Below are 113,640 nucleotides of genomic sequence, written 5' to 3'. Positions count from 1 at the left end.
CAGCGGCTCCAGCCGTTCCGCCGCCTCGGCCGGCAGGCCGCAGCGCAGAAGCAGCCGGCCGAGGTCGTGCCGCAGATCGTCGTCGTCGGCCGCCAGCCCCAGGCCGTGGCGGTAGCCGGCGAGCGCCTTCTCGCGGATTTCCGCCTCGCGGTTGGCGTCGAGCAGACCGCAGAAGGCGTAGTCGTCGAGATGCCGGGCCAGCGCCGCGACGGTGCCGGCGTCGTCGGGATGCGAGCGGGCGGCGTGGTCGAGCGCCAGCCAGCGCTCGTTGAACTCGTGCTCGACCCGCGCCGTGGCGGTGGCGGCCTGGACGCGGACCGACGGGTCGGCGTCGGCCAGCCCGGCCTTGAGAGCCGGCGTGAAGGCCGGGCGGAAATGCCGGGCGACCAGGGCGATGACCGCCTGCTTCTGCTGCGGCGAGCCGACCGACATGACGTCGGTGAAGGACTCGCCCGCCGCCAGATGCGAGGTTTCGCGTCCCGAGACGATCAGCTCGTAGAGTTCGCGCGCCGGCTCGACCTCGCTCTCCGGGAACAGGGAGAGGTACCAGTCCTGGAAGCCGGTGGCGTAGCGCCGGAACAGCGCGTGCAGCGCGGCGGCCGCCAGCGTGAAGAGCGGCCCCAGCGGCCCCAGAACGGGCGTCGTGACCAGCATCAGCCCGGCCAGCCGCAGGTCCAGCCCCCGGCGCAGGCGCGACCGCACCCAGACGGCCAGCCCGCCGCAGACCGCCAGATGCAGCAGCAGGGCGGCGGGAAGCGCGTGGGGAATGACCGTCGCGGCGGCGGTCGCGAAGCCGGCCGTCTCGACGGCTGCGGCCAGCAGCCCGACCAGCGCGAGTTCGGCGGAGCCGCCTTCCGGCGCGCGCTCCAGCGGGGCATCGTCCGGGCCGGTGGCGATCGTCGTCATGGCCGGACCGCCCTGTCGATCCGGCATTCATGCCCCTCTCCCTTCCCTCTCCCGGAACGGGAGAGGGACAGGCTCAAGCCTCTCCTCATTCCCGCACCCCGACCTTGCGGGTGGTGAAGGCGATGGGGATCGCCGCCAGCGCCTCGGGCAGCGACTGGCGGACCGCGCGTTCCAGCTTGGCCTCCACCAGTCTGGCGCCCTCCAGCGGGGTGCCGGTCAGCACGACGCCGAAGGTGGCCCCCTGGTTGCCGAAGTCGCAGGCCAGATCGGTGTCGCGCAGGCTGTCGCGCACGGCGCGGCCGATCGCCGCCGCCAGATCGGCCCGCTGGCTGGAGGACAGGCGCGACAGGCCGGACGGCCGGATGGTGATGGTCGTCGTCTCGAACCCGATCCGGCGGCCGAGCAGCGCCAGGAACTCCGCCTGACGGCCGATGAAGCCCGACGAATAGAGCGCCTCGTCGGTGAAGACGCGCTGCTCGCTGGCGACGCGGTACTGGCGCGCCTTGGACAGCGCCGTGCCGATCCATTCGCAGAGGATGCGGAAATTCTCCACCGTGTTGACGCTGAGGTCGGTGAAGCCCAGGCTCTCGATCTTCACCATGCCGACCACCTCGCCGGTGTCGCCGCTGACCAGCGGCCCGGCCAGCACGCCCTCCCCGGCCAGGATGCGCTCGTCCTCCGGCGCCGTGACGCAGAGCTGGCGCTGGCGGCCGATCACGGTGGCGAACAGCGCGGACTGGTTGTCGAACCAGCGGGCGTAGCTGTCCCGCTCGTCGTCCCAGCCCTCGTTGGTGACGGACTCCAGCGTGTCGCCGTTCAGCAGGAACAGCGAGAACTTGTCCGGCTTCATCACCGTGCGGATCAGGTCGGCGACGCCCAGCATCACCTCGCCCTCGTCGAGCCGGTCGATGGATTTCGACGCCTGATAGAGCGTGAAGACGGTGCGGAGCTGACCGGCGACGCGGGTTTCCAGCCCCTCCTTGACCGACTTCAGCGCCCGGTGGGAGCGGGTGATCGCCTCCGCCTCCCGGCGCGCCAGGGCAAGCTCGGCGCGCAACTCCTCGCGCTCGCGGATCTGGCGCATGCGCAGCTCGCCGATCAGCACGCCGGCGACCAGCCAGAGGATCGGTTCGCGGGTCAGGGTGAAGAGATGCTGGTAGAGATCCTGGGCGATCGTCTGTTCCGGCAGGTTGCCCAGCCGCAGCGCCGCCGCCGCGACCAGCGCCGCCAGCACCCCCTCGTTCGTGCCGTACTGGATCGCCAGCAGCAGAACCGGGATCCAGAAGGGATGCGGCTGCACCCCCTCGAAGCGCAGACCCGAACCGAACGCCCAGTCCAGCCCCAGCGCGACGCCGAAGAACAGCGCCAGTTCGATCAGCGCGACGCGGCGGACGCCGAACAGGCGCCGCGGCGGCGGCGCGTCGTCCACGGCCGCGGCGGTCGGAGGCATTTCGGACGGGGCGCTCATCGACGGCTCCGTCAGCAAGGCGGCGGACAGGCGACGGTCATTGGGCGCCGCCGGCCGCGCGCAGGCTGTCCAGCATGCGGGAGACGACGCGCTGGGCGACGTTGTTCACGCTGTCGCGGCTGAAGTAGCCGCGCCCGGCCTCCGACTGGCTCGACGCCCACAGCACGGCGCCGTCGGCGCTGCGCACCAGCCGGGCGTTCAGCCCGACCACCGGTTCCTCGCGCAGGCCGTGCTGGTAGCCGTATTCCGACACGCTGCCGACCAGCACCGCGTCGACCCCCAGCGTCCGCCCGGCGGCCTGGGCCGAGCTGCTGTCCGACAGCTTCTCAACGTCCACCTTGGCGGCGACGAGCTGGTTGCGGACCCGGCTGGACTCCACCGGCCGGTAGAGCCCGAGGCCGTACAGCTCGGTCGAGACCAGATCGGCGGCGATCTGCCCGGCGCTCGGGTAGTTGGTCAGATTCTCGAAGGGCAGCACGGCGACCGTCGATCCGGCCGGCAGCGCCGCCCCCGGCTGCGCGAAGTCGCGGCTGGTGGTGCGGCCGGTGCCGCACCCCGCCAGCGCCAGGACGACCAGCGCCGAGGCCGCCATCAGCGCCAGCGGCTTTCCAAAAGATCCCACACCCCGCTCTCCTGTCGTCCGTCCCATGCTCGTCCCCCAATCCTGATCGCGATCACGAGTTCCCGCCCATCGCCGGGCCATCAGCAGCGCAAGATCACATAGCCGCCCACCATGTCGACCGCGCTGGCGCTGCCGCGCGCGGTGGAACGGGCGTGGCTGGCCCGGATGCCGACCTCCAGCGTGTCGGTCGGCTCCCAGCTCACCGAAAAACTCCCCTGCGGCCCGCTCTTGCCGCGCCGGTCGTAGGAGTAGCCGACCTGCACGCCGTAACGCACATAGTCGGTCAACCAATCCTCGGCCGCGACCTGGATGCCGTGAACCTCGCGCGTCGCCGCCGGCAAGGGAACATAGGGCTGGCCCTGAGCCGTCTCGCGCCGCACCCGCCGCCCGACATATTCGGCGTCCAGCGTGTAGGCGACGCTGGCGAGCGGCCCCTCCTGGTTCAGCACGTAGCGCAGCGCGCCCTCGACCGTGGCGCTGCGCGCCAGATCCGCCGCCCCCGACAGGCCGTAGCGGTTGTAGCCGGCGCCCAGCGTCAGGCTCCAGCGCTCGGACAGCCGCTCGTCGTGCTGGAGGAAAACGCGGTCGCGCCGGCCGCCGCCGACGATGCCCTCCAGGAAGGCGAAGTTCGGCTCGCTCCAGGCGATCCCGGCACGGGTTTCCGATGCCTCGTCGCGCCACGCGTGGGTGTAGCCGACTCCCAGCGTGCGCTGCGCCGCCGACAGCGTCAGGGTCGAACGCTCCAGCTCCGGCCAGTCGCGCACCAGCCCGAGGTCGAGCTTCTGGCGGCTTCCATGGAAGGAGCGCTGGTCGCCGTCGGCCCGCTGGGCCAGCTTGGCGTCGACGAAGCGGCTCTCCAGCCCGTAGACGAAGGACGTGGAACGGCCGATGTCCTTGACGCCGGCCAGCTTCAGGATGTGCTGGGTCTCGCCGCCGCGCACCTTCTGGCGATCGACGTCGAAGCGCATGCGGTCGCCGTTCTCGCGCAGCAGCCGCGCCTTGGACCGGACCAGGGACGGCTCGTTCGGGGTCAGCTTCAGCGCCACGTCGTAGGCCCGCAGCGCCTCGCGCCAGCGGCCGAGCCGCTCCTCCGCCTGGGCCAGCAGGGCGGTGGACTGGGCGTCGCGCGGCTCGACCCGGATCCGGTCGAGCAGCAGCGAGCGCGCTTGGCGGAGCTGCCCGCCCTCCAGGAAGGCCAACGCCTGGAAATAGTCGATGCGCCGCTGCGCCGCCTGGTCGGCCGCGCGGTCGGCGGCCTGGGCCTCCGTCGCGCGCAGGGCCTCCGGCTCCCGCGTGAAGGCCACGGCGACGCCGGAGCCGTCCGGGACCGCTTCCGCCGCGACGCCCGGCGCCAGCACCAGCAGCACGCTGTCATACCCGTACTGAACGCCCTCGACCCAGCCTTGCAGCCGCTCACCCGCCGATTCCAGCGCCACGCCGCCGAGAGGCCGGCTGAAGCGCAGGGTGAGGTCGCGGCCCTGGCGGTCGATCTCGGTGGCGACCCGCCCCGGCCAGCGCAGGGCGAAGCGCGCACCGGCCTCGTCACGGACGGCCTCCAGCCGGGCGGCGGGCGGCGGGGTCTGCGCCCGCATCGTCACCGACAGGGACGGGACCGCCGCCACCCACAGCAGCGCCAGGAGCGCCAACGCCCAGCGCAGCAGAGGGAACGCCCTATTGTAGGCTGAGCACACGGCGCGCCTCCTGCAAACGTCCGTTCTCGATCAGCATCGACGCGTAATCGGCCTTGAGCTGCCGGTCGTTCGGCCGTCGCTTGCGCAGGCCCTCGAACAGCGCCACCGCGTCGTCCAGCTTGCCCAGCCGGTTCAGCAGATTGGCTTCCGTCTGGGCGGTGGCGTCGTTGCGGGTCCGGCCGGCACGCAACCGCGCCAGCGCGGTCTGGTAGAAGGGAATGGCGGCGCCCGGCTTCCTCAGCGCGGTCAGCGCCTCGCCCAGGAAATAATAGGCCTCGTAATCGTCGGGGCCCCGCGCGACGAAACGGCGCAGCAGCCGTTCGGCGTCGATCAGCCGGTTCTCGTCATAGGCCAGCATCCCGAGCTGGCGCAGCGCCTCGCCGTCGTCCGGCCGCTGCGCCAGCAGGGCGTCCCAGGCGGCGGCGGCGGTCGGCCGTTCGCGCGCCTGCTCGGCCAGCCGGGCGTAGCGGCGCAGCCGGTCCGGCGCGCGCTCCGTCGCCAGCGCCGAGCGCACCGCCCCGGCCAGCTCCCTGCCCTTGCCCTGGGCGGCCAGCGCCTCGATGTAGGGGGCCTTCAGCGCCGCGCTGTCCGGCGCGCCGCCGCCGCCCAACCGCTGGCCCAGCGTTTCGGCGATGCGGCCGGCGCCGCCCAGCTCGGCGAGCCGGTCGTACCACGCCGCCTGTTCGTCCGGCGAGCCGGCGGCCTTGGCGCGCGCCTCGATCCAGTCGAGCGCCGCCGGCGGCGGGCGCGGCCCCCAGAGATAGGCGAGCTGCCTGAAATCCTCGCTCCGCGGTCCTTGCCCGGCGGCGAGCCGGCGCAACGCCTGCTCCGCCCCCGCCTTCTCCCCCAGATCCAGCAGGGCGAAGGCGACCTCGCGGCGTTGCGTGGCCGGCAGCCGCTCGTCGTCGGCGCGGGTCAACAGGTAGCGCCGCAGCTCGTCCTTGCGCCCGAGCCTGGCCAGGGTTTCGCGGTAGAGCGCGTCCCACGGCCCGCCGGCGCCCGACGCCGCAAGCTGCTTCAGCACCGGCAGGGCGCGGGCCGGGCCGGCGGCCTCCACCAGCAGCGTGGCGCGCTGCTCGCGCGCCGCCGCGCTCAACGCCGGGTCGGCGAGCTGGCGCTCCAGCAGATCGGCGACCTCGCCCAGCGCCCCGGCGCGGCGGGCGGCGTCGGCGTAGGCGAACAGCCACTCGCCGCCCAGCCGCTCGGCCCGTCCGCGCAGGGCCGGCAGGGCGGCGCGGTAGGCCTTGCGGTCGAGCAGCGCGTAGACGAGCGCCTGCTCCTCGGCGTCCGACAGATCGCCCCCGCCAAGCTTGCCGGCAAGGAAGCGCGCCGCCTCCCCGGTCCGGCCGGTGGCGTCGAGGGCGGCCAGATAGGCGGTCTCGACCTCCACTCCGCCGCCGGGCAGCAGTTGGGTCAGGTGCGGCAGCGCCTCGGCGGCGCGGCCGGCCGACAGCAGGGCGCCGGCCAGCGCCAGACGGCTGCGCGGCGTCGGCGCCAGGGCGAAGACGCGCTCCGCCGCCTTCAGCGCCAGCGGGGCGGCGCCACGCTCCGCCGCGATGGTCGCGACGTCCTGCAACAGCGCCTCCCCCAGCGCCGGGCGGGAATCGAGCCACGCGGCGACCGCCGCCGGATCGCCCGCCCGCGCTGCCAGCCGCACCCAACCGAGATCCGCCGCTCCCGAGGGGGACACCGTCCGCCGTGCCTCGAACCAGGCCAGACCCGCCGGCGCCCGGCCGAGGTCGAGGAACAGGCTGCCCAGCTCCTCCAGCGACTCGTCGGGCAGGTCGCCATCGAGCGGCAGCCGGTCGAAGCCGGCCAGCGCCTCGGCCCGCCGGCCGGCGCGGTCGAGGGTGCGGACGGCGGCCAGCCGCTCGGGCAGGGGTTGCCTCGGATCGGCGAGGCCCCGCGTCGCCCAGCGGATGGCGGCGGCGCGGTCGCCGCGCCCGATGGCGATGTTGGCGGCCAGCACCGGGCGCTCGGCGAGGAAGCCGTCGCCCAGCTCGGCGGCGAGACGGTCGAGGAAGGCGCGGTCGCGCTCGCGGAAGGCGGTTTCCGCCAAGCCGGCGAGCACCCAGTCGGGCACCAGCCGCAGGTCGCGCCCGCGCGCCGCCGCCAGCGCCGGACGGTCCAGCCCGGCGTTCATCTGCAAGGCCAGCAGCCGCCCATGGGAGGCGTCGTCGACCGGCCCCGGCAGGGCCTTCAGCCGCGCCCGCGCCTCGTCGCGCCGTCCGGCGGCGAGCTGAAGGTCGATGAATGTCAGCTCCAGCGCCAGCGCGTGGTCCGGCTTGGCGACCTGCGGCTCCAGCAACCGCAGCCCGAGGTCGGGCCGGGCAGCGGCGGCGAGCTGGCTGGCGAGCCCCACCATGTCGGCGACCGTCGGGTTCTCGCCGAGCCAGCGTTGCGCGCGGCGGAAGGCGTCGTCGTCACGGTCGAGGTCGATCAGCAGGCTCATCAGCAGTTCGCGGCTGTCGGCCTCGATCCGGCCGTCGGCGCGGTCGTCGGCCCGAAGCAGCCGCTCCACCGCCCCGGACTGGTCGCCGAGCGACGCCAGCAGCGCCGCCAGTTCCTGCGGGGCCTCCACATCGTCCGGGCGCAGGTCGCAGTAACGCGCCAGCGCCTCCGCCTGCACGTCGAGACGCCCCTGGAAGCCGGCGAGATAGGCCAGTTCGCGCCACGCCTCGCCGGTGCCGCGCAGGCGGGCCAGCTCGCGCGCGGTCTCCAGATGGTCGCCCTGGCGCTGGGCGTCCTGGTAGAGCGTGTCCAGAAGCTCGCGCCCCTCGATGGCGTTCGGTTCCCGGGCGACGAAACCCTCCATCAAGGCGATGGCGCGGCCGACATCGCCCTCGGCGAGGTGCAGCCTGGTCAGCGGCATCACCGTGGCGGCGCCGCGGTCGCCGGCGGCGAAGCGCTCCTCGTAGACGGCGCGGGCGTTCTCGTAATCGCGGTCGCGGAACTTCTGCAAGGCCAGCTCGCCGCTGCCCGGGATCAGCGGCAGGCTGGCCCCGACGCCGAGCAGCAGGACCAGGAGGGCGATGAGGATGTTCGCGCGCATCGCCGCCCCCTACCGCGCCACGGAGGCGGAGAGCGGAACGACGCGCAGCGTCAGCGGCCGCACCGCCGCCTCCGTCACGGTGACGGACAGGCGGTTGTCCGCGCCGGCCACCGCCTCGCCGCTCCACAGCACGGCGCCGCCGCGTTCGGCGCTCACCGCGTAACGGCCGGCGACCGGCACCCGCCAGACCATGGCGCCGTCGCCGTAGCCCTCGGCCTCGACGCGGAAGCCGCCGCCCTCGGCCTTGAAGCCCGAGAAGGCCCAGCGGCCCTCGACCAGATAGGGCTGGGAAGCCGACGGGTCGCCGTCGCCGCGCCCGGCCTCGGCCAACGCCACCACCGGCTCGGCCACGGCGGGGTCGAGCGCCACATACAGGCTTCCCTGGGCGTGACGCTGGCCGATGATTCCGGCGGAGCGGGCGAAGTCCACGGCGGTGAAGCTGGCGCGGTCGAAGCGCAGCGTGTTCAGCGCGCCTCGGTCGAGCACCCGCCAGCGCCGCTCCCCATCCGCGACGAAGCGGACGCCGTAGAAACCCTCGGCGATCCGCGCGTAGGTCGAGGTCGCGACGGGGGCCAGTTCCGCCGCGCGGGCGGCCTCCAGGTTGCGGCGCAGCGCGTTGACGCTCGCCGTCTTCTGGCCGGAATACATGTGGTAGTAGATGTTGACGGGCTTCAGCCGGACCGGGCTGCCCGTGCCGCGCACCGTGTTGACCAGATTCTGGAAGCCGTAGAACCGGTTGGTCCACAAATCGGTGTAGGTGTTCTCGTTGCTGCCGGCGGCGTAGATCTGCCGCTCCGCTCCCACCGGCAGGCCGATGGCCGGCACCGTGGTGATCGACGGGTAGTCGGGGTCGAAGCGGGCATCGCCGCCGTTGATGTTGTGCCCGCCAGCCTTGCGCACCGCCGCCAGCGCCGCCTCGAAGGGCGAGGTGTCGCCCGACCATTGCACCAGCGTCGCCGCCTTGCCGGCCGGCGCCAGCTTCGTGAAATAGTCGAGCGCCCCGCCGATCTCCTGGTCGAGGTCGAACGGCTTCTGCAAGTAGGCGCGCGGCAGCGCGTAGCGGCCGAGGTCGGCGCCGCCGGCGTCATGCGCGCCGCCCTCGCCGCCGCTTTCGGCGGCGTGCCGGTCGGGCGCGGGGCGGCCGAGCATGCGGTCGAGCAGCCCGGCCTTGCCGGGCTGGCGGGTCTCGAAGACGGCCTCCTTCTGCGGCGTGTAATCCTTGAAGAAGGCCCATTGGAACGGGTGGGTCCAGGTGTGGCTGGACGGCTCGACCTGCGGCAGGGCGAACAGCGCCTTGGCGGCGGCGAGCGACTCCGGCGTGCCGGCCCAGGCGGAATCGAGGTCGCCGACGATCGGCGCCACCGACACCGGCAGGTCGGGGAAGGGCTCGATCGCCGCCTTGCGCACCACGTCGGCCGACAGCAGCCTGTCCTTGGCGTAAGGGCTGGCCTCGGTGACGTTGCGCCAGCCGTCGCCGTCGATGTGGCTGAAATACATCCGCCGGCCCGACAGGGTGGTGACGTCGGGCTTGGGCAGGTCGTCGGTGGCGAAGGCGTCGCGGAAGAAGGCGAAGGGGTCGAGGATCCACTGCCGCCGGTTCATCTCCGGGTCGTAATGGCGGGCGTAGCCGTCCGACACCAGACCGCCGGCCGGGCCGGTGACGACCAGATGGCTGTCGGTCGCCTCGTCGCCGCCCCGCCGCATGACGAGGTGCGAGACGACGCGCCCGTCGGTCTTGCGGAACAGCGGATAGCCGGGCAGCACGCCGGCCAGGGCGCGCTCGTACCCGATCATCGCGTCGGCCACCGCCGGGCGCGACTTGTAGGTGAGGTCGGAATAGCCGTCGTCGTCGCGCAGGCCGAACCGGGCGAAGAAGCGGTTGACCAGCGCCAGCGGCACCGCCTTCCCGCCGGCCGAGGCGCGGATCCCCGGCTGGCCCAGAACGGCGAAGCGGACGCCGCGCTCCATCGCCGCCGCCGCCCAGTCGATGAAGGCGGGGGCGTCGGCGAAGGGCTCCCCGGCGAACCAGGTCACCACCCCGCGCAGATCCGGGTAGCGCGACAGGTCGGGCAGCCCGTCGGCTACGTTCCAGTAGACCACCGACAGCCCGAGATGGTTGAGTGGCATCTCGGCCATGGAGTGCACGCGCGTCAGGCGGATGGTCCGCTCCTCGCGCAGGTCGACCAGGGCCAGCACGGTGCGCGGCACCGCCGGCCCGGCCGCCCGCGCGGCTCCCCCGGCGGCGGCCAGCAGGAACGCCACGCACACGGCACGCAGCAGCGGCGTCACGGCGGCGGCTCCGCCACCAGCCGGTCGAGCTCGACCACCGACACATAGGGCGAAAAGCCGTTGGCCCGCTGGCGGGCGTAGATGGCGCGGATGCCCGCCGTGTCGGCCGGGTCCCAGTAATCCAGCGAGAACAGGCCGAGCGCCGGGTTGAGCGCCTTGGCCTCCTTCAGCGCCTCAACCTGGAACCGGTAATCCTCGTCGCTTTGCCGATGCGGGCGCTTGGCCGCGAAATCCCAGCCGGCATAGACGCTCTCCCCCAGCGCGAAGTCGATGGAGCGGGCGGTCCGCGGCAGGATCTCGTAGGCGCGGTTCTGCATGATGCGGATCCGTGGCCAGTTCCTGCGGATGGCGCCGACCAGATCCGCCGCCGCCCCGGTCATGCCGGCCCAGCGCCTGGGATCGGTGCGCTCCAGATGCGGCGGGTTGTCCAGCGTGTCGAGGAACACGCCGTCGAAGCCAGAGCGCAGCAGCGCCGGCACCAGCTCCTCCACCACCAGCTTGACCCAGCGGCGGTCGCGCGCGTCGACGTAGAAGCTGCCCGGCCAGTTCGGGTTCTCCTGGTCGAGGATGCCCCAGCCCTTGACCTGGCCGAACCAGGGGCGGTGGGTCTCGACCTCGCCGACGCTGATGTAGCCGAGCAGGGTCTTGCCACGGTCCTTCAGCGGCCGCAGCGGCGGGTGGGTGCGGCTGTCGAGCACCAGCAGCCCGTAGGACTCGAAGGCCTGCGGCGGCTCCTTGTCGGCGTAGTAGACGGCCCAGGGAGGGGCGGTTCCGTCGGCCGCCGCCGCATGGGCACGGCCGGGCAGCGCCAGCGCCGCCGCACCGGCCAGCAGGCCGCCCGTCACGCCGCGCCGCCCGATCACGGCGTCAGCCGAGCCAGGCCAGCGTGTCCCGCAGACCATCCTCCAGCGAGGTGTCGCAGGTCATGCCGAAGGTACCGACCAGCCGCGACGGGTCGCCGATGGAGACCCGGATGTCGCCGGCCCGCGCCGGCCCGTGGCTGCGGTCGAGCGGGCGTCCCGCCAGTTCGGCCAGCACCTCCGCCAGCCGGTTCACCGAGGTCGGTTTGCCGGTGCAGACGTTGAAGACCGGGGCGCCGGGGCGCGGGTTGTCCATCGCGGCGGTCAGGTAGCGCACGAGATCCTTCACATAGATGAAGTCGCGCACCTGCTCGCCGTCGCCGTTGACGGTGATCGGCTCGCCCCGGACGATGCGCCCGGCGAAGATCGAGATGACGCCGGAATAGGGCGATTTCGGATCCTGGCGCGGCCCATAGACGTTGAAGAAGCGGAAGCCCGTGGTCGGCACGCCGTGCACCCCGTCGGCGACCCGCGCGTGCAGCTCGCAGCCCAGCTTGTCGGCGCCGTAGGCCGATAGCGGGCGGGTCGCGGCGTCCTCGGTCAGCGGCATGTCCGGGTTGTCGCCGTAGACGGCGGCCGACGAGGCGTAGACCACCGGCACCGGCCCCCTCGGGTTGGCGCGCCGCGCCGCGTCGAACACCGCGATGGTGCCGGACAGGTTGGCGTGGTGGGTCTCCAGCCACGCCTCGCGCGAGCGGTCGACCGAGGCCACGGCGGCCAGATGGAAGCAGCCGTCCATCCCGGCCATCGCCGCCTCGACCGCCGCCGCGTCGGCGACGTCGCCGACGGTGACCGGAACGCCCGCCGGCAGGTTCCCGCGCTTGCCGGTGGACAGATCGTCCAGCACCCGGACCTCGTGCCCGGCGGCCAGAAGACGTTCGATCAGGTGAGAACCGATGAAGCCGCAGCCCCCGGTGACCAGATAACGCGCCATGCTCGCGGTGTCCCCCATGCTGTTCGAACTCGGAAGGGTTGTACGCTGCGCCCGCAAGTCCGGATCACCGACGCGTCGCCGGCGCGGCCGCCCACCCCGCCCGATCAGGAATCCTGGTCCGCCGACGTCTTGAGGAAACCGGCGACGACCGCCTGGAACTCCCTGGGCTTGATCGGCTTCGACACATGCCCGTCGAACCCGGCTTCGACCAGCCGGCGCTTGTCGGCGGGCGTCGCCAGATTGGTGACCGCCAGCACCGGCGTCGCCGCCAGAGCGCCGTCGGCGCGGATTTGCTGGATCAGCTCGACCCCCGACAGGTTGGGCATGACGATGTCCATCACGACCAGGTCGGGCCGCAGTTCCCGCATCATGTCGAGGACGGCGCGGGCGTCCGTTGCCTCGGCCACGGCATGGCCGCTCTCCTCCAGGCAGCGGACGAAGAGCTTGCGCATCAGCACATTGTCCTCGACCACCAGAATCGTTCGTGTCGCTTCGACCGGATCCATGTCCACGCCACCGGAAAAACGGCGCCGGCTTCGGGGCCGGCGGTTGAGTGGAAGAGCCACCCACTCGGAAAATTCTTTAGGGAAGATACCCGAACAGGTCAAGCCAAGCCCTGGTCATAGGGAAAAACCCTGACCTTTGGACAGGCTCATGCAATAGTAAGGGAAGTAAAAGACGGAAAATCTGTTAATGAGCTGTTGATGGAAATCCGGGTTCCGTTTGTTGTCACTGCCACGCCCGACGGAAGCGCGGGGCTGGAGCGGAGCCGGTGCCTGTCACGATTTTCCAGCCGGTCGCCGACAATGGCGGCCAGACGGGCGCGGACGCCATGCCCCACGGAGCGGCCGGCGCCGCGATGATGCCCGGAGAGCTTTGCAGAATAAGGGGTGCCCCTTATAGAATGCCGGCTGACTCGCGCCTAACGTGTGAAACCGGCCGACACAATCCTGCCCGACCGCGATCATCCCGGATGCGAGCATCCTTCGATTGTTACAGGAAGAGCGGCATGGACCTCCGGAGTGACATCGATCTTTCGCCGGACGCGATCGAGACCCTCGGCGCCCGGCGCCTCGCGGATCTGCTGCTGCGGCACGCCGGCCGCGACGCGGCGCTGCGCGAGGAGCTTCGGCTGGCCCTGCTGGCGGCGGAGCCGGCCGACCGGCTGGCCGGCGAACTGGCCGAGGCGATCGAGGCCATCGACGCCGCCCCCCGCCACTGTGACGGGATGGAAAGCGGCGGGCTGGCGGCGACGCTCGACCGCCTGCGCGCCTCCATCACCGCCGACCTGCTGCCGCGCGACCCGAAGACGGCGGCGGATCTGCTCGGCCGGCTGCTGCGGCTGGAAACGGGGGTGCTGGAGCGCTGCGACGATTCCGACGGGCTGATCGCCGACGTCTTCAGCAGCGCGCTCGCCGATTGCGGCCGCGCCTGGCTGGCCGTGCCGGGGCAGCCGCCCCAGGCGCTGGCCGAGCTGGTGTTCGGCCTGTTCGCCGAAAGCGACTACAGCGTGCGCGGCGACATCGTCCCCGCCTTCAAGGACGCCCTCGGTCCGGTCGGGCTGGACGCGCTGGAGGGGCTGATCCGCCACCGGCTCGGCGCGCTGTCGGACGGCCCGGCGGACTGGCGCGAGGCCGACCTCGTGCGCGCCCTGACCGAGATCGCCGACGCGCGCGGCGATCTGGAGAGCTACATCGCCCTGCATGAGCAGGCCGGCACCGAGGCCAGCGCCGTCAAGGACATCTGCGAGCGGCTGGTCGCCGCCGGCCGGCTGGAGGAGGCGCTCGACCGCGCGCAGCGGGCCGAGGTGCCGGGCTGGCGGCGCGGCGACATCGACCGGCTGCGCATCGACATCCTCGCCCGGCTGGACCGGACGACCGAGGCCCAGGCGCTGCGCCGCGACCTGTTCGCCCGCACCTTGTCGCCGACCGTCCTCGATTCCTATCTGGCGGCCCTGCCGGACGCGGAGCGGCCGGCGGCGCTGGCCGGCGCCATCGCGCTGGCCCAGGCCCACGGGGACATCCATGGCGCCCTGGAACTGCTGGTCCGCCTCGACCTCGACGCGGCGGCGACGCTGGTCAACCGGCGGGTGCAGGATCTCAACCCGCAGCTCTACCGCGTCCTGCGGCCGGCCGCGGCGACGCTCGCGGCGAAGCACCCGCTGGCGGCAAGCCTGCTGTTCCGCCACCTCGCCGAATCGGTGCTCGACCAGGGGCAGACCTCGGCCTACGGCTATGCGGTCGGCGATCTCGAGTCGGCCGAGCGATTGTCGGAAACGGTCGCCGATTGGCTCGGCCACCCCTCTCACGATCTCTACCGCCAGCAACTTTTTGTCCGGCATCGCCAGAAGCGGGCCTTCTGGGAGCGCATGCGTCAGGCCGGACTCGACTGGCGCTGATCACGGAAGCCGGGCACCCTTCGGCAATCTGGAATTGTTTTAAAAACGCGGCCCCACCCATTTTCGTATGGGTGGGGTTTTTCGCGTGTATTTTTGCAAACGCACAACACTTGTGCGCCGCAACGAAATTCCGCAGTCAGAAAAAATTTACTCGACGTTTCTTTATACGACACACCAACAATGCGACATACATGAGTATGTCTCTGGATAACTGCGATTCTTCTCCCGAAGCGATTACGGTTTACCAAATCTTTGGAGTTATGAATTAGGTTCTGACACTCTTTCTTCCTGAAGAGAGATCGGTCGGACCTGTTTTCATGACAAATTACTCATCGATACGCCTGCCGCTTACCCTCGTGATTCTGACATTTCTCGGAATCACTCTGATCACCTATCTCAATTACGCTAAATTTTACACAACTTTTGTTGAGCAGTCCGCCCCGAAAATCCCCCTTCCTTCCCTGTCTCCCACGCCGCCGGCCACCGATGCGGCACAGGCCGGCGTCCCGGTCGACCGGACATCCGCAACCGGCGCAAGCGGGGACGGCGCCGCACGGGACCGCGTTGCGCTGGCGGTGCGCGATCGCATGGCTCTGCTGCTCGGGTTGGTCGCCGGGGCGGTCGTCCTGCTGGCGGCGACGGCTCCCTCCCTGTTCCAGCGCGCCGGCCGATCGCCCTTGCGGTCGCTGGCGCTGGTCGCGGCGGCCGGAACCGCCGTCTCCGCCGGATCGCTTCCCCAACTTCAAGGCGTGCTCGACGCCCAGGCGCTGCGGGCTCTGCTCCAGGACGGCGCCGTGGTGCTGGTCGTGTCGCTGCTGGTCGTGTTCGAGCTTCTCCTGCTGGTCCACGCCCGTTGGCTCCGGCGGGATCCGGCCACGGCGGCGAACGGTGTCGCGGCGGGCGGCATCGCCGGCATCCGCATCGCGCTCTTCCTGTTCATGCTGGCGGAGGAGCTGTCGCGCTCCTTCCTGCCGCTCTACGCGCAAAAGCTCTACACGCCGATCCCCGGCCTGTCGGAAACCCTGATGATGGGGCTGCCGATCGGCCTGTTCATGCTGCTGGTCGCCGTCTTCACCCCCTTCGCCGGAGCCTGGGCCGACCGCTTCGGCAGCCGCCGCACCCTGCTGTTCGGCACGCTGCCGGCGGCGGCCGGCTTCGTGGGCACGGCGCTCGCGCAATCGGTGGCCGAACTGCTGCTGTGGCGCGGCGCCTGCGCGCTCGGCTACGCCGTCATGTTCATCGGCGCCCAGGGCTTCATCGCCCGCCACGCCCGGCGGGAGGAGCGGACGCGCGGCATGGCGCAGTTCGTCGCCGCGGTGGTCGTCGCCGGCCTGTGCGGCGCGCCGATCGGCGGCATCCTCGCCGACCATGTCGGCGAGCGCGCCACCTTCGCGGTGTCGGCGCTGCTGGCGCTCGCCGCCGCGCTGGCCGCCGCCCTCCTGCTGCCGGCGGAACGGGGGGAGCGCGTGGAACGGCGCAGGGTTCGCTGGCGCGACCACACGGCCCTGCTCGCCAACCCGCGCTTCGCGGCGCTGCTGCTGTTCTCCTCGCTGCCGACCAAGCTGATGCTGACCGGCTATCTTTTCTATCTGGTGCCCGTCACCCTGCACGGGCTGGGCGAGACGCCGGCCGGCATCGGCCGCATCCTGATGATCTACGGGCTGACCATCGTCGTCCTCGGCCCCTGGGTGTCGCGGGCCGCCGACCGCGGCGGGCGCAACGCCCTGTTCGCCGGCGTCGGCGGGCTGGTCGGCGGCGCCGGGATGCTGGTCGTGCTGCTGGCGCCGGGGGTGCCGGGGGTGCTGGCCGGCGTCGCGGCGCTCGGCGTCGCCCACGCGCTCAACAACGCCACCCAGCTCGCGCTGGTGCCCGACGTCTGCAAGGCCGAATGCGCCCGCATCGGCTCGACCAGCGTCTTCGCCGTCTACCGCCTGCTGGAACGCGGCGGTTCGGTGCTGGGGCCGCTGCTGGCCGCGGCGCTGGCCGACCGCTTCGGCCACCAGAGCGCGCTGGCGGCGCTCGGCATCCTCGGCGCGCTGTGCGGCGCGGCCTTCTGCGTCGTCTTCGTGCTCTCGCCTTCCCCCGCCGACACCGACACCCGCAACACGGTCGCCGACGCGGCCGGAGGGGGCGCACCGTGACCGCCGCTCCGCCCCTCGCCGCCCCGCCGCTCGCCACCCCTCCCGTCCAGACCGTCCCCGCACGCCCCCGCCCCGTTCCATCCCGCCGTCGATCCAAGAGAGAGGCGATGACGCCGATGCCAGACCAGATGCTCGCGGAGCCCGCAACGGCCAACCTGGCCACGCTTTTCGCGCCCTGCACCACGCCCCACGCCGACCCGATGGGCGCGCTGGTGGCGGCGCTGGACACGCTCGGCCTGACCTCGACCGAGCAGATGACCTGGAAGGACTACGACCGGATCATGCGGGCCATCGAGCCGTCGATCGGGTCGGGCCACACGCTGCGCCACTTCGACTACACGCACACGGCGACGCTCCAGGCCGGCACGGTGGAACGGCTGCGCAAGGATTACACCATCCGCCTCGCCTACACGGAATGGGGCAGCCCCCTGCGGCCGACTCTGCTGTGCCTGGGCGGCATCGCCAACGCGGCGCGGCGCTTCGACTATCTCGCCCGCGCGCTGTCGCGCGACCACCATGTGCTGTGCCTCGACTGGGCCGGGCGCGGGCGCAGCGGCTGGCTGGCCGAACAGTCCGACTACAGCTTCGACAGCAACGTCGCCCAGGTGCTGGCGCTGATCCGCCACAAGCGGCTGAGCCGGGTCACGCTGCTGGGGTCCTCGCTCGGCGGCTGCGTGGCGATGCGGGTGGCGGCCGAGGCGCCGGAGGTGGTCGACCGCCTGATCCTCAACGACATTGGCCCCTTCATCCCGATGGAGCGCCGCAGCCGCCGCGCCGAATCGGTGGCCCGCCACTATGTCTTCCGCAAGCCGGCCCAGCTCTTCCACCGCGCCGGCGCCGCCCAGAAGAACGACGGGCCGGTCGACGACACGGTGCTGCTCCACAACAGCTTCCACCAGACCCGCTGGTCGGAGGAAAATGGCGGGCGCGTCTACCGCCACGACATCCGCGCCCTTCAGAACTACCGCGAGGGCGCCGCCCAGGACCACGACCAGTGGGACGACTGGCAGCGCATCGACTGCCCGGTGCTGCTGGTGCACGGGATGCTGACCGACGCCCTGCTCGATTCGACCATCGAGCGGATGCTGGCCAAGCCGCGCGTCGGCGTCGTGCATGTGCCGCTGGTCGGCCACACCCCGACGCTCAGCGACCCGCTGCACATCGGCGCGCTGCGCAACTGGCTGAACGGTCCCGACGGCTGGCCGCGCGAGAGCACGGTCGGCTGGACGCCGGGCGCCGAGCGGATCCTGTTCCGATGAGCGGGGCGGCCTCCTTCCACTTCGCGCGGCACGGCCAGACGGCGGACAACCTCCGGGGCGTGCGCTGCGGCGGCGACCGCGACGTGCCGCTGACCGATGCCGGAGTCGCCCAGGCGCGCGCCGCCGCCGAACGCTTCCGGAAATCCGGCGCGCCCTGCGGGCTGGTGATCGCCGGCCCTCTGGAGCGCACCGCCGTGACCGGCGCGCTGTTCGCCGAGGCGCTGGGGGTGCCGCTGGCCGAGCGCGGCTGGCTGCGCGAGCGCGCGCTCGGCGACTGGAACGGCGTGGCCATCGACGTCACCCGCCCCTGGTTCGCCGCCGGCCGGACCCCGCCCGGCGGCGAGAGCGAGGAGGATTTCGCCGCCCGCGTGCTCGCCGGGGTGGCGGAGCTGGAGGACGTGCTGGACCGGCGGCCGCTGCTGGTCGGCAGCAAGGGGATCGGACGGATCCTGCTGCACCGGCTGGCCGGGCGCCCCGGCGTCGAGTTGGGAAATTGCGACGTCGTCGGGTTCGCGCGCGGCGCCGGCCCGGCTTCCCCCCCCGATGGCGACGGGGCGGAACGCCCCCTCTGGCGGTGCGACCGCTGACGCTTTCGTCTGAATGACCATGATGGAGCCCGCCGCTCGGCGCGCGGGACGATGAGGAGGAGACTGGTCCATGAAGCTCAAGATCGGAACGCGGCTGCTGCTGCTGGTGTTCGGGGTGGCGCTGCTGAGCGCCGTGTCCGGCGCGACCGTGCATCTGACGGGGATGCGCACCAACCTGATCGAGCAGCGCAAGGCCAAGGTCAAGGAGATGGTGGACGCCGCCAGCTCCGTGGTCGCTCTCTACGGCGAGCGGGAGAAGCAGGGCAAGCTGACGCGCGCCCAGGCCCAGGAGGCCGCCCGCGATGCCGTGCGCGCCATGCGCTACGGCGCCGGGGAATACTTCTTCGTCTACGACTACGAGGGCGTCAGCATGGTCCACGGCCTGCGCCCGCAGGTCGAGGGCAAGAACCTGCTGAACCTGAAGGACCCCGATGGCGTCTCCTTCAACGTCCTGATGACCGAGGCGGCCAAGGCCGGCGGCGGCTTCGTCGCCTTCCGCCACAAGCGCAGCGACGACGCCGAGCCGACGCCGAAGATCGCCTACGCCACCGGCTACCAGCCCTGGCAATGGATGATCGGCACCGGCGTCTACACCGACGACGTCGACGCCGAGTTCACCGCCCGCGCGACGCGCGAGCTGCTCGTCACCTTCCTGCTGCTCGGCGTCAGCATCGGCATCGGCGTCTGGGTGGCGCGCGGCACCTCGCGGCCGCTGCTGGCGATCCGCGACACCGTCAGCCGGATCGGCGGCGGCGACCTCGCCGTGACCGTGCCGCACACCGGCCGCCCCGACGAGATCGGCGACATCGCCCGCACCGTCGCCGGTCTGGCGACCACCCTGTCGGCCGCCCGCGACGACAGCCAGCGCATGGAGCAGGAGCGCGCCGCCCGCGACCAGCAGCGCGAGCGCCTGTCGGCCCGCGCCGCCCAGTTCGCCCGCGCCATGGACGAGGTGGTGGCGACGCTGAGCACCACCACCCTTGCCCTGCACGAGCGCACCGCCGCGCTGTCGAGCGACGCGGCCAGCACCACCGAGCAGGCGCACGCCGCCGCCGGGGCCGCCCAGGGCGCCTCCGACAGCGTCGAATCCGCCGCCCAGGCCAGCGAGGAGCTGCGCAGCTCGATCGCCGAGATCAGCCGTCAGGTGGAAAGCGCGGCACAGACCGCGTCGCGCGCGGTGACGGAGACCGCCAACACCACCGGCATCGTCTCCGGCCTCGTCTCGGCGGCCGAGCAGATCGGCGCGGTGGTCGAGCTGATCAACTCGATCGCCGGCCAGACCAACCTGCTGGCGCTGAACGCCACCATCGAGGCGGCGCGCGCCGGGGAGGCCGGCAAGGGCTTCGCCGTGGTGGCGAGCGAGGTCAAGAGCCTCGCCACCCAGACCGCCAAGGCGACCGAGGACATCCAGGCGCAGGTCGGCGCCATCCGCGTCGCCACCACCAACGCCATCGGCGCCATCGAGGGCATCGCGACGCTGATCACCAACCTCAGCGCGCTGAACGGCGACGTCGCCTCGGCGGTGCAGCAGCAGGAGGCGGCGACCCACCAGATCTTCGCCAACTCCCGCGCGGCGGCCGACAACTCCCGCCGCGTCACCAACAGCGTCGGCTCGCTGTCGACGACGATGACGGCGACCAGCGACCGCATGCGGCAGGTGTCCGCCGGTGTCGAGAACGTCTCCAGCCAGTCGGAGCGCCTGAAGGACGAGGTGCGCCGCTTCGTCGCCGAGGTCAACGCGGCCTGACGGCGCGCCTTGGGGAGCATGCGGACGGGGGCCTGCCCGAAAGGACAGGCCCCCGCGCCGTTTCCGGAGCGCGCTTCGTTGGCGAGGCGCGCTCCGGGCGTGGTCGGTGCCGCCGTCAGCGGCGCTCGCCGCCCTGGTTTCCGCCACCCTGGCCGCCCTGACCGCCCTGACCGCCGTGGCTGTGCTCGCCGCCCTTGCGCCCGGCCTCGGCGGCCAGATTGTGATCCTTGGAGAAGCTGCGGTCCTCGGGGGCCACATTCTGGCCGCCCTTCGACCCGGCCTGGGCCGCCCGTTCCGGATCGTTCTTGAAGTTCCCTCCGCTGTGCTGGCCGCCGGCGGCGCGCCCTTCGTTCTGCTTCCCGCCTTCGTTCTGCTTCGCCATGGTTCTTCCTCCGTGATCGTGAACCGTTACGGAGCGGACAACATGGCGGAGGACGGCCCGTTGCGGGGGCTACGCCACCCGGACAAGGGCGTGGCCGGAAGCTCCGCGATCCAGTGACCCGACGCACAGGAGCCGGTGGGGGCGGGATCCGTCCGACGGCCTACTCCGCCGGGCGCTCCCCCCTGCCCGCCCGGCCAGTGCCGTCGCCGCCTTTCCTATGCCCGGCGCAGGGAGGCGACGAACCCGGCGACCTGGGTCCGCATGGCGCCGACGCGGGCCTGGAGGCTGTGCGCCCCGGCGAAAACCCGGCATGATGCGCGCCGGTTCATCCAGGCCGGGGAGCGGGTGTGTTCGAGAGCGACGGGACGGGCGGATTGGGCGGCGGATCGGCTGATGGATCCGGGGGCGCCTTCCAGGTCGGCGCCGACATGCTGCGCGGCCGGGCCATGCCGTCGCTGTTCGAGGCGCTCGACAAGCAGTCGGAGGGCACCGTCGCCGTCGACCGCGACGCCCGCGTCATCTGGATCAACGCCAAATACGCCCGGATGCTGGGCATCCCCGACCCGGCCGAGGCGATCGGCCGCGAGGTCGAGGAGATCATCCCCAACTCGCAGATGCGGCAGGTCGTCACCAGCGGCCAGCCGATCCTGCTCGACCTGATGCTGTTCGGCACGCAGCGGCTCGTCGTCTCGCGCTTTCCGCTGACCGACGACAGCGGGACGATCATCGGGGCGGTCGGCTTCGTGCTGTACGACAGCCTGCACCGGCTGAAGCCGCTGCTGGCCGAGCTGTCGCGGCTGGAGGCCGAGCTGGCGGCGACCAAGCGGCGGCTCGACGAGCGGCGGCAGCCGCGCTACACGCTGCAAAGCTACGTCGGCGACAGCCCGGCCAGCCTGGAGGTCAAGCGCAAGGCCCGCCTCGCCGCCCGCACCGACGCGCCGATCCTGCTGCTGGGCGAGACCGGCACCGGCAAGGAGCTGATCGCCCAGGCGATCCACGGGCTGTCGGCGCGCACCGGCCGGCCCTTCGTCGGGGTCAACGTCGCGGCGATCCCCGACACGCTGCTGGAGGCGGAGTTCTTCGGCGCGGTTCCCGGCGCCTACACCGGGCTCGACCGGCGGGGCCGGGAGGGACGCTTCAAGACCGCCGACGGCGGCACCCTGTTCCTCGACGAGATCGGCGACATGCCGATGGGCCTCCAGGCCAAGCTGCTGCGCGCCCTCCAGGAGCAGGAGATCGAGCCGCTCGGCTCCGACCGCCCGGTCAAGGTCGACGTCCGGGTCATCGCCGCGACCAACGTCGATCTGGAGCGGCGCATCCAGGACGGCCGCTTCCGCTCCGACCTCTATTACCGGCTGAACGTGCTGCCGATCCGGCTGCCGTCGCTGTCGGAACTGGGCAGCGGGCTGGAGGCCATCGCCGAATCGATCCTCCAGGAGATCGCCGCCCGCACCGGGCTTCCCGGACGCGGCCTGACTCACGAGGCGGTCGAGGCGCTGAGCCGCCACCCCTGGCCGGGCAACGTCCGCGAGCTGCGCAACGTGCTGGAGCGGGCCTGCCTGCTGACCGACAATCTGCGGCTGACGGTCGAGGATCTGGCGGAGGCGCTCCCCGGCGTGCGCCACGCCACGGGCGCTCCGCCGGCGCGGCCCGTTTCGGAACAATCAATCCATACAATCGAGCCGTCCACCGCCTTGCCCGGCCAGCCGGCCGGCACGCCCCTGGACTACGCCGCCGCCTACGACGGCTTCGAGCGCGACCTGCTGGGCCGGGCGTTGGCTGCCAGCGGCGGCCGGGCGGAGGCGGCGGCGCGGCTGCTCGGCATCTCCCGCGCGGCCTTCTACAAGAAGATGGCGCGCCTGGGCCTGCGCGCACGCTGACCACCGGCAAGAGCCGTCGGGGTTGCTTGCCTTGCGATCAATCCATCTTTGTATGGAAATATCGATCGAATTGCGGCGCAATGACGCATTCAATCCTCTTGATGAATGCATTCAATCGGCGTAGAACAGGACCCGACGGTTGACGGCGGTCTCGCGGTGCGGGTGCCGCCGCGCACGGCCCCGGTTTCCGCCGGGGCGGCCCCTCACCGCACCGCCCTTTCCGGGATCGAAATCGCCATGCCGAACACCCTGACGCGCCTGGGCGGACCCGCGCGCGTGCTGCCCCTTCAGGACGGCACAGCCGACAGCAAGCCGGCCCCGTTCTTCGTCTCGCGCCGCCAGATCCACCCGAAATCGGTGAAGGGCCGCTACCGCAACATCAAGACCTGGCTGGGCATCGTCCTGCTCGCGCTGTTCGTGCTGCTGCCCTGGCTGCGCTGGGACCGCGGGCCGGGCATCGCCGACCAGGCCGTGCTGTTCGACCTCGGGGAGCAGCGCTTCTACCTGTTCGGGCTGGAGTTGTGGCCCCAGCACATCTACTACATGACCGGCGCGATGATCCTGGCGGCGGTCGGCCTGTTCCTGGCGACCTCGGTGGCCGGGCGCGTCTGGTGCGGCTTCACCTGCCCGCAGACGGTGTGGACCGACCTCTACGTCTGGGTCGAGAAGCTGACCGAGGGCGACCGCGGCGAGCGCATCCGGCTCGACCGCCAGCCCTGGACCGCCAACAAGATCGCCCGCAAGGCGGTGAAGCACGCCGCGTGGCTGTTCATCGCGTTGGTCACCGGCGCGTCCGGCATCTTCTATCTGGCCGACGCGCCGACCCTGGCGGGCGAGCTGCTGCGCTTCGAGGCGCCGGAGCTGGCGGTGTGGTCGATCCTGTTCATCGCCGGCAGCACCTATCTGATGGCCGGCTTCATGCGCGAGCAGATGTGCCTGCACGCCTGCCCCTGGCCGCGCATCCAGGTGTCGATGATCGACGAGGAGAGCCGCGTCGTCACCTACCAGGACTGGCGGGGCGAGGGCCGCGCGCCGCTGCGCAAGGGCCAGCCGGTCGCCGAGCGTCAGGCCCAGGGGCTGGGCGACTGCATCGACTGCGGGGCCTGCGTCCACGTCTGCCCGACCGGCATCGACATCCGCGACGGCTTGCAGATGGACTGCATCGGCTGCGGCCTGTGCGCCGACGCCTGCAACGACGTGATGACCCGCATCGGCCGGCCCGTCGACCTGATCCTGTTCGACACCGCCTCGGCGCAGGCCGCCAAGGCGGCCGGGGTCGAGCCGCCGAAGGCGGGCCTGATCCGTCCGCGCACCATCGTCTACACCCTGATCATGGTGGTGGTCGCCGGCCTGATGGCCATCGGCATGCTGCTGAAGCCGAGCGCCGACATCGCCATCCTGCGCGACCGCGCGCCGCTCTTCGTCCAGCTCAGCGACGGCCGGGTGCAGAACGCCTACACCGTCAAGATCTCCAACATGACCCGCTCGGAACGTCAGTACCGGCTGACCGTCAGCGGCCTGGACGGCGCCCGTCTGGCCACCGCCGGCGACCGGGCCGAGGCCGACACGCTGACCCTGACCGCCCCCGCCAACGCCGTGGCGACCTACCGGGTCTACGCCCGCAGCCGGCAGGACGCGCTGTCCGGCGCATCGACCCCGGTGACCTTCGACGTCCGCGCCGAGGGTGGCGGCCACGCCAAGCACGACAGCGTCTTCCTGGCTCCCTGAGCGGGGTGGGGGGCAAGCACGGCGGAGCCTGCATGCCCCCCTCGCCTTGCCCCCAGCCATCCTTTCCGGATCGAGGAGAGAATCGACCATGATCGACCGACCCGCTTCCGACCACCCGCCCATCAGCCCGCTGCCGGCCGCCCGGCCACTGCCCTCCCTGCCGCCGATGGAGACCGGCATCCGGGGGCGCTGCCCGCGCTGCGGCCAGGGGCATCTGTTCCAGGGCTACCTGACCCTGGCGCCGCGCTGCGCGGTGTGCGGACTGGACTTCTCCTTCGCCGATCCGGCGGACGGCCCGGCCTTCTTCGTGATGTCGATCGTCAGCTTCCCCGTGGTCGCCTTCGCCGGCTGGCTGGAAGTGTCCTTCGGACCGCCGCTCTGGGTGCATGTCCTGACCTCGCTGCCGCTGCTGCTGATCGGCTGCCTCGGGCTGCTGCGGCCCTTGAAAGGATGGATTGTCTGCGCGCAATACGTCCACAAGGCCGCCGAGGCCCGGCTGGCCGAACCGCAGGCCGCACCCCCTGCGGATGCTTGCATATCGGGATGCTCACCGGTCAAATGACCCGGTGGTGATGGTCAAATCGGCGCAACGGTGCTTCCATGCAATCGGATCTCAAGCAGGCGGATCTTAGGCAAGCGGATCTCAGGCAGGCCGACCAGGACGGCGGCCCGGAGGATTGGGCCCCCCGGCTCGACGGGCGGGACAAGCCGGCCTACCTCGCCATCGCCGACGCCATCGCCGACGATTTGCGCGACGGCCGCCTGACCCCCGGCCAGCGGCTGCCGCCGCAGCGGGCGCTGGCGGCGCGGATCGGGCTGGACTTCACCACCGTCAGCCGGGCCTATGGCGAGGCGAGGCGCCGTGGGCTGGTGGACGCCCGCGTCGGACAGGGCACCTTCGTGCGCCCGCCGGCGGCGGCCGACGCCGCCGCTTCCCCCGCCTCCCCGACCCGGCGGACGGCCACGGGGATCCGCTTCGTCGACATGACGATGAACCAGCCGCCGGTCCCCGACCGGCCGGACCTGCTCGACCGTCTGCGCCGCGACGCCGCCGAGGCGGTGGCGGAACTGGACGCGCACAGCCTGCTGCGCTACCCGGACAGCGTCGGCGCCGAAAGCGGGGCCGGCGACCGCGCCGCCGGCCGGCTGTGGCTGCGCGACCGCCTGCCCGGCGTCACCGGGGAGCGGCTGGCCGTCTGCCCCGGCACCCAGGGCGCCCTGCTGGCGCTGCTGACCCTGCTGGCCCGGCCGGGCGACACGGTGTGCGCCGAGGCGCTGACCTACCCCGGCTTCAGGGCGGTGGCCCGGCAGCTCGGCCTGTCGGTGGTCGGCGCGCCGATGGACCGCGACGGACTCGATCCCGACGCCCTGCGCGCCGTCTTCGAACAGCACAGGCCGAAGCTGCTCTACTGCATGCCGACCCTGCACAACCCGACCACGGCGACCATGCCGCTGGAACGGCGCGAGGCGGTGATCGCGGCGGCGCGGGAATTCGGCGTCTGCATCGTCGAGGACGATATCTACGGTCCGCTGGTGACCGACGCCCCGCCGCCGCTGGCCGCCCTGGCCCCCGATCTGGTGTTCCACATCGGCGGGCTGGCGAAATGCCTGTCGCCGGCCCTGCGGCTGGCCTATGTCGCGGCGCCCGACGCGCGGCAGGCGATGCGGGTGACCGGAGCCCTGCGGGCGACGACGCTGATGGCCTCGCCGGTCACCTGCGCCATCGCCAACCGCTGGATCACCGGCGGCACCGCCGCGGCGCTGCTCGACGCCGTGCGGGAGGAGGCGGTCGGGCGCCAGCGGCTGGCGGCCTCCCTGCTGCCGCCGGAAAGCGTCGCGGCGCACCCGGAGGGGTTCCACATCTGGCTGAAGCTGCCGCCCGGCTGGACGCGCGGCGAATTCGCCACCCATCTGCGCACGCGCGGCATCGCCGCCGTGGTCGGCGACACCTTCGCGCTGCGCGAGCCGGTGCCGGAGGCGCTGCGCCTGTGCCTGGGCGCCGCCGCCGACCGGGCGGAGGCGCGCTGGGTGCTGTCCGTGGTCGCCGACGCGCTGGAGCAGAGCCCGGCGCTGGCCGGGGTGATCATCTGACGGCCGGCGCCCGCTTCCGCAAAGCCCGGCCGCCTCCCTGCCTCTGTCCCGGCCCTCCATCCGTCAGCGCGACGAACCCATCATCGGCAGGACCAGCTCCGGCCCCTTGGCGCTGTCCTCGATGGTGATGGCGGAGGCGCCCTGCGGCCCCAGCGCCACCGTCACCGGGCGGCCGTTGTTGTAGTTCTTCCACATCTGGTACAGGGCGAGCGCCGCGTACATCTTGGCGTCGCGGCTGGTGTTGTAGCTCCAGTCCTGCGTCGGCACGACCCGCAGGGCACCGTTGCCGGTCTGCTCGACCTTGTCGGCGAAGCGGTAGCCGAGATGGTCGGAGATGCTGGCGACCAGCCCGTCGAAGCCCGGCGCGATCCGGCCGAACCCGGCCTGGGCCGGCCCGGCCGCCGCGGCACCGCCCAGCGTGCTGGCGGTGCGCCGCTTCACGAGGTCGGAGAACAGCCAGCCCTCCTCGCCGGTGCGCAGCACCCGCACGCCCAGCCAGTTGCCGTCCTGCTTGAGTTCGACCACCTCGTCGCCGCGCGTCACCGTGGAGCGGACCGAGGCGTCGTCCGACGGGGCCGCCCGCAGATTGACCTTTTCCCCCGTGACCGAATGAACGTCGCCGGGGGCGGCCAGCGCCGGCAGCGCCAGCATTCCGAACAGTCCGGCAAGCGCCGCGATTGCTTTTCCTGACATGACCACTCCTCCTCGCCAGGCGTGTCCAGCACACGCCGTTTTCCCAACAACGCGGAAACCCTGACCGGTGATCCATTCGGGTTCTGCTGAACGGCCTAATTTGACTATGCCCAACACGGTAGCGGGCGTGGCCCGCCCCGCCGCCGGGCCGGCGGCGCGGCATCGCCGCACGGCCGGGCCAAGGCCATCGCGACGTGATCCTTCCGGCATCTCCTGACGTATAGGTCATGCACCCCGCCGCGCAGGGTGGACGCCAACGACCGGAAAAAAACCGCCGCCATGATCACCGTCCATCATCTCGACAACTCCCGCTCGCAGCGCGTCCTCTGGCTTCTGGAGGAGTTGGAGCTTCCCTACGAGATCGTCCGCCACGCGCGCGACCCGGCGACACTGGCGGCCCCGGCCGCCCTGCGCGCCGTCCACCCGCTCGGCAAGTCCCCGGTGATCGTCGAGGACGGGCTGACCATTGCCGAATCCGGCGCCATCCTGGAATATCTGGTGAGCCGGCACGGCGACGGCCGGCTGCGCCCGCCGCCGGGCACGCCGGAAGGGCTGCGCTGCACCTATTGGCTCCATTACGCCGAGGGGTCGCTGATGCCGCTTCTGCTGCTGAAGCTGGTGATGGACCGGATGGGCCGCCCGCCGATGCCGGTCCTGCTGCGCCCCCTGGCCCGCAGGATCGCCGGCGGGGTGGTCGGCGCCATGGTGGCGCCGCGCCTCGGCCAGCATCTCGATTTCCTGGAGGACGGCCTGAAGGACTCGCCCTGGTTCGCCGGCGGGGCGTTCAGCGTCGCCGACATCCAGATGAGCTTTCCCATCGAGGCCGCCGCCGCGCGCGCCGGCCTGAACAGCTCGCGCCCCCGGCTGATGGCGTGGCTGGAGCGCATCCACGCCCGCCCGGCCTACCGCCGCGCGCTCGACCGCGGCGGCCCCTACGCCTACGCCTGACCGGCCGCCGCCTGACTGGCCGCCCCTTACCCGGCCGCGATGGCGCGGGCGACGTCGCGGCTGGTCAGATGCAGATTGGCGGCGGCGTCGAGCCCGCGCCGGGCGATCTTCGCCGCCGCCGCCCGCTCGAAGGCCGGGCGATGGGCGGCGAAGAAGGCGAGGCAGTCCTCCGGCCCGCCGGTCCGCCCAAGCAGGGCGCGGAAGGCCAGACGATGGATCGCGCAGACGCCCCGATGACCGGACGGGCGGAAGACCAGGGCGTCGATGGCCGGCTGCCATTGGGCGGCGTCCGCATCCCGGACGGCGGCACCGGTCATGCAGACCCGCCCATCCCCGCCGCCGCCGCTCATCTCACCCCGCAAGGCCCGACAGCAGCAGGCTCGCCGCCAGCGCCGTCATCACCACGCCGATCAGCGTGTCGAGCACCCGCCACGCCACCGGCCGGGCGAAGAGCGGCGCCAGCAGGCGGGCGCCATAGCCCAGCGCCGTGAACCACGCGAAGGACGCCGCCATGGCGCCGCCGGCGAACCAGACCCGCTCGCCGATGGGATAGCGGCCGGCGATGCCGCCCACCAGCACCACCGTGTCGAGATAGACATGCGGGTTCAGGAAGGTGAAGGCCGCGACGGTGGCCAGCGCCCGACCGAGCGGCAGGTTGGCGGCGCCCTCGGCGCTCAGGCTCTGCGCCTTGAAGGCGCTGCGGAAGGCGCGGAATCCGTAGACCCCGAGAAAGGCGGCCCCGCCGAAGGCGGCGGCGCGCAGGAGAAGCGGGCTGCTGGCCACCAGGCTGCCGAAGCCGGCGGAGCCGGCGGCGATGAGAAGCGCGTCGCTCAGGGCGCAGAACAGGACGAGCGGCAGCACATGGCGCCGGACGAGGCCCTGGCGCAGGACGAAGGCGTTCTGCGCGCCGATGGCGATGATCAACCCGGCGCCCAGGGTGAACCCCTGGAACGCGACCCAGAACAGCGGATGCATGGACGAACCTCGGCGATGACCGCCCGCAAAAGCGCGGCGGCCGGTGTATCGGGAAAAGCGGACAAAGGTGGCGCCGTCAGGCTCGGCGGCGGCTGCGCTTTTCCAGATGGGCGGCGACGATGAGGTTCATGGCGAGGCGGGTTCCTGCGTGACGTCGTTGCTTCTACCGGGCCGTCCGCCGAGCGTCAACGCCGCCGCCCGGCCGGGCCGGGCGTCAGGGCAGCGCCACCGTCCGCCGTTCGGCGGCGCTGCGGACGCAGGCTTCGAGCACGAGCATGACGTCGCGGGCGGAGTGCGCCGTCACCGGCGGCGGCGCGCCGTCGAGGATGGCGGCGGCGACGCCCCGGTAGAAGGCCGGATAATCGCCGGCCAGCGTCTCCACCACCCGTTCGCTCCCGTCGGCCATGTGCAGGACGCCGTGCAGGGCCGGGTCGTCGCGGCCCCAACCCGGGCCGCCGGGCGTGGCGCCGGCCCGCAGCGCCGCCTCCTGGCCGTCCAGCCCGTGCTTCAGGAAGCTGCCCCGGTCGCCGTGGATCTGGATGCGCGGCCCCGGACGGCAGACCACCGTGCCGGCGTGCAGGATCGCCCGCATCCGGCCATAGCCCAGGATCAGGTGGAACCAGTCGTCCACCTCGGCGGCACGACGCTGGGCGCCGACATCGGCGGTGACGGTGCGCGGCGGCCCGAACAGGGTCAGCGCCTGATCGATCAGATGGGCGCCGAGATCGAACAGCACCCCCGATCCGGGAAGCGGCCGCTCCCGCCAGCCGGGCTTGATCGCCGGGCGGAAACGGTCGAAATGGACCTCGTAATGATAGAGTTCGCCCAGCCCGCCGTCCTCCCCGCCGTCCATCCCGCCGCCGATGCAGGCGCGCGCGGTCAGGAAGTCGCCGTCCCAGCGGCGGTTGTGGAACACGGTCAGCACGCGACCCTGGCGCTCGGCCAGTTCGATGAGCGCGTCGGCCTCGCGCGCGGTGGCCGCCATCGGCTTGTCGATCACCACATGCTTGCCGGCCAGCAGGGCGGCGCGGGCCAGCGGAGCGTGGCTGGTGTTGGGGGTGGCGACCACCACCAGATCGATGGCCGGGTCCGCCAGGATCGCCTCCGGAGCGGCCACCGCGACGGCGCCGGGGGCGACGCGGCGGATGTCGTCGGTGCGCGAGCTGGCGACGGCGGCCAGCCGGAGCCGTGGCTCGCTCAGGATCAGCGGCGCGTGGAAGACCGCCCCGGCCAGCCCGAAACCGAGCAGCCCGACGGACAGCGGCGCGGCTGCGGGCGGCGCGGCTGAGGGCGGTGTGGTCGACGGCGGTGTGGAGGGTTGCGGCATGACGATGGTTCCCCTTGTTCGGCGCTGTCCCGAACAGGTCACGCGCCGCCCCCTCCGGTCAAGGCCGCAGGGCACGTCCCTCCGAGGGAAGCGGGACCTCTCAGCCGGCCGGCGGCGCGGTGCGGCGGACGCTGTCGCGGTCGGACGCCGCCGCGAACCACGCCGCCAGGGCCGGACGGCCGTCGCGCCAATCCTCCCGGCCGAAGCGGAAGTCGAGGTAGCCCAGGGCCGACAGCACCGCCAGCGTCCCGACCGTCGGCCGCTCGACGGCGAGCCCCGCCGCTTCCGCCTCCAGCAGGTCGAGCGCGCGGGCCACCGCCCTGCGCTGGCGCTCCACCCAGCCGGCCGACCGCTCGCCGTCGGGGCGGTTGGTCTCCAGGCGGCGCAGGATCGCCGCGTCGCAGATGCCGTCGGCGACGGCCTGGAGCCGCAGCGCCGCCCAGCGCGCGGGCCCAGGCTCCGGCAGCAGCCCGGCGGCCGGAGCCAGCGTGGCGAGATACTCGACGATGACCGGGCTGTCGAACAGGACGGTCCCATCCTCCAGCGTCAGGACCGGGACCTTGCCGAGCGGATTGTCCGCCGGCAGGTCGGTGCCGGGCGACCAGGGGTCGGTGGCGCGGCAGGAGAGCCGGCCGTCCAGCCCGCCCTCGATGGCGACCATCATCACCTTGCGCACATAAGGCGACGTCGCACTCCAGCGCAGCGTCAGCATCGGGACTCTTCCTCAACAGGTTCGGCGACGGGAAAAAGCCTAGCGTGGCACTCGTCCCCGGTCACCGAAAAGATCAGCCGCGGAAATGATCCTTGCGCCGGCGGATCTCGGCGAAGACCCGCTCCGGCGCCGCGCCGGGCAGGCCGACCGCCGCCTGCACCGCCGGATCGTCGGCGCGCAGGAAGGGATTGGTGCGGCGCTCCAGCCCGACGGTGGAGGGGATGGTCGGCTCGCCGCGCTCCCGCATGGCGGCGATGATTTCGGCGCGCTCCAGCAGGGCGCCGTTCTCCGGGTCCACCGTCACCGCGAATCGGGCGTTCGACAGGGTGTACTCATGGCCGCAATAGACGCGGGTCGAATCCGACAGCGCGCGCAGCTTGCCCAGCGATTCCCACATCTGCTCCGGCGTGCCTTCGAACAGCCGGCCGCAGCCGAGCGCGAACAGGGTGTCGCCGCAGAACAGCGCGCCGGCGCCGTCGAAGGCCGTCTCGAACCAGAAGGCGATGTGGCCGCTGGTGTGGCCGGGGACGGCGATGACCCGCGCGGTCTGTTCGCCGAACACGGTGCGGGCCCCCTCGTCGAGCGCCACGTCGAGGCCGGGGATGCGGTGCGAATCGGCGCGCGCGCCGATCACCGTCGGGCGGTAGCGCGCCTTCAGGGCCGCCACGCCGCCGATGTGGTCGTCGTGGTGGTGGGTGAGGAAGATGTGGGTCGGCGCCCAGCCGCGCCGCTCCAGCTCGGCGATCACCGGCTCCGCGTCGCCGGGATCGACCACGCCGACCTTGCCGGACGCCGCATCACGCAGCACATAGATGTAGTTGTCGGCGAATGCCGGAACGAGAACGACCTCCACGGCAACGGACTCCCTCTGTTGCGACGCAAACCCGTGATACGCTGGGATACCATGTACACCGATATCGTCGATCTGAGGGAGTTCTACGAGTCCGGATTGGGCCAGATGGCGCAGCGGATGATCCGGCGGCGCGTCCGCACCATCTGGCCGGACGTGCGCGGGCAGATCGTGCTGGGCGTCGGCTACGCCACCCCCTATCTGCGCCCCTTCATGGCCGAGGCGGACCGGGTGGCGGCGGTGATGCCGGCCAGCCAGGGCGTCAGCTTCTGGCCGCCGGAAGGGCGCGGCATGGTGGCGCTGGGCGACGAGGCCGATCTCCCCTTCGGCGACAACACCATCGACCGCGTGCTGCTGGTCCACGGGCTGGAGGGCACCGAGCAGCTGCGGCCGATGATGCGCGAGATCTGGCGCGTGCTGGCCGGCGGCGGGCGGGTGCTGGCGGTGGTGCCGAACCGGCGCGGCCTGTGGGCGCGGGCCGACTGGACGCCCTTCGGCCACGGCTTCCCCTATTCGGCCTCCCAACTGAAGCAGGTTCTGCGCGACACCATGTTCGTGCCGGAACGCACCGGCCACGCCCTGTTCATCCCGCCGCTGCGCTCGCGCTTCCTGCTGAAGACCGCGCCGGCCTGGGAGGAGGTCGGCGGGCGCTGGTTCAAGGCCTTCGCCGGGGTGACGATGATCGAGGCGTCGAAGCAGATCTTCGCCGGGGTGTCGCGCCGCACGACGCAGCAGCCGGTCAAGCGCCGGCTGATCGTGCCGCTGCCGGGCGGGGCGGCCACCGCCGCCCGCCGCACCGCCGATCCCGACCCGACGACGACGCCCTACCCGCACGCCTGACGCACGGACCGTTCATCCGGCGCGACGTCATGCCCGTGCGGCACGGGCATGACGGAACGGGACGAGGGCGCCCATTTCGAAACCGGCCCCTACCCGCGCACCTGACGCAGCGCGTCGCCGACCCGGCCGCCCAGGCTGCCGGCCCGCGTGGCGATGTTCTGGCTGAGCGCGCTCAGCTCCTCCAGCGTGCGGGTCACGCCGCCCAGCGTCTGCTCGGCGTCGCCGATGCGCTGCTCGGCGGCCATCGCGTCCTGGCGGGAACGGTCGAGCGTGCGCGACACCTCGGCGGTCAGCATCGCCTGCTCGTCGATGGCGGCGGCCACCGTGCCGTTGATCGTCTGGATCGAGCCGATGGTCGAATGGATCCGGCCCAGCGCCTCGTCCACCGCCGCCGTCTCCTTTTGCAGGTTGGAGACCTGATCGGCGATCTGCTTGGTGGCGTCGGCGGTCTGGCGGGACAGCGCCTTCACCTCGTTGGCGACGACGGCGAAGCCGCGACCGGCCTCCCCGGCGCGCGCCGCCTCGATGGTGGCGTTCAGCGCCAGCAGATTGGTCTGGCTGGCGATGGCGTTGATCAGCTTGACGACGCTGGCGATCTGCTCGGCGGCGGCGCGCAGCGAGGTCATCACGGTGGTGGCGCGGTCGCTGTCGACGGCGGCGGCCTGGCTGATCTCGCGCGCCTTGCTGGTGTCGCCGGAAATCTGCTGGGAGGTCGAGGACAGCCGGTCGAGCACGCCGGCGATGGCGCCGACCGACCCGTCCACCGCGCGGGCGGCGGCGGCGGCGTCGCCGGTCTGGCGCAGGCAATCGTCGCCGGCCCGCCGCACGGTGTCGACGGCGCCGTCGAGCTTGCGTCCGGCCTCGGTCATCTCGGCGGCGAGACCGCCGATGTCGCGCTCCAGCCGGTCGGACAGCTCGCGCAGGATCCGGGCGCGCTGGGCGTCGGCGTTCTCGGCGCGCAGCATCGACAGCGCCCAGTGGCGGGCGATGCGGGCGTAGCGGCGGGCCTGATCGGCCGGGCCGGCGACGGCGAGCGAGCCGACGCGCTCCCCGTCCAGGTCGATGGCGACGTTGTAGCCCTCGCGCATGGCGCCGCCGGACTTGGCGGCCTCGTCCTTGGCGACCGCGCGCTCGTCGATGCGGCGCGCCATGATCTCGGCGGCGATGGCGTGGGTGGAGCCGATGCGGTCGCGGGCGGTGGAGGCGATGATGCTGCCACCCTTGCCCATGAAGGAGACCACGACCTCCAGTTCGCGGCCGATGTGATCGCAGATGTCCTGAGCGATGGTGGCGCTGATGTCCAAGACGTTCCCTCCCGATGATGCCCGATGCGTGCCGCCGGCGGTTGAGCATCCCAGCCATCCCCGGGCTGGAAGCCTTGAGCGGTTGCCCCGCGGTCTTGTCGCGATACTATACGGGAACGATGACGATTCTGAGTTGAAAGAATGACGCAGCCGACCGTTTTGATCCTTCCCGGCCTGGGCAACTCCGGCCCCGACCACTGGCAGAGCTGGCTGGAGGGCCGCATGCCCGGATCGGTCCGGGTCGGTCAGGCGGACTGGGACCGTCCGGTGCCGGCCGACTGGGCCGCGCGGCTGGAGGCGGCGGTCGCGGCGGTGCCGGGCCCGGTGCTGCTGGTCGCCCACAGCCTGTCCTGCGCACTGGTCGCCCATTGGGCGGAGTCGCCGGGCGCGTCGGTGGGCAAGGTCGCGGCGGCGCTGCTGGTCGCCCCGTCCGATGTCGAATCGCCCGCTCACACCCCGCCGGAGGTCCGGGGCTTCGCGCCGGTGCCCACATCCCCCCTGCCCTTTCCCGCCGTCGTCGTCGGCAGCCGCAACGATCCCTACTGCCCGGCGGCGCGGGCCTGTGGCTTCGCGGCGCTGTGGGGCGCCGACTTCATCGACGCGGGCGAGGCCGGGCACATCAACACCGCCGCCGGCTTCGGCCCCTGGCCGATGGGGGAAACGCTGGTGCGGGACCTGCTGGCGGCGGCCTGATCCGGCACCCGAACAGGCGATCCCCCTCTTGCCGCAACGCGGCATCGGTGCCAAACAGGGCCGCCCTCTCCGCCCCCTTTCGCCAGCCGGTGACGCCGATGACCGCCGCCCCCCTCGCCGAGGCCGCCCCCGCCAAGCTGAACCTCTACCTGCACGTCACCGCCAGGCGACCGGACGGCTACCACGAGCTGGACAGCCTCGTCGCCTTCGCGGAAATCGGCGACACGGTGACGGTGCAGCCGGGCGTCGCGCGGGTGGCGCTGCGCGGGGCCGATCTGCCGCCGGCCGGGCCGCGCCTGGTGATCTCCGGCCCCTTCGGACCGGCGCTGATGGGCGAGAATCCCGCCGGCAACCTCGTCATCCGCGCGGCCCACGCGCTGGCGGCGCGGCTGGGCCGCGACGCCGACGCGCTGATCGCGCTGCACAAGCTTCTGCCGGTGGCGTCCGGCATCGGCGGCGGCTCGGCCGACGCGGCGGCCTGCCTGCGGGCGCTCGGCCGGCTGTGGGGGCTGGAGGCGAACGCCGCCCTGCTCTACGAGGTCGCCGCCGGGCTGGGCGCCGACGTGCCGGTCTGCGTCGCCGGGCAAAGCTGCTTCTTCGGCGGGATCGGCGAGATCCTGGACGCGGCGCCGCCGCTGCCGGAGGTCCACGCCGTGCTCGCCAACCCCGGCGTGCCGGTGCCGACCCCGGCGGTGTTCAAGGCGCGGAGCGGCGATTTCTCCGCTCCGGCCCGCTTCGCCACCGCCCCGGCCGACGCGGCGGCGCTGGCGGCGCTGCTGCGCGAACGCTCCAACGACCTGACCGCCCCGGCGCTGACGGTGGCCCCGGCGATCGCCGACACGCTGGCGGCGCTGGAGCGCAGCGCCGGCTGCCTGCTGGCCCGCCTGTCGGGCAGCGGGGCGACCTGCTTCGGGCTCTACGCCACCGCGACGCAGGCCGAGGCCGCGGCGGCGGGCATCGCGGCGGCCGAGCCGCGCTGGTGGGTGAAGGCGACGCGGCTGCGGCCGACGGCGGCCGACGCGCCCGCCCTGCCGAAGGGGCTGACGGCAGCCCTCGCGACGGGCCCGGCGGCGGCACCGCCCCCCTCGGTCCCCTTCCCGGACACCGGCGGCTGGGGCGTCGGCTGAGGCCGCTTCCCCGCCCTGCTCCCCCGCCCTAAACGGCCATCGCCCCGCACAGCGCGTCCATCGCCGCGACGCCGCGCGTGAACTCGGCCGCCGCCGTCGCGGCCAGTTCCTGCGCCTCCTCCCGGCGGCCCTCGCGCACGCCGTCCTCGACCGCCCGCATCAGCCCGACGAAGGCCGTCAGCCCGAAATGGCTGGCCGCCCCGGCAAGGCGATGGGCGATGTCCTCCAGATCGGCGTCCCCGGTGCCGGGGGCGGCCAGACGCGGCAGCCCATCCGCCGCCGCCTCCATCAGCAGCCCCCGGATGGACGCGAAGCGCGCCGCCCCCAGCGACCGGACGTAGCGGTCGAGAATCTCCGCGTTGACCGCCGCCTCCCTTGTCGGCGGCACCGGCGAGGGCGCCGGCGGAGGCAGGGACGGCTCGGCGGACGGCTCCAGCCGCATCGGCACGGTGTTGGACAGCAGATGCATCAGCCGTTCCGGAAAGATCGGCTTCTCGATCACCGTGTCGATTCCGGCGGCGAGGTAGCGCGCCCGGTCGGCGGCGAAGACGTTGGCGGTCACCGCGACGATCGGCACCGCCGCGCGCCCGGCGTCCGGCAGGGCGCGGATGCGGCGCGCCACCTCCGGCCCGTCGATGTCGGGCAGGCGGATGTCGAGCAGCACCGCGTCGAACGTCCGCTGCGCCGCCAGCGCCAGCGCCTTCTCCCCCGTCTCGGCGACGGTGACGCGGTGGCCGGCGTCGGACAGCAGCCCCAGCGCCACCTCGCGGTTGATGGCGTCGTCCTCGACCAGCAGCAGGGCCAGCGAGCGCACCCGGTGGATCGGCAGCAGCCATCCCGGCGCCGCCGGCGGGCTGGCCGCCGCGACCCGCTCCAGCGGGATGGCGACGGTGAAGATGCTGCCCAGCCCGACCGCGCTGTCCACCGCGATGGTGCCCCGCATGGCGTTCAGCAGATGGCGCACGATGGCCAGCCCGAGGCCGCTGCCGCCGAAGCGGCGGGCGATGCTGGAATCGGCCTGCTCCAGCTTCTCGAAGATGGCGGCGCGGCGGTCGGGCGGCACGCCGATGCCGGTGTCGCGCACGCTCGTCACCAGACGCTCGCCCGCATCGCCGTCACGCGACAGGCTCACCCGCACGTCGACCCCGCCGCGCTCGGTGAACTTCACGGCGTTGCCGACGAGGTTGACCAGGATCTGCCGCAGCCGCTGGCGGTCGACCACCACCAGTTCCGGCACCTCCGGCGCGATCTCCAGATCCAGCGCGATGCCCTTCTCGTTGGCGAGGCTCTCGACCGTCGCGACGACCTCCTCCAGCACCGGCAGCAGTGCGCAGGGCGCGGGGTCGAGGTCGAGCTTGCCGTCCTCGATCTTGCGCAGGTCGAGGATGTCGTTGACCTGGTCGAGCAGCCCGTGGCCGCAGCGCATGATCGACACGGCGTAGCGCCGCTCCCCCGGTTCCAGCCGCCCGGTCAGCGGCAGCCGGCACAGGCCGAGGATGCCGTTCAGCGGGGTGCGCATCTCGTGGCTGACGGTGGCGAGGAACTCGGTCTTGGCGGCGTCGGCGCGCTCGGCCCGCTCCTTGGCCTGCCGCAGCTCCTCGCGCGCCCGGCGCGAGGCGGTGATGTCGTTGGCGATGCAGATGATGGGACAGCGCCCGTCGCCCGACCATTCGAAGGGGTGGCGCTGCAACGCGAAGACCGCCGTCTCGCCGTTGCGGGTCAGCGCCAGCTCCTCCAGACCCAGCGCGCGCATCGCCCCGGCGGGGCCGCCGGCCAACGCGCGGCCGGTCTCCTCGCCCAGCGCGTCCGGCAGCGCGCGGCCCTGGATGGCAGCACGGCTGGTGCCGAACGCCTCTTCCGCCGCGCGGTTCCACAGCACGACCCGGCCGCTGTCGCCGTCGAGCACGTAGAGCACGCTCGGCACGTTGTCGATCACCGCGTCGAGGAAGGCGCGGGTCCGCCGCAGCTCCTCCTCCGCCTCGCGGCGACGGGTGATGTCGACGACCGAGCTGAGCAGCACCTCCTCGCCCTGGAATTCGAAGGCGATGCCGGACAGCAGACCCCAGATGCGGTGCCCGGATTCGGTGACCAGCTCGGTTTCCACGTCCAGCGCGAGGCCGGTGGCGAAGACGTCGCGGACGAAATCCTCGCGCACCGCCGGCGCCGACCAGACGCTCGACGCCGGGCGGCCGAGCAGGATTTTCGCCTCCGCCACCCCGAACAGGTCGGCGGCGCGCCGGTTGACGAAGCGGATCGCCCCGTCGGCCCGGCCGGAGATCACCAGCGGGACGGGGGCCGCCTCCAGCACCGTGCGCAGCCACTGCTCGTTGCGGCGCAGAGCCTCGCTCTTCACCTCGGTCTCGTGGATGTAGAAGCGCAGCGCGCGGGCCAGCTCGCCGATCTCGTCGGTGCCGGTGGCGGGGATCTCCGCGTCCCCCCCGTCGGTGCGGTCGCGGATCGCCTCGCTGACCGCCCACAGCCGCGCCAGCACCTTGCGGCGGACGTAGGCGACCGACAGCACCATGCCGATCACCACCACCCCGACCGAGGCGAAGAACAGCCGGGTGTAGGTCGTCGACACGTCGATGATCTGCCGGCGGCTGTCCTCGGCGGCCTTGGTCTGCTCGACCAGGATGCCGGTGTTCAGCCCGGTGTTGACCAGCGAGATCTGGTTGGCGCGGTCGACCAGCCCGGTCAGCGCCTCCGACGCCTGCAAGTCGGCCTGGCGCTGGCGGAAGACCGAGCGCTCGCCCTCGACCACCGCGCGCAGGCCGCCGACCAGCCGCGCCGCCGGCTCCCGCATCCCCTCCGGCAGGCCGGCGCCGTCGCCGGTCAGGACGGCGAGCTGGGCGGCGGCGGTCTCGCCCAGCCGGGTCAGGGCGAAGCTGTTCTCGGTCTGATGGACCGAGGCGATCAGGAACAGCAGCCGTTCCGCCTTCGCCAGCCAGCGCTGGACGGCGACGTCCTCCTGCCCGCGCAGCGCCGGGTCGGCCAGCGCGTCGGCCAGCCGCCGGACGTCGCGGTCGCGCTCGGTCAGGGCGCGGCGGGCGGCGATGCGGACGGCGACCCCGCGATCGATCGCCTCGCGCAGCCGCAGGATCTCGTCGCGCTGCTGCTTCAGCCCGCCCAGCCGGGGGCCCGGCCGGCCGTCGCCGGATTCCAGCTCGGCGAGCAGCCGGTCATAGCCGTTGAGCTGGTCGGACAGGCCCTGGTTGATCGTCTCGCGGCCGAAATTGTCGTTCGACAGGGCCAGCTGTTCCAGGGTGCGCATGATGCGCTGGTGCTGGCGCTCCAGCCGCGCCGCGGCGACGACGGCGGGAAACTGCTCGGAGGTCACCCGCGTGATGCCGGCGTGCAGCCCGTCGAAGGCGACGTAGGCGCCGAGCCCGATCAGGAAGGCGACCAGCCCGTTGAAGGCGAGCGCGCCGAACAGCCGGGCGCCGACCCCGATCCCGAGAGCCCCGATCCTTCCCGCTCCCTTGCCCGCTCCCTTGCCCGCCCCCCTTCCCGCCATGCCCGATCCGTCTCTCTCAAGGGGTGCCGCCCGTCGCGGGCCGAGCGTATCATAGCGCCGCCGTCGGATCAGGGGAGAAGGATGAGGCCGCACCGTTTCGTGACCGCGCTGGGTCTGCTGGCCGCGCTGTGGGCGGCCCAATGGGCGACGCCATGGGCGACACCGTGGGCAGGGCGTGCGCAGGCCGCCGACCCGTCCCCCACCCTGGCCGAGATCGAACGGCGCGGCGTGGTGCGCTGCGGCGTCTCCTACAACCCCGGCTTCGCCGCCAACGACGGTGCCGGCCGGCCGGTCGGCTTCATGGTCGATCTCTGCCGGGCGCTGGCCGCCGCCGTGCTGGGCAAGGCCGACGCGGTGGAGATCCGCCGCCTGTCCAAGCCGCAGGAATTCGCCGCCGTCGCCGCCGGCGAGGTCGACGTGTCCTTCGCCCAGACCTCCTGGACGCTGACGCGCGACGCCACCCTGCCGATCGACTTCGGCCCCCCGGTGTTCCACGACGAGCAGGGGATCGCCGCGTGGCGGGCGCCCGACGGCCATTCGCCGCTGGATGGCGGGACGGCGACGGTCTGCGTGCCGGCGGCGACCACCTCGCACTGGGCGCTGGAGGATCTCGTCGCGCGCGGCGGAAAGCCCTGGACCCTGCGCAGCTTCGCGACCTGGCCGGACGCCCTGCAAGCCTTCATCGGACGCGAGTGCGCCGCCCTGTCGGCCGACATGGCGCTGCTGGCCGCGGCGCTGCGCACGCTCGACGCGCCGCCGGACTCCCTCATCCTCGCCCGGCCGCCGGTGCCGTCGCGCGAGCCGATCGCGCCGCTCACCTCCAACCTCGACCGCCAGTGGCTGGCGGTGGTGCGCTGGACCATGTTCGCGCTGTTCCTGGCCGACGACGCCGGGGTGACCGGCGAGAACGCCGGCTTCCTGCGCATCACCGGCAACAGCGAGGTGCAGCGCCTGCTCGACGGGATGCCCGAGGCGGCGCGGCGGATCGGCCTGCGGCCCGACTGGGCCTATCAGGCGATCGTGCAGGTCGGGAATTACGGCGAGATCTTCGAGCGCAACCTCGGCGCCCGCTCGCCCTTCCGGCTCGAACGCGGGCCGAACAGGCCCTGGACGCAGGGCGGCCTGCTCTATGCGCCGGTGTTCCAATAAGGCATTCCGGCCAGGAGCGCCAAACAGAGTTCCGTTTTCACCATCGGTGCCCAATGGGGCCGTCATCCCCGCGAAGGCGGGGATGACGGGTCGAGAGACGACCCAAGCTTCTGTTGGGCGCTCTTAGCGCCTTCCGCCGCGGCCCCGACCGTGAACGGGAAAATCTACACCATCCCACCACCGCCCCACCCCCGACCATGGTAGGGGGTGACGCAAATAGTTTAGAGTGCGCACAATCAGTCCGATAACCGAGGAGTGCGCTCGGTCATACGCCCCACCGTCACCCCAGCGGCGATGACCCGACGCCACCCCGGCGGAACGGCCCCGGCCAAACCGGGCCACGTCAAGATTCGGCAAATCGAACTGGACAAATCGAACTGGGAGGTGTGGAAACATGGCCTATGCGGCTTCGACGACGGAATCCGTCCGTCCAATGACCGCCGAGGAGAAGAAGGTGATCTTCGCCTCGTCGCTCGGCACCGTCTTCGAATGGTACGACTTCTACCTGTACGGATCGCTCAGCGCGGTCATCGCCATGCAGTTCTTCTCGGGCGTCAACCCGACCGCCGCCTTCATCTTCGCGCTGATGGCGTTCGCCGCCGGATTCGCCGTGCGGCCCTTCGGCGCGTTGCTGTTCGGCCGGCTCGGCGACATGATCGGCCGCAAATACACCTTCCTCGTCACCATCCTGATCATGGGCCTGTCCACCTTCATCGTGGGCATCCTGCCGAACTACGCCGCCATCGGCATCGCGGCCCCGATCATCCTGATCGTCCTGCGCCTGCTGCAAGGCCTGGCGCTGGGCGGCGAGTATGGCGGTGCCGCGACCTACGTCGCCGAGCACGCCCCGCACGGCCGGCGCGGCAACTACACCTCCTGGATCCAGACCACCGCGACGCTCGGCCTGTTCCTGTCGCTGCTGGTGATCCTGGGCTGCCGCGTGTCGATGTCGCCGGAAGCCTTCAACGACTGGGGCTGGCGCATCCCGTTCCTGATCTCCATCGTGCTGCTCGGCATCTCGGTGTGGATCCGCCTGATGCTGAACGAGTCGCCCGCCTTCAAGAAGATGAAGGAGGAGGGCAAGCACTCCAAGGCGCCGCTGACCGAATCCTTCGCCCGCTGGCCGAACCTGAAGGTCGTGCTTCTGGCGCTGTTCGGCCTCGTCGCCGGCCAGGCGGTGGTCTGGTACACGGGCCAGTTCTACGCCCTGTTCTTCCTGACCCAGACGCTGAAGGTCGACGCCCAGGCGGCCAACCTGATGATCGCCGCCGCCCTGCTGCTCGGCACCCCCTTCTTCGTGATCTTCGGCACCCTGTCCGACAAGATCGGCCGCAAGCCGATCATCATGGCCGGGCTGGTGCTCGCCTGCCTGACCTACTTCCCGCTGTTCAAGGGCATCACCCACTACGCCAACCCGGCCCTTGAAGAGGCCATCGCCACCGCCCCCGTGGTCGTCACCGCCGACCCGAACGAGTGCTCCTTCCAGTTCAACCCGGTCGGCACCAGCCAATTCACCAGCTCCTGCGACATCGCCAAGAGCGCGCTGGTCCGCCGCGGCATCCCCTACTCCAACGAGGCCGCACCGGCCGGCACCATCGCCTCGATCAAGGTCGGCTCCACCGTCATTCCGTCCTACTCGGCCGCCCCGTCGAACCAGACCACCGTGTCGCTCGGCCACGGCCCCTCGACCCACGCCGCCACGCCGACCGACGCCAAGGCCGCCGGCGCCGCCTTCGACAAGGGGCTGGGCGACGCGCTGAAGACCGCCAACTACCCGGCCAAGGCCGACCCGGCCCGCATCGACACCGTCATGGTCGTGCTGCTGCTGACCGTGCTGGTCATCTACGTGACGATGGTCTACGGCCCGATCGCCGCCATGCTGGTCGAAATGTTCCCGACCAAGATCCGCTACACCTCGATGTCGCTGCCCTACCACATCGGCAACGGCTGGTTCGGCGGCTTCCTGCCGACGACCTCCTTCGCCATCGTGGCGGCGACCGGCGACATCTACTCCGGCCTCTGGTACCCGATCATCATCGCCGCCGCGACCTTCGTGATCGGCATGCTGTTCGTCCGCGAGACCAAGGACGTCGACATCTACAAGCACGACTGACGGTTTCCCCGACGCCGGTCGCGCTCCGGAGCGGGCGGAGGGTCATTCCCTCCGCCCCTTTTTCGTTCCTGTGCTATCCTCGGCACCCATAGGGAGAAAAAGTTCGAAAAAGGAGGGCGGAAAGCCCGATGGAAAGCTGGTTGATCGTCGCCGCGTCGCTGGCCTACCTGCTGTCGCTGTTCGCCATCGCGTGGTACGGCGACCGCACGGCCGGCAGCGGCGGGGAGCGGCGCACGCCGCTGCTCTACGCGCTGAGCTTCGGGGTCTACTGCACCTCCTGGACCTTCTACGGCGCGGTCGGGCGGGCGGCGACCGGCGGCTTCTACTTCCTGCCGATCTACATCGGCCCGATCGTGATGATCGGGCTGGGCTGGCCGGTGCTGGCCCGCATCGTCCGGGTGGCGAAGTCGGAGAACGTCGTCTCCATCTCCGACTTCCTGTCGGCCCGCTACGGCAAGAGCCGCGGCCTCGCGGCGCTCGTCACCGTCACGGCGGTGATCGGCCTTCTCCCCTACATCGCCCTTCAGTTGAAGGCGATCAGCGTCAGCTTCGAGATCCTGGCCGGCGACACGCTGGGGCCGGGGGTCAACCAGCTTCCCGGCGGCACGGCGCTGCTGGCGGCCCTGCTGATGGCCGCCTTCGCCATCCTGTTCGGCGTCCGCAGCATCTCCGCCAACGAGCACCACCGCGGCCTGATGATGGCCATCGCCGCCGAATCGGTGGTCAAGCTCGCCGCCTCGCTCGGGGTCGGGGCGGCCATCGCCTTCGCCTTCTTCGGCAACCCGGCCAACTTCATCGAGGTCGCCGCCAACCATCCGGGTTTCCTGGAGCTGATGCGGCTGGGCAGCATCGGCGCCGACTGGTGGGTCGCCTGCGTGCTGTCGGGGCTGGCGATCCTCTGCCTGCCGCGCCAGTTCCACGTCGCGGTGGTGGAGAACACCCACACCGGCGACGTGCGCTCCACCGCCCGGCTGTTCCCGGCCTATCTGATCGTCATCAACCTGTTCGTGCTGCCGGTGGCGCTGGCCGGGCTGATGCTGTTCCCCGACGGCGCGATCAACGCCGACACCTTCATGGTCTCCATCCCGCTCGAACATGGCTGGCCCTGGCTGGCGCTGATCGCCTTCATCGGCGGGCTGTCGGCGGCGACCAGCATGATCCTGGTCGAGATGGTGGCGCTCAGCACCATGATCTGCAACGACATCGCGGTGCCGCTGCTGATGGCGCTGCGCCCCGACGACCGCCGCCTGCGCGACGAGCCGGCGGCCGTGCTGCTGGCGGTGCGCCGCTCGGCGGTGATCGTGCTGGTGCTGCTGTCCTACGGCTGCTACCGGCTGATCGGCTCGGCCTTCCCGCTGGCGACCATCGGCATGATGAGCTTCACGGCGGTGGCGCAGTTCGCCCCGGCGCTGCTCGGCGGGCTGGTGTGGAGCCGCGCCAGCCGGGCCGGCGCCTTCGCCGGAATCTGCGCCGGCTTCCTCGGCTGGGCCTACACCATGCTGCTGCCCTCCTTCGCCGACGCCGGCTGGCTGGCGCCGAGCGCGCTGAAGGAGGGGCCGTTCGGCATGACCGGCCTCAGCCCGGTGGCGCTCGCCGGCATCGGCGGCATCGACCCGCTGACCAACGCGGCGCTGTGGAGCCTCGGCCCCAACATCCTGCTGTTCGTCGTCATCTCGCTGCTGACCCGCCCCTCCACCCTGGAGAAGCAGCAGGCCGCCCGCTTCATGAGCCTGCGCCGCTCGGCGGACGGCGAGGCGCACGGGCCGCGCGGGGCGACGCTGGCCGACCTGCACGACCTCGCGGTGCGCTACGTCGGGGGCCCACGCGCCGACGCCGCCTTCCGCCGCTTCACCGCCGTGCGCGACGGCGACCTCCAGACCGCGCTGCTCGCCCGCAGCGACGGCGAGGCGATCCAGATGACCGAGCGGCTTCTGGCCGGCGCGGTCGGCTCGGCCTCGGCCCGCGTGGTGGTGGCCGGGCTGCTGTCCGACCGGCGGCTGTCGCGCACCGACGCCCGCTCGATCATCGACGAGGCGTCGCGCGCCATCCTCAAGCAGCACGAGCTGCTGCGCGCCACCGTGGAGAATGTCCCCCAGGGCATCGCCGTGTTCGACGAGGACTGGCGGGTCGCCACCTGGAACAACCAGTTCGTCGTGCTGCTGGAGCTGCCGGACGGCTTCGTGCAGGTCGGCACCTCGCTGGAGGACATCGTCGGCTTCATCGACCGGCGCGGCGAGTACGGCCACAACGGCGAGATCGAAACCCTGCTGGAGCGCCGCTCCGACCCGCGCCGCCGCAACAGGCCGGACGTCTACGAGCGGGTGCGGCCCGACGGCTCGGTGCTGGAGATCGCCACCAACCCGATGCCGGGCGGCGGCTTCGTCGCCGTCTACACCGACGTGACCGAGCGTCACCGCGCCGCCGCCGCGCTGCGCGAGGCCAACGAGAGCCTGGAGCGCCGCATCGCCGAGCGCACCCGCGACCTCTCCGCCGCCAAGGGCGAGGCGGAGCGCGCCAACCGCAGCAAGACCCGCTTCCTCGCCGCCGCCAGCCACGACCTGCTGCAACCGCTGCACGCCGCCCGCCTGTTCCTGTCGGCGCTGGGCGAGCGCAACCAGGACACGGCGATCCGCCAGATCGACGCCTCGCTGCGGTCGGTCGAGCAGATCCTCGGCGACCTGCTCGACGTGTCGAAGATCGACAGCGGCGTCGTCCGTCCCAACCCGGTGCCGATGCGCATCGACGAGCTGCTGAAGCCGCTGGGCGAGGAGTTCACCGTGCTGGCGAGCCGTCACGGGCTGGGCTTGCGGACGGTCGACAGCTCGGCGACGGTACGCAGCGACCCGACGCTGCTGCGGCGGATCTTGCAGAACTACCTCGCCAACGCGGTGCGCTACACCCGCACCGGGCGCATCCTGCTGGGCTGCCGGCGGCGCGGAAACTTCCTGTCGATCGAGGTGTGGGACACCGGCCCCGGCATCCCCGAGCACAAGGTGCCGGAGATCTTCATGGAGTTCCGCCAGCTCGACAACGAGGCGGACGAACGCGGCAAGGGCCTCGGCCTCGGCCTCGCCATCGTCGAGCGGCTGGCGACCATCCTCGACCACCCGGTGCAGGTGCGTTCCATCGTCGGGCGGGGCAGCGCCTTTTCCGTGCTGGTGCCGCTGACCGACGAGCGGGTCGCCGTGCGCGCCGTCGCCGCGCGGCCGCGCGGCCGCGACCTGCGCGGCGTGCTGGTGCTGTGCCTGGAGAACGAGCCGGCCATCGCGCGGGCGACCGAGGATCTGCTGTCGAGCTGGTCCTGCCGGGTCGTCACCGCCACCAACCCCGACCAGGCGCTGGCCGGGCTGGAGGGGCGGATCCCCGACGTGATCCTCAGCGACTACCACCTCGACCGCAGCCTGACCGGGGTGGAGGCGCTGGGCGCCCTGCGCGCCCGGCTGGGCAGCGCCATCCCGGCGGCGGTCGTCACCGCCGACCGCGACGCCGCCGTGCGCGAGGACATCGAGGCGGCGGGCTGCCGCCTGCTCTACAAGCCGGTGCGGCCGGGGGCCCTGCGGGCGCTGCTCGGGCAGTTGCTGACCGAGGGGCAGCGGCTGGCCGGGTGAGGCCGGGCCGCCGCCGCCGACCAGTTTACGGAAGCGACCGGCTTACGGAAACCGGCTTCTGAAGCCGAGCATGGGCCCATCGCCCCAGATCCCTCCGGGACCGAAGACTCCGCCGGCCACGCCGTCGAGTTCCCGATCGGACAGCACGCCGTCGGGTGTCGCGGGGGGCAGAACCAGATGGGTCTTGGTGGCGGTGTCCTCGACCACCGCGACGGTGAGCCCCGGCGGCACGGCCATGCCTTCGGCCGCGAGCGTGGCGGCGGGATCCGCCAGAAGGCGCTCGCGGAACGATGGATCCGTCTGTGACTTCGCGAGAATGGACGTCAGGGGGTGGGGCGTTCCGGTCATGATGAAGCCTTCCTTGCTTGCTGGTTGCCGCCGCGCCGAAGCGCGTCGCGCGCCAGGGAAACAGTAGCCGCCGCCCGGCCCGACCACCCTCCGGCCCGTCCCAGAAACTTGCCCGCCCGTCTCAAACCGATCGGACCGCGCCACGGGAACGGTCCGTCCGGTCCAGGCGGCCACGGCCGCCATGGCAGACGCCCCTTTCCTCCGGACGGGGAAAAATGTGATGCTGGAACCCGCTGACCACGCCTGGGGAACCACGCGATGACCCCCGCCAACATCGTCGGACTGATCGGAGTTGCCGCCTATCTGGCGGCCTACGGCCTGCTTCAACTGGGAAAGCTGAAGGTCGAGGACAATCTTTACGCGTTTCTCAACGCGGCCGGCGCCCTGGCGATCCTCTATTCGCTGATCTACGACTTCAACCTGCCGTCCTTCATGTCGCAGTCCGTCTGGCTGCTTCTGACGATCGTGGGGTATGCGCGGGCCCGCTCCAGGCGTTCACCGGCCCAAACCGCGAAGGCGTGACGGGGCAGGCGGGGAGGCGTCAGCACGGGATGTCCTCGACGCGGAGGAACACCGGAAGGCCGCGCGCCCGGAACCGCTCGACCTCCGCGTCGGCCCCCCGCGACGGGCCGCCGACGCGCAGGCAGGCGTCGCAACGGTCGGCCAGCGCCAGCGACACCGGCATCATGATCGCGTCGTAGGAATCTTCCCCGGCGGCCTCGATGATCGGCAACGCCGCGTTGACGCCGATGAGCGGAATGTGCCCGCACCGGAACACGGCCAGCGCCGCCTCGTTCAGAATCCGCAGGTTGGCGGCGCGCCGCGCCGCGTCGGCACCGCCGGAACGGTAGGCGCCGGCGACCATGATCAGCATGGCCGGCCCTCTCACTCCACAGGCGGCGGGGTCGGGGACAGGGCGAGCTGGCTCGCCAGCACCGCCGCCTGGGTGCGGGTCAGCACGCCCAGCTTGCGCAGGATCGTCGTCACATGCGCCTTCACCGTCGTCTCGGCGACGTTCATCTCGTAGGCGATCTGCTTGTTCAGCTTGCCCTCGGCGATGCCGGCCAGCACGCGGAGCTGCTGCGGCGTCAGGGTCGCGGCGCGCTGGGCCGGGTCGGGGGCGTCGGCGTCATGCCCGCCGCTGATCACCGGCAGCCACAGCTCGCCCTCCAGCACGGCGTTGATCGCCTCGACGATCTGGGTGTTGGGCGCCGATTTGGGCACGAAGCCCGAGGCGCCGTAATCGATGGCGCGCTGGACCGTCACCGGATCCTCCGACGCCGAGACGACGATCACCGGGATCGCCGGATGCTCGGCGCGCAGCATCATCAGCCCGATCAGCCCGCTCATCCCCGGCATGTGCAGGTCGAGCAGGATGACGTCGGCCGCCTCCCCGGCTTCCAGCACCGGCTTGATCTGGTCGAACCGGGAGACCTCCAGGATCTCGGCGCCGGCCATCGCCTGCCCGATGGTCTGGGTCAGCGCGGTGCGCATCAGCGGGTGGTCGTCGGCGATCAGAATGCGGAGCGACATTGACAATCCGATAAGAGAACCATGCCCGCAGTATCGGCCCCCGGCCGCCCGTTGACAACAGCGCCCAATGCCGCGCCCCGCCCTTTTCCAATAAAAAGGCGTGGCCGCCCTCCGGTTTCAACCGCCGGCCGAAGGAATCGCCCCGGCGCTGGTGCGTTCGTGGATCGCCTGCCGGCGGAAACGGTGAAGCTCGGCGGGACGGCCGCCGGTCTGGCTCTCGAACTGGCCGGTCGGCTCGACCAGCCCGCCGGAGATCATCATGCGGCGGAAATTCTGCTTGTGGACGCGCTCGCCCGACAGCGCCTCGACCACGCGCTGGAGCTGGTGCAGGGTGAAGACCGGCGGCAGCAGCTCGAACACGATGGGGCGGTATTTCAGCTTGCCGCGCAGCCGCTCCAGCGCGGTCGCCAGGATGCGCCGCCCGTCGCGCGCCATCGGCCGGCCGAGCGCGCGCGGCATCGGACCGCCCGGCGGCGGAACATCGGCCCGGCGCGCCGCCAGATCGCGGTCGCGGAAGGATTCGACCACCAGACCGGCCTCGTAGAGCAGCTCGTAGCGCTCCAGCACCCGCTCCATGTCCCACTCGGCGCCTTCCAGCCCGAAGGCGAGCTGCGTCCGTTCGCCGCGCCGGGCGCGGGCGCCGGGATCCCCGGCGGCGGCGACCCAGCCGCGCAGGGCCGGCTCGATCACCCCGTCGATCAGGGACGGACGCTGGTCGCGCCAGTCCTCCCATGGGAAATGGTCGTAGAGATTGCTCCAGTCCGCCGCCGTCCCGCCGCCCAGCGGCCCGTCGCGGACCAGCGCCAGATAGCCGACCACGACCGAGCGCGGGCCGCCGAACAGCTCGTGCGGGTCGCGGAAGCGGTCGCCGAAGGTGTAGAGCTGCTCGACGTAGCGCAGCGACAGGCCGGACAGCCCCTCGGCCACCGCGCGCACGCCGTCCTGCAAGGTGCGGAAGCGCGCCGGGTCGAAGGGCGCGCCCGGCAGGGCGTCCCGGTGCGGCAACGGCTCGTCGCCCCGCCGGTGCTCCGGCGGAATCTCGAACCCGCTGCGCACCGTCACCACGCGCGGCGTGGCGCCGGCCACCGCCACCACGGCGACCGACAGGCCCAACTGCACGCCGTCCGTCACGGCGCCCGCCTTCCATCCGGCCTGCCCCCTCTCCCCCTGGGGAAAGGGGGAGGGAGACTGGAAGAGACGTGGCTCAACGCTTGTCGAGCGGCACGAAGGCACGGGCCGGGTGGCCGGTGAAGAGCTGGCGCGGACGGCCGATGCGCTGATCGGGATCCTCGATCATCTCCTTCCACTGGCTGATCCAGCCGACGGTGCGGGCCAGCGCGAACAGCACGGTGAACATGCTGGTCGGGAAGCCCATCGCCTTCAGGATGATGCCCGAGTAGAAATCGACGTTCGGGTACAGCTTCTTCTCGATGAAGTACGGATCGGAGAGCGCGATCTTCTCCAGCTCCAGCGCGATGGCGAGGTGCGGCTCGTCCTTGATGCCGAGCACGTCGAGAACCTGGTAGCAGGTCTCGCGCATGATCTTGGCACGCGGGTCGTAGTTCTTGTAGACCCGGTGGCCGAAGCCCATCAGGCGGAAGCTGTCGTTCTTGTCCTTGGCGCGATTGATGAATTCGGGGATGCGGTCGACCGAGCCGATTTCCTCCAGCATCTTCAGCACGGCCTCGTTGGCGCCGCCATGGGCCGGCCCCCACAGGGCGGCGATGCCCGACGCGATGCAGGCGAACGGGTTGGCGTGCGATGAGCCGGCGAGGCGGACGGTCGAGGTCGAGGCGTTCTGCTCGTGGTCGGCGTGCAGGATGAAGATCTTGTCCATCGCCTCGGACAGGACCGGATCGACCTTCCACTCCTCGCAGGGCGTGCCGAAGGTCATGTAGAGGAAATTCTCGGCGTAGCTCAGGTCGTTGCGCGGGTACATGAAGGGCTGGCCCGACGTGTACTTGTAGGCCATCGCCGCCAGGGTCGGCATCTTGGCGATCAGGCGGTGCGCGGCGATCTTGCGCTGCACCGGATCGAAGATGTCCGTCGAGTCGTGGTAGAAGGCCGAGAGCGCGCCGACGACGCCGCACATGATCGCCATCGGGTGGGCGTCGCGGCGGAAACCGCTGTAGAACTTGGCGAGCTGCTCGTGCACCATCGTGTGGTAGGTGATGGTCCGCTCGAACTCGGCCTTCTGCTCGGCGTTGGGCAGCTCGTTGTTCAGCAGCAGGTGGCAGACTTCGAGGAAGTCGCAGTTCTCCGCCAGATCGGCGATGGCGTAGCCGCGGTGCAGCAGGACGCCCTCGTCGCCGTCGATGTAGGTGATGGCCGAATCGCAGGCGGCGGTGGAGGTGAAGCCCGGATCGTAGGTGAAATAGCCGGTGGCGGCGTAGAGCTTGCGGATGTCGATGACCCGCGGACCCGTGGAGCCCTCCAGCACCGGCAGCTTCAGCGTCTTGCCGGTGGCGTCGTCGGTCAACGTGACGGTGCCGACCTCGCTGACATCGCCGTGGGGCGTGTGCTTGCTCGATTCCATGACCTTCTCACTCTCCTTGGCTGGTCGGCCCTTGGCGTGTCGGTCCGTCCGCGCGCGGGGCGCGAACGGACCCTGGCTTGCGCCGCCGGGTTTATGCGGCCGGGTTCTTGCGGCCGGGTTTCCTGCGTTTGATCCACCCGCGCGAAAGGACGGGGAGCCGTGATGGAACCCCGGAGCCGCCGGCGCGGTTGGATGGGGGAAAGAATAGCACGAGGACATCATGACCGACACGCCCGTTGAACGTTCCTCCCCCGAACAGGGTTCCGATCAGGCCGCGGCGCCGACGCCGAAGGACGAGACTCCGGCCGGCGAGCGCTCGCCGCGCGAGGACATGCGCCGCACGCCCGGCGACGGCACGCTCCAGGACGCCACGCCGGCCGGCCTGTCGGCGGACGAACTGCGCCGCCGCGCCGAGGAGATCGACGGCTCGGCCCAGCCGGGGACCGGCTGAGGGCCTGGAGAGGCATCCCCCCGCCCCTCCCCCTTCCGGCGCGGGAGGGGCGGGGGGATGCGACGTGAGGACAGCGATCACCCCACCATCCGCGCCAGCACCGCCGCCAGATCATGCTCGTTGTAGGGCTTGCGCAGCAGCACCGCGCCCGGCACCCGCTCGGCGCCCGGCACACGGTCGTGGCCGGTGGCGAACACCACCTTGAGGGATTTCACCAACCCCACCGCGGTGGCGGCCAGATCGCCGCCGGAACCGTCGGGCAGGCTGACGTCGGTCAGCAGCACGTCGAACGGACCGCCTTCCGTCCCGCCCTCAAGCGCTTCCAGCGCTCCGGCCGAATCGCCGACGTCGACCACCCTGTGCCCAAGCTCGACCAGCATGTCGGTGGTCGCCAGACGGATCAGCTCGTCGTCCTCGACCAGCAGGACGCGCAGGCCGGACGACGGCGCCACCGGCTCCGGCAGCGGATGGGTCCCGGCCGGCTGGCCGCGCTGGCGCTGGTTGCGCAGGACATGCTGAAGCTTGCGGGCCAGCGCCTCGCGGCTGTAGGGCTTGCTCAGCAGCTCGACCCCGGCGTCGAGCCGGCCACCATGGACGATGGCGTTCTCGGTGTAGCCGGAGGTGAACAGGACCGCGAGGTTGGGCAGCCGCTCCCGCGCCCGGCGGGCCAGCTCGGGGCTGCGCAGCGGCCCCGGCATCACCACGTCGGTGAACAGCAGGTCGATCGGCATCCCGCTCTCGACGATCGCCAGCGCGCTCTGCGCGTCCTTGGCCTTCAGCACGCGGTAGCCGAGGTCGGTCAGCAGCTCGATCACCGTGGCGCGGACGTCGGGGTCGTCCTCCACCACCAGCACCGTCTCGGCCCCGCCGGTCACCGGGCCGCTGTCGGTCTCGGCGGCGATGTCCTCCTCCTGGCGGACGCGCGGCAGGTAGAGGCGGATCGTCGTCCCCTGCCCGACCTCGCTGTACAGCTTGATGTGGCCACCCGACTGCTTGACGAAGCCGTAGATCATGCTGAGGCCGAGGCCGGTGCCCTGCCCCTCCGGCTTGGTGGTGAAGAAGGGCTCGAAGACCCGCTCCATCACCTCCGGCGCCATGCCGCAGCCGGTGTCGGTCACGGCCAGCATGACGTACTGGCCGGCCACCACCTCCTCGTGCCTGGCGGCGTAGGCGTCGTCGAGGAAGGCGTTGCCGGCCTCGATGGTCAGGCGCCCCCGCCCGTCCATGGCGTCGCGCGCGTTGATGGCGAGGTTCAGCAGCGCGTTCTCGACCTGGGTCGGGTCGACCAGCGTGTTCCACAGGCCGCCGGCGACGACGGTCTCGATCTCGACCTCCTCGCCCAGCGCGCGGCGCAGCATGTCGTCGAGCGCGCGGATCAGCCGGCCGAGATTGACCGCCTTGGGCTCCAGCGGCTGGCGCCGGGCGAAGGCCAGCAGGTAGGAGGCCAGCTTCGCCCCGCGCGTCACCCCGCTCAGCGCGTTGCGCAGCCGGTGCTCGGCGCGCGGGTTGCCGGCGATGTCCTTCCCCAGAAGCTGGAGGTTGCCGCTGACGACCTGGAGCAGATTGTTGAAGTCATGGGCGACGCCGCCGGTCAGACGGCCGATGGCCTCCATCTTCTGGGCCTGGCGGAGCTGGATCTCGGCCTTCTCGCGCTCGGCGACGGCGAGAAGGACGCGCTGCTCCAGCGTCTCGTTGAGCTGGCGCAGATGCTCCTCGCCCTCGCGGCGGACGCGGGCCAGCGCCAGGGCGCCGTCGACCCGCGCGATCAGCTCACGCGCCGAGAAGGGCTTCACCAGATAATCGTCGGCCCCGGCCGACAGCCCCTCGACGCTCGCCTCCTCGCCGGCGCGGGCGGAAACCAGGATCACCGGCAGGTCGCGCAACGCCCCGTCCTCGCGGATCGCCTTCAACAGGCCGAACCCGTCGAGCCGCGGCATCATCACGTCGGACAGCACCAGATCGGGCCGCCACGCGCGGATCAGCTCCAGCGCGGCGGCGCCGTCGCCGGCGACCTTCACGGCGTGGCGGTTGCCGAGCAGCCGTTGCATGTACTCCCGCATGTCGGCGTTGTCGTCGGCGATCAGCACGCGCGCCGCCTGGTCGGCGGCCGGCAGGTCGGCCAGATCCATCGCCACCGGCCCGCCGCGCGCCTCCTCGGGCAGCCAGCGCAGGGCCTCCTCGACGAAGGCCTCGGCGCCGACGGCGGTCGAGACGCGCGGACGCTCGGCGCGCAGCCGGTCGGCCGGCAGATGGGCGCTGCCCAGCGGCAGCGTGACGGTGAAGCGGCTTCCCTGCCCCTCCGCGCTCTCCACCGCGATGGCGCCGCCATGCAGCCTGACCAGTTCGTTGACCAGCGCCAGCCCGATGCCGCTGCCCTCGTGGGTGCGGCCCTGCTGGCCCTCGATGCGGTGGAAGCGCTCGAAGACGCGGGGCAGCTCGGCCTCCGGAATGCCGACGCCGCTGTCCTGGACGCTGAAGGCGACGCGCATGCCCTCCATCGCCAGCGCGACCCGGATGCCGCCCTCCAGCGTGTATTTGAAGGCGTTCGACAGCAGGTTGAGGACGATCTTCTCCCACAGGTCGCGGTCGACCCAGACCGGTTCGGCCAGGGGCGGGCACACGACGGTCAGCGTCAGCCCGGCCCGTTCGCAGGCCGAGCGGAAGTTGCTGGCCAGCTCCGCCGTGAATTCGGCGAGAGCGATCGGCTCGAAGGACGCCTGGACCCGCCCGGCCTCGACCCGGCTGAAGTCGAGCAGCGCGTTGACCAGCCGCAGCAGCCGCAGGCTGTTGCGGTGCGCCACCTCCAGCAGGCTGCGGTCCTGCTCGCCGATCACCCCGGCGGGACGGGACAACACCTCCTCGATCGGGCTCATCATCAGGGTCAGCGGGGTGCGGAACTCGTGGCTGACGTTGGAGAAGAAGGCTGTCTTAGCGCGGTCGATGGCGGCCAGCGCCTCGGCCCGCCGGCGTTCCTCCTCATAGGCCTGGGCGTTGGCGACCGCCGAGGCGATCTGCCCGGCCACCAGCCCGATGAAGCCGGCGTAATCGGGGGTGTGCGGCCGGTAGGGGTTGAGGCCGGCGATCAGCACGCCGGCCGGCCGCTCCTGCCCCTGCTGGGCGATCGGCACCGCCACCGCCTGGCGCGGCGGCGTGTCCCACGCGCCGCAGGGCAGGCCGGGAAAGCGCGCGCCCAGATTCTCGACCAGCACCGGCCCGCCGCGCGCCAGCAGCTCCGCCACCGGCCAGGGACTCTCCCCGCTCAGCGGCAAGCTGTCGGGAGCCGCCGGGTGGTCGCCCCCGAAGCCGGTGCGGCCGACCAGCCGCGCCCGTTCGCCGGCCTCGTCGAACAGATAGACCAGGGAGAAGGGCAGATCGCGGTCCAGCACCCCGGTCAGACCGGCGAAGGCGGCGAAGATCTCGTCCAGCGTGTTGGTTCCCCCCAGCGCCGCGCCGAGTTCGCGCAACGCCCGCAGGCGCCGCTCGCCGATCACCCGCTCGGTTTCCTCGGTCACCACGCAGAGCATGCCGGCGATGCCGCCGCCGTCGCCGGGAACCGGTCCGTAGGAGAAGGTGTGGTAGGTCTCCTCCGGGTAGCCGCTGCGCTCCAGGAACAGCATCAGCGCCTCGTCCCAGGTGGCCTCGCCGGTGCGCAGCACCCGTTCGATGCGCGGCCCGATGACGTCCCAGATCTCGGCCCACACCACCGGCGCCGGCTGGCCGAGCGAGCGGTCCTGCTTGATGCCAAGCGTCGGCCGGTAGGCGTCGTTGTACAGGAAGGTCTGCTCCGGCCCCCACCCCATCCACATCGCGTAGCGCGAGGTCAGCATGATGCGGACGACGATCTTCAGGCTCTGCGGCCAATCCTCGGGCGGGCCGAGCGGCGTGGCGCGCCAATCGAAGGCGCGCATCATGGCGCCCATGGAGCCTCCGCCGCCCAGGATCTCGTCGATTCCGGGGGTTGCGCCGAGCGTCTCGCTGTCGTCCTGATGGGGCATGCTGGGGGCGGTCATGGTTGCTTGGCTGTTTCTCCGCCGCGCGGCTGTCTCCTGGGGTGGTCGACCGGCGAACAGGCGGCAGTGTCGGGAGGAGAGCGGGCACGGTCAATCCCGCCGTCGTCATAGGCCCATGGATAAGACACGGAAAAGGCGACGCCCCGAAGGAGCGCCGCCCTCGTCAACCCGCGTCGGCCGGGTTGGGTTCCGTCAGCCGGCGCGCATCCGGTTGACCAGCGTGTCGACCTGGGAACCGAGCGAGCGCACCTCGTCGGCGACCGTGGAGGAGGCGGTCAGCACGCGGTTGGCCGATTCGCCCGACTCGGCGGCGGCGCTCGCCACCGAATCGATGCTGTGGCGGACATGCTGGGTGCCGTCCGCGGCCTCGCCGACGTTGCGGGCGATCTCGCGGGTGGCGGCGCTCTGCTCCTCCACCGCGGCGGCGATGGTCGCGGCGATCTCGTTGATGTCGCGGATGGTGCCGGCGATGGAGCGGATGGCGTCCACCGCCTCCCGCGTCACCGCCTGCATCGCCGATATCTGGCCGGAGATCTCCTCGGTCGCCTTGCCGGTCTGGTTGGCGAGGCTCTTGACCTCGCTCGCCACGACGGCGAAGCCCTTGCCGGCCTCGCCCGCCCGCGCCGCCTCGATGGTGGCGTTGAGCGCCAGCAGGTTGGTCTGGCTGGCGATGTCGTTGATGAGCTGGACGACCTCGCCGATCTTGTTGGCGCTCTGGGCCAGCCCCTCGACCGTGCGGTCGGTGCGCTCGGCGTCGTCGGCGGCCTTGCGGGCGATGCGGCTCGACGCCGTTACCTGGCTGCCGATCTCCTGGATCGAGGCCGACAGCTCCTCGGTGGCGGCGGCGACGGCCTTGACGCTGCCCTCGGCCTGCTGCGAGGTGCTGGCGGCGGTCGCCGCCTCGCCGGTGGTGGTTTCGGCGTTGCGGCTCATGCGCTGGGCCATGTCCTGCATCTCGCCGGCCGCCCGCGACACGCGGTCGAGCACCGAGCGCACGCTGCTCTCGAAGGTCTCGGCCATTTCGACCATGGCGCGGCGGCGTTCCTGGGCGGCGCGGCCGCGCTCGGCCTCGGCCCGCGCGTCGGCCTCCTTCGCCTGGTTGGCGGTGTCGCGGAAGACGATCAACGCCTGCGCCATGTCGCCGATCTCGTCGGCGCCGGGCTTTGGGATGGCCGTGTCGAGGTTGCCGCCGGCGATGGCGCGCATGGCGTCGGAAAGCTGGCTGATGCGGGCGACGATGCCGCGCCCGGCGACGAACCAGGCGAGCGCCGCGGCGCCGATCAGGCTGGCGGCGGCGAACAGGATCATCATGAGGCGGCCGGAACCGATGGCGGCGGTCGCCCCGGCGGCGGCGCTGTCCGCCTCGGCCTTCATCGCGGCGATCTGGCGGTCGACGGTGACGGCGAACTGCTGGGCCAGTTGGCGGTTCTGGTCGAGCACCCCCTCGTTGTCGGAGATCGCCGCCAGTTCGGCGCGGCGCAGCGCGAAGATGCCGGCCTCGCCCTTGCCGAAGGCGGCCAGCGCCTCGGCGGCCCTGACCAGCTTGGGCAGGCCGTCGTCGCCGGCGCGGCCGAGCAACTTGATGCGGTCGTCCAGCTCCTTGGCGGCGGCGGCGTAGCGGGCCTCCAGCGCCTTCAGCCGCTGGCCGCTCGGCGCCTGCGCCGCCTCGTTCAGCGCACTGGTCAGGGCGTTGCCGTGGGTCGACAGCTCCAGATAGGTGCGGAAGCGGGTCAGGCCGTCACCCAGCAGCTCCTGCATGGAATCGCGGGTCTGCGAGCGGACGTTGACGCTCGACAGCTTGATCTCGGCCTTCAGCCGCATCAGCGGCGATTCCATCTGGTCGAGCAGGGCGAGCTGCCGTTTCTGCGTGTCGGCGAGACGCTCGTGGATCCGGGTCATCAGGGGGATGCGGTCGGCCTCGGCGACCTCCAGGGACTTGCGCCGCAGGTCGAAGATGCCCTGCTCGCCGTCGCCCAGGGTGAAGAACTCGTCGAGCGCGTCGGTGGTCTGCTTGCTCAGCCTGTTGCCGACCTGGGCGGTGGCGCTGACCAGGCGGGCGGCGGCCTCCAGGTAGGATTGCTGGTGCTGGGTGACGCCCGGGCCGTCGATGGCGGCGGCGGCGCGGCTCATCGCCTCCGACGCGGCGGCGATGTCGCCGCGCAGCTCGTACAGGCTGATCAACGAGCGGATGGCGTCGGCCAGCGCGTCCATGTCGCGCTCGGTGCCGGAATCCAGCTCGTCGCCCTTGCTGCGCAGGGTGGTGCCGGCCTTCTCGGTCAGCGGGGCGAGCGCCGCCAGGAACGCGTCGTAGCCCTTGGACAGTTCGGACAGCGTCTCGTCGCGCTTGGCGCGCACGGCCAGCCGGCGCTCGACGGCGGCGTTCTCGGCCTCCAGCGTGGCGATCAGCGCGGTGGTCTTGGCGCGGACGTCGGGCAGCATCGGGTCGCCCGGCCGGCGCGCCTCAAGCTCGCCGACCAGCCCGACCAGCGCCTTGCCGCGCCCCATGATCTCGGAGAAGAGGTGTTCGCGGGCGGTCTGGTTCTCGGCGGCGTCCAGCGTCGGGGCGGCGGCGGCGATCCCCCCGCTCTCGCCCGACAGGCGCTTGGCCAGTTCCATCTCCGGCAGGCTGGTGCCGACGATCCGGGTCAGCGGCGCCTCGACCGCCGAGAAGGACGTCAGCCCGACGCCGCTGGCCGCGACCGTCATGCCGGCCATGCCGGCGAAGGCCAGCAGAAGCTTCGCGCGCACGCCGAAGCGGCGGCTCCGGACGGGCGTGGACGGATTGGCGATGGTCATGCTCTGCAACTCCTCCCGGCATCGTTCTAGTGCCTGGGCATACCGCCCGCCTGTTGTCTTTTTCAGCGCTCTCTCGGGAAACGGCGACGCCCACGCTTCGCGCCCCGAATTGATTGCTACACCAACTGTAAGCCCGTGTGGTTGACAGAATCTTACGGAGACACCCCCTACTTTCGTTAAGTCGAGGGGCAGGGAAAATCCTCATGCCCGTGCCCGGCACGGGCATCCACGGGCAAGCCCCGAGGTTCCGCGCGGACGGCCGGGACGAAGTCCGGCCGTGACGCTGGACGAGCGGACGGCGCGGCGGCTCCGCGCGATGGATCAGCGCACGCCGAAGCGGTAGGCGATGACGCCCCGGAAGATCTCGCCGGGATCGAGAACGGTCGATGGGAAGTTCGGGTGGTTGGGCGCGTCGGGGAAGCGCTGCGGCTCGATGCACAGGCCGCCGCGGCGGACGAAGGGCACCCCGCCGCGCCCGACGTCGCGCGGCGCCGCGCCGGTGAGAAAATTACCGGAATGGAGCTGCGCCCCCGGTTCGCTGCTGCTCACCTCCAGCAGCCGGCCGGAGACGGGCTCCTCCACCGTGGCGACCGGCCCGAAGGCGCCCGGCGGCTTGTCGATCACCATGTTGTGGTCGTAGCCGCTGCCGAAGCGGATCTGCTCGTCGTCGGCGTCGATGCGCTCGCCGATGCGATGCGGCGTGGTGAAGTCGAAGGGCGTGCCGGCGACCGGCCGGATCTCCCCGGTCGGAATCGCGGTCGCGTCGGTCGGGGTGAAGGCCCGCGCGTTCATCGTCAGCACATGGTCGAGGATCGAGCCTGCGCCGGCCAGGTTGAAGTAGGCGTGGCCGGTGAAGTTCACGATCGTCCGGCGGTCGGCCACCGCCTCGTACTCCATCCGCAGCGTGTCGCCGTCGAGCCGGTAGGTGACGGCGGAGCGCAGTTCCCCCGGATAGCCCTCCTCGCCGTCGGCGTAGGTCAGGCTCATGCGGACGGCGCCGGGGCCAAGCCGCTCGGTGTCGAACACGCGGAAGCGGCTGCCCTTGACGCCGCCATGGATGTGGTGGGCGCCGCCGTTGCGGGCGAGTTGATGCTCCACGCCGTCCAGCGTGAAGCGGCCGTGGGCGATGCGGTTGGCGAAGCGGCCGATGAAGGCGCCCATCGACGCCTGCCCGCCCATCACCGACCGGATGTTGTCGTAGCCGAGCACCACGTCGCCGGGCACCCCATCGCGGTCGGGGGCGAGGATGCGGACGATCCGCGCGCCATAGTCGGTCACGTCGACGGAGACCCCGCCGTCGCCGGTCAGGGTGTGGAGGTCGGTCGGCTTGCCGTCCACCTCGGTCCGGAAGGCGGCGGGATCGAGGGCGACGGGGTGCGGCATGGCGGGTCCTTCCGGCAGATCGTCAGTGGATCTCGGGCTCCGGCACCGCCTCCCCCGCCTGGAGGAAGTCGAAGTCGCAGCCCTCGTCCGCCTGCCCGATGTGGCGGCTGAACAGCGCGCCGTAGCCGCGCGGGTAATGCGGCCTGGGCGCCACCCAGTCGGCGCGGCGCCGCGCCATCTCCTCGTCGGACACGTGAAGATGGATCCGGCGCAGGGCGATGTCCACCTCGATCGGGTCGCCGGTGCGCACGAAGGCGAGCGGCCCGCCGATGAAGGATTCCGGGGCGATGTGCAGCACGCAGGCGCCATAGCTGGTGCCGCTCATCCGCGAGTCGGACAGGCGCAGCATGTCGCGCACGCCCTGGCGCAGAAGCTTCTTCGGGATCGGCAGCATGCCCCATTCCGGCATGCCCGGCCCGCCCTGCGGCCCGGCGTTCTGCAAGACCAGCACATGGTCGGCGGTGACCTCCAGATCCTCGCGGTCGATCTCGGCGGCCATGTGGTTGTAGTCGCGGAAGACCAGCGCCGGGCCGGTGTGCTTCCACAGGCGCGGCTCGGCCGCCGCCGGCTTCATCACGCAGCCGTTCGGCGCGAGGTTGCCGCGCAGCACCGCCAGCCCGACCGCCGAGGACACCGGGTTGTCGAGCGGCCGGATGACGTCCGGCAGATGGGTCCTGGCGTCGGCGATGTCGTCGCCCAGCGTCCCGCCGTTCACCGTGCGCTGGGTCAGGTCGATCTTGTCGCCCAGTTCCCTCAGCAGCGCGCGCAGGCCGCCGGCGTAGTAGAAATCCTCCATCAGGAACTGGCCGGACGGGCGGACGTTGGCGATCACCGGCACCTCGCGGGCGAAGCTGTCGTAATCGTCGATGCCGAGGTCGATCCTGGCCCGGCGCGCCATGGCGACGGTGTGGATGATGCCGTTGGTCGAGCCGGCCATCGCCAGCGAGGCGACGATGGCGTTCTCGAACGACTTGCGGGTCAGGATGTCGGAGGGCTTCAGATCCTCCCACACCATGTCGACGATGCGCCGGCCGCTGTCGCTGGCCATGCGCGGGTGGTTGCTGTCGGCCGCCGGGATCGAGGAGGCGTTGGGCAGGGTGAAGCCCAGCACCTCGGCGATGGCGGTCATGGTGGCGGCGGTGCCCATGGTCATGCACACGCCGTGGGAGCGGGCGATGCCGTTCTCGATCTCCTCCCACTCGCGCTCGCTGATGGTGCCGGCGCGCTTCTCGTCCCAGTATTTCCAGACGTCCGACCCGCTGCCGAGGATCCTGCCGCCCCAGTTGCCGCGCAGCATCGGCCCGGCGGGGATGAAGATCGCCGGCAGATCCATGCTGATGGCGCCCATCAGCAGGGCCGGGGTGGTCTTGTCGCAGCCGCCCATCAGCACGACGCCGTCGATCGGGTTGGAGCGCAGATGCTCCTCCGTCTCCATCGCCAGGAAGTTGCGGTAGAGCATCGAGGTCGGCTTGGCGTAGGTCTCCGGCACCGACATGGCGGGCAGCTCGACCGGGAAGCCGCCGGCCTGCCAGACGCCGCGCTTCACATCCTCCACCCGCTGCTTGAAATGGGCGTGGCAGGGGTTGAGGTCGCTCCAGGTGTTGACGATGGCGATGACCGGCTTGCCCGCGAAGTCCGCCGCCGCGTAGCCCATCTGCCGCACGCGCGAGCGGTGGCCGAAGGAACGCAGATCCTGCACGCCGAACCAGCGGTGGCTGCGCAGGGATTTCGGGTCGCGGGTCGTCATCGGGGAAACCTCCCACCGGAATGTCTTGTTGGTTTTGAACCTGTCAGACAAGATCACAGATGGGAGGATCGGAGCAAGGGGCAAATGCGGCCGGGAGCCGCCTTCCGCCAGACGGAAGATGAAAGCAACGGCGCACCCATCGCGTTAGAGACCATGGAAAACATGGGGTTCCAGCAAGTTTTCGGGATTTCTTTCCTCATCTCTCCGAACGGTTGCGGCGAAGGCGCTTGTCCAAAGCGATGAAATGATCAGCGAAACGAACAAAATATGTTTGACATCCGACAAGCGCCCCGCTATCCCTGTGGACGCTGGCGGTCACGAGCGCTTCCCGACCGCCGGCTGGTCAGACGCTGGAGTCGCCGCCGGGTTTCATGGTCCCACCCGGTGCTCTCCCCCTTGCGCGCGGCTCGGTCCACTCGGGCGCCCCTTCGGATGAAGGCGGCGCCCGATTTTTTTCCGGATGGAGTGGCCGCTGGGCTTCGCTCATTCGAGCCGCTTCCTTTCCAGCGCGAACAGGGACGCCCAGCCGAGGGATCACGCCGCGAGCAAGTCCTGAGACGTCATGGATTCAATCCCGTTCACGCAGATACAGATAGAGCGGCAGCGCCAGAGACAGCCCAACGAAGAAGCTTGCCGGAAGAATCAGCCACCATCGCGCGACGTCGTTCTTGATCGAATCCCTCCATGACCACACCCAGAAGATGAGGATCGTAATCAGCACATCGGCCGAGAAGCCACCGGCCGCACCGTTTGCAAACAAAGATTGCAGAAAAAGCGGGACATCAAGTCCATGAACCGCAAAGAAAGACCAGAAGAACATCCAAGGGACCGCCGCGCCGACGACAGCCATAACCAAGTAGAAATTCCTGGCGCTCACGTGTCTCTTCCTTCGCTTCGAAAATCCCCGAACCTGGGACCTGCGTCTTGTTCGGCGCGGAATGTCCGGTTCACGGTGGTGCAGCCTTTCCGGGCGGCCCCTCAGACCGAGCGGGTGATGCCGCCATCGACGCGGATGTTCTGGCCGGTGATGTAGCCGGCGCCGGACGAGGCCAGGAAGGCGATGGTCGCGGCGACCTCCTCGCTCTTGCCATAGCGCTGCATCGGGATGCGCTGGCGGCGTTCCTCGGTCTCCGGCAGGCTGTCGATGAAACCGGGCAGCACGTTGTTCATGCGCACGTTGTCGGCCGCGTACTTGTCGGCGAACAGCTTGGTGTAGGAGGCGAGCCCCGCCCGGAACACGCCCGAGGTCGGGAACAGCGGGTCGGGCTCGAAGGCGGCGAAGGTGGAGATGTTGATGATCACCCCGCCCCGTTGCCCGATCATGATCGGCGCCACCAGCCGGGTCGGCCGGATCACGTTCATCAGATAGACGTCGAGGCCGGTGTGCCAGTCCTCGTCCGACAGGTCGAGGATCGGCGCGCGGGGACCATGACCGGCGCTGTTCACCAGGACGTCGATGCGCCCCCAGCGCTCCATCGCCAGATCGACCAGACGCTTGAGGTCGTCGTTGGAGCGGTTCGACCCGGTGACGCCGACGCCGCCGAGTTCCCGCGCGAGCGCCTCGCCCTTGCCCGACGACGACAGGATCGCCACGCGGAAGCCATCCGCCGCCAGCCGGCGCGCCGCGTCGGCGCCCATGCCGCTGCCGCCCGCCGTCACCAGGGCCACCTTCTCCGGCGTCACGCCTTCCATCGACATCCCGAAACCCTCCCGAAACCGTTGAAGCGGGCACGAAACCTTGCCGTGGCCGCTGTTCACACGGTTACGATAGGGGCGGGGCGACACCCGCTCAAACCAGATTTTCGATCCCGATTCATTAGAAAAAATAGGGCGTGAACGATCCCGCGGGCGCCGCCGTCCTCACCCCGGCCCGCCGTTGGCCTCCCAATAGCCGCGCAGGCGCTCGCGGCTGCCGGTCAGGTGCAGGCGCATGGCGGCGCGCGCGGCGTCGGAGTCGCGGCGGACGATGGCGTCGAACAGGCCCCAATGCTCGTCGTTGATGCGGCGCAGATAGGCGTCGCGGGGCTCCGCGGCGAGGCGGAAGGTCTGCACATGGGTGCGCGGGATCAGCACCGAGCCGAGATACTGGAACAGCTCCAACATGTAGCGGTTGCCGGTCGCCTCGGCGATGGCGCGGTGGAAGTCGAGATCGTGCGACACCGCGTCCTCCCCCGCCTCGACCGCCGCCGCGATGCGCTCCAGGGCGGCGCGCATGGCGGCGATGTGGCTGTCCTTGCGGCGCTGGGCGGCGAGCGCCGCCGCCTCCGTCTCGATGCCGATGCGCAACTCCAGCACCGACATCACCTCGTAGATCACGCCGAGGTCGGCCTCGTCGATGCGGAAGGGCGGCACCGGCGCCGGCTCAGGGACCTGCACGAAGGCGCCGACCCCCTGGCGGGTCGCCACCAGCCCGCCGGCCTTCAAATTGGAGATCGCCTCGCGCACCACGGTGCGGCTGACGCCGAAGGATTCGATCAGCTCCTGCTCGCTCGGCAGCTTGGCGCCGGGCGGAAACTCGCCGCCCTCGATCCGCGCCCGCAGCGCGGTCACCAGTTGGGAGGTCAGGGTTTCCCGCCGCTGCAAGCTCATCTCTCCAACCCTTCCCGTCCCATGGTTCCGTCCCGGTTCCTGGTATCACTTGTCATGTCAAGTTACAAGAATGACCGCTGACAGGGCGCATGATAGGCGCAATCAAGGGCCTGCTTGTATGACGACACGATGTCGTGTAACGCTGTGTCCATCCGAGCCTCGGCAGCCCGACGCCCCAACCCGGTCACGGTCGCTGCGCAAAACCAAGAGGCCGGGCAGGCCCGCCCGACCCGTGGGCCGTTCCAGCTTGGGAGAGCGCGTCATGGCCCATCATGCCTACGGGGATCCGGCTTTCTTCATCGACGGCGACTGGCTGGCGCCGCCCGACGCGGCCCGCGCGCCGGTCCTCAACCCGGCGACCGGCGAGACGCTGGCGCGGGTGCCGCTGGCGACCGCCGCCGACCTGGACGCGGCGCTGGACTCGGCCCGCCAGGGCTTCCAGGTGTGGCGCCGGGTGCCGGCCTACGACCGCGCCAGGCTGCTGCGCCGCGCCGCCGAGCTGATCCGCGAGCGGCTGGAGCACATCGCGCTGGTCCTGACCCTGGAGCAGGGCAAGCCGCTGGTCGAGGCGCGGGCCGAGGTGAACGGCTCCGCCGACATGTTCGAATGGTTCGCCGACGAGGGGCGCCGCGCCTGCGGCCGGGTCATTCCGGCCCGCCAGCGCGGCGGCCGGCTGACCGCGCTCCGCGAACCGGTCGGCCCGGTCGCCGCCTTCACGCCGTGGAACTTTCCGGCGATCACGCCCGCCCGCAAGATCGCCGCCGCGCTCGCCGCCGGCTGCTCCTGCATCCTCAAGCCCGCCGAGGAGACGCCGGCCACCGCGCTGGAGCTGGCCCGCGCGCTCGACGACGCCGGCCTGCCGCTCGGCGTGCTGAACGTCGTGTTCGGCGAGCCGGCCGAGGTGGCGGAGCGGCTGATCCGCTCGCCGGTCGTCCGCAAGGTGTCCTTCACCGGCTCAGCCGCCGTCGGCGCCCGCATCGCCGGGCTGGCGGCGGAGGGCGTCAAGCCGGTCATCATGGAGCTGGGCGGCCACGCCCCCGTGGTGGTCTGCGAGGACGTCGACGCCGAGGCGGTGGCCGCCCTGTCGGTCGCCGCCAAGTTCCGCAACGCCGGCCAGATCTGCATCTCCCCCACCCGCTTCCTGGTCCATGAGACGGTGTTCGACCGCTTCGTCGCCCGCTTCGCCGAGGGCGCCCGCGCGCTGGCCGTCGGCGACGGGCGCGACCCGGCCGTGCAGGTCGGGCCGCTCGCCAACCGCCGCCGGATCGACGCCATGGAGCATCTGATCGGCGACGCCCGCGACCACGGCGCCCGCCTCGTCGCGGGCGGGAACCGCATTCCCGGCCCCGGCCTGTTCTTCCAGCCGACCCTGCTGGCCGACGTGCCGGTCGAGGCCGCCGCCATGTCCGTCGAGCCCTTCGGCCCGCTGGCCCTCGTCAACCGCGTCTCCAGCCTCGACGAGGCGCTGCGGGAGGCCAACCGCCTGCCCCAGGGCCTCGCCGCCTACGCCTTCACCCGCTCCGCCCGCCGGGCCGCCGACCTGTCGGACGGGCTGGAAAGCGGGCTGGTCGGGCTGAACAGCTACGGCATCGCCTTCGCCGAGGCCCCCTTCGGCGGCGTGAAGGAGAGCGGGTACGGCAGCGAGGGCGGCGCGGAAGGGCTGGACGCCTATCTCGTCACCAAGACCGTCGCCGAACTTCCCCCCGAGCTTCCCGTGGAGTGAGCCGGCGCGCCATCCCCGAAAGGTCCCTTTCCCCATGGAGCCGCAAGCCCTCAAGGCCGCGCTGTCGTCCGGCCTGTTGTCCTTTCCCGTGACCGATTTCACCGCCGACGGCGCCTTCGACGCCGGCGGCTACGCCCGCCGGCTGGAATGGCTGGCCCCCTATGGCGCCAGCGCCCTGTTCGCCGCCGGCGGCACCGGGGAATTCTTCTCGCTGACGCCGGGCGAGTACGGCGACGTCGTCGGCACGGCGGTTTCCGCCAGCAACGGGCAGGTGCCGATCATCGCCGGCACCGGCTACGGCACCCGGCTGGCGGTGGAGCTGGCGCGCAAGGCCGAGGATCTCGGCGCCGCCGGCCTGCTGGTGCTGCCGCATTATCTGACCGAGGCCGACGAGGAGGGGGTGTCGCGCCATGTCGAGGCGATCTGCAACGCCGTCGGCGTCGGGGTGATCGTCTACAACCGGGGGGTCTGCCGGCTGGGGCCGGATTCGCTGGTGCGGCTGGCCGACCGCTGTCCGAACCTCATCGGCTTCAAGGACGGCATCGGCGACCTGGAGCTGATGATCCGCATCCGCCGCCGCATGGGCGAGCGTTTCTGCTATCTCGGCGGCCTGCCGACGGCCGAGTTCTTCGCCAGCGCCTACAACGCCATCGGCGTCCCGGTCTATTCGTCGGCGGTCTTCAACTTCATCCCGCGCACGGCGCTGGAGTTCTACCGCGCGGTGATCGCGCGGGACGACGCGACGGTGAACCGGCTTCTGGAGGGATTCTTCGTGCCCTACGCGGCGATCCGCAGCCGGCGCCCCGGCTACGCGGTCAGCATCGTCAAGGCCGGCGCCCGTCTGGTCGGCCGCGACGCCGGCCCGGTGCGCACCCCGCTGGTCGATTGCAGCGCGGAGGAACGCGCGGTGCTGGCCGAGCTGATCGAAAAGCTGGGGCCTCAATAAAACAAAAGCCCCTCTCCCGCGAGGCGAGAGGGGGCTTTCGAAACACCGTCAGGCCGACCGCACCTGCTTGAGGAAGCGGTCGATCTGCTGGAGCAGGTGCGAGGTTTCGCTCGACACTTGCCCCGCGACCGACAGGACGTCCTGCGCCGACTGGCCGGTCTGGCCGGCGGCGGTGCGCACCAAGCCGATGTTCTCCGACGCCTGCGCCGTGCCGCCCGCCGCCTGCTGGACGTTGCGGGCGATCTCCGACGTCGCCGCCCCCTGCTCCTCCACCGCCGCGGCGATGCCGGTGGCGATGTCGTTCAGGCGGGCGATGGTGGCGCCGATGGTGCGGATCGCCTCCACCGCCTCGCCGGTCGCCTGCTGCATGGCGCCGATCTGGCTGGCGATCTGGTCGGTCGCCTTGGCCGTCTGGCTGGCGAGCTGCTTCACCTCGCTGGCCACCACGGCGAAGCCCTTGCCGGCCTCCCCGGCGCGGGCCGCCTCGATCGTCGCGTTCAGCGCCAGCAGGTTGGTCTGGCCGGCGATGTCGGTGATCAGGTCGAGCACCGCGCCGATCCGCGCGGCCGCCCCGTTCAGCTCGCGCATGGTGGCGTCGGTGCGCTCGGCGTCGCGCGCCGCCTGGCCCGCGATGGTCGCCGATTCGGTGACCTGACGCGAGATCTCGGTGATCGACAGCGACAGCTCGTGCGCCGCCGAGGCGGCGCTGTCGACGTTGCTCGACGCCTGTTCCGCCGCCGCCGCCGCGCTGCCGGCCTGCCGCGAGGTGTCCTCGGCCGTCTCGACCATGGTCGAGGCGGTCTGGTGCATCTGGGTCGCGGCGGCGGACACGTTCTCCACCACCATCTTCACGCCGCTCTCGAACTGGTCGGCGATGTTCAGCATGGCTTGGCGGCGTTCGCCGGCCGCCTTGACGCGGTCCTGCTCGGCCTGGAGGCGGGTTTCCTCCATCTCGCGCGCGGTGTCGCGGAAGACGCGGAGTGCCGCCCCCATCTCGGCGATCTCGTCGTGCCCGTCGAGCGCGATGTCGGCGTCGAGGTCGCCGGACGCGATGCGGCCCATGCCGGTCTTCAGCGCCATCAGCCGCTGCACCACGCTGCGCCCGACATAGAGCCAGACCACCAGGATCGACACGACGATGCTGACGACGCTGACGGCGATCTGGGTCAGGCGGCTGTTGTCGAGCATCCGCCCGGTGGCGGCGCTGGCGGCGGCGATGCCGCTCTCCTGACGCTGCACCATCGCGGCGATGCCGGCGGCCATGGTCTCGGCCAGAGCGTGGTTGCCCTCCAGCAGCTTGCGCGACTGCTCCAGGATCTCCAGCTCCTTGCGCCGCGCCTCGATCAGCGCGTCGTCGCCGAGCGCCGTGGCCCGCAGGATCGCGGTCTGGGCGGTGGCGACCTCGCCCAGCCGGTCGGGCAGCTGGGTCGCCGCCCCCTCCAGATTGGCGAGGATCAGGCCGAGCCGGGTCTCGATGATGGTCAGCCGCTGCTCGTCGGTGACGCCGACGGCCTCCAGCAGCATGTTGCGGGCGCTGGCGGCCTCCTCGATCACCGAGGCCAGCGGCTTGGCCCGCTTCGCCACGTCGACCAGCACCGCGGCGGCGTTGCGCAGCTCCTCGGGCTTGGCGCCCGGATTGGCCAGCGTCTCGCGCGCCTCCTGCTCCTCGTTGAACAGGACGGTGCGCCAGGGGGCGGTGAATTTCTGGAGCTGGGCGTCGGCCTCCAGAATCTTGGGCAGCAGCGTGGCGCGGCGCTGGGCCCGGGTCACCCGCTCGCCGGCCGCCGCGTCGAGCTGGACGAGGTTGCCGAGCAGGTCCTTCGACGCCGCCTCGATGGTGGCGAGCTGGTCGCCGCCGGCACCGGCGGCGCGCAGCCGGTCGAGCCGGGCGGCGAACTCCTCCTTGGCGTGGCGGATGCGGACGGAGACCTCCTCGCGGCCCTTCGGGTCGGCGGCGGAGGACAGCGCCGGGGCCAGCGCCACCAGACGTTCGGCCTGCTGGGCGACGGCCATGCCCTCCTTCATGGCGGGAACGGCCTGTCCGACGATGACGTCGATGGTGGTCCGCACGTTGGCGTAGCCGGACAACGCCACCGCCGCCGCGATCAGGGTGCCGGACAGCACGACGCCGATGGCGATCATCAGCTTGCCGCGCAGGCCCGAATACCAGTGCGTCACCACCCCGCCGCCCATTCCGGAGCCACCGGCGGTCCCGCGATGCCGGGGCGCGGTGTTCGCCGCATTGTATGACATCTCTTCCTCCCCAAAGCCTGTGCGGCGGCCCTTTCCGGGTCTCGTCGCACAAAGTCATCTTACCACTTGACCACTTGAACGCAACGCGACTAGAGTGACCTTCAGCAAGGCAAACCAACCGAAGTCCCAACAAAAGCAGCGTGCGTGGCGCCCAAGGACATGTCCCCGGAATCGGGGACCGCCATCATGCGACCCATCATCGTTCGATACAGGTGTTCGCTAGGCGGCGGTCATGAACTTGGGTCGACAATCCCCGCACCGGGACATGAAAGCCGAGAAAAGCCTAAGAAATAAATAAGGAGTATCCACAATCCGTCCGCCCAAATTCCGGATACCGGGAAGAAGGATTGGGAAATGCCCAGACGGGTGCCCGATCGAGCCCGTACGGATGCGGATGGGTTGCATGGGTTTCCATTCTGAATTGTGATTTTGTCATTTCTCAAAGCTCACCGGATCGGGATCCGCAGCGGAAATCCGCGACGACCGCCCCTTCCGGCGCACGACGAGACGCGACCGCGACCGCCCCGCCGAGGGCCGCGCGAACAAAAACGGAGGAGACGTTGATGCCCGGGTTGTTTCGTTCACTGGCCGTCGCCGCGGCCCTGACCTTCGGCGCCACGGTCGCGCTGGCCGTCGGCCAGACCGCGCAGGCGCGTGATTTCCGTTCCGCCGACATCCACCCGGCCGACTACCCGACCGTCGAGGCGGTCAAGCAGATGGGCAAGACCCTGGCCGAGCAGACCGGCGGCAAGCTCGGCATCCGGGTCTTCCCCTCGGGCGCGCTCGGCACCGAGAAGGACACCATCGAGCAGCTCAAGCTCGGCGGTCTCGACATGATGCGCATCAACGTCGGCGCGCTGAACAGCGTGGTGCCGGAGACCATCGTCACCGTGCTGCCCTTCATCTTCCGCGACACCCAGCACATGCGCACGGTGCTCGACGGCCCGATCGGCGACGACATCCTGAAGTCGATGGAGGCCCAGGGTCTGGTCGGCCTCGCCTTCTACGACAGCGGCTCGCGCTCCTTCTACACGGTGAAGAAGCCGATCACCTCGCTGGCCGACTTCAAGGGCCTGAAGATCCGCGTGCAGCCGTCGGAGCTGTTCGTCGGCATGATGACCGCGCTGGGCGCCAACGCCACCCCGATGCCCTACGGCGAGGTCTACACCGCGCTGAAGACCGGCATCGTCGACGGCGCCGAGAACAACTGGCCGAGCTACGAATCCTCCCGCCACTTCGAGGCGGCGAAATACTACAGCCTGACCGAGCATTCGCTGGCCCCCGAGGTCGTCGTCTTCTCCAAGGTCATCTGGGACCGGCTGTCGAAGGACGACCAGGCGCTGATCCGCAAGGCGGCCAAGGAGTCGGTGCCCTTCATGCGCAAGCTGTGGGACGAGCGCGAGATCAAGTCGCGCAAGATGGTCGAGGACGGCGGCGCCCAGATCACGCAGATCGCCAACAAGCAGGAGCTGATCGACGCGATGAAGCCGGTCTACGCCAAGTTCGCCGACACGCCGGCGCTCCAGGGCCTCGTCAAGCGGATCCAGGACACGAAGTGATCCGATCGCGCGGGGAACCGGCGGACGGGCCTTCGCTGGGCGGCCCGCCGGCTCCCGCGCCGGACTCCATCGGAGCAACCATGATGCAAGACTGCTTGGTGGAAGACGGCGTCCGGGCCCAGCCCCGGAGGCTTCTGACACAGCTCAACATATTGCTGGCGCGGGCCAGCACGGTGATCGCGGTCGTCGGGCTGCTGTCCATCGTCGGAATCGTCTTCTACGAGGTCGTCGGGCGCTACGTCTTCAACCAGACCCCGACCTGGGCGGAAAGCCTGGCGCTGGTGCTGGTGCTCTACGTCACGCTGCTGGGCGCGGCGGTCGCCGTGCGCGACGCCGGACACATCGGCATGGACTCGATCCTCGTCCTGCTGCCGCTGCATGTGCAGCGCTGGTTCGAGATCCTGATCCATCTGCTGGTCGCCTTCTTCGGCGCCGCCATGGCCTACAACGGCTGGGTGCTGGGGATGTCGGTCGCCCATTACCTGATTCCCAACCTCGGCCTGCCGGAAATCGCGCGCTACATCCCGCTGTCGGTGTCCGGCGTGCTGATCGTGCTGTTCTCGGTCGAGCACACGCTCGCCCTCCTGCGTCATGAAGAGGTCGAGCCGACATGGAACTGATCGTCCTTGCCGTATCCTTTTTCGGGCTGCTGATCCTCGGCGTGCCGGTCGCCTTCGCCATCGGCCTGTCGTCGCTCTTCACGATCATGTACGAAGGGCTGCCCTACGCCGTCATCTTCCAGCAGATGACGTCGGGCATGAACATCTTCTCCTTCCTCGCCATCCCCTTCTTCGTCTTCTCGGGCGAGCTGATGCTGCACGGCGGCATCGCCGACAAGATCGTGACGCTGGCCCGCAACATGGTCGGCCACATCCGCGGCGGTCTCGGCATGGCGAACGTCGTCGCCTGCACGCTGTTCGGCGGCGTCTCCGGCTCGCCGGTGGCCGACGTGTCGGCCATGGGGTCGGTGATGATCCCGATGATGAAGCGCGAGGGCTACCACACCGACTACGCCGTCAACGTGACGACGCACGCGGCGCTGGTCGGCGCGCTGATGCCGACCAGCCACAATCTGATCCTCTATTCGCTGGCGGCGGGCGGCAAGGTGTCGATCGGCTCGCTGATCGCCGCCGGGCTGATGCCGGTGGTGGTGATGACCGCCTGCATGCTGGCTGCGGCCTATTTCGTGGCGGTCAGGCGCGGCTACCCGGCCGGCCGCTTCCCCGGTTGGCCGGAGGTCCTGGGCTCTTTCCTGCACGCCCTGCCCGGCCTGTTCGTCGTCGCCATCATCCTCGGCGGCATCCTGCTCGGCATCTTCACGGCGACGGAGGGCGCCTCGGTCGCGGTGGTCTACTCGCTGCTGCTGACGGTCTTCGCCTACCGGACGCTGTCCTGGGAGAAGTTCGTCTACGCCACGATGAAGGCGGTCAAGACCACCGGCGTGGTGCTGCTGCTGATCGGCGTGTCGACCATGTTCCAGTACCTGATGGCCCTCTACAGCGTCGCCGACCTGACCGGCGAGATGATGGCCAACCTGTCCTCCAACCCGCTGGTCATCTTCCTGATGATCAACATCATCCTGTTCGTGCTGGGCACCTTCATGGACATGGCGAGCACGATCCTGATCTGCACGCCGATCTTCCTGCCCATCGCCCAGGCCTACGGCATGGACCCGGTGCAGTTCGGCATGGTGATGCTGATCAACTGCGCGCTGGGCCTGAACACCCCGCCGGTCGGCACCACCCAGTTCGTCGGCTGCGCCATCGGCGGCATCTCGGTGGGCGAGGTGATGAAGACCATCCTGCCCTTCTACGCGGCGCTGATCCTGGCGCTGGGCCTGGTGACCTACGTGCCCGGCTTCTCCATGTGGCTGCCGCATCTGCTGATCAACTGAGCGCGCTCGGGCGATGCCGGGGGTTCACCCTCCCCCGGAGCGTTCCTTCCCCAGGCCCGGCCCATCCCCCCGATGAGCCGGGCTTTTCTTTCCCTCATCTTCTTGTTCGAAGGACATCCGCGATGAAGATTCTGGCCGACGCGGCGCAAGAGACGCCGGTCATCACCCCCGAGGGCGCCGAGCGCCGCCTGCTGAGCCACGGCGCCGGCCTGATGCTGGTGGAGTTCACCTTCAAGCCCGGCACCGTCGCCCCGATGCACAGCCACCCGCACGAGCAGGTCGGCTACATCGTCTCGGGCGCCCTGGAGCTGACGATGGACGGGCACGGCACCCGGCGTCTGGGCGCCGGCGCCAGCTATTACGTGCCGCCCGGCACGATGCACGGCGTGACGATCCTGGAGCCGACCGTGCTGGTTGACGCCTTCACGCCGGTGCGCGAGGATTTCCTGCCCTGAGCCGGCTAAGAGCGCCGAACAGACTTCCGTTTTCGCCATCGGTGCCCAATGGAACCGTCATCCCCGCGAAGGCGGGGATGACGAGGCGAGAGACGACTCAAGCTTCTGTTAGGCGCTCTTATAGCCTCCCTCTCCCGTCCCGGGAGAGGGCTTATGTCTCACACGTCCTGCTGCTGGTCGGTGATCCGCTGGCGGGCGCGGTTGATGTGGTAGCGCATGGCGAGGTTGGCCGCCTCGGCGTCGCCCATGGCGATGGCCTCGTAGATCCGGCCATGCTCGTCGAGCACGCGGCGGCTGCGCTCGGCCGAGCCCTGCGCGGTGATGTTCAGCGCCACCGCCATGGAGTTCTCGACGGCGCCGTGCAGCGTCTCCAGGATCGAGACGAACAGGTCGTTGCAGCTCGCCTCGGCGACCGCGCGATGGAAGGCGAAATCGGCGGCGCTGGCCGACGTGCGCGTCTCGAAGGCGCGGGCGAGCTCGTCGAGCGCCGCCTTGATCTGGGCGAGTTGCTCCGGCGTCCGCCGCTTGGCGGCCAGCGCCGCCGCCTCGCCCTCCAGCGGCACGCGCAGCTCGTAGCAGCGCAGCATCCCGGCGACGTCCGACGCGCTGCCCAGCGCGATCAGCCCCTGCGGCGGGCGGCGCTGCACGTAGGTTCCCGAGCCCTGGCGGGCGACGACCAGACCGTCGGCCTGGAGCAGCATCATGGCTTCCCGCACCACCGGGCGCGAGACCTCGAACATCAGGCAAAGCTCCTTTTCGGACGGGAGCTTGTCCCCCTCCTTCAAGGTCCCGGAGACGATCTGCTCCAGTATCTGTCCGTAGAGCTGGTCGCCCAGGCGTTCCTTGCGCTTGGGCTGCAACTTCAAGCCGGCCATCGTCGCCCTTCCTCACACCCAAATCCCGCGCGGAATCCTGCGCGCTCCAAAGATCATGTTAGCAGACAAGTTAACATATAGGAACGCGGAAACGCCGAAGGGCGGGCGTCCCGAAGGCCGCCCGCCCGATCAAGCCAGAACCTTGCCGAAGAATGAAGCGTTTTATGAAGCGGGTGGCGGCACCCGATCGTCGATGAAGCTGTCGGGCTCCTCGACGCGGTAGGCGTCGATGTCCTCGCGCAGCTTCTCCAGGTGATGCTTGATCGCCCGCGCCGCCGCGTCCGGATCGTGGGCGGCGATGGCGGCGACCACCGCCGCGTGCTCGGCGACCACCCGGTCCATGCGGCCGGGTTCCGGCAGGGTCAGCCGGCGGTAGCGGTCGATCTGCACCTTGACCTGCTGGATCATCGCCCACACACCCGGCAACCCGGCGACCTCCGACAGGGCGGCGTGGAAATCCTCGTCGGCGAAATGGAAGCCCTCGCGGTCGCCGGCCGCCGCCATGGCGCGCTGGCGCTCGATCAGGGTGGCGAGGTGCCCGGCCTGTTCCGGCGTGGCGCGCTGGGCGGCGTGGCGGACGCTGGCCTCCTCCAGCGCCGAGCGGATGATAATGGTCTCCGGCAAATCGGACAGCGGGATGCGGGCGACGAAGGTGCCGGATTGCGGAAACACCTCGACCAGCCGTTCCGAGGCGAGCTTCAGCATCGCCTCGCGCACCGGGGTGCGGCTGACGCCGTGGGCCTGGGCCAGATCCTTCTCGCTGATCGGCTCGCCCGGCTTGCGGTGCAGGCTGACGATCTCGGCGCGGAGCTGCTGGTAGACCTGCTGCGCCGCCGTGGTGCCGCGCTCGCGCAGCGCCGCCGCCGGTTTGGGCGCCCGGCGCCGCGCCGGGGCGGGTGCGTTGCCGGGCGCGTCCATCACAGGCTTCCCTTCAGGCCGGCGGTGGCCTCGGCCGGGACGATGGCGCCGGGATGGCCGATGACGATGCCGGCCAGCCGGTGGCCGAGCCGCGCCGCCTCGGCGATGCCCTGGCCCGCCTGACGCGCGGCGAGGTAGCCGGCGCAGAAGCTGTCGCCGGCCGCCGTGGTGTCGACGACCCGCTCGACCTTCGTCGTCGGCACGGCCTCGACCGCCCCGCCCTGCTCCCAGACCAGGCAGTCGTCGCCGCCGCGCTTCACCACCACCTCGGTGGCGCCGGCGGCGCGCCAGCGGGCGACGATCGCCTCCGCCGGCTCGTCGCCATGGAGCAGCGCCTCGTCCTCGACGCCCGACAGCACGATGTCGACCCGGCCGGCCAACGCCTCGTAGGCGGCGCGCGCCACCTCAAGGGTGGGCCAGCCGCGCGGCCGCAGGTTGGTGTCGAAGGCGACCCTGGCCCCGGCGGCGCGCGCCGTGTCGAGCGCGTCGTAGAGCCTCGCCCGCCCCTCCTCGCCGTAGAGCGACAGCGAGATGCCGGACAGCATCAGCAGGCCGTAGTCCGGCAGCGCCTCGACCAGCGGCCGGGCGTCGGGGTGGGTGAACAGCTCGCGCGCCGGCGCACGGTCGCGCCAGTAGAAGAAGGAGCGCTCGCCCTTGTCGTCGGTCTCGATGGCGTAGAGGCCGGGCAGCCGGCCGGGCAGCCGGACGACGCGGCCGGTGCCGATGCCCTCCGCCGCCCAGGCCGCCAGCATGTCGGCGCTGTAATGGTCGTCGCCGAGCAGCGTCACGTAATCGACCGGCACGCCGAGCCGCGCCAGATACAGCGCGCAGTTCAGCGTGTCGCCGCCGAAGCCGAAGCGGGCGGGACCGAAGCCGCTGCTGCGCAGCTCCAGCATGCATTCCCCGATGGCCGCGATGCGTTTCATGATCTCAGACTTCCTTGGCGGCGGAATGGGGGACGGCGAAATGCGCCAGCAGATTGTCGCGCATGACGTGGCCCATGCGCGCCCGCGTCTCGGTGGTGGCGCTGCCGACATGGGGCAGCAGCACGATGTCCGGGTGGCCGACCAGTTCCGGGCGCGGGTTCGGCTCGTTGCGGCAGACGTCGAGCCCGGCCCCGGCGAGGGCGCCGTCGGCCAGCGCCGCCAGCAGCGCGTCCTCGTCCACCACGCTGCCGCGCGAGACGTTGACGACCACGCCATCGGGCCCGAGGGCGCGCAGCACCGTCGCGTCGATCAGGTTCAGCGTCGCCGGCCCGCCGGGGCAGCAGACGGCGAGGATGTCGGAATTGGCCGCCAGCTCCTCGGCCGTCGCATAATAAGCGTGGGCCACGCCCGGCTTGGGCTTGCGGTTGTGGTAGGCGATCGACAGGCCGAACGCCGCCGCCCGCGCCGCAATGGCCTCGCCGATGTGGCCGAGCCCGACGATGCCGAGGCGCTTCCCCTTCAGGCCGCGCGACAGCGGGAACGGCCCCTTGGCCCAGTTCCCCTCCAGCACATGGCGCTGCGCCGCGGCGAAGCGGCGGACACTCATCAGCATCAGGGCGATGGCTGTGTCCGCCACCTCCTCGTCGAGCGCGGCCGAGCTGTTGGCGACCACCAGCCCGCGCCGCTTCGCCGCGTCGAGGTCGATGTTGTCGATCCCGGCGCTGTAGGAGGAAATGATCTCCAGATTGGGCAACGCCTCCAGCAGCGCCGCGTCCACCCTGGCCGGCTCGCGGCTGGCCATTCCACGGATGCGCGGCGCCAGATCCGCGAATCCGGGGGAGCCGATGACCTCGGGTCCGTGCAGGGTGAAGTGCCGTGCCAGATCCTCGGCCACGCCGGGCGGCATGGTCGCGGAGAGCAGGATGTCGATGCCCGATCGGTTCATTCCATCAACCTTGAAATCAGCCTTGGATCACGTTTTGGCGCTGGGTGCCCAGCCCCTCGATGCCCAAGGTAACGACATCGCCGGCCTTCAGGTAGACCTGCGGCTTCTGCCCCAGCCCGACGCCCGGCGGCGTGCCGGTGGAGATGATGTCGCCCGGTTGCAGCGACATGAACTGCGACAGGTAGGACACGAGGTAACGCACCCCATAGACCATGGTGGCGGTGCTGCCGTTCTGGTAGCGGTGGCCGTTGACCTCCAGCCACATCGGCAGCGCCTGCGGATCCTCGACCTCGTCCGGGGTCACCAGCCAGGGGCCGGTCGGGCCGAAGGTGTCGGCCGACTTGCCCTTGGTCCACTGGCCCTGGCGCTCGGCCTGGAAGGCGCGCTCGGACACGTCGTTGATCACGCAATAGCCGGCGACATGGTCCATCGCCTCGGCTTCCGAGACGTATTTGGCGGTCTTGCCGATGACGACGCCCAGCTCGACCTCCCAGTCGGTCTTCTCCGAGCCGCGCGGGATTTCGATGTCGTCGTTGGGGCCGACGATGGCGCTGGTCGCCTTCATGAAGATGATCGGCTCCGGCGGCACGGTGGCGCCGGTCTCCGCCGCGTGGTCGGAGTAGTTCAGGCCGATGCAGATCATCTTGCCGGTGCCGGCGACGCAGGGGCCGAGGCGCGGATCGCCCTCCACCAGCGGCAGCGAGGCCGGGTCGATGGCCTTCAGCCGGGCGATGCCGTCGGGCAGCAGCACGGTGCCGGCGATGTCGGCGACATGACCGGACAGGTCGCGGATGCGGCCCTCGGAATCGAGGAGGCCCGGCTTTTCCTGGCCCGGCGGGCCGTAGCGAAGCAGCTTCATGGAGGGTGTCCCGTGGTGTGTCGTGGTGTCGTCGGGCGGTAGGGCGTCAGGCGGTCCAGCCGCCGTCGATCACATGGATGGCGCCGGTCGTGTAGGCCGCCGCGTCGGAGGCAAGATAGACGACCAGCTCGGCGATTTCCTCCGGCTTTCCGAAGCGGCCGACCGGCTGGCGGGCGATGAAGGCGGCGCGGGTCGCGTCATAGTCGCCCTGGGCGCGCAGCCGCTCCTCCAGCGAGGGGGATTCGACGGTGCCGGGGCAGATGGCGTTGCAGCGGACGCCGCGCGCCACCGTGTCGGCGGCGACCGACTTGGTCAGGCCGATGACGGCGGCCTTGGTGACGCTGTAGGCGAAGCGGTTGGGCACCGCCTTCACGCTCGACGACACCGAGGACATGTTGATGATCGAGCCGCGTCCGCGCTCCAGCATGCCGGGCAGCACGGCGCGGATCATGCGGTGCATCGACTTGACGTTCAGGTCGAAGCTGAAATCGAGCGCCTGCTCGTCGCAGTCGAGGATGGTGCCGCTGTGGACGAAGCCGGCGCAATTGAACAGCGCGTCGACCGTCCCGATGGCGGCCACCGTCCCGGCGACGGCGGCGCCGTCCAGCACGTCGAGCCGGCGGATGGTGATGCCGGGGATTCCGGCGAGGTCGGCGAGGCGTTCCTCATTGATGTCGAGCGCCCAGACCTGCGCGCCCTCGCGGGCGAAGGCTTCCGCCGCGGCGCGGCCGATGCCCTGGGCTGCGGCGGTGACGATGGCGGTCTTGCCGTGGAGTCTTCCGGGCATGTGGTTCGGTCCTGTGATTTGCATGCCCTCTCCCGCCCCGGGAGAGGGAAGGGACCCATGCGCAGCATGGGGAGGGTGAGGGGCTATCGGGCGTGGTACGAAATCCATGTCCCTATAGCCCCTCACCCTTCCCGCTCCCGGGGCGGGAGAGGGAGAAAAACCTTACTGACGGGTCAGCAGGTCCTGCGGCAGGTCGCGGTCGTGGAAGGCGGAGAAGATGGCGTTCATCTTGCCGTTCTGGAAGTTGGTCTTGATCCAGTTGTTGACCCACTCCTTCAGCCGGTCCTCGCCCTGCGGCAGGGCGATGCCGAGGTTCAGCTCCTGCTGAACGAACTTCACCTTCAGCGGGCTCTGCGGGCGCTTCTCGTTCATCGCGGCCAGCACGGCGGTCTGGGTCGAGACGATGTCGAGCTGGCCCGACACGGCGGCGGTGATCAGCGTCGCGTCATCCTCGAAGCGCACGACCTCGGCGCCCTTGGCGCCCTTGGTCACCATGCTGTCGTTCACGGTGGCGCGGGTCAGGCCGATCTTCTTGCCGTTCAGGTCGTCGTAGCCCTTGATGGCGTTGTCCTGCGTGCCCGCCACGATGATGTCGAGCGTCGCGTAGGGGATGGTGAAGTCCACCACCTTCTTGCGTTCCGGCGTGATCGCCAGGGTGGCGATCAGCAGGTCGGCCTTGCGGGTCTGGATGGTCGGCACGCGGGCGGCGTTGGTGATCTCGACCAGCTCCAGCTCGACGCCCATGTCCTTGGCGAGCAGCCGCGCGGTCTCGACGTCGGAGCCGGTCGCCTTGACGTCCTTGTCGACGAAGGCGAAGAGCGGGATGCCCATGGCGACGGCGATGCGGATCTTCTTCGCCTTCATGATGTCGTCGAGCTGGTCGGCCTGCGCCGTCACCGGCGCGGCGGCGAGCCACAGGGCGGCGACGGCGGCGGTCGCGGTGGAGAGAAGCGTCTTGATGCGCATGGACCGGTTTCCTCCTAGGGGTTCTTTGCTGGGTTGTTCTTTGAAAAACGGACCGTCACAGGCCGTTCGAGATGAAGTCGCGCAGCTCCGGCGTCTTGGGGTCGGCCAGCATGTCGCCGGGGCCGGTCTCCCACACCTTGCCCTGGTGCATGAAGATCACCCGGTTGGCGACGCGGCGGGCGAAGGCCATCTCGTGCGTCACCACCACCATGGTCATGCCGCCGCGGGCCAGCGTCTCCATGACGCGCAGCACCTCGCCGGTGAGCTGGGGGTCGAGCGCCGAGGTCACCTCGTCGAACAGCATCACCTTGGGCTGCATGGCGAGCGAGCGGGCGATGGCGACGCGCTGCTGCTGGCCGCCGGAAAGCTGTTCGGGGTAGGCGTCGATCTTCTCGGCCAGCCCGACCCGCTGGAGCGATTCCAGCGCCAGCGCGCGGGCGTCGCGGTTCGCCAGCTTCTTCACCCGGCGCGGCGCCAGCGTGATGTTCTCCTCCACCGTCAGGTGCGGGAACAGGTTGTAGCTCTGGAACACCATGCCGACGTCCTGGCGCAGCGCGCGCAGGTCGACGGCCTCGTTGTCGATGCGGTGGCCGCAGACCTCCAGCGTGCCGGACTGGATGGTCTCCAGCCGGTTGATGCAGCGCAGCGCCGTGCTCTTGCCGGAGCCGCTGCGGCCGATGATGGCGACGACCTCGCCCTTGGCGATCTCGAAGGACACCCCCTTCAGCACCTCGACGCTGCCGAAGGATTTGTGGATGTCATGCAGCTTGACGACGGCCGACATTGAGCTTCCTCTCAAGCGAACGGCTCCAGCGCGACAGCGGGTAGCACAGGGCGAAGTACAGGACGCCCGCGATCCCGAAGACGAGGAACGGCGTGAACAGCGAGTTGTTGACGACCTGCGCGGCGCGGGTCAGCTCGACGAAGCCGACGACCGAGGCGAGCGAGGTGCTTTTCATCACCTGGACCAGGAAGCCCACGGTGGGTGGCGTGGCGATGCGCGCCGCCTGCGGCAGGATGACGTCGACCAGCGTCTGCCAGCGGGTCAGCGCCAGGCACTCCGACGCCTCCCACTGGGTGCGCGGCACCGCCTCGACGCAGCCGCGCCAGATCTCGCCGAGGAAGGCGCTGGAATAGACCATCAGCGACACGCCGGCCGCCAGCAGCGGCGGCAGTTCGATGCCGACGACGCCGAGGCCGAAATAGACGACGAACAGCACGATCAGCAGCGGCGTGCCCTGGATGAGCTGGACATAGACGAAGGAGATCTGCCGCAGGAGGCGCGTGCGCGCCGTGCGCATCAGCATCACGCCGAAGCCGGCGACGCCGCCGAGCGCGAAGGCCAGCGCGGACAGCACGACCGTCCACATCATGCCCTGCAACAGGTAGATCAGGTGGTTGACGGTGAAGGACCCGCCCATGGTGTTTTCTCCCTTCCGGCCTTGCGTTCGCGGCCTTGATTCCAGCCTTACAGCGGCGTGCCGAGCCGGCGACGGCGCGGGAAGATGGCCTGTCCGAACAGGTGGAAGGCGAATTTCAGCATCATCGCCATGCCGAAGTAGAGAACCGCGACGACGATGAAGGTCTCGAAGGAGCGGAAGCTCTCGGACTGCACCGAGTTGGCGACGCCGGTCAGTTCCTCCGCCGAGATCTGCGAGGTGACGGACGAGGACAGCATCATCAGCACGAACTGGCCGCTGAGCGACGGGTAGACCCGCTCCAGCGACGGGCGCAGGATGACGTCCCAGTAGATCTGCGGGGTCGAGAGGCCCAGCGCCTCCGCCGCCTCGATCTGGCCGGGATGGATGGTGTCCATGCCGGCGCGCACGATCTCGGCGGTGTAGGCGCCGACGTTGAAGACCATGGTCAGCACGGCGGCGGCGAAGATCGGCAGCTTCAGCCCGGCGCTCGCCAGACCGAAGAAGATGAAGAAGATCTGGATCAGGTACGGCGTGTTGCGCACGATCTCGACATAGGCGCCGCACAGCGTCGCCAGCCATTTGCGCTTGCCGCGCCGGCCGATGGCGCAAAGGACGCCGATGACGAGGCCGAACACGCAGGCGATGACCGTCATCTCCAGCGTCATCAGCGCGCCGCGCAGGAACTCGGGCCAGTACTCCTGGAGACTGGCGAAGTCGAAGTTGTATTTCATGAAGGCGCCTCCCGACTGACCCGGCTTTGCGCCGGTTGTTCTGTCATCAACGCGTGGGTCCTTGCGGACACCGCTTTTACTCTGGCCCTCCTAAAGCCCCTCTCCCGGGAGAAGGGCTTTGCGTGCATGCCCCGCCTCAGCGCGCCAGCCAGCCGCCGTCGACCGGCAGCACGATGCCGTGCACGTAATCCGCCGCCGCCGAGGCCAGGAACACCGCCGCGCCGCCCAGCTCCTTGGGCTGGCCCCAATGGCCGGCCGGGATGCGGGCGAGGATGTCGGCGCTGCGCTTGGGATCGGCGCGCAGGGCGGACGTGTTGTTGGTGTCGAAGTAGCCCGGCGCGATGGCGTTGACGTTGATGCCCTTGCCGGCCCATTCGCAGGCGAGCAGCCGGGTCAGCCCGGCCAGCCCGCTCTTGCTGGCGGTGTAGGAGGGGATGCGGATCCCGCCCTGGAAGGACAGCATCGACGCGATGTTGATGATCTTGCCGCCGCGCCCCTCGTCGATCATGGCGCGGCCGACCGCCTGGGTCAGGAAGAAGGTCGTCTTCAGATTGACGTCCATCACCGCGTCCCAGTCGGCCTCCGTGAAGTCCACGGCGTCGGCCCGGCGGATGATGCCGGCGTTGTTGACCAGGATGTCGATCCTGGTCCCGTCGGCGGTCGCCTGCTCCATCAGCGGCGCCACCGCCGCCACGCTCGACAGGTCGGCGCGGATCTCGCGGAAGGGCGCGCCGGTCTCGCCGACCAGGGCCGACGTCTCGGTCATCGCCGAGCGGCCGACCGCGACGATGCCGGCCCCGGCCTCGGCGAGAGCGACCGCGATCGCCTGCCCCAGCCCGGTGTTGGCGCCGGTGACCATCGCTGTCTTGCCGGTCAGGTCGAAGAGGGGATGGGGGCTCATCGCAGGGTCTCCATCGGGATCCAGTCCATGTCGGTGTAATCGACGTTGTCGCCGCCCATGCCCCAGATGAAGGCGTAGTTGCTGGTGCCGACGCCGGAATGGATCGACCAGCTCGGCGAGATCACCACCTCGTCGCTCTTCATCACGATGTGGCGGGTCTCGGTCGGCTCGCCCATCAGGTGGAAGACGCGGGCGTTCTCGGCGAGGTCGAAGTAGAAATACACCTCGCAGCGGCGGCCGTGGCTGTGGACCGGCATGGTGTTCCACATGTTGCCCGGCTCCAGCTGGGTCAGGCCCATGACGAGCTGGCTGGTCTCGCAGACGCCCGGCAGGATGTACTGGTGGATGACCCGCTTGTTGGAGGTCGCGATGTCGCCGAGCGCCATCGACCTGGCCTGCGCCTGGGTGATGACGCGGGTCTCGTAGCGGGCGTGGGCCGGCGTGCTCATCAGGTAGAACTTGGCCGGGCTGTCCGGATCGGCGCTCTCGAAGCGGACGTCGACGCTGTCCTTGGCGATGTAGATGGCGTCGCGGTTGCCCAGGTCATAGGTCGTGCCGTCGACCACCACGCGGCCGGGCGCGCCGATGTTGAAGACGCCCAACTCGCGGCGCGCCAGGAAGGTCGGCGAGCCGATCTCCTTCGGCGCGGTCAGCGCCACCGCTTCGGTCGTCGGCAGGACGCCGCCCACCACCACCCGGTCGACGGTGCTGTAGGTCAGCACGATCTCGTTCGGCTGGAAGATGTCCTCCAGCAGGAAATGGCGGCGCAACGTGTCCGTGTCGTAGCGCTTCGCGTCGTCCGGATGCGGTGCGTAGCGGAGGTCGATCTTCATGCTGTCTCCCTGGGGCCGTCGTCCGGCTCATCGTCCCGCCCGTCCGGCCGAGGCGCCCGGAAGCGCGGCCGGGGCGGTCGCCTTGATTCTCGCGCTGGGTGCGCCGTGTCTCGGACCATCAGTAGGATATACTAGTATATCAGTCAAGCGGGATTCTGCGGGGCCAACGAACGGTCTGTAGCTTGGCTTCATCGGTGGATCGACACGGCCGCCAGAATGTAGTAAAACTACAAAACCAGCGTCCCGGACCGCCGCCCATGCTCGCCGCCATCGAAGCCTCCCTCGACCGCCTGCGCCGCGCGGAGATCGCCGTCGCGCGGGTCGTGCTGGCCGCACCCGACGCGGTGCTGGAGGACAGCATCGGCCAGCTCGCCGCCAAGGCCGGGGTGAGCGAGCCGACCGTCCTGCGCTTCTGCCGCGCCGCCGGCTTTTCCGGTTTCCAGGATTTCAAGCTGCGCCTCGCCCAGCATCTCGCGGCCAGCGCCGCGCGGGAGGAGGCGCGGCTGGCGCCGGTGACACTGGCGCGCGACCTGTCGCCCGGCGACAGCGTCGGCGGTGCGGCGGCGAAGGTGCTGAACCGCGCCATCGACGCGCTGGCCCGCCTGCGCGACACGCTCGACCCGGCGGCGCTGGAACGCGCGGCGCGGGCCCTGCTCACGGCGGGCCGGGTGGAGATCGTCGGCGTCGGCGCCTCGGGCGCCGTGGCGCAGGACGCCCACCACAAGCTGTTCCGGCTGCTGCCCGCGGTCGCCGCCTCGTCGGACGCCCACATCCAGGCGATGGCGGCGGCGACGCTCGGCCCCGGCGACGTGCTGCTCGCCATCTCCAAGACCGGCACCAGCCGCGAGATCCTCGATTCGGCCGCCATCGCCCGCGAGGGCGGCGCGACGCTGGTCGCCATCACCGGGGCCGGCACGCCGCTGGCCGCGCTCTGCGACACGCTGCTGGTCGTCGACGTCGACGAGGACACCGCCGTCCACACGCCGATGGCCTCCCGGCTGGCGCAGCTCGCGCTGGTCGACGCGCTGACCGTCGCCGTCGGGCTGCTGTCGCCGCCCGGCCTCAACCACCGCCTGTCCCGCATCAAGGCCGCGCTGCGCGGCCGTCACCGGGCCGGGGACACCCTACGGGATGACCCGCAGGACACCCCATCCGCCACTCTCCAGCTTGAGGATTCCCAATGACCTCCACCACCGAGATTCTCGACCGGCTCGTCGCCTATGGCGTGGTCCCCGTCATCCGCAACAGCTCGGCCGATCTGGCGCGCACCGCCGTGGGCTGGCTGCGCGAGGCCGGTTACGGCACCTTCGAGATCACCATGACGACGCCGGGCGCGGTCGGGCTGATCGAGGAGCTGACCGCCGAGGGCGGCGCCCTGATCGGCGCCGGCACGGTGCTGACCGCCGCCGGGGTCGCCGACGTGGTGAAGGCCGGCGCCCGCTACGTGGTGTCGCCCTGCGTGCTGCCCGAGGTCGCCGCCGCCTGCCGCGACCACGGCGTCGCCTGCCTGATGGGCGCGCTCACCCCCAGCGAGGTCCACGCGGCCAGCGTCGCCGGGGCCGACGCGGTGAAGATCTTCCCGGCCTCGACGGTCGGGCCGGCGCACATCAAGGCTTTGAAGTCGGTGTTTCCGGGCATCCGCTTCGTGCCGACCGGCGGCATCGACGCCGGCAACGTGGCGTCCTACGTGGCGGCCGGCGTCGCCTGCGTCGGGGCCGGCGGCAAGCTGGTCGACGAGTCGCTGGTCAGGAAGGGCGACCGCGACGCCATCCTCGCCGCCGGGCGGCAGCTTCTGGACGCCTACCGCGCCGCCAAGGGGGCCTGAGCGGCGCCCTGCCCTTCCGACGCCCCCTTGGGACCGGCGGCGCCCAGATGCCGGCAACCAGATGTCGGCGATCAGGTATCGGCCCAATGGCGCAGCAGGTTGTGGTAGAGGCCGGTCAGCTGCACGACGCCCGGATGGTCCGGCACGTCGGCGCCGATCTTCTGGATCGCGGTGTCGAGATCGAACAGCATGGTCCGCCGCCCGTCGTCGCGGATCATGCTCTGCATCCAGAAGAAGGAGCAGATCCGGGCGCCGCGCGTCACCGGCTTGACCTGATGCAGGCTGGTCGACGGGTAGAGCACCAGATCGCCGGCCGGCAGCTTGACCATGTGGACGCCGTAGGTGTCCTCCACCGTCAGCTCGCCGCCGTCATACTCGTCGGGGCCGGTGAGGAACAGGGTGGCCGACAGGTCGGTGCGCACGCGGTGCGCCGTGCCCGGCACCTGCCGGATGGCGTTGTCGACATGCACGCCGAAGGTCTGGCCGCCGGAATAGCGGTTGAACATCGGCGGGTAGACCTTCAGCGGCAGCGCCGCCGCCATGAACAGCGGGTTGCGCTCCAGCGCCGCCAGGATCACGTCGCCCAGCTGGCGGGCCGCCGGGTGCTGTTCGGGAATCTGCATGTTGTTTTTCGCCCGCGCCGACTGGTGGCCGGCGGTGACCGCTCCGTCCACCCAATCGGCCTGATCCAGGATGCGGCGCGCCTCGGCGACCTGTTCGGCCGTCAGGACGTTGGGAATGTGCAGAAGCATGCGCGTCTCCGTACCGAAAATGCGGACCGGACGAAAGGAAGGGTGAAGGAAGAGGAAGGCACCGGGGACGGCCCCGGCGCCTTGTCCGGATGGAGCCTGGACGTCCGTCAGAACTTCACGCTGGTGGTCAGCAGCGCCGTGCGGCCGGCGCCCGGCACCGCGTGGCCGCCGCCGGCATGGACGCGCTCGATGTAGAACTTGTCGGCGATGTTGTAGACGTTGAGCTGGAGATCGACGCCCGGACGGATCGTGTAGGCCGCCATCGCGTCGAACACCGCGTAGTTCGGGATCTTGCCGAGGTTGGCGTCCGACCAGTAGCGGTCGGCGACATACTGCACGCCGCCGCCGACCTTCAGGTTCCACGGCAGCTCGTAGGTGCTCCACAGGCTGAAGGTGTGCTTGGGCGTGCTGGCCAGCTCGTTGCCCTTGTTGGCGGCGGTGAAGGTCTCGACGATCTCGCTGGTCTGGTAGGTGTAGCCGCCGAAGACCTGCCACTTGCTGGTCAGATGGCCGGCGACGCCCAGCTCGATCCCGTCCACGCGGCGCACGCCGTTCAGCACCTGCACGGTGCCGCCCGGCAGCGTCTCGCGGGCGTTGGTCTTCTCGGTGCGGAACAGGGCGCCGGTCAGCGACAGCGTGTCGCCCAGCAGGTCCCACTTGGTGCCGACCTCGTAGGTGACGTTCTTCTCCGGCGGGGTGCCGGCGTTCGCCACCGTCAGCGACAGCCCCTCGGCCGACGGGTTGTAGGAGCTGGAGGCGCTGGCGTAGACGCTGGCGTTGGGCACCGGCTTGTAGATCACCGCGCCGCGCCAGCTCACCAGATTGTCGGTGCGCTCCAGGTTGGCCGCCGCCGAAGTGGCGGTGCGGGCGATGTCGGTCTCGGCGTGGAAGCGGTCGTAGCGGACGCCGCCGGCCACCTCCCATTGCTCGCCGATCTTGATGGTGTCCATCAGGTAGACGGCGGCGGTGGTGCTGTCCGTCTCGGTCTTGGCGCCGGGGGTGCGGGTGCCGGTGTAGCGGGCGAACGGGTTCGGGGTGAACAGCCGGTCGGTGGTCGAGGCGTTGGCCGAGAAGCTGTAGGGCTGGTTGTCGTAGCTTTCCGCCGTCAGCTCGACGCCGGTCACCACCGTGTGGCTGAGGGCGCCGGTGGCGAACTTCAGCGTGACGTCGGTCTGGTTGTCGATCGTCTTCAGCATGGCGTCGCGGGCCGTCGGCACCTTGGTCATGCTGTTGGCGGCGACGTTCGCGGCGCGCGGCACCGAGACGTTGGAGATGCGCCGGGTCTGCGCGGCGCGCAGCGTGTTGCGGACGCTGACGCTGTCGTTGAACTCGTGCTCCAGCCGCGCGGTGCCGATGTCGGTGCGCACGGTCTCGGCGTTCAGGTCCTTGAAGCCATAGTAGTTCTCGCGCTTCACGTCCGGCAGCGAGGTCGCGTTGACGACCGGGATGCCGTAATCCGGGATGTTGTCCTCCTGGAGGTGGAAGTAGCTGAGCGTGAATTTGGTCGGCCCGGTCAGGCCGAAGGTGATCGAGGGGTTGAAGCCCCAGCGGTTGTTCTCCACCACGTCGCGCCCGGCGATGCCGGAGGTCTGGCCCATCACGTTCAGCCGGATGGCGGCGTTGTCGAGTCCCAGCGCGGTCAGCGGCTGGTTCAGGTCGGCGGTGATCCGCTTGGTGCGGTCGGTTCCGAGCGCGACCGTGCCGGCGGTGATCGCTTCCTTCTGCGGAGCCTTGGTGACGAGGTTGACGGCGCCACCGGTGGCCCCCCGGCCCGCCGACGTCGCCGACCCGCCCTTGACCACCTCGACCTGCTCCAGGTTGAAGGAATCGCGGCTGTACTGGCCCTGGTCCCGCATCCCGTCGATGAACAGGTCGGTGTTGGCGGCGAAGCCGCGGATCTTCAGGTTGTCGCCCTGCGGCCCGCCCCCCTCGCCGGCCGCGATGGTGACGCCCGGAACCGTGCGCAGGACGTCGCGCAGCGAGTTGGCGCCGCGATCCTCGATCACCTCGCGCGGGATGACGGTGATCGTCTGCGGCGTGTCGAGCAGCGGCTCGCTCGTCTTCGGCGATGAGGCGCGGTCGACCTTGTAGTCGTTCTGCGGCCGGGCGCCCTCGACCGAAATGGCCGGAAGCTGCTGCTGCGTCGCGGCGGCGGGCGCCGCCGACTGCGACGCCGTCTGGGCGGCGGCCGGCAGCAGGGAGGCGCAGGAGAGCGCCAGCCCGAGAGCGGACGAGGTGGCGACCTGCCGGGAAACCCTCATGGACAGCAGGACGGTGTTGGATGATGACACGTTCAATTCCCCCCAAGGAATCTGCGACAGGCGGCTGAATGCAAATCATTCTTAAAATCACTTAGAAGCTTAAGCAACGAGAAATGAAAATGATTCTTATTCGCGAGTAAACAAAAAAGCCCCTGTGACCAAAGGGTCACAGGGGCTTTTTCCGCGCGCTTCCCGGAGCGGGCTATTTCAGGAAAAATTGAACCGGAACAACCAGTTCGATCCGATCCTGGGTCATCTCCTCGGGCGGTGCCGGGACCGGCGAGGCGCGGCGGACCATCTCCACCGTCTCCTCGTCCAGCACGGCGGTGCCGGAGGTCTTGTCGAGCTGCACCGACAGCACCTTGCCTTCGCGGTCGATGACGAAGCGGACCTGGGCCACGCCCTCCTGACGGCGGGCCTGGGCCGAACGCGGATAGCGCTTGTGCCGTTCCAGATGGCCGAGCACCCGGCCCTGCCAGCTCGGGACCGCGCGGCTCGGCGCCATCGACGGGGCGGGAGCCGCCGCGACGGGGGCCGGGGCTGGCGCGGGCGCCGCCGGGGCGACGGGCGCCACCTGCGGCGCGGCGCGCGGGGGCGGCGGCTTGGGCGGTTCCTTCTTCGGCTTGGGCGGTTCCTTCTTGGGTTCCGGCTTCGGCTTCGGCGGCTCCGGCGGCGGCTTGGGCAGCACCACCTCCGGCTCGACCACCGGGGGAGGCTCCGGCGGAGGCGGCGGCTCGACGATCGGCTCGGGCGGCGGCGGTTCCGGTTCGGGAGGGGGGGGCTCGGGCGGCGGCGGCTCGACCACCGGCTCGGGCGGCGGGGCCTCCATCGCCGGGGTCGGCTCGGGCGGGGCCACCGGCAGCGGCGCCAGTTCCAGCATCACGGCGGGCGGCTCGGCGTCGATCGGTTCCACCGGAACATGCCACGCCATGAAGGCGATGCCCGCCGCCGCGTGCACGCCGAGCGCCAGCAGGAAGCTTCCGCTCCAGCGGAAGGCCCCCGAGGGCGGCGGCTCCTCGACCAGGAAGGCCGGGTCGATGCTCGACGCGGTCATGGCGCCGGCGCCGATTCCAGACCGACCAGACCGACCTTCAGATAACCGGCGCCGCGCAGCGCGTTCATGACCTCGGTCAGCGCGCCGTAATCGACCGTCTTGTCGGCGCGCAGGAAGACCCGCGCCGTCTTGTCGCCGTTGGTCGCCGCGTCGAGCGCCGCGCCAAGCCCCTCGCGGGTGGTCTTGGTCTCGCCCAGCGACAGGGTCTTGTCGGCCTGGATCGACAGGAACAGCGGCTTGTCCGGACGCGGGGTCGGCGTCGCGGTGGAGGCCGGCAGGTCGACCGGGACGTCCACGGTGGCGAGCGGCGCCGCCACCATGAAGATGATCAGCAGGACGAGAACGACGTCGATGAAGGGCGTGACGTTGATCTCGTGTGTTTCGGTGAGTTCGTCGTCACCGCCGGAACCGAGACGGGCACCCATCGCCGGTCACTCCGCCGCGCTCGACGCGCCGACCGAGCGGGGCAGCGCGTGGCGGTCGATGTCGCGGCTCAGCAGGCGCAGCACGGCGGCCGAGGCGTCGGTGAGCTGGGCCTTGTGCCCGCCGATGGCGCGGGTGCAGGCGTTGTAGACGACGACGGCGGGAATGGCGGCGACCAGGCCGATGGCGGTGGCCAGCAGCGCCTCGGCGATGCCCGGCGCCACGACGGCGAGGTTGGTGGTCTGCGCCTTGGAGATGCCGATGAAGCTGGTCATGATGCCCCACACCGTGCCGAACAGGCCGATGAAGGGGCCGGTCGAGCCGATGGTGGCGAGGATGCCGGTGCCGCGCGCCATGCGGCGGCCGGCGGCGGCCTCGATCCGCTCCAGCCGCGAGGCGGCGCGGTCCATCAGTCCCTCGCGCGACGGGGCGTCGGCCGACAGGTGGGCCTCGGTGATGACGGCGCGGACCAGCGTGGCGGCCGTGCCCTGGCTGAAGCCGACCCGCTCCGCCGCCTGGCCGAGCGAGCGCGCGTCCTCCAGCATGGCGAGCGCGGCGCGGGCCTTGCGCTTGGCCGAGGACAGCTCGATGGCCTTGGCGATCGCGATGGTCCAGGTGGCGACCGAGGCCAGCGCCAGGCCGATCATCACCGCCTGCACCACCGGGCTGGCGGTCACGAACATGCCCCAGGCCGACAGATCGTGCGGCAGGGTCGCCACCGTGGCGGCGGCCGCCGCAGCCTGCTCGGCGGCGGGAGCGACGACGGGGGTCGCGGCGGCGGCGGCGGGAGCAGCGGTGGCGGCGGCGTCGAGGGCCGGGGCGGCGGGCGTTGCGGCGGGCGCGGCACCGGCGACGGCGGCGCCACCCTCCTGCGCCAGGGCGGCCACGGCGCTCAGCAGCGTGGCGAACCCGGCGAACGCGGCGGCGGCGCGAGGACGGTGAAGCGGTGTCGGCATTGGCGGTCGAACTCCCCCAGAACACAAAGAAGGCGAAATCCCGATGAACCCCAGAGCAAGGCCCCGACCCGCGTTATAGTGCGAATGAGTCTCAGTCGCACTTAAAATCGACCGCCGGCTCGCTTGATTTCTGGCTGTCTCCGCCCCGGAGGAGAATGTTTTTGTTCGTTTTACCAACCATTTACACGGACAGCCCCTGGCGGTGGCGGGCGCGCTTGTTGCAAACGATTTTCAATACCATCAACACGGATGGTTGTCGCGCGGAAAAATGTGACGGCAAAAGGGACGCAGGATTGCGCCCGGCACATCCACGCATGCCGAACGAAAGGGACGCCGGTCGCCGGTTGCGCGAGGATGACGGGGCGAGGATGATGGGTCGAGGGGATGGGAGGAAGCAGCCCTCCCCCGCCTCCGGTCCGCCCCGCCGGGGCCGTTCAGCCCTGAACCGCCGCGGCCTTCTCGCGGGAAGCCCTCAAGGTGACGTCGAGAAGCTCGTCCAGCGCGGGGGGGCGCGTGACGGCCGCGAGCGTCTTGAACAGGTCGGCGGACACGATCGGCTTGGGCAGATAGGCGGTCATGCCGGCCGCCAGATACTCGTCGCGGTTGCCCGGCATGGCGTTGCCGGTCAGCGCCACCACCGGGATCTCGCGCGCCGCCCCGGGCATGGCGCGGATGTGGCGGGTCGCGGTTATGCCGTCCATCACCGGCATCTGCACGTCCATCAGCACGGCGTCGAACCTCTGTGCCTCGACCGCCCGGACGGCCTGGAGTCCGTCCGTCACGGCGGTGACGCTGTGCCCGGCGCGGCCCAGCATGGCGACCACGATCTCGCGGTTGATGTCGTTGTCCTCGGCGACCAGCAGCCGCAGGCCGCCCGCCGGGGCGGCGGAACCGTGGGACGCGGCGGCGCGGTCCTCCGCCTCCTCGCCGGCGGCCGGCGGGGCCGGACGGCACGCCACGGTGAACCAGAAGGTGCTGCCCTTGCCCTCGGTGCTGACGACGCCGATGCGGCCGTCCATCAGGGCGACCAGCTCCCGGCAGATCGCCAGCCCCAGCCCGGTGCCGCCGAAACGCCGCGTCGTCGAGCTGTCGGCCTGGGTGAAGCGGCGGAACAGGCTGGGCAGGACCGCCTCGGAGATGCCGATGCCGGTGTCCGTCACCTCGAAGCGCAGCGGGAAGGAACCGTCGAGCCTGGGCGCCCCGTCCATCGACACCCGCACCGTGATCCCCCCGCGATGGGTGAATTTCAGGGCGTTGCCGATCAGGTTGACCAGCACCTGACGGATGCGCCGCATGTCGGCCCGCAGCCGCTGCGGCACCGGCGGCGCCACCTCGGCGGTCAGGGCGAGCCCACGCCCGGCGGCGGTCGGTTGCAGAAGGTCGATCGCGTCGGCCAGCACGTTGCGCAGTTCGAAATCGACAGGTTCCAGATCCACCTTGCCGGCCTCCAGTTTGGACAGGTCGAGGATGTCGTCGATGATCAGCAGCAGCGCGTTCCCCGACCGGCTGGCGACGTCGAGCATCTGCCGCTGCTCCGCGTCCAGGTTGGGGCCGTCGACCAGCGCCAGCGCCCCCAGCACGCCGTTCATCGGCGTGCGGATCTCGTGGCTCATGGTCGCCAGGAACTCGCCCTTCATGCGGTTGGCGAGGTCGGCGGCGTCCCGCGCCCGGCGCAGGCTCGCCTCGATCTCGCGCTGGGCGGTGGCGTCGCGGATGGCGCCGGTGAAATACTGCCGGCCGCCCTCGCGCCAGCCGGCCAGCGTGACCTCGACCGGGAACTCGCTGCCGTCCTTGCGGCGGCCGACCATGTCGCGCACGCCGGAACTCGGCGGCTCCACCTCGCCTCTGCGGTAGGCCTCCATCAGGCCCTCGTGGATCTCGCCCTCGGCCTCCGGCATCAGCCGGCGCACCGGCCCGCCGACGATCTCGGCGGCGGAATAGCCGTACAGCCGCTCCGCCGCCGGGTTGAAGGCGTTGACGATGCCGTTCTCGTCGACGGTGATGATCGGCTGCTCCACCGCGGCCAGCATGGCGCGGTAGCGTGTCTCGCTCGATTGCAGCCGCTCGGCCGCGCGCTCCCGCTCGGTTATGTCGGTGGCCGATCCCCGGTAACCGATGAAGGCGCCGTCCTCGTCGAACAGCGGGCGGCCGCTGACGCTGACGTGGCGGACACCGATGGACGTCCGCACCCGGTACTGGAAATCGCGGAACGGCTCGTGCCGCTCCAGCAGCCGGCGGTGCTCCCGCCAGCGGGCGTCGTCCCCCGGCTCGCGCAGCGCCATGTCCTCGCGGCGCAGGCCGATGGGCGGCTCCCCCTCCGCCGTGTGCGGCACCAGCGGCCCGATCAGGCAGGAAAAGCGCAGGTCGGCGCCCATCTCCCAGAACCAGTCGGACGCGGTCTCCGCCTGGTCGCGGAAGCGCTGTTCGCTCACCGCCAGCCGGCGGGCGGAGGCGGCCAGCCGGGCGGACTGCCGCGTCGCCAGCGCCGCCAGCCCGAACAGCCCCAGCGTGCAGGCCGCCGAGCCCAGCCAGTAGAGGCGCTGGCGGTTCCGGGTGCCGGCCATGAAGGCGCTCTCGCTGAAACCGGCGGTGACGATCAGGGGGTAGGATTCGAGGGTGCGGTAGGATTGCAGGCGGAGGACGCCGTCGATCGCGCTGGTCTCGGGCAGGAAGCCGCTCGGCTGCGACCGGGCCTGGCGCAGGGTCGCCGTGCCGCTGACGTCGAACCCCATGATGCGATCGTCCAGGACCGACCGCGCCCGCAGGATGCCGTCCGTGCCGACGATCTTCACCGAGCCGCCGATCCCGACATCCACCCCCTCCAGCACCCGGCTGAAATAGAAGGGATCCATCGAAGCGACCATCACCCCGGCGAAGCCGCCGTCGGGGCGGGCCAGACGGCGTGTCAACTGGATCGCCCAGCGCTTCGACGCCCTGCCCAACACCGGCTTGCCGATGAAGAGGCCGACGCCGGCATTCTCGGCATGGACGCGGAAATGCTCGCGGTCGCCGACATAGAGGCGGGGCGGCAGGTCCGACACGCTCGACCGCACCAGCTCGCCCCGCTCGTCGATGATGGAGAGTTGCAGCAGGATCGCGGACCGCTCGGTGGCCCGGTTCATCAACTCGCTGGTGTGTGGGTCCAGCGCGCCGCCGTGCTTGTTGAAGTCGTCGATCAGGAACAGCATGACCTGATCGGCCTCGGCGATGGCGCGCGTCGTCTGCTCGGCGACGACGCGGGTCAGATTGCCGGTGTCGCGTTCGGCCCGCGCCATCGCGTCCGCCTCGTCGGTGCGGGAGAGCAGCAGGGCGGCCCCCCACAGGGCGGCGGACAGGCCGAGCGTCGCCGCCCAGACGGCGACCGAGAAGCCGCGTTGCTGGCGGTGGTGCCCCATCACGGCCGCTCCAGCACCGGACCGAAGGTGGCGATGGCGCGCGCCAGCGCCACGGCGTCCACCGGACGGGGCAGGAACAGGTCGGCGGGGACCGGCTCGGCCTCCGCCATCCCCTCCGGGGCGCCGCACAGCACGCAGCACAGGCCGGGACGCAGGGCCTTAAGCCGGACGATCAGCGCCGGGCCGCTCATTCCCCCGGCCGACGGGCCGGCGACGACGACGTCGAAGCTGGCCGGCTCCTCCATGACGATCTCCAGCGCCTCCCCGGCGCTTTCGCAGACGGCCACCTCGCAGCCCAGCCGCTCCAGGCTGTCCGACAGCCAGTCGCCCATCGCCGGGTTGTCGTCGACCACCAGCACATGGCAGCGCGGGGCGGCGGACGGCTGGTCGGGCCGGTCCGTCTCGGCGGCGGGAATCGGAATGAAGAGGCGGACCACGGTCCCCTCGGTCGGGTGGGTCCAGACGGAAAGCCCGCCGTCGTGCCAGCGGGCGACGGTCAGGGCGGTCGACGGCGCCGCCGCCTCCTCTTGCCGCCGCGCCGCCGCGCGGGCGGAGAGCAGCGGGTCGAAGGCGGCGAGCAGATCGGCCATCGGGCGGGGCGTCCCGCCGCTGCGAAGCTCGAACATCGCGTGCGGACAGCGCCGGGGGACCAGCGGGGTTTCGACCCGCCAGCCGTGCGGCGCCGCCGAGGCGTCGAGGTCCCCGCTCCACAGCGCCGCGCGGAAACCCAGCCGGGGCTCAACCAGAGCACGGATCTCGGTGCCGGCGGCGGCCAGGCACCGCGCCAGCAACCCCGCATGGCCGGGGAAGGCCGGCAGTTCCGGTTCATCGCGCACCGACAGCGCCGCCTCCGCCGGCAGCGTGGCCCGCAGCCGCGCGGCGGCGTCGTTCAGGATCTGGCTGGCGGTGACCGGCCGGAACTCCGGAGGGGCGCCGCGCGCGCCGGCCAGGATCTGGCGCATCAACGTCTTGCTGCGGTCGACGGCGCGCAGGATGCGAGTGGCGTAATCGGCCTGCGGACTGTCGGCCGGCAGGTCGGTCACCAGGAAATCGGCGTAGCCGGCGACCGCGCCCAGCCCGTTGTTGACGTCGTGGACGATGGCGGCGGCCAGCCCGGCCATCGCGTCCATGCCGTCGGTCTGCGCGGTGCGCAACCGGTCGAGCAGCGGGTCGCGGCCGATGACCAGGGCGCCGCCACCCGGCAGCGCCCGGCGTTCGGGAACCAGCGGGGCGGGCCAGACGACGCCGTCGTCCCAGCGGCTGTCCGGCACGGCGGCGGCCCCCAGCGCCGCCGACGCCGCCCGGTTGGCGGCGACCACCCAGCCGTCCGGGCCGAGCAACACCACCGCGTCCGTCATCGCGTCGAGCAGGACCTGCCGGTCGGCGGCGTGCCCGCCCGCCCCGCCCGGCCGTTCCGGCTCCTCCTCCCCCAGGCCGGCATCGCCGAGGGCGTCCCCGCCCAACCCGTCCGGATCGAGCGAATCGTCGCGGGAGGCGTCCTCCCGCCACGCCGCCGCGGCCAGCGCGCGTCGGCGCTCCTGGCCGAGCCACCCCAGTTCCGCCCGCGCCCGGACGGCGACCAGAAGGGCGGCGGCGGTCAGGCCGGCGGCGGCGGCAAGCAGGACCGCCACCGTGCCGTCTCCCTCGAACGGCGGCATCAGCCACAGGGCGGCGGCACCGGCGGCGGCGGCCAGAAGCGGCGGCACCGCGATCGCCCACCCCCATCCACGCGCCTGAGGAGCCTGGGAACGGTCGGTCGGTGGCGTGGCGGTCATGATCACTCGTCGATTGTGGCCGTGGAAAAGCGCCGGCCGGCGGCCTGACCGGGGAATAGTAACGCGCGCACCGGCCAGCCCCGCCTCAGGGCCGACCCGTATGCACAGGTTCCCTCAGGGCGACGCGGGGCTCAGGCCATGGCTCAGCAGCCCGGCCTCCTGGGCGCGGCGGACGGCGTCGGTACGGTTGCGGGCCCCCAGCTTGCGCAGGATCCGCCGCGTGTGCAGCTTCACCGTCACCTCCTGAAGGCTCAGCCGCCGCCCGATCTCCTTGTTGGTGGCGCCGGTCGCCAGCATGCACAGGACCTGCTGCTCGCGCTCCGTCAGCGGCGCGGAGAGGGCGCCGTCGCCGTCCGCCGCGCCATCCGCCGCGTCGTCGCCGCCGTCGTCGAGATCGGCCGGCAGCTCGCTGATGTGCAGCAGGTCCATCGCGACGCTGCGGGGGATGAAGCTGCCGCCCTCGGCAACCAGGCGCAGGGCCTGGGCCAGCACGCGCCGCGGCGTGGTCTTGGGCAGGAATCCGTCGGCGCCGCAGCGCAGCACCTCCAGCGCCGTCTCGGGATCCTCGGCCCCGGTGACAACCGCCACCGGCCCCTCGACGCCGGCCCGCCGCAGCAGGGTCAGCGGGTCCGTGCCCTCGACGCCGGGCATCCGCCAGTCGAGGACGATGAGATCGAACCACCCGGCCGTCAGACCGTCCAGCGACCCGACGGACAGCACGTCGGCGTCCGCCCAGGCCTGACGGATGGACAGCTCAAGGGCATCGCGAAACAGCGGGTGGTCGTCGGCCACCAGAATTCTCATCCACCGCCTCCGCCCGGCCGGCACCCGGTCTTGGGACCTTGCTGGAAATCATAGCATCAGAGCAGGATATTCGCGTCAAAATGTTAAGTTTCGGTGATGAACGCCTTTCGGGCGGATCGTTGGCTGGACCAGGATAGTATCCCCGGTATCCCATTTCCCGACGCCGCTATCCCACGCCACCGCCGCGGCATGCCCAGCCAATCGTTATTGTTGTGCCCATGGAACAAGGGCGGCCCCCAACCCCCGTGCGGCAGCGGCGGGACGGGGGGCGCCATGGGGCAACGCCGCCGGCCTGAACAAAAAAGCGGACACACGCGAAGGACCGCAAGGACGCGCGCCATGGAAATGACCCTCTACGAGCTCCGCCCCGCGGCCAAGGCCGGCCGCGTTCTGCTGGTCGACGACGATCCCGACTTCCGGGGCATGGTCGGCGTCGCCTTCACCCGCGCCGGCTTCACCGTGCGCGAGGCGGCGAACGGCAACGATGCGCTGGCGATCCTGCGCGACTCCGAGATCGACCTGATCGTGACCGACATCATCATGCCGGAAGCCGACGGCTACGAGGTGATCCTGGGGCTGAACACCCTCCCCGCCCGCCCGCCGCTGATCGCGGTGTCGGGCGGCAGCGTCCGGCTGCGGATGGAGCTGCCGACCATGGCCTGCCTGCTGGGGGCCGACGCCGCCTTCGAGAAGCCGGTCAATCTCGCCGCCCTGCTGGCGGAAGCCGCCCGCCTGATCGGGGAGCGGCGCAAGGGTGCGGCGCCATGAACGTCCTGATCGTGGATGACGATCGCACCAACCTGCTGATCCTGGCCACCCTGGTGCGGCGGATCGACGACGCCGAGCCGGTGACGATGGACAACCCGTTCGACGCCGTCGCCTGGCTGCGCGACAACAGCCCGGACCTGATCCTGCTCGACCAGATGATGCCCGGCATGGACGGCCTGACCCTGCTGCGGCACATCCGCGCCGACTCGCGGCTCGACACGGTCCCGGTCGTGATGATCACCGCCGACATCGCCACCGGGATCCGGCTTCAGGCGCTGGAGGAGGGCTGCAACGACTTCCTGACCAAGCCGATCCTCGTGCCGGAGGTCCAGGCCCGGATGCGCAACCTGCTGGCCCTGCGGCAGAGCCGGATCCTGCTGCGCGACCGCGCGGCCCTGCTGTCGGCCGAGGTGGAGCGGGTGACCGCCGCCCTGCAACGCCAGGGCGAGGAGCTGGTCCACCGCCTGTCCTGCGCCGCCGAATACCGCGACCCGGAAACCGGCGCCCATCTCGAACGCATGTCCCGCTATTCCCGGATCATCGCCGAGACCGCCGGCTACGATGGCGACTTCGCCGCCCAGCTGATGGCCGCCGCCCCGATGCACGACGTCGGCAAGATCGGCATTCCCGACATGATCCTGCTGAAGCCCGGCCGGCTGACGCCCGAGGAGATGACGGTGATGCGCCAGCACACCACCATCGGGCACGGCATCCTGGCCGGCAGCGACATCCCGCTGATGCGGCTGGCGGCGGAGATCGCGCTGACCCATCACGAGAGGTACGACGGCAACGGCTACCCCAACGGCCAGGCGGGCGACGACATTCCGGTGAGCGGCCGCATCGTCGCCATCGCCGACGTCTTCGACGCGCTGACCAGCACGCGCCCCTACAAGCCCGCCTGGTCGCTGGCGAAGGCGCGCTCCCATATGCAGAAGGCGGGCGGGCAGCATTTCGACCCGGTCTATCTGGACGCCTTCCTGTCGAGTTGGGACCAGGTCTGCGAGATCTACGAAACCTTCGCCGACAAGCAGGCCGAGCCGTCCCTCGACGAGGTGTGACCGGCGGGAGGGACCGTCAGTTGACGATGCGCCAGGTCCCGTCGGCCATCAGGCAGGCGGTGCCGAAGCTGGCCTGCGGCCGCCCGTCGATCATCACCGTGCTCTGGTATTCCCGGCATTGCAGGCCCTCGGCCGAACGGTAGACCGGCCCGGCCGGGTCAGCGGGCACCGGCGGCGCGTAGACCACAGCGGGCGGGCGCTGGTAGACGACCACGGGCGGGGGCGGGGCGTACATCACCACCGGCGGCGGCGCGTAGTAGCGCGGGGCGGGGTAATGGCGGGGGCCATAGCCATAGCCATAACCGTAGCCGTAGCCCGGAAAGACCGGGGCGACGCCGATCCCGACGCCGACCGACACCGACGAGCCGCCGCGCGCGGCGGCGTCACCGGGGGCCGCCGCCACCGCCGCCAGAACGGCTACCGCCCCCAGGGCACCCAAGGCCAACACCCGCCGCACCGCCGTCATGATCCGTCTCCCGACCGCATGCCGGCGGTCACGTTCGAATCCCAGCATACACCCGGACCGGCGCGCGCGGGAGAGGGAACCGCTCAGATGTCGAGCGGCAGGTTGTCGGGGTCGAAGCCGAGCTGCTCGACGATGGCGCGGGCGAGCGGCAGGCTGGTCTCGAACCGCCATTCGCGGCGGCCGGGCAGATATTCGGACACGTTGGGACGGCCGTTGGCGAAACGGCGCGGATTCATCTCGTACCAGTAGATGTCGTTCAGCGGGACGCCCTGCTCGGCGGCGTAGACCTCGGCGATGCGCGGCCAATCGTTCACGGCCGCCTGGGGGGCGCCGGCCGTCTTGGCGATGTCGGTCTGCTCCAGGAAGGCGACGATGCGCTTTCCCTCGCGCTCGAAGTCGGCGACTCGGATGGCGGCGGGCGCCTTCCCTTCACGCTGGTAGGTCCATTCGCGGTTCTTTTCGACCAAGGCCTTGTCCACGGCTGATGCTCCGGTTTGCTCTTTGGAAGGCTAGCCGACCGGCCGGCCCTCGCCAACTGTTCCGTGGCCTTATCCCGGAAAGTCGTTGGAGACTCGGTGGTTTTTGACCGACGGGACAGACCGCCGGTTACAAAAGCACGCCGTCTGTGCATTGTATACGGGAAATTCCCGCCGTCGGCAGGCAACGAAAGGGAGGCCGGGGACCCGTCGGGATCCCCGTCTCCACGCAAGTTCGGGCCGCCCGCCCGGCGAGGGCGGCCGGCTCAGTAGCCGGCGGTCGCCCCGTCGGGGTTGCGCGGGTCGGAATAGCCGTACAGCCCGTCGCCGCGGAGCTGGATGGTCTGGGTGCGGCCCATGGTGGGCTTGACCGCAACCTTGTGCCCCTTCTGCTCCAGGAGGCGGATGGTGTCCGGGCTGAGCCCCTTCTCGACCCGCAGTTCGTCCGGCGTCCATTGGTGGTGGACGCGCGGCACGGCGGCGGCCTCGGCCGGATTCATGTCGAAATCGATGTGGTCGATGACGGTTTCCAGCGTGGTGGTGATGATGCGGCTGCCGCCCGGGCTGCCGGTGATCAGCCAGGGCTTGCCGTCCTTCAGCACGATGGTCGGCGACATCGAGCTGAGCGGGCGCTTGTAGGGCTGGATGGCGTTGGCGTCGCCGCCGATCAGCCCGAAGGCGTTGGGCACGCCCGGCTTGGCCGAGAAATCGTCCATCTCGTTGTTCAGCAGGATGCCGGTCCCCTCGGCGACGATGCCGCTGCCGAAATTCAGGTTCAGCGTGTAGGTGGTGCTGACCACGTTGCCCTGGGAATCGGCGACCGAGAAATGGGTGGTCTGGTCGCTCTCGTAGGGCGCCGGCTTGCCGGGCTTGATGGTGCTGGCCGGGGTCGCCTTCTCGGGATCGATCCGCTTCGCCAGCTCGTCGGCGTAGGCGCGCGAGGTCAGCCCCTTCACCGGCACCTTGGTGAAGTCGGGGTCGCCGAGATACTCGGAGCGGTCGGCGTAGGCCAGCTTCATCGCCTCCGCCATCAGATGGATGCCCTGGGCGCTGCCGGCGCCGAGATCCTTCAGCGGGTAGCGCTCCAGCATGTTGAGGATCTGGACGATGTGCGTGCCGCCGGAGCTGGGCGGCGGCATCGACTTCACGGTGTAGCCCCGGTAGGTGCCGGCGACCGGCTCGCGCTCCACCACCTTGTAGGCCCTCAGATCCTCGACGGTGACGAGGCCGCCATGCCTGGACATCTCCGCCGCGATCTTCTCCGCGATGGGGCCCTCGTAGAAGGCCTTCGGCCCGTTCTTGGCGATCAGCTCCAGCGAGGCGGCGAGATCGGCCTGGACCAGCGTCTCGCCGGCGCGCAACGGGCGTTCGTCCTTGAAGAAGACGGCGCGGGTGGCGCCCCACTTCGCCAGATGGTCGCGCTCGACCTCCAGCAGCCCGGCGAGTTGCGGGGTGACGGCGTAGCCCTCGCGCGCCAGCTTGATCGCCGGGGCGACAACGTCGGCCAGCGCCAGCGTGCCGTATTTCGCCTGGGCGTGGGCGAGGCCGGCGACCGTGCCGGGGATGCCGACCGCCAGATGGGTGTAGAGCGAGCGGTCGGGCGCGACCTTGCCCTGCCCGTCCAGATACATGTCGCGGGAGGCCTTGGCCGGCGCCATCTCGCGGAAGTCGATGGCGACGTCCTTGCCCGACTTGGCGTCGTGCACGATCATGAAGCCGCCGCCGCCGACGTTGCCGGCGTTGGGCAGCACCACCGCCAGCGCGAAGCCGACCGCCACGGCGGCGTCCACCGCGTTGCCGCCGCGCTGGAGAATGGCGACGCCGATCTCCGTCGCCAGCCGGTGCTCCGACGCGACCATCCCGTTCTGCGCGCGGACGGGATAGAAGATGTCGTAGCCGATGTCGTAGCGGACCGACGGCTGGGGAGCGGCCTGGGGAGTCGCCGTCTGGGGCATCGCCGCCTGGGGCATCGCCGCCTGGGGCGCCAGCTGGGCGAGGGCCGGTGCGGCCAGCCCGACACCGAGCGCCATCACGGAGGCGAAAGCCGCGGTCGACAGCCGAACCCGGAGGGTGGGTCGGGCGGTGGGGAAGGTCATGCCGGGGATCTCCTGAACGGAACGGTAAACGGACCGACGGTGCCGGGCGCCCAGAATGGCACGTCCGGCATTGCTGGTCTGCCCAATAATTGGACATCGCTGTGAACGGCGTTGGTTTCCCGTATGAACGACCCGTGCGGGATTGTGAACGCCCGGTCATCCCCCGGCGGCGCTACTTCTCGCCGATGAAGGCGCAGTGGGCGAAGGTCTGGAAATCGTGCCAGCGGATGCGCAGCGGCGGATCCGCGTGGCGGAACCGGTGGTGGGCCGCCAGATGGGCCGTCTGATCCAGCATCCACCGGGGCTCGGCGTCCAGAAGGAAGTGCCCGATGTAGGCGGCCACCGTCTCCAGGAAGCGGCGGGCCGGAGGCGTGTCGTTGTAACAGACGAAGCCGGCGAGGATTTCGCGGAACGGCCCGCGCCGCCGCCCGTCGAGCAGGAGGCCGACGTCCTGCCCCGCCATCTCCTCCGCCAGCCGGCGAAGGTCGCCGCGCACTTCCGCGTCCAGATCGAGCACGATGACCGGGCGGTCCAGCCGGCGGTGCCATTGGAAGGCGCGGACGAAGCGCGCGCAGGCGAAATAGGTGCTCCGCCGGTGCTGCGACCATCCGGAAAGGTCCGGCCGCTCGCAGGAGACGCCGAAGCTCAAGGGATAATGCCGGCGCCAGTCCGCGACGAGATCGAGCATCGCCGCCGACGGCGACACCAGATTCAGCACGACCGAAACGCCCGGACTGTGATCGGCGATGGATTGCAGCAGCTTCGGCCCGAAACGGCGGGCGTAGATTTCGTCGCCGCTCAGCAGGATCACCGGCCCCGTGGCGCCAGCCTCGCCGCCGGTCCCGTCCACCAGCGTTTCCAGCGCCGGCAGGCGGGCGAGAACGCTGTCGACCGGCGGCAGCTGCTCCAGGAACCCATCGTCGGCGCGCAGCATGGACCAGTAGCCAAGCTCCGGGTCCGCCTCGATCTCCGCTGTCGTGAAACGCGATGCGAACCGCACTTGCAGACGCGAGGCCAGGCCCAGCCGGCCCCGGCGGCAGACATGGTACCCCACCAGCGCCGCGCACAGGACATCCCTGGGCGCGACGCGCAGTTGCCGCCACGCCGCCCGCGCCACACGCTCCAGACGGCCGTCGTCGAGCTTGCCCAGTTGCAGCAGGTCGAGGGCCAGCGCGCGCCAGAGACGGCCCGTGCCGCTCTCGTCCGGATGGATGGCCTGAACCGCGCGCAGATGGTCGAACGCCGCCAGCGCGGCGTCCAGATCGAAGTCACGGGCCTTGCTGGAACACCAGCCGATCAGCCCGCTGCGCGGCAGCAGCGTCCGCGCCAGGCTTTCGTGCGCGCGGATCGACGCCGGCTCCAGCGCGATGAGCCGCCGCGCCGCCGCCTCGAACCGGCCGGCGTTCTTCTCCCACAGGACGTCCAGGTTGTTGCGCGCCTGCTTGTGGTTGGGGGTGACGGCAAGGACGCGCTCGTACCAGGCCTCCGCGTCGAGCGGCCGCCCCGCCCCGTCCGGCGGCGCCGGCCCCAGCAGGTTGGCGAGGTTGAAGGCCGCGGCACCATGGGCGGGGGCGAGCGCCAGCGCCCGGCGGTGGGCGTTCCCGGCGTCCTCCGCCCGCCCGGCCGCGCGCAGCATGCCTCCGAAATTGGCCCAATGGTCGGGAACCGACGGCTGGGCATCGACCACCCGCCGGAAGACATCGACCGCCTCGGCCGGGCGCCGACGCTGCATGAGGAGCAGCCCGAGCATCTGCAACGCCTGGACGTGGTCCGGCTGCCCCTCCAGGAACGCGCGGTATCCGGCCTCCGCCCCGTCCAGCTCGCCCTGCTGGTGGGCCCGCATGATGGTCCTGATGTCGATGGTCACCGCCGAACGCCGCTCCCCGCCGTCTGTGATCGGCACCGGCTGGCGCCGCACCATCGCTGGTTTCAGGCTTGTCCATACGACACCTGAATCCGGAACGCCAGCGGTGGAGCTTGGCGGCTTGATCCGCCACCACGCTCATGCGACACGAAAACCGCCTCGCGGGTATCCGTCGCCCCGTCCACTTTCAAATCGGACTGAGTGGATCGCGTAAAATCGGAATCGGTTTGAAGCGTGAATCCGCTCGCTATCAAAGGGCTGGAGTTTCGTGCGTTTCTCAATTAAACGCACGAAACTCCAGCCCGGCCGGCTTCATCAGGATCTGCACCCGATGCGCATCAGTCGTCGAAACCTTCTCCTGGCCAGCGCAACCTTTCCCGTTCTCGCGTCCTGCGCGAGTGACATCACGGAGCTTCGCGAGCGCCCCGTTTCCGCGCTCGCGGAGGAGTTGGACGTCTGCTCGGCGGCCTACGCCGTGTTGAAATCCGGCATCCCTGCGGCCCCGGTGGCTCTCTCAGGATGCGACGAAAACACCACGCGGTCCGACACCGTCTTTCAGGCGGCTTCGCTCACCAAACCCGTCGTCGCGTTTGCGGCGCTGCAACTGGTCCTCGACGGCCGGCTGGACCTCGACGCCCCGGCGTCTCACTACCTGCCCGCCGGGTACAAGCATTTTCACAGCGTGCTGGCCCGATCGCCCGGCGATCCCCATGACGTCATGCCCGGAAATGCGCTCAGTCGGATTTCCGTGGCCCAACTGCTCAATCACACCTCCGGCCTTCCGAACTGGTCGAGTGAAACGCTCTCCTTCGAGTCCGAACCGGGTGAGCGTTGGGGATACTCCGGCGAGGGCTTCGTCCTTCTACAGGCCGTGATCGAGGCGATCACGAACACGGAACTCTCGGCCTATCTCGATAAGAACGTGTTCGGGACGCTTGGCATGGCCAGCACCAGCCTGATCTGGCGCGACGCCTTCGCGGAGCGCGCGACCGTCGGCACCACGGCCTTCGGTTTCAAGCGGCAGGTCCGGTTCAAAAGCGCCGTGGCCGCCGCATCGCTGTACACCACGGCGGCCGACTATGCGAGGTTCATGTCGGCGCTGCTGACCAACGATCGGCTCTTGTCGCTGGTGCTCGCGAAGACGGTGGAGGTGGACCGCGAGCTTGGGCTCGACTGGGGTCTCGGTTGGGGAATCGAACGCGCGCCAGGCGGCCCATACATCTGGCAATGGGGCAACAACCCTGGATTCCGTGCCTTTGCCATGGCCTCCGTCACGTCCAGGGACGGCTTCGTCATCCTGACGAACAGTGACCACGGCATGCCACTCGCCGCCTCCGTCGCGCGATCGGTCCTGCCTGCGGAGCACAACGCATTCCGCTTCTCCTGGGTTGCCTAGACAGTGCGGCCTCGAGCGTGCCGGTAAACGGCTGGAGCCGCCCTCTCCTCCCGAGGATGCCAGGATGTCCCAGGCGGCGCGGGTCATCCGCCGACACCCGACGGGACGGCATGCCCATCCCGCGGCGCGGCGGCATGCCGTCCCGTCCCCCCCCTTACGCCGGCTCGACGAAGTCGGTGCCGCACGTCCACCCCTCCCAGGCGGCCATCTCCCCCATCACGCTGTCGAGCTTGGCGCGGGTCCGCGCCAGGGCGTCCGTGCCGAGCAGCAGATGCAGCGGCGGATTCTCCGAACGGACCAGCGCCAAGATGGCCTGCGCGGCGCGGTCGGGGTCGCCGAGCTGGCGGCCGGCCATGGCGTCGAAGGCCGCCGAGCTGCGCCCGACGCTGGCGGCGTAGGCCGGGTCCGCCGCGCCGCTCTTGCGGATCGAGTGGGCCGACAGGAAGTCGGTCCGGAAGGCCCCCGGCGCCACCGCCGTCACCTTGATCCCCAGCGGGCCGACCTCCTGCGCGAGGCTCGCCGACAACCCCTCCAGCGCGTGCTTCGCCGCCGCGTAGAGGCCGGCGCCGGGACCCGGCGCCCGGCCGGCGACCGAGGTGATGTTGACGATGTGACCGGAGCCCTGCGACCGCAGGTGCGGCAGCGCCGCCCGGATGATGCGGAAGGGGGCGAAGACGTCGATCGCGAACAGGCGCTCGACCTCGGCGTCGCTCGCCTGCTCGACCGCCCCCAGCAGGCCGTAGCCGGCGTTGTTGACGATCACGTCGACCCGCCCGGCCAGCGCGAAGGCCCGGCCGACCGCCGCCTCCGCCGCGTCGCCGTCGGCGAGGTCGAGCGTCAGGACATGCAGCGCGCCGCGGTCGGCGGGCGGTTGGGCCGGCGGTTGGGCCAGCGGTTGGGGCGTGCCCTCGCGGACCGTTCCGACGACCGTGTCGCCCTGCGCCAGCGCCGCCTTGGCCAGCGCCAGCCCCAGGCCCCGCGAGATCCCCGTGATGAACCATGTGGTCATGCGATGTCTCCTTTTGTCGCCGCACAGGGGTACACCCGGCGATGCGGGTTCAGAATGGAGCCGTTTCTGACAGCGCTTGTAAGCTGGACTGAAAAGTCGTTTCCTGCATCGCATGGACTCCCGGATGGAACCCCTGCTGTCGGGCAGCGACTACAACCAGCTCCGCGCCTTCGTGGCGGTCGGCGAGACGCTGAGCTTCAGCCGGGCGGCCGACCGGCTCGGCGTCTCCCCCTCGGCGCTCAGCCAGCTCGTGCGCGGCTTCGAGGAACGGGTCGGGGTGCGGCTGCTCAACCGCACCACGCGCAGCGTCGCCCTGACCGAGGCCGGCGAGAACCTGTACCGCCGCGTCCGCCCCGCCGTGTCGGAACTCGGCGAGGCCATCGGCCAGATCCGCCAGCACCGCGAGCGGCCGGCGGGAACCGTGCGCGTCCACAGCTTCCGTGCCGCCGCCAGGACCTGCATCGAGCCGATGCTGCCGGCCTTCGCGCGGGACTATCCGGACGTCGTGCTCGACGTCACGCTGGACGACACGGTGGTCGATCTGGTGGCCGGCGGCTTCGACGCCGCCATCCGCATCGGCGAGGTGATCGAGCGCGATCTGGTCGCGCTGCGGCTCGGGCCGGATCTGCGGCAGGTCGCGGTGGCGTCGCCCGACTATCTCGCGCGTCACGGGCGTCCGGACCACCCGCGCGATCTGGTGCGCCACCGCTGCATCCGCTGGCGCTGGCCCGGCCACGCTACGCCCTACGCCTGGGAATTCTGCGAGAGCGGATCCTGGTTCGAGGTCGCGGTCGACGGACCGCTGATCCTCAACGACAAGGACATGGCGCTGCGCGCCGCCCTGGAGGGGATCGGCATCGCCTTCGCCGTCGAGGACACGGTGGTGGCGCACATCGCGGAGGGGCGGCTGGTGCCGCTGCTCGACGCCTGGTCCGGGCCGTTTCCGGGGCGTTTCCTGTGCTATCCCCAGCAACGGCAGATGGCGCCGGCCCTGCGCGCCTTCATCGACGCCATCCGCGCCGGGGTGTCGCCCGGCCGCTGAGCGGCCGGCCCGGCGCGGCGCGCCTCCGGATCACCGGCGCGCCCGGCCCCCGACGTTCGGCAGGAACACCGTGAGCAGGCCGAGCAGCGGCAGGAAGGAGCAGACCGTGTAGACGAAGTCGATGCCCGTCCGGTCGGCCAGCAGGCCGAGCCCGGCGGCGCCGATTCCGGCCACGCCGAAAGCCAGCCCGAAGAACAGGCCCGACACCGTGCCGACCCGGCCGGGCATCAGCTCCTGCGCGTAGACCACGATCGCCGGGAAGGCCGAGGCCAGCGCCAACCCGATGATCGCGCTGAGCGCCACGGTCGCCGTCAGCCCGACATAGGGCAGGGCCAGCGTGAAGGGCAGGATGCCGAGGATCGAGACCCAGATGACGGTCTTGCGGCCGATGCGGTCGCCGACCGGGCCGCCGATCACCGTGCCGGTGGCGACCGCCGCCAGGAAGACGAACAGGCAGAGCTGCGCCGTCTCCGTCGGCAACTGGAAGCGCTCCATCAGGTAGAAGGTGTAATAGCTGGTGATGCTCGCCAAGTAGACGTACTTCGACACGATCAGCGCGACCAGCACCGCCATGGCCTGCCAGACCTGCCCGGCGGTCAGGTCGGCGTGGCGCACCGGCGCGCCGCGCTTCACCGGGCGGGCGTGGCCGTTGCTCTGGTACCAGCGCCCCAGCCCGGTGAGGATGGCGATGCCGCCCAGCGCCACCAGCGCGAACCAGGCGAGGCTGGCCTGCCCGTGCGGCAGGATGACGAAGGCGGCCAGCAGCGGCCCGAGCGCCGAGCCGAAATTGCCGCCGACCTGGAACAGCGATTGCGCCAGCCCATGCGCGCCGCCCGACGCCAGCCGCGCGATGCGCGAGGCTTCCGGATGGAAGATCGAGGAGCCGAGGCCCAGCAGCATCCCCCCGGCGACCAGCGCCGGGTAGTTGGGCGCGAAGGCCAGGATGACGAGGCCGACCAGCGAGGCGCCCATGCCGATGGCGAGCGAATAGGCCATCGGCCGCCGGTCGGTGAACAGACCGACCAGCGGCTGAAGCAGCGACGCGGTGATCTGGTAGGTGAGGGTCAGCAGCCCGACCTGCGCGAAGCTGAGCGTGAACTCGTCCTTCAGGATGGGGTAGATCGCCGGAAGAAGCGACTGGATCAGGTCGTTCAGCAGATGGCACAGGCTGACGGCCGCCAGGATGGAAAAGGCCGTCGCTCCGGCCTTCGGCCGGCTCAGGATCGTCTCGGACACGGGAAATGGGCCTTTCTTGTCCCCGCTGGGCGGATCGCCCGGCAAGGCGCGGTGTTGCGCGGAACGCACCCGTGAGCCTAGGGTCGTCGCGCAGGGCCCGCCACCGCGCTCAGGCCTATTTCCTACGAGAGTGGGCCATGGTCCGCAATGTTCGCATCGAGGCGGTCGACGCCGTTCCCCGTCCGCTGATCGCGATGGGCCACGATTACCCGGACGGCCACGCGCTGCCCGCCCACTGGCACCGGCGCGGCCAGCTGATCTCCGGCGCCACCGGCGTGCTGGTGCTGGCGACGCCGCAGGGCACCTGGGTGATGCCGCCGCAATGCGGGCTGTGGATTCCGCCGGGCGTCGTCCACGAGGTGCGGATGATCGGCGCCGTCACCACCCAGAGCCTGTTTCTCGACCCCGATCTGGCCGGCGGCATGCCCGGCCATTGCGAGGTCGTCGGCCTGTCCCCCTTCGTCCGCAGCCTGATCGCCAAGGCCATGGACGTCCCGGTCGAGTACGACCCGGACAGCCACGCCGGCGCGCTGATGGCACTGCTCCGGCACGAGATGCGGCAGTTGCCGGTGCAGCCGCTCTCACTGCCCTTCCCGGCGAACGGGGCGCTGGCCGCGCTCTGCCGCCGGTTCCTGCTGAAGCCGACGGTGCACGCGACCATCGAGGACTGGAGCGGGCCGCTCGGCGTCAGCCGGCGCGCCTTCACGCGGCTGTTCCGGCAGGAGACCGGCCTCAGCTTCGTCGAATGGCGCCAGCAGGCCTGCCTCGTCACCGCCCTGCCCCGGCTGGTGGCCGGCGAGCCGGTCACAACCGTCGCGCTCGACCTCGGCTACGACAACCCGGCCGCCTTCACCACCATGTTCAAGCGTGTCCTCGGCGCCTCCCCGCGCGCCTACCTCAAGCGGTCCGGCTGACGGCGGCGGTCTGGCTGGCGGCGGTCTGGCTGTCAGTGGTCTGGCTGGCGACGGTCTGGCCGGCGCACACCTCCCGCACGCAGCCGCGCAGCCAGCGGTGCGCCGGGTCGGCGTCGAGCCGCGGGTGCCACAGCAGCGACACCGTGAGTTCCGGCGTGGCGACCGGCAGGGGAAAGCCGAACAGGTCGGAGCGCAGCGCGGCGGTGTGCCGCTCGGGAACGCTGGCGATCAGGTCGGAGGCGCGGGCCAGCGCCAGCGCGGTCGAGAAGCCGCCGACGATCGTCGCGATCTCGCGCTCCAGCCCGAAGGGCTTCAGGGCGTCGTCGATTCCTCCCCGGTCGAGGCCGCGCCGCGACACGGCGATGTGGCGGCCGGCGGCGTAGCGGGCGGGGGTGATCTCGTCCCGGCTCAGCGGGTGCCCCGGCCGCACGACGCCGATGAAGCGGTCGCGGAACAGGGCCTGCGCGCGCAGTTCCGGCCCCGTCGTCGTCCCCACCACGCCGGTCTCCAGATCCACCGCCCCCTCGCGGAGCGGCGCCGTGTCCTTGTCCGGCTTCTGGGCGAAGCACAGCCGCACGCCGGGCGCCTCGGCCCCGACACGGGCGATGAGGCCGGGGCCGAAGGTCTCCACGAAGCCCTCGCTGCTCCGCAGCGTGAAGGTCCGCGCCAGCCGCCCGAGGTCGAGCGCCTCGGCCGGGCGGAGGACCGCCTCGCCGTCCTGCACGAGCTGGCGCACCCGGTCGCGGAGTTCCAGCGCGCGGGGCGTCGGCACCAGACCGCGCCCGGCCCGGACCAGCAGCGGATCGCCCGTCGTCTCCCGCAGGCGCGCCAGCGCCCGGCTCATCGCGGATGGGCTGAGCCGCAGCCGTTGCGCCGCGCGCGCCACGCTGCCTTCCGCGAGCAGCGCGTCGAGGGTGATCAGCAGGTTCAGGTCGGGGATCGCCATCCCGCGATCATAGCACCCCGGCCCGCCGGCGGCATGGCGTCGGACGCACGGACAAGCTGCAAACGCTGCGCGTTCCGCCATGCCGGACCGTGGCCTAGGATTCCGGCCGCTTCCCTTCGGGGATCGACGGAAAACGGAGGTCATGGTGAAACCAGTCATCGCGGAGCGGGGTGGAGCCGCCGCCGGGGACGACGCCAGGAACGGCGAACGGGCCGCCTCGGTCCGCTGGGCGCTCGCCGGGCTGTCGCTGTGCGTGCTGCTGCCCTCGCTCGGCATCAGCGTCGCCAACGTCGCCCTGCCGACGCTGGCCGACGCGTTCGGCGCCCCCTTCCAGGACGTGCAGTGGATCGTCCTTTCCTATCTTCTCGCCATCACCAGCCTGATCGTCGGCGCCGGGCGGCTCGGCGATCTCGCCGGGCGGCGCCGGCTGCTGCTGGGCGGCATCGCGCTGTTCACGCTGGCCTCGGCCCTGTGCGGCGCGGCGCCGACGCTCTGGCTGCTGGTCGCCGCGAGGGCGGCGCAGGGCGTGGGAGCCGCCGTGATGATGGCGCTGGCCATGGCCCTCGTCGCCGGAACGGTTCCCGCGTCGCGGGTCGGCGGTGCCATGGGGCTGCTCGGCACCATGTCGGCGGTCGGCACCGCCCTCGGCCCGTCGCTCGGCGGCGGGTTGATCGCCGGGTTCGGCTGGCGGGCGATCTTCCTCGCCGGCCTGCCGCTGGGGCTTCTGGCGTTCGCCCTCGCGCGCCGTCACCTGCCCGCCGACCGCCGGGAGGATCGGGACGGAACCACGGGCGGAACGGCGGACGGAACGGCGCGCGGACGGGCGGGCTTCGACGGGCTGGGCACGCTGCTGCTGGCGCTGACGCTCGCCGCCTACGCGCTGGCCATGACGATGGGGCGCGGCGCCTTCGGTCCGCTCACCCTGGCCCTGCTGCTGGCCGCCGCCTGCGGAGCCGGCCTCTTCCTGCGCGTCGAGGCGAACGCCGCCTCCCCCCTGATCCGCCCGGCGATGCTCCGCGATCCCGCGCTGGGCCGGGGCCTCGCCGCGAACGCGCTCGTCTCGACGGTGATGATGGCGACGCTGGTGGTCGGACCGTTCCATCTTTCGCACGCCCTCGGGCTCGACACGGGACCGGCCGGGCTCGCCCTGTCGGCCGGTCCGCTCGCCGCCGCGCTGGCCGGCGTCCCGGCCGGCCGCCTCACCGACCGTTTCGGCGCACGGCGCATGACCGTCGCCGGGCTGGCCGGCATGGCGGCCGGAACCGTCCTGCTGTCCGGGCTGCCGGCGGCGTTGGGAGCGGCGTTGGGAGTCGCCGGCTACCTCGCTCCCCTCGTCGTCGTCACCATCGGCTACGCGCTGTTCCAGACCGCCAACAACACCGCCGTCATGACCGGTGTCCGTCCGGACCAGCGGGGTCTCACGTCCGGCCTGCTGAATCTCGCGCGCAATCTCGGGCTGGTCACCGGGGCCTCCGCCATGGGCGCGGTGTTCGCGGCGGCGGCGGGGGATGTCGCGACGGCGGGCGCCGAGGCGGTCGCCAGCGGCACGCGCGCCACCTTCGCGGTGGCCGCCGGCCTGATCGCCGCCGCGCTGGCGGTCACGGTCGCGGGCCGCCGCGCCCGGCCCGGCCAGACGGCGGACGGCGCTTGATCCGTCCCGAAGGGCCGCGCACCCCGTGGAGAAACCGCCGGCATGATTGTTCGGCCGCGAGGCCGAACTTCATCGGTCTTCAGAGTTACATCGCCATTTCGCAATACAGTGCGGACACTCCGAAATAATGATGGAAACCCCGGAGGCGCGTGGCTATCGTCATGACGGACTTGGCGAATCCACGCGCTCGATCGGGACTTTCTACACCTTGATGGATATATCCAAAGAGGTATGATGGCCGAAGGGTGCGCGCCGCTGCTCTTGCGAGGCCTGATGAGCGACTTGACGACGATGTCCCCCTCGGAACACGAGCTGGCGACCCTGATCGTGGACACCCTCACTCTGGAAACGGAGCCGGACGACATCGACCCGGAGGCGGCGCTCTACGGCGAGGGGCTCGGCCTCGATTCCATCGACATCCTGGAGGTGGCGCTCGCGGTGTCGAAGACCTACGGGGTCAAGCTGCGGGCCGACGACGAGAACAACGCCACGATCTTCGCCTCGCTGCGCACGCTGAACGATCACATCCAACGGCTCAAAGCCGCCTGATGCGGGCGGTGACGGCCTGGGTCGGGGGCTGCGTCGGCCTGTCGCTGGCCGCCGCCTACCCTCTGCTCGTCCACGGCGCGGTCGTCGCCGATCCGGGCACCGGCGCCGCGCTGGCGCTGGCGCTGGTGCAGACGGGGGTCACCGCGCTGGTGGTCGGCCGGCTGTCGCCCCGCCACCGCTGGATCGCCCTGGCCGCCGCCATCCCGCTGATCGTCCTGTCCTGGCATTCCGCGCGCGACGGCCTGCTGGCGGCGGCAGGAATCGGCCACGCCGCCATCCACGCCGGGCTTCTGGCGCTGTTCGGCCGCACCCTGGCGCCGGGGCGCGAGCCGCTGATCACCGGCATCGCCCGCCGCATGCGCGGCCACCTGACGGACGCGATGCTGGTCTACACCCGCCGCGTCACCGTGGCGTGGTGCCTGTTCTTCGCCGGCCAGCTCGCGGTGTCCGCCCTGCTGTTCCTGACCGCCCCCGACACGGTGTGGTCCTTCTTCGTCAACGTGCTCGACCTGCCGCTGGTCGCCCTGATGTTCCTGCTGGAATACGCCTGCCGGCTGCGCCGGTTCCCCAACCATTCCCACGGATCGATCGCCGACGTCGTCCGCGTCTTCGCGGAGCGGCCCAACCCATGACGGTCACGCCATGACGATTCTGTCCACCACCCGGCTGCCGCTGCTCCGCCACCGCGATCCCGACGCCCTGTTCGCGTGGCGCGACGGGCGGCCGGTGACGGTGCGCGCGTTCCTCGCCGCCGTGCGGGATCTGGCGCGGCGGCTGCCCGACTGGGCCTACGCGCTGAACCTGTGCGGCGACCGGCTCGGCTTCGCCGTCGGCCTCGGCGCGGCGCTGCTGCGCCGGCAGATCAGCCTGCTGCCGCCCAACGACACGCCGGCCATGCTGCATCAACTGGCCGAGGCGTATCCGGGGCTGGTCTGCCTGACCGACGCGGGACGGAGCCACCCCGGCCTGGACTGCCTGGCCGCGCTGCCGCCGGACGGGCTGGAGCGCGCCGCCGCGACAGCCCTCGGCGGGGAGCCGGCCTTCGATGAGCTGGCCTTTCCCGCCGACCAGGTGGCGGCCATCGCCTTCACCTCCGGCTCCACCGGCCGGCCGATGCCGCAGGTGAAGAGCTGGGGCACGCTGGTCCGCAGCGTCCAGGGCGCCGGCGCGGCGCTCGGCATCGAGGCGCTGGGAGCGGCCGGGCTGGTCGGCACCGTGCCGCACCAGCACATGTACGGGCTGGAGTCGGTCGTCCTGCTGGCGCTCCAGCACGGGCTCGTCCTGCATGGCGGACGCCCCCTGTTTCCGGCCGACATCGCCGCCAGCCTCGATTCCGTCGGACCGCGCCGCCTGCTGGTGACCACGCCGGTGCATCTCCAGGCGCTGCTGGCCGACGACACCGCGCTGCCGCCGCTCGACCTGATCCTGTGCGCGACGGCGCCGCTGGCGCCGCAGCTCGCCAGCGCCGCCGAGGCGCGCCTGTCGGCCCCGCTGCACGAAATCTACGGCTGCTCGGAGACCGGGCAGCTCGCGGTCCGCCGCACCACGGCCACGGCGGAATGGCGCTGCATCGACGGGCTCCGCCTGCGCCAGGACGAGCAGGGCACCTGGGCGTCGGGCGACTTCCTGGACGGCGAGACGCTGCTGGCCGACGTGATCGCGCTGACGTCCGACACCCGCTTCATCCTGCACGGCCGCTCGGCCGATCAGGTCAACATCGCCGGCAAGCGCAACTCGCTCGCCTACCTCAACCACCATCTCAACTCGATCGAGGGCGTGCGGGACGGCGTCTTCTTCATGCCGGGCGGGGACGAGCCGAGGGGGAATGGCGGCGGAACCGCCCGGCTGGCCGCCCTGGTGGTGGCGCCGGGGCTGACCGCCGAAACGCTGACCGCCCGGCTGCGCGAGCGGATCGACCCGATCTTCCTGCCGCGCCCGCTGCGCTTCGTCGACGCCCTGCCGCGCAACCCCACCGGCAAGCTGCCGCGCGAGGCGCTGCTGCGGCTGCTCGCCGACGACACCGCGCCGCCGCGCGGCTAGACTCAGGTGTCCGCCGTGCCGACTCCCCAGACGATCCTCCGGGCGACCGACCTCCGCTTCCCCGCCGACCACCCCACCGCCGCCGGCCATTTCCCCGGCAACCCGGTGATTCCGGGCGCCGTGCTGCTCGACGCCGCCCTGACCGCCATCGCCGGGGCGGAAGGCCGCGACCTCGGCCCCTGCCGGCTGCGGTCGGCCAAGTTCCTGCGCCCCGTGCGGCCCGGCGACCGGCTGCGCATCGAGTGGCAGCCCGCCTCCGCCGGGGAGATCGCCTTCACCGGCAGCGTGGAGGGCCGCCCGGTGATGAGCGGCCGCGTCGCGCTGTGACCCGGCCTCTCCGTGAAAAACCGGGGCGCGAGAATCCGCCGCCGGACACCGCCGCGTCCGCCGCCGCGGACGACGCCGCCCCGCCCCGCCCCGGCCGGCTCCGCCGCCGCAAGGAGTGGATGACCCGGCCGGAACGCAGCACGACGGCGGCGATCCGCTTCATCGTCTGGGTAGCGCTGCGCCTCGGCCGGACGACGGCCCGGCTGCTGCTTCCCCCCATCTGCCTCTACTTCGTCCTCTTCTCGCGCAAGCCGAGGGCCGGGTCGGCGCGCTTCCTCGCCAG

95 protein-coding genes (2 of these 95 running past the window's edge) are annotated in these 113,640 nt (G+C 71.1%); 37 read left to right on the top strand and 58 right to left on the bottom strand.

What is annotated here, in order from left to right; genetic code table 11:
- The 9 genes from J2847_RS14585 to J2847_RS14545 all read right to left on the bottom strand — a co-directional run.
- Window positions 1-906 carry the 5' portion of a hypothetical protein gene (locus J2847_RS14585; RefSeq protein ID WP_209779646.1) on the bottom strand. It extends 228 nt beyond the left edge of the window, so only the first 906 of its 1,134 coding nucleotides appear in the window; the start codon lies at window positions 904-906; the stop codon falls past the left edge of the window.
- A gap of 85 nt (window positions 907-991) precedes the next feature.
- The gene (locus J2847_RS14580) at window positions 992-2,374 is read right to left on the bottom strand and encodes a GAF domain-containing protein (protein WP_209779645.1); all 1,383 of its coding nucleotides are present in this window, start codon (window positions 2,372-2,374) and stop codon (window positions 992-994) included.
- Between the two features lie 37 nt (window positions 2,375-2,411).
- A complete protein-coding gene (locus tag J2847_RS14575) occupies window positions 2,412-2,996 on the bottom strand; it encodes a CsgG/HfaB family protein (RefSeq protein WP_325169414.1) in 585 nt (194 codons plus the stop codon).
- 80 nt (window positions 2,997-3,076) lie between these two features.
- Entirely contained in the window at window positions 3,077-4,687 is a 1,611-nt protein-coding gene (locus J2847_RS14570; RefSeq protein ID WP_233474523.1) for a tetratricopeptide repeat protein, read from the bottom strand.
- Entirely contained in the window at window positions 4,668-7,739 is a 3,072-nt protein-coding gene (locus J2847_RS14565; protein WP_209779643.1) for a tetratricopeptide repeat protein, read from the bottom strand. The genes J2847_RS14570 and J2847_RS14565 overlap by 20 nt, the downstream gene beginning before the upstream one ends.
- 9 nt (window positions 7,740-7,748) lie before the next feature.
- On the bottom strand, window positions 7,749-10,028 hold the full coding sequence (locus J2847_RS14560) for a polysaccharide deacetylase family protein (protein WP_209779642.1): 2,280 nt from the start codon (window positions 10,026-10,028) through the stop codon (window positions 7,749-7,751).
- Window positions 10,025-10,891, bottom strand: coding sequence for an endo alpha-1,4 polygalactosaminidase (locus tag J2847_RS14555; protein ID WP_325169413.1), 867 nt, complete (start codon window positions 10,889-10,891; stop codon window positions 10,025-10,027). Before J2847_RS14555 ends, J2847_RS14560 begins: the two co-directional genes overlap by 4 nt.
- Window positions 10,892-10,895: 4 nt before the next feature.
- A complete protein-coding gene (locus J2847_RS14550) occupies window positions 10,896-11,822 on the bottom strand; it encodes an NAD-dependent epimerase/dehydratase family protein (protein ID WP_209779640.1) in 927 nt (308 codons plus the stop codon).
- Window positions 11,823-11,926: 104 nt separating this feature from the next.
- A complete protein-coding gene (locus J2847_RS14545) occupies window positions 11,927-12,328 on the bottom strand; it encodes a response regulator (protein WP_209779639.1) in 402 nt (133 codons plus the stop codon).
- Window positions 12,329-12,831: 503 nt separating this feature from the next.
- Here J2847_RS14545 and J2847_RS14540 point away from each other — a divergent pair.
- The 5 genes from J2847_RS14540 (at window position 12,832) to J2847_RS14520 (ending at window position 19,954) form a co-directional block, all read left to right on the top strand.
- Window positions 12,832-14,220: a DUF6880 family protein gene (locus tag J2847_RS14540; protein ID WP_209779638.1), complete on the top strand. Its 1,389-nt coding sequence runs from the start codon at window positions 12,832-12,834 to the stop codon at window positions 14,218-14,220.
- 587 nt (window positions 14,221-14,807) lie between these two features.
- On the top strand, window positions 14,808-16,361 hold the full coding sequence (locus J2847_RS14535) for an MFS transporter (protein ID WP_209779637.1): 1,554 nt from the start codon (window positions 14,808-14,810) through the stop codon (window positions 16,359-16,361).
- Between the two features lie 107 nt (window positions 16,362-16,468).
- Window positions 16,469-17,620: an alpha/beta fold hydrolase gene (locus J2847_RS14530; protein WP_233474522.1), complete on the top strand. Its 1,152-nt coding sequence runs from the start codon at window positions 16,469-16,471 to the stop codon at window positions 17,618-17,620.
- Window positions 17,617-18,207 carry a histidine phosphatase family protein gene (locus J2847_RS14525; RefSeq protein WP_209779636.1) on the top strand — a complete coding sequence of 197 codons (591 nt, stop codon included), beginning with the start codon at window positions 17,617-17,619 and terminating at the stop codon, window positions 18,205-18,207. Before J2847_RS14530 ends, J2847_RS14525 begins: the two co-directional genes overlap by 4 nt.
- Window positions 18,208-18,277: 70 nt before the next feature.
- Window positions 18,278-19,954, top strand: coding sequence for a methyl-accepting chemotaxis protein (locus J2847_RS14520; protein ID WP_209779635.1), 1,677 nt, complete (start codon window positions 18,278-18,280; stop codon window positions 19,952-19,954).
- A 115-nt stretch (window positions 19,955-20,069) separates the two neighbouring features.
- On the opposite strand, the gene J2847_RS35035 is transcribed toward J2847_RS14520, so the two are convergent.
- Window positions 20,070-20,336: a con-10 family general stress protein gene (locus J2847_RS35035; protein WP_209779634.1), complete on the bottom strand. Its 267-nt coding sequence runs from the start codon at window positions 20,334-20,336 to the stop codon at window positions 20,070-20,072.
- A gap of 347 nt (window positions 20,337-20,683) precedes the next feature.
- On the opposite strand from J2847_RS35035, the gene J2847_RS14510 reads away from it, so the two are divergent.
- The 4 genes from J2847_RS14510 (at window position 20,684) to J2847_RS14495 (ending at window position 26,035) form a co-directional block, all read left to right on the top strand.
- Window positions 20,684-22,216, top strand: coding sequence for a sigma-54 interaction domain-containing protein (locus J2847_RS14510; protein WP_325169412.1), 1,533 nt, complete (start codon window positions 20,684-20,686; stop codon window positions 22,214-22,216).
- A gap of 237 nt (window positions 22,217-22,453) precedes the next feature.
- Window positions 22,454-23,944, top strand: coding sequence for a cytochrome c oxidase accessory protein CcoG (ccoG, locus tag J2847_RS14505; RefSeq protein WP_209779633.1), 1,491 nt, complete (start codon window positions 22,454-22,456; stop codon window positions 23,942-23,944).
- A gap of 88 nt (window positions 23,945-24,032) precedes the next feature.
- Window positions 24,033-24,506, top strand: a complete 474-nt coding sequence (locus J2847_RS14500) for a DUF983 domain-containing protein (protein WP_267912529.1) — start codon at window positions 24,033-24,035, stop codon at window positions 24,504-24,506.
- Between the two features lie 38 nt (window positions 24,507-24,544).
- Window positions 24,545-26,035, top strand: coding sequence for an aminotransferase-like domain-containing protein (locus J2847_RS14495; RefSeq protein WP_209779632.1), 1,491 nt, complete (start codon window positions 24,545-24,547; stop codon window positions 26,033-26,035).
- 63 nt (window positions 26,036-26,098) lie between these two features.
- Here the strand turns inward: J2847_RS14495 and J2847_RS14490 are convergent, their stop codons facing one another.
- On the bottom strand, window positions 26,099-26,728 hold the full coding sequence (locus J2847_RS14490; RefSeq protein ID WP_085552831.1) for an SH3 domain-containing protein: 630 nt from the start codon (window positions 26,726-26,728) through the stop codon (window positions 26,099-26,101).
- A gap of 279 nt (window positions 26,729-27,007) precedes the next feature.
- On the opposite strand from J2847_RS14490, the gene J2847_RS14485 reads away from it, so the two are divergent.
- Window positions 27,008-27,676, top strand: coding sequence for a glutathione S-transferase (locus J2847_RS14485; protein ID WP_209779631.1), 669 nt, complete (start codon window positions 27,008-27,010; stop codon window positions 27,674-27,676).
- A gap of 26 nt (window positions 27,677-27,702) precedes the next feature.
- Here the strand turns inward: J2847_RS14485 and J2847_RS14480 are convergent, their stop codons facing one another.
- From J2847_RS14480 to gloB, 5 genes are all read right to left on the bottom strand, one after another.
- Entirely contained in the window at window positions 27,703-27,993 is a 291-nt protein-coding gene (locus J2847_RS14480) for a DUF1488 family protein (protein ID WP_209779630.1), read from the bottom strand.
- Window positions 27,994-28,027: 34 nt separating this feature from the next.
- Window positions 28,028-28,651: a LysE/ArgO family amino acid transporter gene (locus J2847_RS14475; protein ID WP_085552834.1), complete on the bottom strand. Its 624-nt coding sequence runs from the start codon at window positions 28,649-28,651 to the stop codon at window positions 28,028-28,030.
- A gap of 214 nt (window positions 28,652-28,865) precedes the next feature.
- Entirely contained in the window at window positions 28,866-29,978 is a 1,113-nt protein-coding gene (locus J2847_RS14470) for an oxidoreductase (protein ID WP_209779629.1), read from the bottom strand.
- 100 nt (window positions 29,979-30,078) lie between these two features.
- Window positions 30,079-30,690, bottom strand: a complete 612-nt coding sequence (locus J2847_RS14465) for a glutathione S-transferase N-terminal domain-containing protein (RefSeq protein WP_209779628.1) — start codon at window positions 30,688-30,690, stop codon at window positions 30,079-30,081.
- 73 nt (window positions 30,691-30,763) lie between these two features.
- Window positions 30,764-31,543 (bottom strand): hydroxyacylglutathione hydrolase, encoded by a 780-nt coding sequence (gene gloB / locus J2847_RS14460; RefSeq protein WP_209779627.1) that lies wholly within the window; start codon window positions 31,541-31,543, stop codon window positions 30,764-30,766.
- A 51-nt stretch (window positions 31,544-31,594) separates the two neighbouring features.
- Between gloB and J2847_RS14455 the strand changes: the two genes are divergently transcribed.
- Complete coding sequence (locus J2847_RS14455) at window positions 31,595-32,380, top strand: class I SAM-dependent methyltransferase (RefSeq protein ID WP_085552837.1); 786 nt, start codon at window positions 31,595-31,597, stop codon at window positions 32,378-32,380.
- 89 nt (window positions 32,381-32,469) lie between these two features.
- Here the strand turns inward: J2847_RS14455 and J2847_RS14450 are convergent, their stop codons facing one another.
- Window positions 32,470-33,684, bottom strand: a complete 1,215-nt coding sequence (locus tag J2847_RS14450) for a methyl-accepting chemotaxis protein (protein WP_085552838.1) — start codon at window positions 33,682-33,684, stop codon at window positions 32,470-32,472.
- Window positions 33,685-33,825: 141 nt separating this feature from the next.
- On the opposite strand from J2847_RS14450, the gene J2847_RS14445 reads away from it, so the two are divergent.
- Window positions 33,826-34,377 carry an RBBP9/YdeN family alpha/beta hydrolase gene (locus tag J2847_RS14445; RefSeq protein ID WP_209779626.1) on the top strand — a complete coding sequence of 184 codons (552 nt, stop codon included), beginning with the start codon at window positions 33,826-33,828 and terminating at the stop codon, window positions 34,375-34,377.
- 98 nt (window positions 34,378-34,475) lie between these two features.
- Entirely contained in the window at window positions 34,476-35,504 is a 1,029-nt protein-coding gene (locus J2847_RS14440; RefSeq protein WP_209779625.1) for a 4-(cytidine 5'-diphospho)-2-C-methyl-D-erythritol kinase, read from the top strand.
- A 28-nt stretch (window positions 35,505-35,532) separates the two neighbouring features.
- Here the strand turns inward: J2847_RS14440 and J2847_RS14435 are convergent, their stop codons facing one another.
- Complete coding sequence (locus J2847_RS14435; RefSeq protein ID WP_209779624.1) at window positions 35,533-39,018, bottom strand: ATP-binding protein; 3,486 nt, start codon at window positions 39,016-39,018, stop codon at window positions 35,533-35,535.
- A gap of 81 nt (window positions 39,019-39,099) precedes the next feature.
- Between J2847_RS14435 and J2847_RS14430 the strand changes: the two genes are divergently transcribed.
- From J2847_RS14430 to J2847_RS14420, 3 genes are all read left to right on the top strand, one after another.
- Window positions 39,100-40,167 (top strand): transporter substrate-binding domain-containing protein, encoded by a 1,068-nt coding sequence (locus J2847_RS14430; RefSeq protein ID WP_209779623.1) that lies wholly within the window; start codon window positions 39,100-39,102, stop codon window positions 40,165-40,167.
- 433 nt (window positions 40,168-40,600) lie between these two features.
- Window positions 40,601-42,280: an MFS transporter gene (locus J2847_RS14425; RefSeq protein ID WP_233474521.1), complete on the top strand. Its 1,680-nt coding sequence runs from the start codon at window positions 40,601-40,603 to the stop codon at window positions 42,278-42,280.
- Window positions 42,281-42,408: 128 nt separating this feature from the next.
- Window positions 42,409-45,888, top strand: coding sequence for a hybrid sensor histidine kinase/response regulator (locus J2847_RS14420; RefSeq protein WP_209779621.1), 3,480 nt, complete (start codon window positions 42,409-42,411; stop codon window positions 45,886-45,888).
- A gap of 42 nt (window positions 45,889-45,930) precedes the next feature.
- On the opposite strand, the gene J2847_RS14415 is transcribed toward J2847_RS14420, so the two are convergent.
- On the bottom strand, window positions 45,931-46,236 hold the full coding sequence (locus J2847_RS14415) for an NHLP leader peptide family RiPP precursor (RefSeq protein ID WP_209779620.1): 306 nt from the start codon (window positions 46,234-46,236) through the stop codon (window positions 45,931-45,933).
- A gap of 258 nt (window positions 46,237-46,494) precedes the next feature.
- Between J2847_RS14415 and J2847_RS14410 the strand changes: the two genes are divergently transcribed.
- Window positions 46,495-46,758 (top strand): CBU_0592 family membrane protein, encoded by a 264-nt coding sequence (locus J2847_RS14410; RefSeq protein WP_209779619.1) that lies wholly within the window; start codon window positions 46,495-46,497, stop codon window positions 46,756-46,758.
- Window positions 46,759-46,777: 19 nt separating this feature from the next.
- On the opposite strand, the gene J2847_RS14405 is transcribed toward J2847_RS14410, so the two are convergent.
- The 4 genes from J2847_RS14405 to gltA all read right to left on the bottom strand — a co-directional run bounded on the left by J2847_RS14405 (window position 46,778) and on the right by gltA (window position 50,305).
- Window positions 46,778-47,110: a DUF4406 domain-containing protein gene (locus J2847_RS14405; RefSeq protein WP_209779618.1), complete on the bottom strand. Its 333-nt coding sequence runs from the start codon at window positions 47,108-47,110 to the stop codon at window positions 46,778-46,780.
- Window positions 47,111-47,121: 11 nt separating this feature from the next.
- Window positions 47,122-47,769, bottom strand: coding sequence for a response regulator (locus tag J2847_RS14400; protein WP_209779617.1), 648 nt, complete (start codon window positions 47,767-47,769; stop codon window positions 47,122-47,124).
- Between the two features lie 117 nt (window positions 47,770-47,886).
- Complete coding sequence (locus J2847_RS14395) at window positions 47,887-48,900, bottom strand: NUDIX hydrolase (protein ID WP_209779616.1); 1,014 nt, start codon at window positions 48,898-48,900, stop codon at window positions 47,887-47,889.
- Window positions 48,901-48,973: 73 nt separating this feature from the next.
- Entirely contained in the window at window positions 48,974-50,305 is a 1,332-nt protein-coding gene (gene gltA / locus J2847_RS14390; RefSeq protein WP_085552848.1) for a citrate synthase, read from the bottom strand.
- Between the two features lie 220 nt (window positions 50,306-50,525).
- On the opposite strand from gltA, the gene J2847_RS14385 reads away from it, so the two are divergent.
- Window positions 50,526-50,756: a hypothetical protein gene (locus J2847_RS14385; RefSeq protein WP_085552849.1), complete on the top strand. Its 231-nt coding sequence runs from the start codon at window positions 50,526-50,528 to the stop codon at window positions 50,754-50,756.
- A 77-nt stretch (window positions 50,757-50,833) separates the two neighbouring features.
- Here J2847_RS14385 and J2847_RS14380 read toward each other — a convergent pair whose 3' ends face one another.
- The 7 genes from J2847_RS14380 to J2847_RS14350 form a co-directional block, all read right to left on the bottom strand.
- On the bottom strand, window positions 50,834-54,766 hold the full coding sequence (locus tag J2847_RS14380) for a response regulator (protein WP_233474520.1): 3,933 nt from the start codon (window positions 54,764-54,766) through the stop codon (window positions 50,834-50,836).
- Between the two features lie 192 nt (window positions 54,767-54,958).
- Window positions 54,959-57,562 (bottom strand): methyl-accepting chemotaxis protein, encoded by a 2,604-nt coding sequence (locus J2847_RS14375; RefSeq protein WP_209779615.1) that lies wholly within the window; start codon window positions 57,560-57,562, stop codon window positions 54,959-54,961.
- A gap of 321 nt (window positions 57,563-57,883) precedes the next feature.
- Window positions 57,884-58,945, bottom strand: coding sequence for an aldose epimerase family protein (locus tag J2847_RS14370; protein ID WP_209779614.1), 1,062 nt, complete (start codon window positions 58,943-58,945; stop codon window positions 57,884-57,886).
- A gap of 22 nt (window positions 58,946-58,967) precedes the next feature.
- The gene (araD, locus tag J2847_RS14365) at window positions 58,968-60,692 is read right to left on the bottom strand and encodes an L-arabinonate dehydratase (RefSeq protein ID WP_209779613.1); all 1,725 of its coding nucleotides are present in this window, start codon (window positions 60,690-60,692) and stop codon (window positions 58,968-58,970) included.
- Between the two features lie 568 nt (window positions 60,693-61,260).
- On the bottom strand, window positions 61,261-61,569 hold the full coding sequence (locus J2847_RS14360; RefSeq protein ID WP_209779612.1) for a DUF2834 domain-containing protein: 309 nt from the start codon (window positions 61,567-61,569) through the stop codon (window positions 61,261-61,263).
- A gap of 101 nt (window positions 61,570-61,670) precedes the next feature.
- On the bottom strand, window positions 61,671-62,375 hold the full coding sequence (locus J2847_RS14355) for an SDR family oxidoreductase (RefSeq protein ID WP_209779698.1): 705 nt from the start codon (window positions 62,373-62,375) through the stop codon (window positions 61,671-61,673).
- A gap of 177 nt (window positions 62,376-62,552) precedes the next feature.
- Window positions 62,553-63,281 (bottom strand): FadR/GntR family transcriptional regulator, encoded by a 729-nt coding sequence (locus J2847_RS14350; RefSeq protein WP_209779611.1) that lies wholly within the window; start codon window positions 63,279-63,281, stop codon window positions 62,553-62,555.
- A 262-nt stretch (window positions 63,282-63,543) separates the two neighbouring features.
- Here J2847_RS14350 and J2847_RS14345 point away from each other — a divergent pair, with 262 nt between their 5' ends.
- Window positions 63,544-65,004 (top strand): NAD-dependent succinate-semialdehyde dehydrogenase, encoded by a 1,461-nt coding sequence (locus J2847_RS14345; RefSeq protein WP_209779610.1) that lies wholly within the window; start codon window positions 63,544-63,546, stop codon window positions 65,002-65,004.
- Between the two features lie 34 nt (window positions 65,005-65,038).
- On the top strand, window positions 65,039-65,950 hold the full coding sequence (gene kdgD / locus J2847_RS14340) for a 5-dehydro-4-deoxyglucarate dehydratase (RefSeq protein WP_209779609.1): 912 nt from the start codon (window positions 65,039-65,041) through the stop codon (window positions 65,948-65,950).
- A gap of 48 nt (window positions 65,951-65,998) precedes the next feature.
- On the opposite strand, the gene J2847_RS14335 is transcribed toward kdgD, so the two are convergent.
- Window positions 65,999-68,203, bottom strand: coding sequence for a methyl-accepting chemotaxis protein (locus J2847_RS14335; protein ID WP_233474518.1), 2,205 nt, complete (start codon window positions 68,201-68,203; stop codon window positions 65,999-66,001).
- Between the two features lie 563 nt (window positions 68,204-68,766).
- Here J2847_RS14335 and J2847_RS14330 point away from each other — a divergent pair.
- From J2847_RS14330 to J2847_RS14315, 4 genes are all read left to right on the top strand, one after another.
- Complete coding sequence (locus tag J2847_RS14330; protein ID WP_209779608.1) at window positions 68,767-69,762, top strand: TRAP transporter substrate-binding protein; 996 nt, start codon at window positions 68,767-68,769, stop codon at window positions 69,760-69,762.
- A gap of 80 nt (window positions 69,763-69,842) precedes the next feature.
- Complete coding sequence (locus J2847_RS14325; RefSeq protein ID WP_209779607.1) at window positions 69,843-70,382, top strand: TRAP transporter small permease; 540 nt, start codon at window positions 69,843-69,845, stop codon at window positions 70,380-70,382.
- Window positions 70,373-71,656: a TRAP transporter large permease gene (locus J2847_RS14320; protein ID WP_209779606.1), complete on the top strand. Its 1,284-nt coding sequence runs from the start codon at window positions 70,373-70,375 to the stop codon at window positions 71,654-71,656. The genes J2847_RS14325 and J2847_RS14320 overlap by 10 nt, the downstream gene beginning before the upstream one ends.
- 122 nt (window positions 71,657-71,778) lie before the next feature.
- Window positions 71,779-72,111: a cupin domain-containing protein gene (locus tag J2847_RS14315; protein WP_209779605.1), complete on the top strand. Its 333-nt coding sequence runs from the start codon at window positions 71,779-71,781 to the stop codon at window positions 72,109-72,111.
- A gap of 158 nt (window positions 72,112-72,269) precedes the next feature.
- Here J2847_RS14315 and J2847_RS14310 read toward each other — a convergent pair whose 3' ends face one another.
- From J2847_RS14310 to kduI, 12 genes are all read right to left on the bottom strand, one after another.
- Window positions 72,270-72,986 (bottom strand): FadR/GntR family transcriptional regulator, encoded by a 717-nt coding sequence (locus J2847_RS14310; protein ID WP_209779604.1) that lies wholly within the window; start codon window positions 72,984-72,986, stop codon window positions 72,270-72,272.
- A gap of 162 nt (window positions 72,987-73,148) precedes the next feature.
- Window positions 73,149-73,904, bottom strand: a complete 756-nt coding sequence (locus tag J2847_RS14305; RefSeq protein WP_209779603.1) for a GntR family transcriptional regulator — start codon at window positions 73,902-73,904, stop codon at window positions 73,149-73,151.
- Window positions 73,904-74,830, bottom strand: coding sequence for a sugar kinase (locus J2847_RS14300; RefSeq protein WP_209779602.1), 927 nt, complete (start codon window positions 74,828-74,830; stop codon window positions 73,904-73,906). Before J2847_RS14300 ends, J2847_RS14305 begins: the two co-directional genes overlap by 1 nt.
- A 4-nt stretch (window positions 74,831-74,834) precedes the next feature.
- Complete coding sequence (locus J2847_RS14295; protein WP_209779601.1) at window positions 74,835-75,776, bottom strand: 2-hydroxyacid dehydrogenase; 942 nt, start codon at window positions 75,774-75,776, stop codon at window positions 74,835-74,837.
- A gap of 16 nt (window positions 75,777-75,792) precedes the next feature.
- Window positions 75,793-76,635: a fumarylacetoacetate hydrolase family protein gene (locus J2847_RS14290; protein WP_209779600.1), complete on the bottom strand. Its 843-nt coding sequence runs from the start codon at window positions 76,633-76,635 to the stop codon at window positions 75,793-75,795.
- A 46-nt stretch (window positions 76,636-76,681) separates the two neighbouring features.
- A complete protein-coding gene (locus J2847_RS14285; protein WP_209779599.1) occupies window positions 76,682-77,422 on the bottom strand; it encodes an SDR family oxidoreductase in 741 nt (246 codons plus the stop codon).
- Window positions 77,423-77,584: 162 nt separating this feature from the next.
- On the bottom strand, window positions 77,585-78,388 hold the full coding sequence (locus tag J2847_RS14280; protein WP_209779598.1) for a transporter substrate-binding domain-containing protein: 804 nt from the start codon (window positions 78,386-78,388) through the stop codon (window positions 77,585-77,587).
- A 55-nt stretch (window positions 78,389-78,443) separates the two neighbouring features.
- On the bottom strand, window positions 78,444-79,172 hold the full coding sequence (locus J2847_RS14275) for an amino acid ABC transporter ATP-binding protein (RefSeq protein ID WP_209779597.1): 729 nt from the start codon (window positions 79,170-79,172) through the stop codon (window positions 78,444-78,446).
- Window positions 79,147-79,809, bottom strand: a complete 663-nt coding sequence (locus J2847_RS14270) for an amino acid ABC transporter permease (RefSeq protein ID WP_085552872.1) — start codon at window positions 79,807-79,809, stop codon at window positions 79,147-79,149. The genes J2847_RS14275 and J2847_RS14270 overlap by 26 nt, the downstream gene beginning before the upstream one ends.
- A 47-nt stretch (window positions 79,810-79,856) precedes the next feature.
- Entirely contained in the window at window positions 79,857-80,540 is a 684-nt protein-coding gene (locus J2847_RS14265) for an amino acid ABC transporter permease (protein ID WP_085552873.1), read from the bottom strand.
- 136 nt (window positions 80,541-80,676) lie between these two features.
- A complete protein-coding gene (gene kduD, locus J2847_RS14260) occupies window positions 80,677-81,441 on the bottom strand; it encodes a 2-dehydro-3-deoxy-D-gluconate 5-dehydrogenase KduD (protein ID WP_209779596.1) in 765 nt (254 codons plus the stop codon).
- The gene (kduI, locus tag J2847_RS14255; protein ID WP_209779595.1) at window positions 81,438-82,274 is read right to left on the bottom strand and encodes a 5-dehydro-4-deoxy-D-glucuronate isomerase; all 837 of its coding nucleotides are present in this window, start codon (window positions 82,272-82,274) and stop codon (window positions 81,438-81,440) included. Before kduI ends, kduD begins: the two co-directional genes overlap by 4 nt.
- A gap of 257 nt (window positions 82,275-82,531) precedes the next feature.
- Here kduI and J2847_RS14250 point away from each other — a divergent pair, with 257 nt between their 5' ends.
- Together J2847_RS14250 and J2847_RS14245 are read left to right on the top strand one after the other, a co-directional pair.
- On the top strand, window positions 82,532-83,458 hold the full coding sequence (locus J2847_RS14250) for a MurR/RpiR family transcriptional regulator (RefSeq protein ID WP_209779594.1): 927 nt from the start codon (window positions 82,532-82,534) through the stop codon (window positions 83,456-83,458).
- Window positions 83,455-84,099: a bifunctional 4-hydroxy-2-oxoglutarate aldolase/2-dehydro-3-deoxy-phosphogluconate aldolase gene (locus J2847_RS14245; protein WP_209779593.1), complete on the top strand. Its 645-nt coding sequence runs from the start codon at window positions 83,455-83,457 to the stop codon at window positions 84,097-84,099. Before J2847_RS14250 ends, J2847_RS14245 begins: the two co-directional genes overlap by 4 nt.
- A 71-nt stretch (window positions 84,100-84,170) precedes the next feature.
- Here J2847_RS14245 and J2847_RS14240 read toward each other — a convergent pair whose 3' ends face one another.
- From J2847_RS14240 to J2847_RS14205, 8 genes are all read right to left on the bottom strand, one after another.
- Window positions 84,171-84,851, bottom strand: coding sequence for a Fe2+-dependent dioxygenase (locus J2847_RS14240; RefSeq protein ID WP_209779592.1), 681 nt, complete (start codon window positions 84,849-84,851; stop codon window positions 84,171-84,173).
- Between the two features lie 107 nt (window positions 84,852-84,958).
- Window positions 84,959-87,142: a TonB-dependent receptor gene (locus tag J2847_RS14235; RefSeq protein WP_209779591.1), complete on the bottom strand. Its 2,184-nt coding sequence runs from the start codon at window positions 87,140-87,142 to the stop codon at window positions 84,959-84,961.
- Between the two features lie 172 nt (window positions 87,143-87,314).
- Complete coding sequence (locus J2847_RS14230) at window positions 87,315-88,166, bottom strand: energy transducer TonB (protein ID WP_209779590.1); 852 nt, start codon at window positions 88,164-88,166, stop codon at window positions 87,315-87,317.
- Complete coding sequence (exbD, locus tag J2847_RS14225) at window positions 88,163-88,591, bottom strand: TonB system transport protein ExbD (RefSeq protein ID WP_209779589.1); 429 nt, start codon at window positions 88,589-88,591, stop codon at window positions 88,163-88,165. The genes J2847_RS14230 and exbD overlap by 4 nt, the downstream gene beginning before the upstream one ends.
- A gap of 6 nt (window positions 88,592-88,597) precedes the next feature.
- Window positions 88,598-89,545: a tonB-system energizer ExbB gene (gene exbB, locus J2847_RS14220; RefSeq protein ID WP_233474517.1), complete on the bottom strand. Its 948-nt coding sequence runs from the start codon at window positions 89,543-89,545 to the stop codon at window positions 88,598-88,600.
- 434 nt (window positions 89,546-89,979) lie between these two features.
- On the bottom strand, window positions 89,980-92,940 hold the full coding sequence (locus tag J2847_RS14215; RefSeq protein WP_209779588.1) for a PAS domain S-box protein: 2,961 nt from the start codon (window positions 92,938-92,940) through the stop codon (window positions 89,980-89,982).
- Entirely contained in the window at window positions 92,940-94,715 is a 1,776-nt protein-coding gene (locus J2847_RS14210; RefSeq protein ID WP_209779587.1) for a response regulator, read from the bottom strand. Before J2847_RS14210 ends, J2847_RS14215 begins: the two co-directional genes overlap by 1 nt.
- A gap of 114 nt (window positions 94,716-94,829) precedes the next feature.
- A complete protein-coding gene (locus tag J2847_RS14205; protein ID WP_209779586.1) occupies window positions 94,830-95,519 on the bottom strand; it encodes a response regulator transcription factor in 690 nt (229 codons plus the stop codon).
- A gap of 339 nt (window positions 95,520-95,858) precedes the next feature.
- Between J2847_RS14205 and J2847_RS14200 the strand changes: the two genes are divergently transcribed.
- Complete coding sequence (locus J2847_RS14200) at window positions 95,859-96,287, top strand: response regulator (protein WP_209779585.1); 429 nt, start codon at window positions 95,859-95,861, stop codon at window positions 96,285-96,287.
- Window positions 96,284-97,345 (top strand): HD domain-containing phosphohydrolase, encoded by a 1,062-nt coding sequence (locus J2847_RS14195; protein WP_209779584.1) that lies wholly within the window; start codon window positions 96,284-96,286, stop codon window positions 97,343-97,345. The genes J2847_RS14200 and J2847_RS14195 overlap by 4 nt, the downstream gene beginning before the upstream one ends.
- Window positions 97,346-97,361: 16 nt before the next feature.
- Here J2847_RS14195 and J2847_RS14190 read toward each other — a convergent pair whose 3' ends face one another.
- The 4 genes from J2847_RS14190 to J2847_RS14175 form a co-directional block, all read right to left on the bottom strand.
- Window positions 97,362-97,811, bottom strand: a complete 450-nt coding sequence (locus tag J2847_RS14190) for a hypothetical protein (protein ID WP_209779583.1) — start codon at window positions 97,809-97,811, stop codon at window positions 97,362-97,364.
- Between the two features lie 83 nt (window positions 97,812-97,894).
- Window positions 97,895-98,290 (bottom strand): hypothetical protein, encoded by a 396-nt coding sequence (locus J2847_RS14185; RefSeq protein WP_209779582.1) that lies wholly within the window; start codon window positions 98,288-98,290, stop codon window positions 97,895-97,897.
- Between the two features lie 263 nt (window positions 98,291-98,553).
- Window positions 98,554-100,383 carry a gamma-glutamyltransferase gene (gene ggt / locus J2847_RS14180; protein WP_233474516.1) on the bottom strand — a complete coding sequence of 610 codons (1,830 nt, stop codon included), beginning with the start codon at window positions 100,381-100,383 and terminating at the stop codon, window positions 98,554-98,556.
- A 172-nt stretch (window positions 100,384-100,555) separates the two neighbouring features.
- Complete coding sequence (locus tag J2847_RS14175) at window positions 100,556-102,286, bottom strand: tetratricopeptide repeat protein (RefSeq protein WP_325169411.1); 1,731 nt, start codon at window positions 102,284-102,286, stop codon at window positions 100,556-100,558.
- 292 nt (window positions 102,287-102,578) lie between these two features.
- On the opposite strand from J2847_RS14175, the gene J2847_RS14170 reads away from it, so the two are divergent.
- Window positions 102,579-103,643, top strand: coding sequence for a serine hydrolase domain-containing protein (locus tag J2847_RS14170; RefSeq protein WP_209779580.1), 1,065 nt, complete (start codon window positions 102,579-102,581; stop codon window positions 103,641-103,643).
- Window positions 103,644-103,797: 154 nt separating this feature from the next.
- Here J2847_RS14170 and J2847_RS14165 read toward each other — a convergent pair whose 3' ends face one another.
- Window positions 103,798-104,652 carry an SDR family NAD(P)-dependent oxidoreductase gene (locus J2847_RS14165; protein WP_209779579.1) on the bottom strand — a complete coding sequence of 285 codons (855 nt, stop codon included), beginning with the start codon at window positions 104,650-104,652 and terminating at the stop codon, window positions 103,798-103,800.
- 124 nt (window positions 104,653-104,776) lie between these two features.
- Here J2847_RS14165 and J2847_RS14160 point away from each other — a divergent pair, with 124 nt between their 5' ends.
- On the top strand, window positions 104,777-105,694 hold the full coding sequence (locus tag J2847_RS14160) for a LysR family transcriptional regulator (protein ID WP_209779578.1): 918 nt from the start codon (window positions 104,777-104,779) through the stop codon (window positions 105,692-105,694).
- A 30-nt stretch (window positions 105,695-105,724) separates the two neighbouring features.
- On the opposite strand, the gene J2847_RS14155 is transcribed toward J2847_RS14160, so the two are convergent.
- Entirely contained in the window at window positions 105,725-106,930 is a 1,206-nt protein-coding gene (locus J2847_RS14155; protein ID WP_209779577.1) for an MFS transporter, read from the bottom strand.
- 137 nt (window positions 106,931-107,067) lie between these two features.
- On the opposite strand from J2847_RS14155, the gene J2847_RS14150 reads away from it, so the two are divergent.
- Entirely contained in the window at window positions 107,068-107,844 is a 777-nt protein-coding gene (locus J2847_RS14150; protein ID WP_209779576.1) for an AraC family transcriptional regulator, read from the top strand.
- Here J2847_RS14150 and J2847_RS14145 read toward each other — a convergent pair.
- Window positions 107,828-108,790, bottom strand: a complete 963-nt coding sequence (locus tag J2847_RS14145; protein ID WP_209779575.1) for a LysR family transcriptional regulator — start codon at window positions 108,788-108,790, stop codon at window positions 107,828-107,830. The genes J2847_RS14150 and J2847_RS14145 overlap by 17 nt on opposite strands.
- Window positions 108,791-108,932: 142 nt before the next feature.
- Between J2847_RS14145 and J2847_RS14140 the strand changes: the two genes are divergently transcribed.
- From J2847_RS14140 to J2847_RS14115, 6 genes are all read left to right on the top strand, one after another.
- On the top strand, window positions 108,933-110,441 hold the full coding sequence (locus tag J2847_RS14140; protein WP_209779574.1) for an MFS transporter: 1,509 nt from the start codon (window positions 108,933-108,935) through the stop codon (window positions 110,439-110,441).
- 273 nt (window positions 110,442-110,714) lie between these two features.
- Entirely contained in the window at window positions 110,715-110,990 is a 276-nt protein-coding gene (locus tag J2847_RS14135; protein WP_325169410.1) for a phosphopantetheine-binding protein, read from the top strand.
- Window positions 110,990-111,622: a COG4648 family protein gene (locus tag J2847_RS14130; protein ID WP_209779573.1), complete on the top strand. Its 633-nt coding sequence runs from the start codon at window positions 110,990-110,992 to the stop codon at window positions 111,620-111,622. Before J2847_RS14135 ends, J2847_RS14130 begins: the two co-directional genes overlap by 1 nt.
- Before the next feature lie 10 nt (window positions 111,623-111,632).
- Window positions 111,633-113,030, top strand: coding sequence for an AMP-binding protein (locus tag J2847_RS14125; RefSeq protein ID WP_209779572.1), 1,398 nt, complete (start codon window positions 111,633-111,635; stop codon window positions 113,028-113,030).
- Window positions 113,031-113,045: 15 nt separating this feature from the next.
- Window positions 113,046-113,357 (top strand): hotdog domain-containing protein, encoded by a 312-nt coding sequence (locus J2847_RS14120; RefSeq protein WP_209779571.1) that lies wholly within the window; start codon window positions 113,046-113,048, stop codon window positions 113,355-113,357.
- Window positions 113,358-113,476: 119 nt separating this feature from the next.
- On the top strand, window positions 113,477-113,640 hold the 5' portion of the coding sequence (locus J2847_RS14115; protein WP_209779570.1) for an LpxL/LpxP family acyltransferase. It continues 709 nt past the right edge of the window; the window shows 164 of its 873 coding nt (coding positions 1-164); the start codon lies at window positions 113,477-113,479; its stop codon lies beyond the right edge, outside the window.

It is taken from the genome of Azospirillum agricola, assembly GCF_017876095.1.
Lineage (GTDB): Bacteria > Pseudomonadota > Alphaproteobacteria > Azospirillales > Azospirillaceae > Azospirillum > Azospirillum agricola.
This window is presented reverse-complemented; position numbering and strand designations above follow the sequence as displayed.

What these genes read in the sequence shown, in the direction of transcription:
- J2847_RS14520 (WP_209779635.1), top strand. Translation starts at nt 18,278, where the DNA reads ATGAAGCTCAAGATCGGAACGCGGCTGCTGCTGCTGGTGTTCGGGGTG.
- J2847_RS14290 (WP_209779600.1), bottom strand. Translation starts at nt 76,635, where the DNA reads ATGAAGCTGCTTCGCTACGGCCCGCCGGGCCAGGAAAAGCCGGGCCTC.
- J2847_RS14315 (WP_209779605.1), top strand. Translation starts at nt 71,779, where the DNA reads ATGAAGATTCTGGCCGACGCGGCGCAAGAGACGCCGGTCATCACCCCC.
- J2847_RS14125 (WP_209779572.1), top strand. Translation starts at nt 111,633, where the DNA reads ATGACGATTCTGTCCACCACCCGGCTGCCGCTGCTCCGCCACCGCGAT.
- J2847_RS14140 (WP_209779574.1), top strand. Translation starts at nt 108,933, where the DNA reads ATGGTGAAACCAGTCATCGCGGAGCGGGGTGGAGCCGCCGCCGGGGAC.
- J2847_RS14310 (WP_209779604.1), bottom strand. Translation starts at nt 72,986, where the DNA reads ATGGCCGGCTTGAAGTTGCAGCCCAAGCGCAAGGAACGCCTGGGCGAC.
- J2847_RS14405 (WP_209779618.1), bottom strand. Translation starts at nt 47,110, where the DNA reads ATGCTGATCATGGTCGCCGGCGCCTACCGTTCCGGCGGTGCCGACGCG.
- J2847_RS14275 (WP_209779597.1), bottom strand. Translation starts at nt 79,172, where the DNA reads ATGTCGGCCGTCGTCAAGCTGCATGACATCCACAAATCCTTCGGCAGC.
- J2847_RS14335 (WP_233474518.1), bottom strand. Translation starts at nt 68,203, where the DNA reads ATGTCATACAATGCGGCGAACACCGCGCCCCGGCATCGCGGGACCGCC.
- J2847_RS14280 (WP_209779598.1), bottom strand. Translation starts at nt 78,388, where the DNA reads ATGCGCATCAAGACGCTTCTCTCCACCGCGACCGCCGCCGTCGCCGCC.
- J2847_RS14535 (WP_209779637.1), top strand. Translation starts at nt 14,808, where the DNA reads ATGGCTCTGCTGCTCGGGTTGGTCGCCGGGGCGGTCGTCCTGCTGGCG.
- J2847_RS14265 (WP_085552873.1), bottom strand. Translation starts at nt 80,540, where the DNA reads ATGAAATACAACTTCGACTTCGCCAGTCTCCAGGAGTACTGGCCCGAG.
- J2847_RS14200 (WP_209779585.1), top strand. Translation starts at nt 95,859, where the DNA reads ATGGAAATGACCCTCTACGAGCTCCGCCCCGCGGCCAAGGCCGGCCGC.
- J2847_RS14330 (WP_209779608.1), top strand. Translation starts at nt 68,767, where the DNA reads ATGCCCGGGTTGTTTCGTTCACTGGCCGTCGCCGCGGCCCTGACCTTC.
- J2847_RS14485 (WP_209779631.1), top strand. Translation starts at nt 27,008, where the DNA reads ATGATCACCGTCCATCATCTCGACAACTCCCGCTCGCAGCGCGTCCTC.
- J2847_RS14130 (WP_209779573.1), top strand. Translation starts at nt 110,990, where the DNA reads ATGCGGGCGGTGACGGCCTGGGTCGGGGGCTGCGTCGGCCTGTCGCTG.
- J2847_RS14445 (WP_209779626.1), top strand. Translation starts at nt 33,826, where the DNA reads ATGACGCAGCCGACCGTTTTGATCCTTCCCGGCCTGGGCAACTCCGGC.
- J2847_RS14545 (WP_209779639.1), bottom strand. Translation starts at nt 12,328, where the DNA reads ATGGATCCGGTCGAAGCGACACGAACGATTCTGGTGGTCGAGGACAAT.
- J2847_RS14465 (WP_209779628.1), bottom strand. Translation starts at nt 30,690, where the DNA reads ATGCTGACGCTGCGCTGGAGTGCGACGTCGCCTTATGTGCGCAAGGTG.
- J2847_RS14525 (WP_209779636.1), top strand. Translation starts at nt 17,617, where the DNA reads ATGAGCGGGGCGGCCTCCTTCCACTTCGCGCGGCACGGCCAGACGGCG.
- J2847_RS14160 (WP_209779578.1), top strand. Translation starts at nt 104,777, where the DNA reads ATGGAACCCCTGCTGTCGGGCAGCGACTACAACCAGCTCCGCGCCTTC.
- ggt (WP_233474516.1), bottom strand. Translation starts at nt 100,383, where the DNA reads ATGACCTTCCCCACCGCCCGACCCACCCTCCGGGTTCGGCTGTCGACC.
- J2847_RS14480 (WP_209779630.1), bottom strand. Translation starts at nt 27,993, where the DNA reads ATGACCGGTGCCGCCGTCCGGGATGCGGACGCCGCCCAATGGCAGCCG.
- J2847_RS14305 (WP_209779603.1), bottom strand. Translation starts at nt 73,904, where the DNA reads ATGGACGCGCCCGGCAACGCACCCGCCCCGGCGCGGCGCCGGGCGCCC.
- J2847_RS14580 (WP_209779645.1), bottom strand. Translation starts at nt 2,374, where the DNA reads ATGAGCGCCCCGTCCGAAATGCCTCCGACCGCCGCGGCCGTGGACGAC.
- J2847_RS14210 (WP_209779587.1), bottom strand. Translation starts at nt 94,715, where the DNA reads ATGACCGCCACGCCACCGACCGACCGTTCCCAGGCTCCTCAGGCGCGT.
- J2847_RS14425 (WP_233474521.1), top strand. Translation starts at nt 40,601, where the DNA reads ATGACCGCCGAGGAGAAGAAGGTGATCTTCGCCTCGTCGCTCGGCACC.
- J2847_RS14415 (WP_209779620.1), bottom strand. Translation starts at nt 46,236, where the DNA reads ATGACCGGAACGCCCCACCCCCTGACGTCCATTCTCGCGAAGTCACAG.
- J2847_RS14215 (WP_209779588.1), bottom strand. Translation starts at nt 92,940, where the DNA reads ATGGGGCACCACCGCCAGCAACGCGGCTTCTCGGTCGCCGTCTGGGCG.
- J2847_RS14550 (WP_209779640.1), bottom strand. Translation starts at nt 11,822, where the DNA reads ATGGCGCGTTATCTGGTCACCGGGGGCTGCGGCTTCATCGGTTCTCAC.
- J2847_RS14320 (WP_209779606.1), top strand. Translation starts at nt 70,373, where the DNA reads ATGGAACTGATCGTCCTTGCCGTATCCTTTTTCGGGCTGCTGATCCTC.
- J2847_RS14475 (WP_085552834.1), bottom strand. Translation starts at nt 28,651, where the DNA reads ATGCATCCGCTGTTCTGGGTCGCGTTCCAGGGGTTCACCCTGGGCGCC.
- J2847_RS14190 (WP_209779583.1), bottom strand. Translation starts at nt 97,811, where the DNA reads ATGACGGCGGTGCGGCGGGTGTTGGCCTTGGGTGCCCTGGGGGCGGTA.
- J2847_RS14300 (WP_209779602.1), bottom strand. Translation starts at nt 74,830, where the DNA reads ATGAAACGCATCGCGGCCATCGGGGAATGCATGCTGGAGCTGCGCAGC.
- J2847_RS14150 (WP_209779576.1), top strand. Translation starts at nt 107,068, where the DNA reads ATGGTCCGCAATGTTCGCATCGAGGCGGTCGACGCCGTTCCCCGTCCG.
- gltA (WP_085552848.1), bottom strand. Translation starts at nt 50,305, where the DNA reads ATGGAATCGAGCAAGCACACGCCCCACGGCGATGTCAGCGAGGTCGGC.
- J2847_RS14270 (WP_085552872.1), bottom strand. Translation starts at nt 79,809, where the DNA reads ATGGGCGGGTCCTTCACCGTCAACCACCTGATCTACCTGTTGCAGGGC.
- J2847_RS14245 (WP_209779593.1), top strand. Translation starts at nt 83,455, where the DNA reads ATGACCTCCACCACCGAGATTCTCGACCGGCTCGTCGCCTATGGCGTG.
- J2847_RS14435 (WP_209779624.1), bottom strand. Translation starts at nt 39,018, where the DNA reads ATGGCGGGAAGGGGGGCGGGCAAGGGAGCGGGCAAGGGAGCGGGAAGG.
- J2847_RS14375 (WP_209779615.1), bottom strand. Translation starts at nt 57,562, where the DNA reads ATGACCATCGCCAATCCGTCCACGCCCGTCCGGAGCCGCCGCTTCGGC.
- kduD (WP_209779596.1), bottom strand. Translation starts at nt 81,441, where the DNA reads ATGAGCCCCCATCCCCTCTTCGACCTGACCGGCAAGACAGCGATGGTC.
- J2847_RS14145 (WP_209779575.1), bottom strand. Translation starts at nt 108,790, where the DNA reads ATGGCGATCCCCGACCTGAACCTGCTGATCACCCTCGACGCGCTGCTC.
- J2847_RS14420 (WP_209779621.1), top strand. Translation starts at nt 42,409, where the DNA reads ATGGAAAGCTGGTTGATCGTCGCCGCGTCGCTGGCCTACCTGCTGTCG.
- J2847_RS14170 (WP_209779580.1), top strand. Translation starts at nt 102,579, where the DNA reads ATGCGCATCAGTCGTCGAAACCTTCTCCTGGCCAGCGCAACCTTTCCC.
- J2847_RS14325 (WP_209779607.1), top strand. Translation starts at nt 69,843, where the DNA reads ATGATGCAAGACTGCTTGGTGGAAGACGGCGTCCGGGCCCAGCCCCGG.
- J2847_RS14455 (WP_085552837.1), top strand. Translation starts at nt 31,595, where the DNA reads ATGTACACCGATATCGTCGATCTGAGGGAGTTCTACGAGTCCGGATTG.
- J2847_RS14440 (WP_209779625.1), top strand. Translation starts at nt 34,476, where the DNA reads ATGACCGCCGCCCCCCTCGCCGAGGCCGCCCCCGCCAAGCTGAACCTC.
- J2847_RS14500 (WP_267912529.1), top strand. Translation starts at nt 24,033, where the DNA reads ATGATCGACCGACCCGCTTCCGACCACCCGCCCATCAGCCCGCTGCCG.
- J2847_RS14410 (WP_209779619.1), top strand. Translation starts at nt 46,495, where the DNA reads ATGACCCCCGCCAACATCGTCGGACTGATCGGAGTTGCCGCCTATCTG.
- J2847_RS14370 (WP_209779614.1), bottom strand. Translation starts at nt 58,945, where the DNA reads ATGCCGCACCCCGTCGCCCTCGATCCCGCCGCCTTCCGGACCGAGGTG.
- J2847_RS14470 (WP_209779629.1), bottom strand. Translation starts at nt 29,978, where the DNA reads ATGCCGCAACCCTCCACACCGCCGTCGACCACACCGCCCTCAGCCGCG.
- J2847_RS14230 (WP_209779590.1), bottom strand. Translation starts at nt 88,166, where the DNA reads ATGACCGCGTCGAGCATCGACCCGGCCTTCCTGGTCGAGGAGCCGCCG.
- J2847_RS35035 (WP_209779634.1), bottom strand. Translation starts at nt 20,336, where the DNA reads ATGGCGAAGCAGAACGAAGGCGGGAAGCAGAACGAAGGGCGCGCCGCC.
- J2847_RS14430 (WP_209779623.1), top strand. Translation starts at nt 39,100, where the DNA reads ATGAGGCCGCACCGTTTCGTGACCGCGCTGGGTCTGCTGGCCGCGCTG.
- J2847_RS14135 (WP_325169410.1), top strand. Translation starts at nt 110,715, where the DNA reads ATGAGCGACTTGACGACGATGTCCCCCTCGGAACACGAGCTGGCGACC.
- J2847_RS14285 (WP_209779599.1), bottom strand. Translation starts at nt 77,422, where the DNA reads ATGCCCGGAAGACTCCACGGCAAGACCGCCATCGTCACCGCCGCAGCC.
- J2847_RS14350 (WP_209779611.1), bottom strand. Translation starts at nt 63,281, where the DNA reads ATGAGCTTGCAGCGGCGGGAAACCCTGACCTCCCAACTGGTGACCGCG.
- J2847_RS14295 (WP_209779601.1), bottom strand. Translation starts at nt 75,776, where the DNA reads ATGAACCGATCGGGCATCGACATCCTGCTCTCCGCGACCATGCCGCCC.
- J2847_RS14490 (WP_085552831.1), bottom strand. Translation starts at nt 26,728, where the DNA reads ATGTCAGGAAAAGCAATCGCGGCGCTTGCCGGACTGTTCGGAATGCTG.
- J2847_RS14240 (WP_209779592.1), bottom strand. Translation starts at nt 84,851, where the DNA reads ATGCTTCTGCACATTCCCAACGTCCTGACGGCCGAACAGGTCGCCGAG.
- J2847_RS14165 (WP_209779579.1), bottom strand. Translation starts at nt 104,652, where the DNA reads ATGACCACATGGTTCATCACGGGGATCTCGCGGGGCCTGGGGCTGGCG.
- ccoG (WP_209779633.1), top strand. Translation starts at nt 22,454, where the DNA reads ATGCCGAACACCCTGACGCGCCTGGGCGGACCCGCGCGCGTGCTGCCC.
- kduI (WP_209779595.1), bottom strand. Translation starts at nt 82,274, where the DNA reads ATGAAGATCGACCTCCGCTACGCACCGCATCCGGACGACGCGAAGCGC.
- araD (WP_209779613.1), bottom strand. Translation starts at nt 60,692, where the DNA reads ATGACGACCCGCGACCCGAAATCCCTGCGCAGCCACCGCTGGTTCGGC.
- J2847_RS14565 (WP_209779643.1), bottom strand. Translation starts at nt 7,739, where the DNA reads ATGCGCGCGAACATCCTCATCGCCCTCCTGGTCCTGCTGCTCGGCGTC.
- exbB (WP_233474517.1), bottom strand. Translation starts at nt 89,545, where the DNA reads ATGCCGACACCGCTTCACCGTCCTCGCGCCGCCGCCGCGTTCGCCGGG.
- J2847_RS14205 (WP_209779586.1), bottom strand. Translation starts at nt 95,519, where the DNA reads ATGAGAATTCTGGTGGCCGACGACCACCCGCTGTTTCGCGATGCCCTT.
- J2847_RS14530 (WP_233474522.1), top strand. Translation starts at nt 16,469, where the DNA reads ATGACGCCGATGCCAGACCAGATGCTCGCGGAGCCCGCAACGGCCAAC.
- J2847_RS14540 (WP_209779638.1), top strand. Translation starts at nt 12,832, where the DNA reads ATGGACCTCCGGAGTGACATCGATCTTTCGCCGGACGCGATCGAGACC.
- J2847_RS14385 (WP_085552849.1), top strand. Translation starts at nt 50,526, where the DNA reads ATGACCGACACGCCCGTTGAACGTTCCTCCCCCGAACAGGGTTCCGAT.
- kdgD (WP_209779609.1), top strand. Translation starts at nt 65,039, where the DNA reads ATGGAGCCGCAAGCCCTCAAGGCCGCGCTGTCGTCCGGCCTGTTGTCC.
- J2847_RS14345 (WP_209779610.1), top strand. Translation starts at nt 63,544, where the DNA reads ATGGCCCATCATGCCTACGGGGATCCGGCTTTCTTCATCGACGGCGAC.
- J2847_RS14195 (WP_209779584.1), top strand. Translation starts at nt 96,284, where the DNA reads ATGAACGTCCTGATCGTGGATGACGATCGCACCAACCTGCTGATCCTG.
- J2847_RS14250 (WP_209779594.1), top strand. Translation starts at nt 82,532, where the DNA reads ATGCTCGCCGCCATCGAAGCCTCCCTCGACCGCCTGCGCCGCGCGGAG.
- exbD (WP_209779589.1), bottom strand. Translation starts at nt 88,591, where the DNA reads ATGGGTGCCCGTCTCGGTTCCGGCGGTGACGACGAACTCACCGAAACA.
- J2847_RS14495 (WP_209779632.1), top strand. Translation starts at nt 24,545, where the DNA reads ATGCAATCGGATCTCAAGCAGGCGGATCTTAGGCAAGCGGATCTCAGG.
- J2847_RS14400 (WP_209779617.1), bottom strand. Translation starts at nt 47,769, where the DNA reads ATGTCGCTCCGCATTCTGATCGCCGACGACCACCCGCTGATGCGCACC.
- J2847_RS14380 (WP_233474520.1), bottom strand. Translation starts at nt 54,766, where the DNA reads ATGACCGCCCCCAGCATGCCCCATCAGGACGACAGCGAGACGCTCGGC.